Source organism: Burkholderia cepacia ATCC 25416 (genome assembly GCF_001411495.1).
Classification (GTDB): domain Bacteria; phylum Pseudomonadota; class Gammaproteobacteria; order Burkholderiales; family Burkholderiaceae; genus Burkholderia; species Burkholderia cepacia.
This window is the reverse complement of the sequence record NZ_CP012981.1, coordinates 3553895-3666654: the sequence shown is the minus strand read 5'-3', so window position 1 is coordinate 3666654 and position 112760 is coordinate 3553895. Positions and strand designations below refer to the sequence as shown.

Sequence of the window (112760 nt, the reverse complement as noted above, 5' to 3'; positions counted from 1 at the left end):
CCAATGCGGACGGCTGCGGCAGTGAAGCCGACGCAGTACCGGTTACACCGATTGAGGATGCTGTTGCACCCGATGCAGCGGTCGATGCCGATGCGGCCGGCTGCGAAAGCGGAGCCGACGCAGTAACGGTTACGCTGACCGGGGATGTCGATGGGGCGGATGCAGCGTTCGATCCCAATGCGGTCGGCTGCGGCAGTGAAGCTGACGCAGCACCGGTTTCGCCGACCAGGGATGCCGATGGGGCGGACGCAACGTTCGATGCCGATGCGGCCGGCTGCGAAAGCGAAGCCAACGCAGCACCGGTTGCGCCGATTGCGGATGTCGACGCGACTGATGCAGCGGTCGATGCCGACGCAGGCGACTGAGCAGACGAACCGGATGCCGTGCCGGTCACGCGATCCGTTGAAGCGGTCTCGGCGACAGGCGATGTCCCCGAAGCGGATGCAGGTGCTTGCGCGGCAAAGCCTTGAGCGGTGCCGACGAGCGGCGACGCAGCAGCCGAAGCCGTCTGCGTTGCGGCGGCAAACGGTTGAGCGGCGACCGACGATTTCGGCAATTCCACGGCGGCGGTCGTATTCGTCGGGGCAGATCGTGCCGTCGACGGTTTCCAAGTCCATTCCGCTGCCGGCGCGGAGCCCTGAGCGCTTGCCGCCGGCGGTGCCGCAAGTTCTGCCGCGTCTGCCTTGACGGCTTCCGGTGCTGCACCCGACACGGCCGATCCCGACGTTGCCGACACCGCCGCAAACGGCCTGGCTTCGGCACTTGCGCGCGACGTCGTTTCGGTGATCGGCGAAGAGGGGAGGGCCGCGAACGGTGCGATGTTCCCTGTCGCTTTCACGTCGGCGTGCGCATCGTCGATGCCCTGCGGCATGCGGGCCGATGCGATGTGATCGATTGCGGGAGCCGGTTGCACCGTGTACCTGTCGTCGTTATCGACGGGCGCCGGCAGGTTGCTCGCGGCGATGTCGCGAGCCGCCTCGCGCCTGGGTTGCGCGGCGGCGGCATCGGCCGGTTCCGATTCCGTCGCGTCCGTCGACGACTCGGCGGCCGGGTTCCACGCGGATGCGTCGAACGCGGAAACCGGCCGGCTGGCGAGGTCTTCCCACGGTGCGAGGTCGATGGGCGCGTCGAACGAAGGTGAGGGTGCGGACGGGATTCCCGGCGTCGGCGCGGCAGGCGCATCGTCGGCGTACCGGATCTCGTCGTCGGCGTGATGCGAAAACGCGGCATCGTCGCTGCCGGTATTCGGCAGCGCGTGCGGGGCGGCCGCGTCGAGCGCCACGGTGCCCGCATCGGCACCCGGTGCATGAACAGCGGGCGCCGCCGGCATGAACGCGTCGAGCACGATCGGTGCGTTGTCGTCGTACGCCGGCGCCGCATCGTGTGCGAGCGACACAGCGGCGTCATGCGCGGCGAGGCCGTGGGTCGCGGCGGCGATCCCGGCCGGCACGGCCGGCACGGTCGATGCGGCCGCCGATGCCGGCGCCGCAACGCCGGCCGCTGCCGCGGCCACACCGGCCACGGTAGCGGCTGCGGCGGCAGCGTGCCCGGCGTCGGCCGGCTGCGCACCGCCCAGCGTCGCCCATTGCGCGGTGCTGGCCTCGATCGAGCGCAGCGTGTCGTGCACGCTCGGTGCCGGCGCGATCGGCGCGGCGGGTTTTTCCGTCCATGCATAGAGCGGTGCACGCGCCGGCGTTTGCGGCGCCGGACGACGTCGTGCCGTATCCGCAGGCTGGCCGGCCGAACCTGCGCCTGCGACGGGGCGTACCGGCGGGCGCTGCGGCTGCGCGGCGGCCGGCCGCGGCGTGACCGTGGTACGCGGCGTAGTCGGCTTCAATGCGGCCGTGGCCGGTCGCGCGGCTGTCGGCCGCGGGCGGACGGGTTCGAATCCGACGGGAAGCGGGGCTGGATCGGGGCGCGGGACCTGCGAATTCGCTGCTGCGCGCGCCAGGCTGGCGGTGCTGCCGGTCGTCGGCGGCGGCATCGCGCTGGCCGGGGGGATCGGTGCGGGCTGCGTCGGCGCGCGCTGGGGCGTGGTCGGCTTCAACCAGCCCGACGGCGCGACGGGTTCCACGTGGGGGCGCGGGGGCGCGCTGCTGCGCGGCTTCGGCCGCGCCTGCGGATCGGGTTTCCACAGCGTCGGACGCGAATACCGGCCGTTCTGGCGCGGCGCCATCGAATTGACGGTATGCGCGGTGGTCGGCTGTACGACGTCGTCGTCGCGATGCAGCGCGCTGCGCGGCAGGTCGGCAATGCCGCGGGCGTCGTCGTCGCCGCCGTCGCGCGACAGCTTGACGCCGAACGACGTGTCGACCCAGGCGGCGAACTGTCGCCAGCCGATGCCGGTCAACCAGGGCAGCCCGGCGAAGAACAGCACGACCATCGCGACCGGCGTGCCGATCGGGCCGAGCACGTGGGCGAAGCCTGCCGAGAACGCATGGCCGAGCGCGTTCGTGTCGGGGCCCGACAGCGGGCTCGTCAGCGTGCAGCTGGCCACGAACACCGCGGCGAAGCCGAGCCACAGACGGATCGAGCCGCGGCCGGCGAGGCCGCCGCCGCCGGGCAGCATCGCCTGCACGAGACGCCAGAAGAGAAGGAGGAACCAGACGGCGGAGATGCCGAACCAGCCGAAGACAACCGTGTGCATGCTTTGAAACAGGAGTGGGGAGGGGCGCGCGGGGCGCGACCCGCCGAGTTTAACCGGCCGGCGAACAAGACTCTAACGCGGCGTGCATCCGCTTCACGCCGCGCACGTGGGTGCGCGGCACACGCGCGTGGCGCGCCACGCGAAGGCGGTCGGTCGGCCTTCGCGCGCGCCGTGCTGCATCAGGGGCTCCGGTGCGTGAAGGTCAGCGTTGCGCCGGACGCGGTCACGATCTGCAACTGCTGCGGCTCGCGCATCTGCACGCCGGTCTTGTCGATGTGGGCGAGTGCGTCGAGGTACGCGGGTTCGAGCTGGCCGCCGAGCGTATTCGGGCAGGCCATCCGCGTGCCGGCGAGCGGCCCGAAGCTCAACAGGCCGTTTTTGATCGCGTAGGTGCCCATGTAGCGGTTGCAGCCCGAGAACCCGCTCGCGCGCCGGATGCCCGACTCGGTCGACAGCGCGAGCTTGATCGGCTCGCCGTTGTCGCCGTGCGGGATCGCGCGCGGCGTGCCGTCGGCGTTCAGCCAGCTGGTGAGCTCCCAGCTCGTGTCGTCGAGCAGCTGGACGGCGGCCGGGTTGTACGGGTCGGGCGCGGGGGCGGCGGAATCGGGGTGGGTCGGCATCGCGCAGGCGGCGAGAAGCGTGGCAAGCGTCAACGCGCAGAGCGGCGCGCGCAACGGGCGAAGCAGGCCGGTGCGTGCGCGTGCGGCCGCGGACAGGTGGGACATGAGCCTCGTTCCTCATCGGATTCTGATCAAGGCGTAAGAGTAACGCACCCGCCCCGCGGCAGGCGAGCCGACACTTCGCGCGTGAAAACGTTCGCAGCCCGCTCGCGAGCGGCCCGACGCGGGGCGGCGGCACGGCGAAACGCGCCAAACCGGTGTCGTGGCGCGTGTTAACATCGGAGCCGTTTTCGTCCTCCACCAGAAGCGGGTAATCACATGCAGATCGGTCAGCGGCTCGGTACGCCGCTCTCATCCTCGGCCACGCGCGTCATGCTGCTCGGCGCCGGCGAGCTCGGCAAGGAAGTCATCATCGCGTTGCAGCGTCTCGGTGTCGAAGTCATCGCGGTCGACCGCTATCCGGACGCACCCGGCCATCAGGTCGCGCATCGCGCGCACGTGATCGACATGACCGACGCCGCCGCGCTGCGCGCGATCGTCGAGGCCGAACGCCCGCACCTGATCGTGCCCGAGATCGAGGCGATCGCGACCGACGCGCTCGCGACGATCGAGGCGGCCGGTCTCGCCGAGGTGATCCCGACCGCGCGCGCGACGCAGCTCACGATGAACCGCGAAGGGATCCGCCGGCTCGCGGCCGAGGAGCTCGGTCTGCCGACGTCCCCGTATGCGTTCGCGGATTCGTTCGAAGCGTTCAGCGCGGCCGTCGCGAAGATCGGCATGCCGTGCGTCGTGAAACCCGTGATGTCGTCGTCGGGCAAGGGGCAGTCGGTCGTGAAGACCGAAGCCGATGTGAAGCCGGCGTGGGACTACGCGATGGCGGGCGGGCGCGTGAACCACGGCCGCGTGATCGTCGAAGGCTTCATCGATTTCGACTACGAGATCACGCAGCTCACCGTGCGCGCGATCGATCCGGCGACGGACGCCACGCGCACCTATTTCTGCGAGCCGGTCGGCCACGTGCAGGTGGCGGGCGACTACGTCGAGTCGTGGCAGCCGCAGCCGATGAGCGCGGCGGCGCTCGAGAAGTCGCGCGAGATCGCGCACAAGGTCACCGAGGCACTCGGCGGGCGCGGGCTGTTCGGCGTCGAGCTGTTCGTGCGCGGCGACGACGTGTGGTTCTCCGAGGTGAGCCCGCGGCCGCACGATACGGGCCTCGTCACGCTCGCGTCGCAGCGCCAGTCCGAGTTCGAGCTGCACGCGCGTGCGATTCTCGGGCTGCCGGTCGATCCGACGCTCGGTTCGCCGGCCGCGTCGGCCGTGATCTACGGCGGCCTCGACGAGCGCGGCATCGCGTTCGAAGGCGTGCGCGACGCGCTTGCGGTGCCGGGCGCCGACCTGCGCCTGTTCGGTAAGCCGGAAAGTTTTGCGAAGCGGCGCATGGGCGTCGCGCTGGCGACCGGCGCGACCGTCGACGAAGCCCGCGAACGCGCGAAGCGTGCCGCCGCGGCCGTCCGGCCCGTGTCGGCGCGCTGACGTAACCAGGAGAGGACGATGACGCCAAGGTGGCTGCGTATCGGAAAGCTGGGCGCCGCACTGGCGCTGGTCGCGAGTCTCGCGGGTTGCGGCGTCGCGGCCGCGCCGTGCCGGGTGGCCTCGGCCGGGCTCAAGATCGTGCCGCTCGTCGGCCATCTCGCGGCCGCGCCGACCGACGCGTGTGCCGACGTCATCGATCCCTGATCGCGCTATACGACGCGATCGCCAACAATAATTGCGCGCCCCGCGAGGGCGCGTTTCCACCCGTCTCGTGAGAGGACCTGCATGATTCGCCAAACGCTCGCCGCGCTCGCGCTCGCCGGCACCGCCGTTTCCGTCGCGCATGCCGCGCAACTGACCGTCGAAGAGATCGACGCCGATTCGCGCCAGTTCGCCGTCTACCAGTGCGCGAACCAGAAACAGCCCGTGCGCGTGTCGTACTGGCTCGCGGGCAACGGCCAGAGCTTCGCGCTCGTGCCGGTCAACGGGAAGCAGATGCTGTTCGTCGACACCGTGTCGGCGTCCGGCGCGCGCTATCAGGCCGGCCGCTATACGTGGTGGACGAAGGGCAAGGAAGCGACGCTGCGCGACGAGATCGCCGACCAGAATGCGCCGCCGCTGCTGGGCGACTGCGTCCAGGTCGAGAAGAAAAAGAAGAAGGGCTGAGCGACGGGCGGGAACGTGGATCGTGCCTGGCGGTGGCAGCCGGCGGCAGGCTTCCGACGTGACTGCCTGCCACGCGGGCCGGCGGCGGGCGATCCGGCAAGACGATCCGGCAAGACGATCCGGCAAGACGATCCGGCAAGACGATCCGGCAAGACGATCCGGCAAGACGATCCGGCAAGACGATCCGGCAAGACGATCCGGCAAGACGATCCGGAATCTGACCCCTGAAATTATCCGTCGACCGATCGGGATAGCCCGATCGGGGCATTCGTCGACCGCGCGGGCCTGCCCGGGCCCGTCGCGCGTACCGCCGTTGGGGCCGTTCGCGGCGTTGTCACGGACAGATGGCTGCGCAGTGCTACAATACGCCCCTTTCCGCCGGCATTCGCGCCGAACGGAGTCCGCACGGCCTGGCGTCCAGCGTTCGCATTGAACCGGTCCCAAGCGCCAGAGCGGCGCCGCGCGGCGCGCCGCGGCTCCGTCTATTTCCGAATTGTGATGAGCGCAGGCCCGGCTGGCCTGACGCACGATGTCCCCGCCGCGCCTTTTGAGCGAAACGCCACCATGTCCGATTCTGTCGCCAAGCCCGTCGACGCAACCTTCGATCAATTCGGCCTTGCCGCCGATATCCTGAAAGCCATTGCGGAGCAGGGCTATACGACGCCGACGCCGATCCAGGCGCAGGCCATTCCGGTCGTGCTCGCCGGCCGCGACGTCATGGGCGCCGCGCAAACGGGCACCGGCAAGACCGCGAGCTTCTCGCTGCCGATCATCCAGCGGCTGCTGCCGCAGGCCAACACGAGCGCGTCACCGGCGCGCCACCCGGTGCGCGCGCTGATCCTCACGCCGACCCGCGAACTCGCCGACCAGGTCGCCGCGAACGTGCACGCGTATGCGAAGCACACGCCGCTGCGCAGCGCGGTCGTGTTCGGCGGCGTCGACATGAACCCGCAGATGGCCGAACTGCGCCGCGGCGTCGAGATCCTGATCGCGACGCCGGGCCGCCTGCTCGACCACGTGCAGCAAAAGACGGCGAATCTCGGCCAGGTGCAGATCCTCGTGCTCGACGAAGCCGACCGGATGCTCGACATGGGCTTCCTGCCCGATCTGCAGCGCATCCTGAACCTGCTGCCGAAGGAGCGTCAAACGCTGCTGTTCTCGGCCACTTTCTCGCCGGAAATCAAGAAGCTCGCGTCGACCTACCTGCGCAACCCGCAGACGATCGAAGTCGCGCGCAGCAACTCGACGAACGCGAACGTCACGCAGATCGTCTACGACGTCGCCGAAGGCGACAAGCAGGCGGCCGTCGTGCAGCTGTTGCGCGATCGCGGGCTCAAGCAGGTGATCGTGTTCTGCAACAGCAAGATCGGCGCAAGCCGGCTGGCGCGCAATCTCGAGCGCGACGGCGTGGTCGCGTCGGCGATCCACGGTGACAAGACGCAGATCGAGCGGATGCAGGCGCTCGACGCGTTCAAGCGCGGCGAGATCGAGGCGCTGGTTGCGACCGACGTGGCCGCGCGCGGCCTCGACATCGCCGAGTTGCCCGCCGTGATCAACTTCGACCTGCCGTTCAGCGCGGAAGACTACGTGCACCGGATCGGCCGTACCGGCCGTGCGGGTGCGACGGGCGACGCGCTGTCGCTGTGCAGCCCGAACGAGCGCAAGCAGCTCGCCGATATCGAGAAGCTGATCAAGCGTCCGCTCGAAATGCAGACGCTCACGCTCGACAAGCCGGCGCGCCATCGTCACGACGAGCGCGGCAACGACCGCGGCGGCGATCGCAACAGCGAGCGCGGCGGCGAACGGGGCGGGCGTCGCGAACGCGACGAACATCGCGGTGCGTCGGGACGCCGCCCGGGCAGCTCCGAGCGCGGTCATCACCGTCGCCACGAAACGCCGGTCGACGATTTCTTCCTGAAGCCGTACGAGCCGTCGGCGCCCGCGAAGCAGCGGGACGACGCGCAGCCTGCGCAGCAGCCCGAGAAGAAGGGGCCGAAGCGTCAGGTCGCCGCGCTGCTCGGCGGGTTCGGGATGCCGCGCAAGCCGTCGGCGTAAGCCTGGCGGACGCGACGGCGCGGCGCGCGAGCGCTGCGGGAAAAGCGGGTGCATGCGATGAGCATGTGCCCGTTTTTCATTGGGGGCGCGGTTCAATGGTGGAGCGGAAGAGGGCGCTTGGCGCCGGCGGAGAGCGATGCAAGCGGCACCCGGCGGGCGCGCGATCGGCACGAAACCGGCACGAAACCGGCACGAAACCGGCACGAAACCGGCACGAAACCGGCGCGAAACCGGCGCGAAACCGGCCGAAACCGGCCGAAACCAGCCGAAACCAGCGCAAAACCAGCGCAAAACCGCGCGTCAGCCGGCCTGCGGCGCGAAGCGCGTCGCCCACGCGGCCGTTGCGGCTGCGTAGAACGCATCGAGAGTCGTGCCTGCGAGCGCGCCGTCCGGCGCGAGGCCCAGATGCGCGGCCGCAGCCTGCAGTGCCGGCAGCGGATCGTCGCGTTCGAGCGCGGTCGCGCCCGTCTGCTTGCTGAGCTTTTCGCCGTTCGCGTCGACCACCACGGGCACGTGCAGGTATCGCGGGGTCGGCACGCCGAGGCAGTGCTGCAGGTAGATCTGGCGCGCGGTCGAGTCGAGCAGGTCGGCGCCCCGCACGACGTGCGTGATGCCTGCATCGGCATCGTCGACGACGACCGCGAGCTGATACGCCCATTGCCCGTCCGCGCGTTTCAGCACGAAATCGCCGACTTCGGTCGCGAGGTTCTGCGTTTGCGCGTGCTGCCAGCGATCGTCGAACGTGACGATCGCGGCGGCGCCGTCCGGCACGCGCAGCCGCCACGCGCGCGCGGGCTTGCCGTGCAGGCCGGTGCGGCAGGTGCCCGGATAGGCGAGCGTCGTGTGGCGCTCGTGCGCGGCGCGCAGCGAGTCGGCGATTTCCTTGCGCGTGCAGCCGCACGGATAGACGAGCCCGGCCGAGACGAGCCGTTCGAGCGCGGCCGTATAGGCTGCGTCGCGGGTGCTTTGCCAGACGGGCGGCTCGTCGGGCGTCATGCCGAAATGCGCGAGCGTCGCGAGGATGTCGTCGGCCGCGCCGGGGACCGTGCGCGGGCCGTCGAGATCCTCGATGCGCACGAGCCATGCGCCGCCGTGCGCGCGCGCGTCGAGCCAGCTCGCGAGCGCGCCGACCAGCGAGCCGAAGTGCAGCGGGCCGGTGGGCGACGGCGCGAAGCGGCCGCGATAGGCGCTCATCGGGGCGCGGGGCGGCGCGCGGTCAGGCTGCGCTGGCTGCCGGTGCGCAGGCCGGGCACGACTGGCCGGGCACGTAGCTCGGCGACTGTTGTGCTTCCGGCGTGACGACCGCGCGGCACGCGAAGCACGTGACGTTCTCGGTGGGCTGGAGTTGCGGATTCAGCGCGGTGCGGTAGTCGAACACGAAGCAGTCGCCGTGATAGTGCGCGCCGCCGACTTCCTCGAAGTATTTCAGGATCCCGCCTTCGAGCTGGTACACGTTCTCGATGCCGATGTCCTTCATGTGGATCGCGGCCTTCTCGCAGCGGATGCCGCCCGTGCAGAACGACACGACCGTCTTGCCTTCGAGGTCGGCGCGGTTCGCGTCGATCACTTCCGGGAATTCGCTGAACTTGTCGATCCGGTAGTCGAGTGCGTTGTCGAACGTGCCGACGTCGACTTCGAATGCATTGCGCGTGTCGAGCATCACGACCGGGCGGCCCGTGTCGTCGTGGCCGCGGTCGAGCCACGTCTTCAGCGTGCGCGCGTCGACGAACGGCGCGCGGCCGAGTTCCGGCTTGATCGCCGGTTTCTTCATCGTGATGATCTCGCGCTTCAGGCGCACGAGCATCCGGCGGAACGGCTGCGAATCGGACAGGCTTTCCTTGAACTGCAGCGACGCGAACTTGCCCTCGAACAGCGGATCGTGACGGATGTACGCGATGAATGCGTCGGCGGCGTCACGCGTGCCGGCGATGAACAGGTTGATGCCTTCCGGCGCGAGCAGGATCGTGCCGCGCAGGCCGAGTTCGTTGCAGCGGGCGGTGACGAGCGGGCGCCATTGCTCGGTCGCGTCGAGCGACACGAAGTGGTAGGCGGCGAGGTTGACGATGGTCATGATGGTCCGACGGGAAAACGGCCGCACGGCGGCCCGCAAAAAAGGGTGCGAAGCCGGGGCGTTGATTCGAAAAACCGTATTATCCCGCAAACGGCGCGGGCATCGGTACCTGGCCGATCGGCCAACCGCGCGACGCGTCGCCGCGCGCATCGGCCGAACGGCCAAAGCGGGCATTTTTTGGGCAGCCTGCGCGGCGGGGCGGCTACAATAGCGCCCATGTCAGATCCCCGCTTCGTCCATCTTCGCGTTCACTCCGAATTCTCGATTGCCGACGGCATCGTGCGCATTGACGACATCGTCAAGGCGGCGGCCGCGGACGGTCAGGGCGCGCTCGCGCTCACCGATCTCGGCAACGCATTCGGCCTCGTCCGTTTCTACCAGGAAGCCCGCGGCAAGGGCATCAAGCCGATCGCCGGCTGCGACGTCTGGATCGCCAATCCCGACGACCGCGACAAGCCGTCGCGGCTGCTGCTGCTCGTCAAGGACAAGGTCGGCTACCTGAATCTCTGCGAGCTGCTGTCGAAGGCGTGGCTCACGAACCAGTACCGCGGCCGTGCGGAACTCGACGCGAGCTGGCTCGACGGCGAGCTCGCGCAGGGGCTCCTCGCGCTGTCGGGCGCGCAACAGGGCGATATCGGGCTCGCGTTTGCCGCGGGCAACGAAGAAGCCGCGCGCCGTCACGCCGAGCGCTGGGCGAAGGTGTTCCCGGGCGGCTTCTACATCGAGCTGCAGCGTTACGGCCAGCCGGGCGCCGAGGCGTACATCCAGCAGGCCGCGACGCTCGCCGCGGCGCTGAAGCTGCCGGTCGTCGCGACGCACCCGACGCAGTTCATGACCGACGACGATTTCACCGCGCACGAGGCGCGCGTGTGTATCTCGGAAGGCGACATCCTCGCGAATCCGCGGCGCCAGAAGCGTTTCACGACCGACCAGTATTTCCGCACGCAGGACGACATGGCCGCGCTGTTCGCCGACCTGCCGTCGGCGATCGCGAACACGGTCGAGATCGCGAAGCGCTGCAACCTGAAGCTCGAGCTCGGCAAGCCGAAGCTGCCGCTGTTCCCGACGCCGGACGGCATGTCGCTCGACGACTACCTCGTCCAGCTGTCGAAGGAAGGGCTCGAGACGCGTCTCGCGCAGCTGTATCCGGCCGAAGCCGAACGCGACGCGCAGCGCGACACGTACTACAAGCGCCTCGAATTCGAATGCGGGACCATCACGAAGATGGGCTTTCCCGGCTACTTCCTGATCGTCGCGGACTTCATCAACTGGGCGAAGAACAACGGCGTGCCGGTCGGCCCGGGCCGCGGCTCGGGCGCCGGTTCGCTGGTCGCGTACGCGCTCGGCATTACCGATCTCGACCCGCTGCGCTACAACCTGCTGTTCGAGCGTTTCCTGAACCCGGAACGCGTGTCGATGCCCGACTTCGACATCGACTTCTGCCAGCACGGCCGCGATCGCGTGATCCAGTACGTGAAGGAAAAATACGGCGCGGACGCCGTGTCGCAGATCGCCACCTTCGGCACGATGGCCGCGAAGGCGGCCGTGCGCGACATCGGCCGCGTGCTCGACCTCGGCTACATGTTCACCGACGGCATCGCGAAGCTGATCCCGTTCAAGCCGGGCAAGCACGTGACGATCGCCGACGCGATGAAGGAGGAGCCGCAGCTTCAGGAGCGCTACGACCACGAGGACGAAGTGCACCAGTTGCTCGACCTCGCGCAGCGCGTCGAGGGCCTCACGCGTAACGTCGGGATGCACGCGGGCGGCGTGCTGATCGCGCCCGGCAAGCTGACCGATTTCTGCCCGCTGTACACGCAGGGCGACGACGGCGGCGTGGTCAGCCAGTACGACAAGGACGACGTCGAAGCCGTCGGCCTCGTGAAGTTCGACTTTCTGGGTCTCACGACGCTGACGATCCTCGACTGGGCCGAGCGCTACATCCGCCGCCTCGATCCGTCGAAGTCCGACTGGTCGCTCGCGCAGGTGCCGCTCGACGATCCCGCCTCGTTCCAGATCCTGAAGAAGGCCAACACGGTCGCCGTGTTCCAGCTGGAAAGCCGCGGGATGCAGGGCATGCTGAAGGATGCGCAGCCCGACCGCTTCGAGGACATCATCGCGCTCGTGTCGTTGTACCGTCCGGGCCCGATGGACCTGATCCCGAGCTTCTGCGCACGGAAGCACGGCCGCGAGAAGGTCGACTATCCGGATCCGCGCGTCGAACCCGTCCTGAAAGAGACCTACGGCATCATGGTCTATCAGGAGCAGGTGATGCAGATGGCGCAGATCATCGGCGGCTACTCGCTCGGCGGCGCGGACTTGCTGCGTCGCGCGATGGGCAAGAAGAAGCCCGAGGAGATGGCCAAGCATCGCGAGATCTTCGCCGAGGGTGCGGCGAAGAACGGCCTCACGCGCGAGAAGTCCGACGAGATCTTCGACTTGATGGAGAAGTTCGCGGGCTACGGCTTCAACAAGTCGCACGCGGCTGCCTACGCACTGCTCGCGTATCACACCGCGTGGCTGAAGGCGCACCATCCGGCCGAATTCATGGCGGCCAACATGACGCTCGCGATGGACGACACCGACAAGGTGAAGATCCTGTTCGACGATTGCATCGTGAACAACCTCGCCGTGCTGCCGCCCGACATCAACCAGTCGCATTACCGCTTCGAGCCGGTCGCGGAAGCCGACGGCAAGCGCTCGCGCACGATCCGCTACGGCCTCGGCGCCGTGAAGGGCAGCGGCCAGAACGCGATCGAGGAAATCCTGCGCGCCCGCGAGGAAAAGCCATTCACCGACCTGTTCGACTTCTGCGAGCGGATCGACCGGCGCGTCGTCAACCGCCGCACGGTCGAGGCGCTGATCCGCGCCGGTGCATTCGATTCGCTGAATACGAACCGTGCCCAGCTGATCGCGTCGGTGCCGCTGGCGATGGAAGCGGCCGACCAGGCCGAGGCGAACGCGATGCAGGCCGGCCTGTTCGACATGGGCGCCGAATCGCCGCACGCGCATGCGCTCGTCGACGAGCCCGCGTGGGACGACAAGCGCCGCCTGCAGGAAGAAAAGGGTGCGCTCGGCTTCTACCTGTCCGGCCACCTGTTCGACGCGTATCGCGACGAGGTGCGCCGTTTCGTGCGGCAGAAGGTCGGCGACCTGAAGGAAGGGCGCGACAAGCTCGTGGCCGGCATCATCGCTTCGCTGCGCACGCAGATGACCCAGCGCGGCAAGATGCTGATCGCGCTGCTCGACGACGGCTCGGGCCAGTGCGAGATCACGATCTTCAACGAGCAGTTCGAGGCAAACAAGGCGCTGTTCAAGGAAGACGAACTGCTGATCGTGCAGGGGCAGGCGCGCAACGATGCGTTCACGGGCGGCATCCGCTTCACGGCCGACACGGTGATGGATCTCGAACGCGCGCGCAGCCGTTATGCGCAGGCCGTGCGGCTGACGATGAACGGCAACGCCGACGCGGCCGCGCTGCGCCGCGTGCTCGAGCCGCACGTGTCGAAGGACGATCCCGCGGCCACGGCTGCGGTCGAGGCGCCTGCACCGCGCGGCGGCGGGCGCGACGGCGGCCGCCGTCCGCAGGCGCCGCTGCCGAACGGGCTCGCGGTGCAGGTTCACTACAGCAACGCGCGGGCGCAAGGCGAAATGCGCCTCGGCGACGCATGGCGCGTGAAGCCGAGCGACGTGCTGCTCGCGGAGCTGCGTGCGGCGTTCGACGGCAGCGTCGTCGAAATCACGTACTGACCGCGCTTCAGCCGAAGGCTGTTGCGCCACGCGGCCCGCCGCATCGCCATCGTGCGGTGCGGCGGGCCGTTTTGCATGTTCACGCAAGCGGGTCTTGGGCTGGCCATCCGGACGCTATACAATCCGGCGCTGGCCGCACGAACGCGGCGCCGATCGCCGCTCGTCCGGCGGGTGGCGCCGGTATCGCGCGCATGAACGGGGGCGGATCCGTGCGGCGAGCGGCGATATGCGACAAGGCCGTCCCGGAACCGGATGCGGGGAAATGGCCCGTCGCGACAACAATGAACTGACAGTCACCACATGACCATGGCCAATGGGAACCCGCCGCAGCGGATCCTCGTGATCCGGATCGATTTTTTGGGCGACATGCTGTGCACGACGGCGTTTCTCGGTGCGCTGAAGGAGCGCTGGCCCGGCGCGGAACTGCATGTGGTCGCGAACCGCTACAACGCGGCCGCGCTGGCCGGAAACCCGGACGTGGACATGATCCACACCTACGTGTACAGCCGCCAATGCGAACGCAACGACCGTCCCGGGCGGATGCGTGCGTTCTTCGACCGGCTGCGGCTCGTGCGCCGTCTGCGCCGCTTGCGGTTCGACCTCGTGGTCGTGCCGAACGGCGGCATGCATCGCAGCAGCATGCAGTTCGCGCGCCAGATCGGCGCGAAGGATTGCCGCTGGCACGATGCCGAGACCGAATTCGACGATCGCAAGCCCGAGCATGTCGCGCAGCGGCCGATGTGCCACGAGGCACTGTCGGGTTTCCGGCTCGTGCCCGAGCTCGGCCGCGCCGATCTCGACCGTCTCGAGTTGTCGGTCCATCCCGACCGCGCGCTGCAGGACGCGTGGCATCGGCTGCTCGGTGCGCGCACGAAGCCGCGGGTCGGGCTGTTCGTGACGAACAAGGCGGCCGAGCGCCGCTGGCCCGCGGATCGCTGGCACGACCTTGCCGAGCGGCTTGCGCCGAGCGTCGACGTGATCGTGTTTCGCGACCCGGCCGTGGGCCATGCGCCCGAGGACGACTCGTGGCGCGACGTGAGCGCCCGCCATGTCGCGCCTTCGTCGGTCGCCGAGCTCGTGGCGGCCGCGAGCCTGCTCGATGCGGTCGTCTCGGCCGACAGCGCCCCCGTGCACCTCGCGTCGGCGCTCGGCGTGCCCGTCGCCGCGCTGTTCGAGGATCGTCCCGAGAAATACCTGCGCTGGCATCCGCTCGGTGTGCCGCACGTGATCCTGCGCGCCGGCGCGACCGTCGACGCGATCGGTGTCGACGCGGTCGAGCGCGCGGTGCGTCATCTGCTGCCGCAGGCCACCCATCGCGACGAACCGCTGGCCGACGCAGCCCACCCGCGGCCGGCTGCCGTTGTTGCGACGCCGGTGATCCTGGCGGCCTCGTAGCGTCACGGGCGTCACAAGCCTCCGCGTGCGGCGCCGGCCCGGCACCGGCGCGCGGTGCGCGATGCGCCTGCCGGGCATCCCTCCATGAGCAGGGCCGTATCAGGGCCGCCGCGCGGCCGATTCGCCAGGCCGCGCCGGCTGCTGCAAAATCCTGTACATTGCCAGCCTTGTTCAGCCAGCCGGATACCTCAATCGCCGTGGCCCTGTTTTCTTCCGCCCGCCCGCCCAGAACCATCCTCGTGGCCGCGCCGCGCCGTATCGGCGACGTGCTGCTGACGACGCCGCTCGTCCGTTCGCTGAAGGCCCGCTGGCCGGATGCGCAGATCGACATGCTGGTGTTTCGCGGCACCGAAGGCGTGCTCGAGCACAATCCGGACGTACGGCACGTGATCGTCGTCGCGCAGCGCGCGGGTTTCCGCGAGCGGTTGCGCGACGCGTTGTCGATGTGGCGCCGCTACGATCTTGCGTGCGCGGCGCTGAGCTCCGACCGGCCGCGCTTCTACAGCTGGTTCGCGGGCCGCAAGCGGGTGGGCCTCGTCGATCCGAACCGCGTGACGTGGCTCACGCGGATGATGCTGAACGGGATCGCGATCAATCATCACGAATCCGCGCATACGGTCGTCAGCACGCTGGCACTCGCGCCGGTGATCGGCATCGAGCCGGTGTCCGAGGTCGTCGCGCCCGGCATCGGCGACGATCCGGCACGGCGTGCGCGTTTCGACGCGTGGCTCGCCGAGTCGCCGGCGATCCGCGCCGGCAAGCCGCTGGTCGTGCTGCATCCGTATCCGATGTTCCGTTACAAGCAGTGGCGGCTCGACGGCTGGGTCGAGATGATCGGCTGGCTGCGCGAGCACGGCTATGCGGTCGCGCTGTCGGGCGGCCCGGCCGACAGCGAGCGCGAGTATGCGCAGCAGGTCGCGGCCGAAGCGGGCGGCGACGTGCTGAACCTGGTCGGACGCCTGACGTTCGGCGAAAGCGCCGAACTCGTACGGCGCGCACGGCTCTTCATCGGGCCCGACACCGGCGCGACGCACGTCGCGGCCGCGACCGGCACCGACACGATCGCGCTGTTCGGTCCGTCCGACCCGGTGCGCTGGGGGCCGTGGCCGCAGCACTGGCCGGCGACCGAGAATCCGTGGCCGCTGCACGGCTCGGGGCGGCACGGGAACGTGTGGCTGCTGCAGGGGGAGGGCGATTGCGTGCCGTGCCGGCACGAGGGCTGCGAGCGCAAGGTCGACAGCCGCAGCGACTGCCTCGTCAATCTCGGTGCGCAGCGCGTGAAGGCCGCAGCGGCCGAGATGCTCGGGCTGAATCCGCCGGGCCCGGCCGCGGTCGCCGTCGATACGTCACGGCTGCATCGCGCCGGCTCCGACTGACGCGCGGGCGGCGCACGCCGTTCTCTTTTGTCGTTCTGGATGGCCTGTTTCGCGACGGGCCGCGCCGAACGCGCGCAGCCCGGTCGCTTCGACGGCGGGTGCCGCCGCCGCCGAAGTCGGTCGGCAGCACGGCGCAGGCCGCCGCGCGTTACGCGCTGCGCCGGATCGCCGACGTCTCGCGCGGCAGCGCCTCGCCGCGCTCGCCGCAGCCGAGCAGGATACCTGCCAGCAGCACGATCAGGTGCCCTTCGGCGAAATCGAGCAGCAACGAATTCGCGAGACTGCCGATCGCGAAGATCGCGAGCCAGGCGAGCAGCAGATGCCGCGAGCGCGGATCGAGCGCGCGGCTGCCGCGTGCGATCTGCACGATCAGGTTGATGAACAGCAGCAGGCCGAGCGTCCCGAGCTGCACGGCCATCAGCAGGTATTCGTTGTGCGGGTTCGACGTCAGCTGGCCTTCGGCGGCCGTCTTGCCGGCCGTGAGTTTCTCGAATTCGAATTCGAGGCCGCCCGCGCCATAGCCGATCAGCGGGCGCTGGCGATACAGTTCGAACCCCTTCTTGTACCACTCGAGGCGCAGCCCGGTCGACGTCGCCGCATCGCTCTGCCGATACTGCTGCACTTCCGACACGACCTTGACGAGCCGGCCGTTGTGAACCGTGCAAGCCGCGACCACCAGCGCGATGCCGGCCAGGACGAACACCCCGGCGACGAGCCCCGCGCGCAGCGCCGACCGGCGGCGCAGCAACAGCACGAACCGCACCGCGACGACGAGGATCAGCAGCAGCGCGATGACTTGCCCGGTGCGCCCCTGCAGCATCACGAAGACGTTCACCAGCGACCATGCGGCGATGGCGGCGCAAGCGACGCGCGACAGCGTCGTGCGCGCCGACAGCGCGAAATCGGCGGCCTGGTAGAACAGCAGCGCGCCGAACATGCCGGCGGCGATGTGGTTCTTGAACACCCATGCGCGCGACAGCGGCAGCTGGGTCGCATGCGCGGGCCCGATCGCGGTCAGCCCGAGATAGTTGGTCGTCGACAGCAGCAGGATGACGCACAGCGTGGCGAACCAGCAGCGCTGCACGATCGGCGCCCAGTTCGAATGACGGAACGCGACCACGGCAAAAGGCAGCAGCAGCAGCTTGTCGTATTTGGCGACCCAGTTCCACGCCTTGGCGTGCGGCGCAACCGTATAAGTGACGCTGACGGCCAGCGCGGCGAGGATCAGCAGTGCCGCGAGCGAAGCCTGGTCGGTGACCAACGAGCGCAGGTCACGCCAGAATTCGGGGGAGATGACGAGCGCGGCGGCGAACAGCCCGCAGAAGACGTTGGTCAGCGCGGTCGAGACCGGCACCATGCAGAGCGCGGCAACGGCGAAGGCGCGGGCGGCGGTCAGGCGCCGCGTGGCGGGAGCGGAAAACGAAAGCATCGGAACCTGTCGAATGGACGAATGCGGCTTGCGGGCATCGTGCTGCGCGCCGCGCGCCCCGGCGGGAGAGCCGGGACGAACGGCGCAGAGTATACGCGAAGCAGGGGGCGTTTCCGTGCTGTTTTCGGGGCCCGATCAGCTGAACGCGCGCTTGATCCGCGAGCGCAGCAGCGCGCGCTTCAGGCGTCCTTCGATGGCCGGCGTGTCGAGCGCGACGCGCGTGCCGGCCGGTTCGCCGCGATGCAGGTAGTAGCGGTCGAACGTCGCCTGGGTCATGCCCCATTTGTTGAGGAACTGGCGGCGGCCGTCGTTCTTGACGATCTTGCCCGTGCTTTTCTGCTGGAAGTGGTAGACGAGGCTGTCGCCGGCGCCGATGAAGATCCGGCAGCCAGCGTCCCAGAATTTCATCGAGAAATCGTTGTCGCTGCTCATGCCGGGCGACAGTTCGCTGCTGTAGCCGCCGATCCGGTTCCACCAGTCGCGGTGCACGAGCGTCGGCGGCCAGGTCGAGCCGAGCCAGTCCGCGCGCGCGAGCTTCGGGGCCGCCGCGACGAGGCCCGCCGCATCGAAATGCTCGGCGTCGCGGCCGAAATTGCTGACCACGACGCACGGGTTGCGCGTGTCGACCGGCTCGATCATCGTGCCCGACAGCATGAACAGGTCGGTCGGCATCTGTTCGATGCGGCGCACGAGCGCCGTGTCCCAGCCGGGGCAGCAGAACATGTCGTCGTTCATGTAGACGACGTAGTCGCGGGTCGCGCGCGCGGCGGCCCAGTTCACCGCGTGGCAGATGCCGATGTTGGTCGGCGACGCGGTATGTTCGATGCCTTCGCTGCGCACCCAGTCGAGCGTGCCGTCGGAGCCGTCGTTCACGTGGACGATGATCTGGTGGTCGTACGCGGAGTGGCGGCGCAGGCTGTCGACGACGAGCTTGAGGTACGGCAGATTGTTCCAGGTCGGAATGATGATAGAGAACATGGCGGTCGGATTCGGTGGTCGTCGTGGCGGGCGGCGCGCGGCGCCGCCTGTCGGGCGAGCGGGCACGCGCGGCGCGGGCAACCCGGCATTGTAACGCCGCGCCGGTCGCGTGCCGGGCGGGCGCTCAGCGCGCCCGTTCGTGGCCGAGCTTCAGGAACCGGTAATACACGGTTTCCGCGTTGAACACGGCGATCATGAAGCCGGCGCGGCCGTCGAGGAAGCCGCGCCGCAGCACGTAGGTGCGCACGAACGCCCAGGCGCCGCGCGCGAGCGCCTTGCCGAAGCCGCCGCGCTGGCCGGCCGCGCGGCGCTGGCGCGCGCCGGCTGTCGAATACGCGTCGAGCTTGCGCACGACGGTTTCGAAATCCTCGTACGAGTAGTGCATCAGCTTGCCGGACAGGCGCTGCGCCGCGCCATCGAACACGAGGCGTTCGTGCACGAGGTCGTCCGAGAAGCGCGCGCAGCCGCGCCGGAACAGGCGCGGCACCCAGTCCGGATACCAGCCGCTGTGATGGATCCACTGGCCGCAGAAGCTCGACAGCCGGTCGACCGCATAGACCTGCGCGTTCGGTGCGCGGATCGTGTCGCGGATCGACTGCGCGAGTTCAGGCGTGACGACTTCGTCGGTATCGAGGGACAGGATCCAGTCGGTGTCGAGCGCCTCGAGCGCGCGGTTCTTCTGCGGGCCGAAGCCCGGCCAGTCGCGCTCGACGATCACGCGCGCGCCGTGCGCCTGCGCGATCACGACGGTATCGTCGGTGCTGCCGCCGTCGATGACGACGACGTCGTCGGCGAACGACAGCGCGGCAAGGCACTGCGCAAGCCGCGCGGACGCGTTGAGGGCGATGAGGGCGACGCCGAGGGAGGGTTCAGCCATGAAATCGTCGGAAAGGCGGAGAAAACGGTGAGCGGCAGTATACCCGCGGGCCGGCCGCCGGCCGCGTCGGCCCTGCGTCGGCCCCGTGTCGGCCATGACCGTGCCCGCCGGGGCGGTGCGGCTATAATGTTGAGCCCTTTTCGGCACCCGCCCGACAGGGGCGACCTCCCGGGCGGCCATGCCCGGGCGCCGCTTCGCGGCTCAAGAAGGATTGCCTTGGAAACCCAGAACACTCTTCGCAAACCGATGGACGGCACGGGCACCTCGCCCGTGACGGTCCTCAAGCGCCTGTGGCCGTACATCCGGCCGCTGATCGGCATCGTGGTGCTCGCCGTGATGACGATGGGCGTCGTCGCGGCCACCGAGGCCGGTATCCCGGCGCTGCTCAAGCCGCTCCTCGACCACGGCTTCGGCGCGCACGGCAGCGACCGTGCGAAATGGTACGTGCCTATCGCGGTGATCGGCCTCGCGCTCGTGCGCGGCGTGTCCCAGTACACGTCGAATTACCTGCTCAACTACGTATCGAACCGCATCCTGCTGCAACTGCGGCTCGAGATGTTCCAGCGGATGATCCATACCGGCGCGTCGTTCTTCCAGCGCGAAACCGCGAGCACGGTGATCAACGCGATCGTGTTCGAGGTCAACCAGATCCTGTCGGTGCTGACGGGCGTGATGGTCACGCTGGTGCGCGATTCGCTGACGGTGATCTTCCTGCTCGGCTACCTGTTCTACCTGAACTGGCGGCTCACGCTGATCGTCGCGGTGATCCTGCCGGGCATCGGCTGGCTCGTCAGCAAGATCAACCGCCGCCTGCGCCGCCTGAACCGCGAGCACCAGACGCTGACCAACGAGCTGTCGTACATCGTCGAGGAGACGGTCGGCGGCTACAAGGTCGTCAAGGTGCACAACGGCGAAGCGTACGAGATCGACCGCTTCACGCAGATGAGCAAGCGCCTGCGCGGCTACGCGATGCGCATGACGGTTTCCGGCGGCCTCGCTCAGCCGCTCACGCAGTTCCTCGCGTCGATCGCGCTTGCGGTCGTGATCACGATCGCGGTCGTGCAGTCGTCGAACGACCAGACGACGGTCGGCGGCTTCGTCGCGTTCGTCACATCGATGCTGCTGGTGATCTCGCCGCTCAAGCACCTGATCGACGTCAACCAGCCGCTGCAGCGCGGGATGACGGCCGCCGAGCTGATCTTCGGGCTGATCGACGAGCCGGCCGAGCCGCAGGGCGGCGGCCGGCTGTTGCCGCATGCGCGCGGCGAGATCGAATTCCGCAACGTGTCGTTCGACTACGGCGCGACCGAGCGGCCGACGCTCGACCGCATCTCGTTCAAGGTCGCGCCGGGCGAAATGATTGCGCTCGCGGGGCCGTCCGGCAGCGGCAAGACGACGCTCGTGAACCTGCTGCCGCGCTTCTTCGACCCGACCGACGGCGCAATCCTGGTCGACGGCGTGCCGGTGGCCGACTACGACCTCCACGCGCTGCGCGGCCAGATGGCGATGGTCAGCCAGGACGTCGTACTGTTCAACGACACGATCGCCGCGAACGTCGCGTACGGGCAGACGCCCGACCGCGCGCGCGTGCAGGCCGCGCTCGAGGCCGCGAACCTTGCCGATGCGGTCGCCGCGATGCCCGACGGGCTCGACACGCTCGTCGGCGGCAACGGGATGCGGCTGTCCGGCGGCCAGCGCCAGCGGCTCGCGATCGCGCGTGCGATCTACAAGGACGCACCGATCCTGATTCTCGACGAAGCGACCTCGGCGCTCGACTCGGAATCGGAGCGCCACGTGCAGGCCGCGCTCGAACGGCTGATGGAAGGCCGCACGACGCTCGTGATCGCGCACCGGCTGTCGACGATCGAGCGCGCGGACCGCATCCTCGTGCTCGAGGCCGGCAAGATCGTCGAAGAGGGCAGCCACGACGAATTGCTGCGCCACGGCGGCCTCTACGCGCACCTGCACCGGATCCAGTACCAGCAGCAGGCGGCGTAACGCGCGGTTACGTAGCCGCGCGATACCGTGTGCTAGTCTTCATCGGGCAGTTCGAGTGGTTTCGTTCGACGTGACGACACGGAGGGAACGCACGATGAAGAAGATGCACGGGATGATGCTGGCCGCGGTGATCGCGGCGGGTTTCGCCGCACCGGCCGCGATGGCGCAGGACCACGACAACCACAACGACCACGGCGGCCACGGCATGCAGCGCGGCCACGGCCCGAAACATATGCCGCCCGGCCAGATGCGTCATGAGGACGACGTGCCGCCGCGCTGGGCCGACCAGCCGCGCCGCGAGTGGCACAAGGGTGACCGGCTTCCCCCCGAGTTCCGCGATCGCCAGTACGTGATCGACGACTGGCGCGGCTATCACCTGAGCCCGCCGCCGCGCGGTTATCAATGGGTCGGCGTCGGCGGGGATCACCTGCTGGTGCAGATCGGTTCCGGCATCGTGCTGCGGATCGGCGGCTGACCTTGCCGCTCGCCCGGCGCGTATCGCGATGCCGCGATGCACGCCGGGCAGCCGCGTCACTTTGCCGCTGCGTGGCGGAACCAGCGGCGCTCGATTCTCGACATCACCCAGCACACGCCCAGCGCACACACGGTGCCGAGCGTCACTTCACCGAGCCGCATCAGCGGAACATCCCACAGCGGGCCGTTACCCGGAAACAGCAGCACGATCGTCGCGGTTACGCCGCCGAGCCGTGCCGCGCTGCCGACGTTCAGGCACCAGCAGCAGACGATCACGACCGCGACGGTAATCGCATACGCGACGAGGCGGTCGCCGCCGAGTGCCGCGCCGGCGAAGCCGAGCACGCCGCCGACCATCGCGCCGATGAACTGGTCGCGCGACAGCGACATCGTGTCCGAGTAGTTGTGCTGCGTGACGGCGATCGCGGTGATCGCCGCCCACACGGCCTGCTCGGTATGCATCGCGCGGCCGATCACGTAGGCGAGGCACGCGCTGCACACGGCCTGCAGCGCCATCAGTCCGCCTTGCGCGAGCCGTTCGCTGAATGACAGCCCCTTGAACAGATCGAAGATCGACTGCTGGATCTGCTGGCGGGCTTCGTTGAGTGTCCTGATCGTATCCATCATGCGTTGACCTGGAAGCGGGTAGCGGCGGCGCGCGGGCGTCAGTGCGCCTGTTCGGGCGACGCGGCGGCCGGTTCGTCGGCCGCCGCGTCGCCGTTCTCGACGCGCGTTTCGGGCATCACGAGCCAGACCAGCAGCACGGCCAGCGCGCCGGCGCCCGCGAGCCCGAAGAAGCTGACGGCATTCCCGAAATGATCGGCGACGTAGCCGGCAGCCGCGGTGCTGAGCGTCGCGCCGATCCCGGCCGCGAGCCCGAACAGCCCGATGCACAGGTTGTAGCGTCCCTTGCCGCCCGCGACGTCGGCCGCGATCAGCGGCAGCATCACGCCGAACACGGCGGCGCTGATGCCGTCGAGCATCTGCACCGGCACCAGCAGGTACGGGCTGCTCACGCCGGCGAACAACAGCGCGCGCACCGGCAGCGCGGAGAAGCCGAGCAGCAGGATCGGCCGGCGCCCCCAGCGCTGCGCGGAGCGGCCGACCCACGGCGACAGCATCGCGACGATCGCCTGCGGCACGATGATGCACGCGGCGATCACGAGCTGCACGTTCTCGCCCATCCCGGCCGTGACCTCACCGGCCGCGAGGTTCAGCATCGCCGCGTTCGACAGGTGGAACAGCACGACGCACGCCGCGAAGATCAGCATCCGGCGGTCGCGCAGCAGTTCGAGCAGTGTCTCGCGTTCGCCGGCTTCGTCGTGGTCGTCGGGCTTCGACGATTGCGGGATCACTTCGTGGGTCGGCTGGATCATCGCGAGTGCGAACAGCGCGGGCAACGCCAGCACGGCGGTCAGCCAGAACACCGCACGCGCGGAGAAGTATTCGCCGGTGAGCCCCATCAGGCCCGCCGCGACCGCGCTGCCGATCGATGCCCAGCGCGCGTTGCGGCCGAGCCGGTCACCGAGGTCGGCGCGGCCGACGAGCGAGAACGAGATCGCGGCCATCGCCGGCACGAGCATGCAGCTCGCGAAACCGTGGAACACCTCGGCGGCGATCACCGGCACGATCGTCGGGCTCGACGCGAGCAGCACCGCGGACAGGATGATGGCCGCGATCGCCCACGCGGCCGCGCCTTTCTTGTTCTTCAGCGCATCGACGGCCGCGCCGCCCGGCACCTGGCTGACCATCGCGCTGATCGTGCCGATCGACAGCACCATACCGATCTCGCCCTGCGTCCACTTGTGCGACGCGAGGTAGGACGCGATGAACGGACCGAACCCTGTTTGAACGTTTGCAACGAAGAAGTTGAGCCAGTCGAGGGACCGGAGACTGCGTACGCTGACGGAATGCTTGATCGTCATCGGGTCGCACTCGCAGACGAAGCCGGTGCCGGGGCAACGGGCGGGTAGACCGCGACGATCGGCTTGTCGGCCGCGTAGGGCGGCGACGCCTTGATCTGTGCGTCGTTCAGGTCGAGCTGCGGACGCAGCGCCTTGTCGCGCGTGACGAAGCGCAGCGCGCCCCAGCTCGCGGCGATCGAACGGCGGTCGGTATTGACGAGCCCGCCGAGGTCGAGCACGACAGCCTGCGGCTGCGACGCGCGGTCGATCAGCACGTCGACGATGCGGCCGATCTTCGTGCCGTTCGGGCGCTCGACGTCGCTGTCGAGCAATGGCAGGCGCGTCGCGGGCGAGGCCGCGGCCGAACCCGACAGCGGCACGGCCTTGGGCCGCGCTGCCGGCGGCAGGTCGCCCGACGGCACGTCGAGCACGATCGGCTCCTGTTTGCCGCCCGGCGTGAAGCGGAACACGTTCCACGGGAAGATGACCTTGCGGTCGCCGACGCCCATGAAGCCCTGCAGGTTGACGACCATCTCGCGCGGCTTGCCGCTCGCGTCGGTCACCATGTCGACCGCGCGGCCGATCACCTTGCCGTTGCGGCGCGCGACTTCGCTGTCGAGCAGCGCATGGATCTGCGTGCGGTCGAGCGGGCGCGTCGCGACGATCGGCGCGGGCGGAGGCGGCGGTGGAGTCGGCGATTCGGGGCGCTGCACGGGCTTCGGCCGCGTGACTTCGCGGTGCGGCTTTTTCGGCGCTTCCGGCCCTTCCGGCTGCGTCGGCGCCGGCACGGGCGGCATCGTCAGCGGTTCGCCGGCGGTTTCCTGGATGGGCTCGACGAGCGCCTCGCTGATCGGCGCGGGCGGATTCTGGACCGGCAGCAGCCCGCAGCCGGACAGCAGCGCGGCGGCGGCGAGAATCAGGAAGACCGTCGAGGACGGCAACGACTTGCGGGATGCGGGAAACGGAAGTCCGCCGCTCATTGACACTCACTCCATGGGTCGGGGGGCGGCCCGAGGGCACGCGGCTGGCGATGGATGGCGGGTGCGGGCGGCGCACCACGCGAGGGGAGATTTTAACGTGTCTTCCTTTCAGGGCCGATTTCGACGGCTTGCTGGAGGCGGACTGTCGGGAAAAGGTAGGGATCGGCGGCGGTCGCGTCGCGGTGGGGCGACGGGGAAGCGACCGGGCGAGGGGCCGTGCGCATGGGTGCCGGCCCGGCCTGCCGCCGTCATGGCGGGCAGGCGCGGGCGCTGCATGAATGCAGGGGGAAACCGGGCGTCAGGCTTCCGGGTACCACGCGTCGGAGAATTCGCTGACCTGCACGTCGGTCAGTTCCGGACGGGCGGCGAGCCAACCGCGCACGAGTTCGCGATCGGCGTCGGTCGTCGTGCCGCGCGGTGCGCCGGAGATCACGTACGCGCCGATGCCTTCGTCGGCCGACGCGACGGTCAGCAGACCGTTCGCTTCGACGAAGTCGATGAACGCGTCGATCAGCTGGCCGCGTTCGAGGTCGGTCAGTTCGTTGCGGTAGTGCGCGGTTGCGTTGAACGCGAGTTCCTGGAATTCGCCGATGTGGAGTTTCTTGCGCTGGCGGCGGTTGTGGCCTTGGCTCATGGTGTGTGGTGAGTGAATGAGAGGGGAATGGATCGTGCGGCCGGCGGCGGCAGCGAAAGGATGACGCATGGCGCCGTCTCGATCGCGTGTCATCGCGGAGGCGATCGTGAAACCATTCGTGAACATTGACGCGATGGGCGTTTCGTGATGCGGCTTGGCCCGGCGGCTCATCGCGCGCATGACCGAATGATACAGGGACGGCGGGCTGCCTCGGCTTTGCGATGGTCGCGGCTACTCGAACGACAACGAGGGTCGCATGTCGGACGATCGCAATGCGTTCATTGGACGTATCGATCTCGAGGCGGCGACCTGTTTTTCCGGTGTTCTGAAATGCCGACCGATACGTGGGAAAAGCCGGCCGCATTCACGCGCGAAGAACTGGGTCGCCCGTTGTTCGGCGGCGAACTGAAGATCGCTCCGTCGTCACGCCTCGAAGAGGATCTGTATGTGACCGGAATCGACGCAATCGAATTCATCGACAAGTGGGCCGAAACGTTTGGTGTGCCGGCCGGCGATTTTCCCTGCGGCCGCTATTTCGGCCCGGAGGAACAGGATAGGGTGACGACGTTTCTCGCGATGTTTTCCGAGCGTTATCGCAAACCACCGCGCGTGTCGTTGACGCTCGGCATGCTGGAAGAAGCGATGCGGCTCGGCCGTTGGGACAGCAATGCGATCGAGCCGGCCGCAACGCTAACCGCTCACACGAAATAACCGGACTCGAACGGCCGTTACATCAGCACGATGTCGTATTGCTCCTGGCTCAAATTCGACTCCACCTGCAGCGACACCGGCTTGCCGATGAAGTCGATCAGCATCGCGAGATGTTGCGATTCCTCATCGAGGAACAGGTCGATCACCTGCTGCGCGGCGATCACGCGGAATTCGCGCGGGTTGAATTGCCGTGACTCACGCAGGATTTCGCGCAGGATGTCGTAGCACACGGTACGTGACGTTTTCACCTGGCCCTTGCCCTGGCAGGTCGGGCACGGTTCGCACAGCACGTGCGCGAGCGATTCGCGCGTGCGCTTGCGCGTCATCTCGACGAGCCCGAGCTGCGAGAAGCCGTTGACCGTCACGCGCGTACGATCTCGCGACAGCGCCTTCTTCAGCTCGGACAGCACCGCGTCGCGATGCTCGGCGTTCTCCATGTCGATGAAGTCGATGATGATGATCCCGCCGAGGTTGCGCAGCCGCAGCTGCCGCGCGATCGTGTGCGCGGCCTCGAGGTTGGTCTTGAAGATCGTGTCGTCGAAGTTGCGCGCACCGACGTAACCGCCCGTGTTCACGTCGATCGTCGTCATCGCCTCGGTCTGGTCGATCATCAGGTAGCCGCCCGACTTCAGGTCGACACGGCGCGACAGTGCGCGCTGGATCTCCGTCTCGATGTTGTACAGGTCGAACAGCGGCCGTTCACCCGTGTAGTGGTGCAGCTTCGGGCTCACGGCCGGCGTGAACTCGGCCGCGAATTCGGACAGGCGCTGGTAGGTCTCGCGCGAATCGACCTGGATGCGCGTCGTGTCGTCGTTCGCGAAATCGCGCAGCACGCGCTGCGCGAGGTCGAGATCCTGGTACAGCAGGCTCGTCGCCGGCAGCCGCTGCGCCTGCCCGACGATCGTCGCCCACGTCTTGCGCAGGTACGTGACGTCGCCGGCGAGTTCGTCGGAGGTCGCATCCTCGGCGATCGTGCGCACGATGTAGCCGCCTTTCTCGTCCGGCGGGATCACGGCGGTCAGCCGCGCACGCACGGCTTCGCGCTCGGCCTCGCTCTCGATCTTCTGCGAGATGCCGATATGCGGCTCCTGCGGCAGGTAGACGAGCGTGCGGCCCGCGATGCTGACCTGCGTCGACAGCCGGGCGCCTTTCGTGCCGATCGGATCCTTGATCACCTGGACCATCAGCGTCTGGCCCTCGAACACGGTCTTTTCGATCGGCTGGTGCGGCGTGCCCGACTGCGGCTCGCCCGCGAGGCGCGGATGCCAGATGTCGGCGACGTGCAGGAACGCCGCGCGCTCGAGGCCGATGTCGATGAATGCCGACTGCATGCCGGGCAGCACGCGCACGACCTTGCCGAGATAGATGTTGCCGACCCGCCCGCGCGACAGCGTGCGCTCGACGTGAAGCTCCTGCACCGCGCCTTGCTGGACGAGTGCGACCCGCGTTTCCTGCGGCGTGAGGTTGATCAGGATTTCTTCGTTCATGGTGGGATTCAGAAGGCGACACGCGCGGCGCGCAACAGCGCCGCGGTCTCAAAAAGGGGCAGACCCATGATACCTGAATGGGAACCGTCGATTCGCTCGATGAACTCGGCGGCGCGCCCCTGGATCGCGTACGCGCCGGCCTTGCCGAACGGCTCGCCCGATTCGACGTAGCGTGCATACGCATCGCGCGACGCGGCCGCGAAGCGCACCGACGAGCGCGACAGCGCGGGCGGCAGCAGTTGGCCGTCGGCATCGATCACGGCGACGGCCGTCAGCACTTCGTGTTCGCGGCCCGCGAGGCGGGTGAGCATCGCGAGCGCGTCGTCGGCGTCGGCCGGCTTGCCGAGGATCGCGCCGTCGATCGTGACGGTCGTATCGGCGACCAGCACCGGCGAAGCCGGCTTGCCGCTCGCGACGAGGCGCGCACGCGCGGCCTCGGCCTTGGCGACGGTCACGCGCCGCACGTAGGCATCGGCGGCTTCGCCGGGCAGTTCGGCCTCGAGCGCTTCGGCGTCCTCGTCGGGGCGCGGCAGCAGCAGCTCGAAGCGTACGCCGATCTGCTGCAGCAGCTCCTGGCGGCGCGGGCTTTGTGAAGCGAGGTAAAGGGTCGGGAAAAGTGCGGGGGACGTGCTGGACGGCATGGTGTCGTTATCTCGGTGAGCGCGCGAGGCGCGCGTCTCGAGGACGACACGTCATGCGCGGTGGTAGGGGTGATTCTGCGTGATGCTCCACGCCCGGTAAAGCTGTTCGGCGAGCAGCACGCGCACCATCCCGTGCGGCAGCGTCATGCTCGAGATGCGCAGCAGCACGTCGGCACGCGCTTTCAGTTCCGGATCGAGCCCGTCGGCACCGCCGATCACGAACGCGACGTCGCGGCCGTCCTGCTGCCAGCCGGGCAGCGCCTGCGCGAGCTGCATCGTGGTCCAGTCGCGGCCGCGCTCGTCGAGCGCGACGAGGCGCGCGCCCTTCGGCAACGCGGCCTCGATCTTCTGCCGCTCGGCCGCCATCACGCTCTCGGCGCTGCGGCCGCCCGAACGCAGTTCGGGCTTGATCTCGCGCAACTCGATGCGCAGTTCCGGCGGCATCCGCTTCGTGTATTCGTCGAAGCCGGACGCGATCCAGCCCGGCATCTTGTGGCCGACCGCAAGAATGAAAAGCTTCATCGGGAGACGCGTAACGACTCGGGGCTCAACGGCGGCGGGCGGCCGTCTTGCGCGCCGGGCGTGCGGGCGCGGCTTCTTCCTCGTCCTCGTCGCCTTCGCTGGCCGTGGCGAAGCCGTTCCCCTTGCCGCCGCCGAGCTTCATCCGCACGGGCTTGTCGCCCCAGATTTCCTCGAGGTTGTAGTACTGGCGCAGGGCCGGCTGCAGGATGTGCACGACCGCGTCGCCGCAGTCGACGAGCACCCATTCGCCGGTGTCTTCGCCTTCGGAGCTGACGATGTCGCCGCCGGCTTCCTTGACCTTGTCACGCACGCTCGACGCGAGGGCCTTGGTCTGGCGGTTGGAGGTGCCCGAAGCGACGACCACGCGGTCGAACAGTTCGGTCAGGTGGCTGGTGTTGAACACCTTGATGTCTTGCGCCTTGACGTCTTCGAGGGCGTCGACGATCACGCGCTGCAGTTTGCGAATATCCATGGATTCAGGAATGGTAGAGGCGATGTTGAAGAATATAGGCCCATACGGCGGCCGGCACATGCTCGGCCGATGCGTCGGGCATTTGCGCATGGCGCGCGATGCATTCGCGCAGGTGTGCGCGGATGTCGGTCGCGGCGATGTCGAACGAAAGGGTCGTATCGATCAGCAGGTGCCCGCCCGGCGTGGCCTTCAGCACGTCGGCGCCGGCCTGCCGCGCTGCGATTTCCCGCGCGACGTCCGGCGGCGCCGCGCCGAGATCGAAGCCCGGGCGCGTCGACACGCAGATGTGCGCGTAGTCGAACAGCGTGCGCCAGTCGCGCCACGTGTCGAGGCGCACGAGCTGGTCGGCGCCGATCAGCAGCGACAGCGACGCGTCCGGGCCGATCCGCGCGCGCCAGCGCGCGAGCGTCTCGACCGTGTAGGTCGGGCCGGCGTGCTCGATCTCGTCGGTGGCGACGGTCACGGTCACGCCCGGCAGGGACAGCGAGCCGGCGGCCGCGCGGGTCATCGCGAGCCGATGCTCGGCGGCCGACACGTCGCGTTTCTGGTACGGCTGCCCGGCGGGCAGCAGCACGAGTTCGGTCAGGCCGAGCAGCCCGGCGAACCGGCGCGCGAGCGCGAGATGGCCGTCGTGGATCGGGTCGAAAGTGCCGCCCAGCAGGCCGATACGACGCGGCAGCGGGGCGGGGCGGGCGATGGTGTCCAGAAAAACGTGTCCTGTTCTTGGGGCGGCGGGGCGCGGCGGGCTCAGACCCAGTCGCGCGGCACGAGGAACTCGCTCAGGCGCGCTTCCGGCGAGCCCGGCTCGGGCTGCCAGTTGTAGCGCCAGTTCGCGACCGGCGGCATCGACATCAGGATCGATTCGGTCCGGCCGCCGCTTTGCAGGCCGAACAGCGTGCCGCGGTCGAACACGAGGTTGAATTCGACGTAGCGGCCGCGCCGGTAAGCCTGGAAGTCGCGTTCGCGCTCGCCGTATGGCAGCGTGGCACGACGCTCGACGATCGGCAGGTAGGCGTTCAGGAACGCGTCGCCGACGCCTTGCATCATCTCAAACGAGCGTTCGAATCCGGGCTCGGAGAAATCGTCGAAGAAGATCCCGCCGACACCGCGCGTCTCGTTGCGGTGCTTCAGGAAGAAATACTCGTCGCACCACGCCTTGAAACGCGGATAAAGCTCGGCGCCGAACGGATCGAGCGCGTCCTTGCAGGTCTGGTGGAAATGCCGCGCGTCGTCCTCGAACGGATAAACCGGTGTCAGATCCATCCCGCCGCCGAACCAGAAGACCGGCGCCTCGCCGGGTTTCGTCGCGATCAGCATCCGCACGTTCATGTGCACGGTCGGGCAGTACGGATTGCGCGGGTGCAGCACCAGCGACACGCCGAGCGCCTCGAAGCCGCGGCCGGCCAGCTGCGGACGCGCGGCGCTCGCCGACGGCGGCAGCGCGTCGCCCGCGACGTCGGAAAAACCGATCCCCGCGCGCTCGAACACGCGGCCGCCTTCGAGAATCCGCGTGCAGCCGCCGCCGCGCAGGCGCTCTTGCGGCCCGCGCTGCCACGCATCGGTCGCGAGCGGCGTGCCGTCGAGCGCGCCGAGCGCGTCGGCGATGCGTGTCTGCAGGCCCTGGAGGTACGTGCGCACGCGCGTCACGTCGTAGGTCGAATCGGTCATGTCTGGACTGGGTGCCCCCGTGCGAAGCGGGGGCCGTAAAAAAGGCATCTGCCGGGCATTCTATCGAACCCCGGCAGAGGACCCGCCGCCGCGCGAGGGCGGGGCGGCGGTTGCAACGTTACGCGCTCTTGCGGTTGAGCGCGCGGAAGCCGATGTCGCGGCGGTACTGCATGCCTTCGAAATTGATCTGGTTGATCGTGTCGTACGCATGCTGCTGCGCTTCGCGCACCGAATCGGCGAGGCCGACCACGCACAGCACGCGGCCGCCGGACGTCGTCAGCTTGTCGCCGTCGAGCGTCGTGCCCGCATGGAACGTGACCGCCTGTTCGGTCTCGGCCGGGATCCCGTTGATGCGGTCGCCCTTGCGCGGCGCGTCCGGATAACCGTGCGCGGCCAGCACGACGCCGAGCGCGGTGCGGCGGTCCCAGTCGAGCTCGACCGTGTCGAGCGTACCCGCGATCGCCTGCTCGACGACCTTCGAGAAATCGCTCTTCAGGCGCGCCATGATCGGCTGCGTTTCCGGGTCGCCCATCCGGCAGTTGAACTCGAGCGTGCGCGGATTGCCTTCCTTGTCGATCATCAGGCCCGCATACAGGAAGCCCGTGAAGCGGATGCCGTCCTTCTCCATCCCGCGCACGGTCGGCATGATGATCTCGCGCATCACGCGTGCGTGCATCTGCGGCGTGACGATCGGCGCGGGCGAATACGCGCCCATGCCGCCGGTGTTCGGGCCGCGATCCTCGTCGAGCAGGCGCTTGTGGTCCTGGCTGGAAGCCAGCGCCAGCGCGTGCTTGCCGTCGACCATCACGATGAAGCTGGCTTCCTCGCCGTCGAGGAATTCCTCGATCACGACGCGCGCGCCGGCGTCGCCCAGCTTGTTGCCCGACAGCATCATGTCGACGGCCTGATGCGCTTCTTCCAGCGTCATCGCGACGACGACACCCTTGCCGGCCGCGAGGCCGTCGGCCTTCACGACGATCGGGGCACCCTTCGCGTCGATGTACGCGTGCGCGGCGGCCACGTCGGAGAACGTTTCGTACTCGGCGGTCGGGATGCCGTGGCGCTTCATGAACGCCTTCGCGAAATCCTTCGAGCTTTCGAGCTGCGCGGCTTCGCGGGTCGGGCCGAAGACCTTCAGGCCGCGTGCGCGGAACAGGTTGACGATACCGGCCGCGAGCGGCGCTTCCGGCCCGACGAGCGTGAACGCGACGCCTTCGCTTTCCGCGAAATCGGCGAGTTCGTCGAGCGCCGTGATGTCGACGTTCTTCAGACGCTCGTCCTGTGCCGTGCCGCCATTGCCGGGCGCGACGTAGACCATCTGGACGCGCGGCGACTGCGCGAGCTTCCACGCCAGCGCATGTTCGCGGCCGCCGGAACCGACGACGAGTAGTTTCATGGGATTCCCCGCAGACTAGAAAACAGGGCGGCCGGCACGCTCAGGCGCGCCGGCCGCGGATTCGATCGGGCCGCCGCCGCAACGCGTGCGCGGCGGCCGGCATCTCATTCCTCGACGATGACGGCGTTCGTATACACGTCCTGCACGTCGTCGAGGTTCTCGAGCGCGTCCAGGAGCTTCTGCATCTTCGCTGCGTCGTCGCCGGTGAATTCGACTTCGTTCTGCGGCTTCATCGTCACTTCGGCGAGTTCGGCCTTGAAGCCGCCGGCTTCGAGCGCGTCCTTCACCGCCGAGAATGCCTGCCAGTCGCACAGCACTTCGATCGAGCCGTCGTCGTTCGTGTTCACGTCGTTCGCGCCGGCTTCGAGCGCGGCTTCCATCAGCGCGTCTTCCGACGTGCCGGGGGCGAACAGGAACTGGCCGACGTGATCGAACATGAACGCGACCGAGCCGTCGGTGCCCATGTTGCCGCCGAACTTCGAGAACGCGTGGCGGACTTCCGCGACCGTGCGGGTGCGGTTGTCGGTCAGCGTGTCGACGATGATCGCCGCGCCGCTGATGCCGTAGCCTTCGTAACGGATTTCCTCGTAGTTCGCGCCGTCCGCGCCGCCGACGCCGCGATCGATCGCGCGCTTGACGTTGTCCTTCGGCATGTTCGCGTCGGCCGCCTTGTCGACCGCCAGACGCAGGCGCGGGTTCGAGTTGACGTCGCCGCCGCCGAGGCGCGCCGCGACCTGGATTTCCTTGATCAGGCGGGTCCAGATCTTGCCGCGCTTCGCGTCGGCCGCTGCCTTCTTATGCTTGATGTTGGCCCATTTCGAATGACCAGCCATACCTTTCTCCGTGCCCGGGCGCGCAGCGCGGGCGATTGTTTCAATGTGTCGTTGAGTCGGCGGCCGTGTCGGCGGGCATGAAGCCGCGGGGCCGCGCGTGTCGAGTGGATCGGGATTTTATCACGCGGCGACCGCCGGATCGGGGCCGCCGCGCATGGCCGAACGGCCGGGTGGGCCGCCGCGAGCCGGGCCGCGCGCCGCGCGGCCGTGCCGGGGCTCAGTTCTTGGTGCCGAACAGGCGGTCGCCCGCGTCGCCCAGGCCGGGCACGATGTACGCGTGCTCGTTCAGGTGCGAATCGAGCGACGCGACGAACAGCTTCACGTCGGGGTGCGCGTCCTGGAACACCTGCACGCCTTCGGGCGCGGCCACCAGTGCGACGAACATGATGTTCGCGGCCGGCACGTTGCGGCGTTTCAGCACGTCGACCGCGTGCACGGCCGAGTAGCCGGTCGCGACCATCGGGTCGCACAGGATGAAGATGCGGTCTTCCAGATCCGGCAGGCGTACCAGGTATTCGACCGGGCGATGGTCGTCGGCGCGGTACACGCCGATATGGCCGACGCGCGCGGAGGGCACCAGGTCGAGCAGGCCGTCCGACATCCCGATGCCCGCGCGCAGCACCGGCACGATCGCCAGTTTCTTGCCCGCGATCACCGGCGCGTCGACCTCGACGAGCGGGGTTTCGACCCGCTTGGTGGTAATCGGCAGGTTGCGGGTGATCTCGTAACCCATCAGCAGCGTGATTTCGCGCAGCAGCTCGCGGAACGTGCGGGTGGACGTGTCCTTGTCGCGCATGTGCGTGAGCTTGTGCTGGATCAGCGGGTGATCGGTGATGAAGAGATTCGGGAAACGGCTGTCCTGTTTCATGACGGGGGGTGCCTTGGCGGCAAAAGAGGATCGGGGGCGGGGGCGGGCGCAAGCCGGCCGCGCGCTTATGTCCGCAATTTTACCAAGGCGCGCCGCATGATCCGGATAATATCGACGTCTCACGACAATCCGCGCGCCTGCGCCCGCCCGTTCGCCCGCCTGGCCCGCCCGTGGTCCGGGCGCCGAAGCGGCCGGGGCCGCGCCGGCGCGTGTCGCCACCAAGGAATCGACGATGGATCTCGGCATCGAAGGAAAGACCGCGCTCGTGTGCGCGGCAAGCAAGGGGCTCGGTCGCGGCTGCGCGGAAGCGCTGGCCGCGGAGGGCGTGAACCTCGTGATCGTCGCGCGCACGCGCGACACGCTGGAGGAAACCGCGGAGGAGATCCGCGCCGGCGCGAACGTGTCGGTGACCGCGGTCGCCTGCGACATCACGACGCCGGACGGGCGTGCGGCCGCGCTCGCCGCGTGCCCGCAGCCGGACATTCTCGTGACGAATGCGGGCGGCCCACCGCCCGGCGACTTCCGCGACTTCTCGCACGACGACTGGATCCGTGCGCTCGAATCGAACATGCTGACGCCGATCGAGCTGATCCGCGCGACCCTCGACGGGATGATCGCGCGCCGCTTCGGCCGGATCGTCAACATCACCAGTTCGGCCGTGAAGGCGCCGATCGACGTACTCGCGCTGTCGAACGGCGCGCGCTCGGGGCTGACCGGCTTCGTCGCGGGGCTGTCGCGCAAGGTCGCGGGGCAGGGCGTGACGATCAACAACCTGCTGCCGGGCCTGTTCGACACCGACCGGATCGCGACCACGCTCACCGCGTCGGCGAAGGCGCAGGGCGTGACGGTCGACGAGATGCGCGCGCGGCGCACGAAGGAGATCCCGGCCGGCCGCCTCGGCACGCGCGCAGAGTTCGGCGCGGCGTGCGCGTTCCTGTGCAGCGTGCATGCCGGCTACATCACCGGGCAGAACTGGCTGCTCGACGGCGGCGCGTATCCGGGCACGTTCTGACGCGCGTGTCCCGAATCACGATCACGACAACAACCGAACGACGAAGGAACCGGAGATGAGCAAAACCCGCATCGCCTTGATTGCGCACGACGCGAAGAAGGACGAGATCGTCGCGCTCGCGGGCGAATACCGCGCGACGCTCGCGCAATGCCGGCTGGTCGCGACCGGCACGACGGGCGGCCGCATCGCGGACGCGCACGGGCTGGAGGTCGAGCGCAAGCTGTCGGGGCCGCTCGGCGGCGACCTGCAGATCGGCGCGGAACTGGCGGACGGCCGCGTGGACATCGTCGTGTTCCTGCGCGACCCGATGACCGCGCAGCCGCACGATCCCGACATCACCGCGCTCGTGCGCGCGTGCGACGTGCACGACGTGCCGGTCGCGACCAACGTCGCGACGGCGCGGATGCTGCTCGACGATCTGGCGCGGAACATGCAGGACGTTTGCTAGGGCGCGTCCGCACTCGTCTGGTTTGAATTGGGCTTTAGAGAGAGCTAACCGAAGCGCAATGCAAGCGGGTTGAACATCTCCTGCCGATTAAGCTAGGCAATGTGAGCCTGACGAGCGCCGGAAGCTCAACGCGATCCTTTATGGGACTGAGCACGGCTGCATGGTGCGCGGTTTGCCTTCGCGTTTTTGGCCGGTAGCACACGGTCTCCATGCGCGTGAATCACTGATTGAGGAGTGGCAAGTTGAACCGGGTGTTCACCAAATTGCCACGCGCACAACGACGACATAACTGGCTGGCCATCCCCGATGGACTCCCATCGGGCATATTCATTCCGGTTGCTGACACAGCGTAGGTCGTTCGCCAATCCAACGAGGGTATTTGCCTTCTGTTTCGTATCCCAGCTCATTTTCGAATTCATCCCATAGACACGAATATCGCGGTGGTCAACCATCGCGACTGGATGCCAATCGCGTGTTGCTAGGCGCCACCGATGACATCTGACGGATGGCGGCTGCATTCCTTGCCGGTGTGAGTTATTGGCACGAGGAGGGACGCTCTGTTGAACGTTTCCGTGTAGGAGCTACATGCCAAATGGCGCATAAGAGGGCGGGGGAGGCGTCCAGTACCGCATGGCGAGAAAGCGCTCGTTATTGGCATCGACGGCAATCCGCTGCCGGGCTAGCTCACCGATCCGATCGACTTGCCGCTCTCCGAGTAACCTCCAGGAACCCACCGATGCTCGTCAGCTTTCCTTTCTTGCGCGTGCCCAAACCGCGGACCGACGATGACCAGAACGACGGGACATTCGGCCTTGGGGAAAAGAGCGGCAAAGGCGCTTTCCCCGTCAGTCACCAGTTCGGTTGGCACGGTGGCGTGCATCTGGTGGCGCCCGGTGGGGACGCGAATCCGGAGCCGGTGCGTGCTATCGCCGATGGCGAAATCGTGTACGCGCGCCCCAGCGCCCCTAAACCGAAGACCACGCCCACCGGCGAAGAACGCGACGCCAACCCGCTGTACTACTACGCCGGCTGGACCAGCAACGGTGTTGTCATCCTCAAGCACCGGACCGAAATCGGCGAGGGTGTCGAGGTTGTGTTCTATTCGATCTACCAGCACCTGAGCACTGTGGCGAAGGCCGACTGGAAGAGTGGTGACAAGGTGTATCGCAAGGACCCCATCGGCAAGGCCGGCGACATCTATGGCAAGTCCAATCGGATCCACTTCGAAATCGTCGCGGACAAAGCGAACGTGGAGCGGTTAATGGGGCGTAGCGAAGGCAAACTGGAGGTCGCAGAAGGGCGGCGCAGCTGTGTCTGGGGCGACATGCACATCGTGATTCCCGCCGGCGTGCCCCTGTACGCGGTCAATCCACGGACTGAAACCCGGAAATATGTTGTGCGGGCCTTCAATTCCACGGTGGGTGCGGCCAACGACACGCTCGAAAGCGTCGCGCAGCGCTTTCGCACAACGCCGGCGCGCATTCTCGCGCTCAATGGCAAGACAGAGGCACAGGCGGGCGATTGGTGGCCGAAGGTCACCGGCGCATACCAAATTGCGATGGCGTCAGCCACGAAGCGGCCCCCACTACCCACGGACGCGCAACGCACTATCCGCGTACCCGCGGTCTATGGGGCGGCGGCCGCGACGCCACCCGATGATCTGACCGCCGAGGTGTGGGCGCAGTGGACGGTACAGCCCATAGGCCGAACAAGGGAAGTGCTGATCGTCACCCTGAGCGAGGCGCGCGGCGACATTACCCTGATTACGCGCGACGTCACCGGCGAGCGCCGAGGTAACGTGTCCGAGCCCCAAGGGGGCTACAACCTGTACAAGACCGCGGTAGACACCTACCCCGGCTGCCCCAGCGCCGGCTACGAGATGCTGCGCTTCGGACGCATCCTCGGGCCCGACGCGCCTGCCGCGACGGACCTGCACGAAGGCCGCTTGCCGCATTTTCGCAAGATCGCGCTCGACGGGAGCACGACCGCCTTCGTCGACCTCAATTGTGCCGGCACGAAGGCTTACAGCGACGCCGACTTTCCCCATTGGCAAGGCTGGACCTTTATCGACGACGATACCGACGGCAACAGCCGTTGCGACTCGATGCAGTTACTCGATCTGATCGAGCCCCGCCCCCGAACGCAGCATCCCGTCCCGGAGCCCGGCTCCGGCGAAGCGTCGCAAGGTGTCGCCACGGTCATCGACGCCGCTACCCAGCATCGTGGTCGGCTGATTCGCGCCTACGCTAAAGCGCAGACGGGCGAAATGCGCGAGCGCTTGAGCTACTGCGTGGTCAAGATGCCCAGCGAATGGGCAGGGGACGATTTCGACACGCGCTGGGACTGGCTGAAAGGTGTCGAAGGGCAGAACCCGGTCGCCAATATTCTGTTCCCGATGTGTCTGGGCGACCCGGCGTATGAAAGGCTCAAACGTCATCACCAGGCCTTGGCGTTTTGGGAGGACGCGGTGGCGAAAGGACTGACACTGGATAAAGAGCATTATCACTTTCATCCGATGAAGTTTATTCGGTCATTCTGCAAATGTAGATGGCTGAGTGACAGTGAGATGCGTCAGTTGCTGCCGATGGACATCATCCGGCAGCAGGGCGCATCCTATTTTTTCGAGTCTCCCAGCATGACCGTGCGCAACCGACAGAGTGGACTTAGTGCTGAGATAAACATCGCCACCTATCGCACGTGCTTGAATCTGATGCATAGAAAATATGCGATAGATACGCCAGAAAGAATGGCCGCGTTCTATGCAAACGCAACTCAAGAAACTTGGTGGTTGCAGAAGCTGCATGAGATGAATCGGTCGGAGCGGTATTCTCCTTGGGATGGCAGAGGATTCCTGCAACTCACCTGGCCAGAAAATTACATTGAATATTGGGCGTTCAGAGGCAGACGGATTGATGATGGACTCAAATCTCGCCTGCGAACGGCGGTCGGTGAAGTGCAGAGAACACGCAACAACGTGCATTTGACCGACGCCATTATTCAAATGCCGGAAAACATGATCGTGTTGCGAGATGCTGTCGCAACGAATCCTGACGACGCGACCCAGAGTGCCGGGGTGTATTGGTCTTGGATGGGGGCGTCACGATATGCAGATGCGACGCTTCCTTTGCAGAGAGGGGTTGCGCGAACGAATGCTGGAGAAAAGGCCTACTACTTCAATGAGAGCTTCCGTAAAGTAGGAGCCTCCATCAACTATCCCAGATTTGTCGACATTCCGGGTAGAACGTATAACGGATACGTTGATCGATGCACTTCGTATGCGAATGCACTTGTAGTACTGGCGGATGATGTCCAGTTTCCACAGCCGGATGGCACAAACGACCCGTATCCGCAGGACTTTCGGAGGAGGTGTCCATGAAAATGCTTCTTGCGGTCTTTGTTGCCATGATCGTGTCGGCACCGGTCTACTCGAATGGAGTGTTGTCGACGGATGCGCAGATATTGCCGCTGGGCTCTGATGGACAGGGTGAGAGCCATAGCGTAGGAAACTGCCACTTTACCGTCGACAACGAGCCAGATACGGCAGAGTATTATCTTCGCTATGCTAGAGATGAGTATGCAACATATGTGACTCGGCTATCTGATATTCAACCGCCAGTCACTGTAGCACTTACGCTCGGCTGCGAAAATGACGATAATGATGATTTGGATGGTGTAATGGGGGGTAATGAAAATATCGTTAAATATTCGCGAGAAGGAACTTGGTCGTTATCAAAGGAGGCTTCGCGACGGAAGGATCCAAAGTTGGTTGTCTGGAATATAAAGAACGGGGCCACGAGGGGGTACGTCTTGATGGCAATTTCAGAGAAAAATCCGTCGCAGAGCAGCGCGGGTTTCTGCGTGACCAATCAACAAGCGGTCTTGTGTGGAAGTACTTCCCTATCCGCTGCTTTGTTGCAGGAGGGAATTACGACATCACTTGTGAACTTGATCCGGGGAATCAAGCTCATTCCTCGTCAGTTGCCAGACATCAAGCGATAGATGAAAAGAGATAGTCCCGATAACAGGGGCAGACTCACTTCTTCCCTGACTGTCCGTCAGGAAATAAGCCTGATCCCCGTTCTTGCATCACAAGTCCTGTTGCTTGACCAACCCGCTTTCCCGGACGACGGTAGGCGCCACCATCGATCCGCTAGAAGGCGTCGCGCAATACTTCGTTGATTCCCACGTGACGATGTGGCGACCGGTACGATTTTGCTTGGCGATGCCGCCCGATTGCCCATGCTGTCGGCAGGGCCATGCACGGACCGCGGCGACGCGCGAGAATCGTGCGTCGCGACGCGCACCCGCCGGCCGGTTCCCGCATGAACCGACCGGCCCGGGCATCGGCGACCCGGATTTTTCCCTGACCGACAGACAGAAGAGGAGCGAAACGATGCCGAAAGCAATCCGATACGACCAGCCGGGCGGCCCGGACGTGATGAAGTGGGTCGATGTCGAGGTCGGCGAGCCGAAGGCGGGTGAAGTCCGCATTCGGCAGCACGCGGTCGGGCTCAACTACATCGACGTGTATTTCCGCACCGGCCTTTATTCGCAGCCGCTGCCCGGCGGTCTCGGGATGGAGGCGGCGGGCGAGGTGACGGCCGTCGGCGAAGGCGTGACCGCGCTCAAGGCGGGCGACCGCGTCGCGTACGTCGGGCAGCCGCCGGGCGCGTATGCGCAGGAGCGCGTGATGCCGGCCGAGCGGCTCGTGAAGCTGCCGGACGGCATCAGCTACGACGACGCGGCGTCGGTGATGCTGCAGGGCCTGACCGCGCACTACCTGCTGCGCCGCACGTACCCGGTGAAGGCCGGCGACACGATCCTGATCCACGCGGCGGCCGGCGGCGTCGGCCTGCTGGTGTGCCAATGGGCGAAGGCGCTCGGCGCGACCGTGATCGGCACGGTCGGCTCCGACGAGAAAGCCGCGCTCGCGAAGGCGCACGGTTGCGACCATCCGATCGTCTACACGCGCGAGAACTTCACACAGCGCGTGAAGGAGATCACGAACGGCGCGGGCGTGCCCGTCGTCTACGACTCGATCGGCAAGGACACCTACATCGGCTCGCTCGACTGCCTCGCGCCGCTCGGCTACTTCGTCAGCTTCGGCAACGCGTCGGGCCCGCTGCCGGCGATCGATTCGAAGGAGTTCTCGTCGCGCGGCTCGCTGTTCTTCACGCGGCCGACGCTGTTCTCGTACATCGCGAAGCGCGCCGATCTCGAATCCGCGGCCGCCGAGCTGTTCGACGTGATCCTGTCGGGCAAGGTGAAAACCAGCATCAACCAGCGCTATCCGCTCGCGGAAGTCGGCCGCGCGCATGCCGACCTCGAGTCGCGCAACACCACCGGCTCGACGATCCTCGTTCCCTGATACATCCCTTCGTGCCGGCATCATGTCGGCACGCCCTCCCGGCGGGCGGCACCGGCGTGTCGCCCGTCCTGCCCGTCGTTCCGCCCGCCGTTCCGCCGCCCGCGTTTACACGTTTTTTATACCCGCCCCGATACCTTTGACCCGTCCTTTACGTGCGTTCCCATAAGGTTCTAGTCGTCTGATTTCGACGATGGAGAACAGAAAAATGGATGGGGTTTTCATCGGCGCACTGGTGCTCTTCACCACGCTGATCCTCGGTTTGGTTGCCGGTTGCGACAAGCTCGTGCAATACGGTCGCGGGGGGCGAGCATGACCTGGATGCTCTGGCTGGCGGGCGCCTCGACGGCACTGCTGTTCGCGTATCTCGTCTTTGCGCTGCTGCGCGCGGAGGACATCGAATGAACGCGAACAACCTGTTTCAGACGCTGCTCTTCGTCGTCGTGCTGCTGGCGGCGGCCGTGCCGGTCGCGCGCTACCTGTCCGCCGTGATGGACGGCAGTTCGCGCGTCGTGCGCGTGTTCGGGCCGCTCGAGCGCGCGCTGTACCGCATTGCCGGCGTCGACGCCGGCAGCGAGATGAACTGGAAGCAGTACGCGATCGCGACGATCGCGTTCAACGCGCTCGGCGCGCTGTTCCTCTACGGCCTGCTGCGCCTGCAGGGCTTCCTGCCCGGCAACCCGCAGCAATTCGGCGCGATGACGGTCGACGGCGCGTTCAACACGGCCGTCAGCTTCGTCACCAACACGAACTGGCAGGATTACACGCCCGAGCAGACCGTCAGCTACCTGACGCAGATGCTCGGCCTGACCGTGCAGAACTTCCTGTCGGCGGCGACCGGCATCGTCGTCGTGATCGCGCTGATCCGCGGCTTCGCGCGTCATACCGCGCAGACCATCGGCAACTTCTGGGTCGACCTCACGCGCGTGACGATGTACGTGCTCGTGCCGATGTCGATGATCGTCGCCGCGCTGCTGATGAGCCAGGGCGTGATCCAGAACATGAAGGCGTACCAGGACGTGCCGGTGCTGCAGGCGAGCACCTATGCGGCGCCGAAGCTCGACGCGCAGGGCAATCCGGTGAAGGACGACAAGGGCAACGCGGTCACGGTGCCGACCCCGCTCACGAAGCAGACGCTCGCGATGGGCCCGGTCGCGTCGCAGGAAGCGATCAAGATGCTCGGCACCAACGGCGGCGGCTTCTTCAACGCGAACTCCGCGCACCCGTACGAGAACCCGACGCCGTTCGCGAACTTCCTGCAGATCTTCTCGATCCTGATCATCCCGGCCGCGCTGTGTCTCGTGTTCGGCCGGATGATCGGCGACCGCCGGCAGGGCATCGCGGTGCTCGCGGCGATGACCGTCGCGTTCGTGCTCGCGATCGGCGTCGAGGTGAGCGCCGAGCAGGGCGGCAACCCGACGCTCGCCGCGCTTCACGTCGACCAGTCGACGGGCGCGCTGCAGCCGGGCGGCAACATGGAAGGCAAGGAAACGCGCTTCGGGATCGCGCAGACCGGCATCTTCACGGTCGCGACGACGGCCGCGTCGTGCGGCGCGGTCGACACGATGCACGATTCGCTGACGCCGCTCGGCGGCCTCGTGCCGATGCTGCTGATGCAGCTCGGCGAGGTGATCTACGGCGGAGTCGGCTCGGGTCTCTACGGGATGCTCGTGTTCGCGCTGCTCGCGGTGTTCGTCGCCGGCCTGATGATCGGCCGCACGCCGGAATACGTCGGCAAGAAGATCGAAGCGTACGAGATGAAGATGGTGTCGATCGTCGTGCTGCTCACGCCGCTGCTCGTACTGGTCGGCACGTCGATCGCCGTGCTCGCCGATGCGGGCAAGGCCGGCATCTCGAATCCCGGCCCGCACGGCTTCTCGGAAATCCTGTACGCGTTCAGCTCGGCCGCGAACAACAACGGCAGCGCGTTCGCGGGCCTGACGGTCGGCACGCCGTTCTACAACTGGATGACCGCGATCGCGATGTGGTTCGGCCGCTTCGGCACGATCGTGCCGGTGCTGGCGATCGCCGGCTCGCTGGCCGCGAAGAAGCGCATCGCGGTGACGAGCGGCACGCTGCCGACGCACGGTCCGCTGTTCGTCGTGCTGCTGCTCGGCACGGTGCTGCTGGTGGGCGCGCTGACCTACGTGCCGGCGCTCGCGCTCGGCCCGGGCGTCGAGCACCTGATGATGTGGCTGGGCGCATGACGCGCGGCGACACGTTGAAAAGACTCGAGAGATTGAAGAGATCGCAATGACTCAACATTCCGCAACACGGTCCATGTTCGATCCGGCGCTGCTGCGCCCGGCGATCGTGGACTCGTTCAAGAAACTCACGCCGCGCACGCAGTTCCGCAACCCGGTGATGTTCTGCGTGTACGTCGGCAGCATCCTGACCACGATCCTGTGGATCGCGGCGCTCGCCGGCCAGGCCGAGGCGCCCGCGGGCTTCATCCTCGCGATCGCGCTGTGGCTGTGGTTCACCGTGCTGTTCGCGAACTTCGCCGAGGCGCTCGCCGAAGGGCGCTCGAAGGCGCAGGCCGCGTCGCTGCGCAGTGCGAAGAAGGACGTGATGGCGAAGAAGCTCAACGAGCCGCATCCGAAGTCGCCGATCCGCATCACGACCGCGACCGAGCTGCGCCGTGGCGACGTCGTGCTGGTCGAGGCCGGCGACGTGATCCCGGCCGACGGCGAGGTGGTCGACGGTGTCGCGTCGGTCGACGAATCGGCGATCACCGGCGAATCCGCGCCGGTGATCCGCGAATCGGGCGGCGACTTCTCGTCGGTGACGGGCGGCACGCGCGTGCTGTCCGACTGGATCGTCGTCAAGGTCACCGCGAACCCCGGCGAGGCGTTTCTCGACCGGATGATCGCGATGGTCGAAGGCGCGAAGCGCAAGAAGACGCCGAACGAAATCGCGCTGACGATCCTGCTCGTCGCGCTGACGATCGTGATGCTGCTGGCAACGGCAACGCTGCTGCCGTTCTCGATGTTCTCGGTCGAGGCGATGAAGGCCGGCCACGTCGTGACGATCACCGCGCTCGTCGCGCTGCTCGTGTGCCTGATCCCGACGACGATCGGCGGGCTGCTTTCCGCGATCGGCGTGGCCGGGATGAGCCGGATGATGCAGGCGAACGTGATCGCGACGTCGGGCCGTGCGGTGGAAGCGGCCGGCGACGTCGACGTGCTGCTGCTCGACAAGACCGGCACGATCACGCTCGGTAACCGCCAGGCATCGACGTTCGTGCCGGCGCCGGGCGTGACCGAGGAAGCGCTGGCCGATGCCGCGCAGCTGTCGTCGCTCGCCGACGAAACGCCGGAAGGCCGCAGCATCGTGGTACTGGCCAAGGAACGTTTCAACATTCGCCAGCGCGACATGGCGCAGCTGCACGCGACGTTCATCGGCTTCTCGGCGCAGACGCGGATGTCCGGCGTCGACCTCCCCGGCCGCGAGATCCGCAAGGGCGCGGCCGATGCGATCCGCCAATACGTCGAGACGCACGGCAGCCGCTTCCCGGAGGAAGTGCGCCGCGCGGTCGACGAAGTCGCGCGCCGCGGCAGCACGCCGCTCGTCGTGGCCGACCTGCATGACGGTGCGGCGCGCGTGCTCGGCGTGATCGAGTTGAAGGACATCGTGAAGGGCGGCATCAAGGAGCGCTTCGCGGAGCTGCGCAAGATGGGGATCAAGACCGTGATGGTGACGGGCGACAACCGGCTGACGGCCGCGGCGATCGCGGCGGAGGCGGGCGTCGACGATTTCCTCGCGGAAGCGACGCCGGAAACCAAGCTCGCGACGATCCGCGAGCACCAGGCGGCCGGCCGGCTCGTCGCGATGACGGGCGACGGCACCAACGACGCGCCGGCGCTCGCGCAGGCCGACGTCGCCGTGGCGATGAACACCGGTACGCAGGCCGCGAAGGAAGCGGGCAACATGGTCGACCTCGACTCGAACCCGACGAAGCTGATCGAGATCGTCGAGATCGGCAAGCAGATGCTGATGACGCGCGGCTCGCTGACGACGTTCTCGATCGCGAACGACATCGCGAAATACTTCGCGATCATCCCGGCCGCGTTCGTGACCACGTACCCGCAACTGCGCGTGCTCGACATCATGCACCTGACGTCGCCGGCCTCCGCGATCCTGTCGGCGGTGATCTTCAACGCGCTGATCATCGTCGCGCTGATCCCGCTCGCGCTGAAGGGCGTCACGTACCGGCCGCTCGGCGCCGCGTCGCTCCTGCGCCGCAACCTGCTGGTGTACGGCCTCGGCGGCGTGCTGCTGCCGTTCCCGTTCATCAAGCTGATCGACATGACGCTCGCTGCACTCGGCTGGGCCTGAACCGGCCGCCATTGAAGGAAACATCATGAAAACGTTGATTCGCCCGCTCGTCGTGCTCTTCGTCGTCCTGACCGCCGTGACGGGCCTGGCTTACCCGGCCGTGATGACCGTGTTCGGCCAGGCCGTGTTCCCGTCGCAGGCGAACGGCAGCCTGATCGAGAAGGACGGCAAGCCGGTCGGCTCCGCGCTGATCGGCCAGCCGTTCGATGCGCCGAAGTACTTCTGGGGCCGGCTGTCGGCCACGGCCCCGATGCCGTACAACGCGACCGGCTCCGGCGGCTCGAACCTCGGCCCGCTGAACCCGTCGCTCGCCGACCAGGTGAAGGGGCGCATCGCCGCGCTGCGCGACGCGGGCACCGACATGTCGAAGCCCGTGCCGGTCGACCTCGTGACGGCGTCGGCGAGCGGCCTCGATCCGGAGATCACGCCGGCCGCCGCCGCGTACCAGGTCGAGCGCGTCGCGAAGGCGCGCAACCTGACGCCCGACGCGGTCGCGCAGCTCGTCGCCGCGAACACGACGGGCCGCCAGTTCGGCGTGCTCGGCGAGGCGCGCGTGAACGTGCTGAAGCTGAACCTCGCGCTCGACGCGGCGCAGGCCGCGCACTGAGCGCGTCCGGCAACCGGCGCCCGGCGCGGTCAGCCCGCGCCGGGCGCGCCTTTTCCCGACGGCGCTTGCGCCGTCTTTGCCTTTTGCGGCGATTTGGAACAACAATGCTCGTACTCGCGCGCATCCGGGCGCTCCGCCTTTCTGACGCATGAATCGTCCCGATCCAGACCAACTCCTCGACAAGCTGCAACGTGACGAAGAAAAGCAGCGGCGCGGCCAGCTCAAGATCTTCTTCGGCGCATCGGCCGGTGTCGGCAAGACCTACGCGATGCTGCAGGCCGCGCGCCAGCGCCTGCAGGAAGGCGTCGACGTCGTCGTCGGCATCGTCGAGACCCACGGGCGCAGCGAAACCGCCGCACTGCTCGACGGTCTCGACGTGCTGCCGCTCGCGCGCATCGACTATCGCGGCCGCACGCTCGCCGAATTCGATCTCGACGGCGCACTCGCGCGCCAGCCGCAACTGATCCTCGTCGACGAGCTCGCGCATTCGAACGTGCAGGGCGCACGTCACATGAAGCGCTGGCAGGATGTGTACGAACTGCTCGACGCGGGCATCGACGTCTATACGACCGTCAACGTCCAGCACCTCGAAAGCCTGAACGACGTGGTCGGCGCGATCACCGGCATCCGCGTGTGGGAGACGGTGCCCGACCGCGTATTCGACGCGGCCGACGAAGTCACGCTCGTCGACCTGCCGGCCGAGGAACTGCTCGAGCGGATGCGCGACGGCAAGGTCTATCTCGCGCAGCAGGCCGAGCGCGCGGTGCGCAACTTCTTCCGCAAGGGCAACCTGATCGCGCTGCGCGAGCTGGCGTTGCGGCGCACGGCCGATCGCGTCGACGCGCAGATGCGCGAATACCGCGCCGACCGTTCGATCCAGCGCATCTGGCAGGCGCGCGAACGGCTGCTCGTATGCGTCGGGCCGGGCCCCGAGGCGCCGACGCTCGTGCGCGCGGCCGCGCGGCTCGCCGCGAGCCTGAAGGCCGACTGGATCGCCGTCTATGTGGAGACGCCGCGGCTGCAGCGGCTGCCCGACGCGCGGCGGCAGCGTACGCTCGATGCGCTGAAGCTCGCCGCCGAACTCGGCGCGGAGACGGCCACGCTCGCCGGCGCCGACGCGGTCGCCGCGCTGATCGGCTATGCGAAGGTGCGCAACGTGTCGAAGATCGTCGCGGGCGGCTCGCCGAAGGTCGGGCTCGTGCGCCGCTTGGCGCGACCGTTCGGCGAGCAGCTCGCCGAACGCGCGGGCGACGTCGACCTGATGCTGATCCGTGCGTCCGCGAGCGACGAGGCGCGCGCCGCGCCGCTCGACGCGCGTGCGCGCGACTGGCGCGACGCGTTCGCGCAGTTCGGCACGCATCGCTCGCCGCCGCGGCACTACGCGTATGCGGCCGCGATCTGCACGGCGATCACGGTCGTCGCGAGCCTCGTGTCCGAGCGGCTCGACCTCACGAACCTCGTGATGCTGTACCTGCTCGGCGTCGTGTTCTCGGCCGTGCGGCTCGGGCGCGGCCCGGGCGTGCTGCAGTCGTTCCTGTCGGTGGCCGCGTTCGATTACTTCTTCGTGCCGCCGCGCATGTCGTTCTCGGTCAGCGACACGCAATACCTGCTGACCTTCTTCGGGATGCTGCTGACGTCGCTCGTGATCAGCCACCTGACGTCGACGCTGACGCGCCAGGCGAGCGTCGCGCAGCGCCGCGAGCGCCGCACCGGCGCGATCTACGCGATGGCGCGCGAGCTGGGCGCGGCGCTCACGACCGAGCAGATCGTCGAGATCGGCAGCCGCCACGTGGGCGAGGTGTTCCGCGCGCGCGTCGCGTTCCTGCTGCCCGACAGCGCGGACAAGGTGCGGCAGAAGATCGAGGAGCCCGACGCGGCCGTCACGCTGACGGGCGCCGACCTCGACAGCGACGTCGGCCAGTGGGTATACGACCAGCAGAAGCCGGCCGGCCGCGGCACGGATACGTTGCCCGCGACGGTCGCGCTGTACCTGCCGCTGAAGGCGCCGATGCGCACGCGCGGCGTGCTCGCGGTCGCGTCACGCGAACCGCGCGAACTCGAGGTACCCGAGCAGCAGCGGATGCTCGACGCATTCGCCGCGCAGATCGCACTCGCGCTCGAACGCGTGCACTACGTCGAGATCGCGCGCGACGCGCTCGTCAACATGGAATCCGAACGGTTGCGCAACTCGCTGCTGTCGGCGATCTCGCACGACCTGCGTACGCCGCTCACGACGATCGTCGGTTTCTCGTCGATGCTCGCGAACGGACGCGCGGCCGCACAGGGCGGCGACGCCGCGGCGGCCGAGCGCTTCGCGCAGCGCGAGGGCGAACTCGTCGATGCGATTCACGACGAGGCGCTGCGGATGACGGGCATCGTCACGAACCTGCTCGACATGGCGCGGCTGCAGGCCGGCAGCCTGCAGCTCAAGCGCCAGTGGTCGCTGCTCGAGGAAACCGTCGGCGCGGCGCTCGCCGCATGCAAGCGCGTGCTGTCGCGCCATCCCGCACGCGTCGTGCTGCCGGCCGACCTGCCGCTCCTGCAGATGGACGCGGTGCTGATGGAGCGCCTGTTCACCAACCTGTTCGAGAACGCGGCGAAGTACACGCCGCCCGATACGCCGCTCGAGATCGGCGCGGAGCGCGTGACCGACGACGGGCTGCCGTTCGTGCGCGTGCATGTCGACGATCACGGCCCGGGCCTGCCGGCCGGCATGGAAACGCGGATCTTCGACAAGTTCACGCGCGGCGAGAAGGAGTCGGCGACGCCGGGCATCGGGCTCGGCCTCGCGATCTGCCGCGCGATCGTCGAGGCGCACGGCGGTAAAATCGGCGCGCTCAACCGCACCGCGCCCGACGGCCACGTGACGGGCGCGCGCTTCTGGTTCACGCTGCCGGTCGAGACGCCGCCGGCCGCGCCTGCCGTATCCGACGACGAACCCGAGGTGCCGGGTGCGTCGTCCCCATCCGAGTCATTGCCAGACCATGAGTGAACCCAGCCTGACCGTCGTCCTGATCGAGGACGAAAAGCAGATCCGCCGTTTCGTGCGCGCCGCGCTCGAGGAGGAGGACATCGCGGTGTTCGAGGCCGAGACGGGCAAGCAGGGGCTGATCGACGCGGCGACGCGCAAGCCCGATCTCGTGATCGTCGACCTCGGCCTGCCCGATACCGACGGCCTCGACGTGATCCGCGAACTGCGCGGCTGGTCCGAGGTGCCGGTGATCGTGCTGTCGGCGCGCACGCAGGAAGAAGAGAAGGTCGCGGCGCTCGATGCGGGTGCCGACGATTACCTGACCAAGCCGTTCGGCGTGTCCGAACTGCGCGCGCGGATCCGCGCGCAACTGCGCCGGCGCAACCAGGGCGGCGCGAACGAGTCGCCGAAGGTGAGCTTCGGCACCGTGACGGTCGATCTCGCGCTGCGCCAGGTGTGGCGCGACGGGGAGATCGTGCACCTGACGCCGCTCGAGTACCGGTTGCTCGCCACGCTCGTGCGCCACGCGGGGCGCGTGCTCACGCACCGGCAGCTGCTGCGCGACGTGTGGGGGCCGTCGCACGTCGAAAGCCACCACTACCTGCGCATCTACATGGCGCACCTGCGCCAGAAGCTCGAGCGCGACCCGGCGCAGCCCGAGTACATCGTCACCGAGACGGGCGTCGGATACCGGCTCGTCGGCGCCGCATGACGGGCCGGGCCGGGCCGCGGCGGCGCACGTGCGCGTGACGTCGCGCGCCGGCAGGGTTGCGTCGGCGCGACAGTCCCGCGGCCGACGCGCGCGTTGCACACCCGGCGCTCATTCCCCGTTATCCTGACCGCTCCGCGAACGAAAACGAGGAGCGTGCAATGTCCGTCCGTCTGGTCGTCATCTGTGCGCTGGCGCTTGCCGCGTCTGGCGCGTTCGCCCAACCGCTGCCGCCCGGGCAGCAACCGCCGTCGTCCCAGCAGGCGACGGCCAATCCCGCATCGGTCAATTGCACCAAGCTCGGCGGCCACCACACGGTACGCAACCTGTCGAGCGGGCAGGTCGGCATGTGCGTGTTCAAGGACGGCCGCGTGTGCGAGGAGTGGGCGCTGTACCGCGACGACCGCTGCGTCGGCGGCGCGACGCCGAAGCGCGTCTCGAACTGACCGGGCCCGGCCGGTCGCGCCCCCGGCCGGCCGCCGGCGTGTCCGTAAGCATCTTGTTATACTCGGCGCCGCCCGGGGACGACCCCGGGACATTCGCTTCAACGGGGACGGCCCCATCCGATACGGAGTACGTCGGGATGGCGTGGGTATGGTTGTTGATTGCCGGTTTGCTGGAAGTGGCCTGGGCGGCCGGCCTGAAATCGTCGGACGGCTTCACGAAGCTCGGTCCGTCGGTGTTTACGATCGTGACGGCGCTGGCCAGCTTCGGGCTGCTCGCGGTCGCGATGCGCCAGTTGCCGCTCGGCACCGCGTACGCGGTGTGGACGGGCATCGGCGCGGTCGGTGCGTTCGTGTTCGGCATCGTGATGATGGGCGAGGCGCTGACCGCCGCGCGCGTCGCGAGTGCCGCGCTGATCGTCGCGGGGCTGATCGGCCTCAAGCTGTCGTCGGCGGCCTGACGACCGCATCCGGGTGCGCCCGCGCCCGGGTGCCGCGCCGCGGAATTGCGCCGGCCGCCCGTCCGGCCTGTCTATAATGGAACGCATTCGGGCCTGAATACCGTCGTGCTTCTCGCGGCACGCGGTGCCGGTCGCCACGCGCCACGCGGCCGGTCTGTCCGACCCGATCCGATCAATCGGCAAAGCGCACGGAAAGTGCAAGGAGAGGGCCATGATCGAAGCCATTTCGCTCGGCGCGGGGCTCGCGTGGGCGAGCGGCCTGCGCCTGTACCTGACGGTGCTGATCGCCGGCCTGCTGGCGCGGTTCGGCTGGCTGCACCTGCCCGACACGCTGGCCGTCCTGACGTCGCCGTGGGTCATCGGCGCCGCGGCCGTGCTCACCGTCACCGAATTCCTTGCCGACAAGATCCCCGCGTTCGACTCGCTGTGGGATGCCGTGCACACCTTCATCCGCATTCCGGCCGGCGCCGTGCTCGCGGCCGGCGCGCTCGGCCATGCCGATCCGACCGTGCTTGCGGTCGCGGGGCTCGCCGGCGGTTCGCTCGCCGGTGCCGCGCACGTGGCGAAGGCCGGCACACGCGCGCTGATCAACCTGTCTCCCGAACCGATTTCGAACTGGGTCGCATCGTCGACCGAGGACGGCCTCGTGGTCGGCGGGCTCGTGCTCGCGTTCTTCGTTCCGCTCGCCTTCCTGGTGCTGCTCGCCGCCTTCATCGCGGCTTCCGCGTGGGCGCTCCCGCGTCTGTGGCGGGGTGTCTCGGGCGGCTTTCGCGGCATGGCGAACCACATGGTGTCGCGGCTGAACTCGATCGGGGGGAAGCGCGATTGAAGGGGCGGCAACACGCGGCGCAGCCGCCCGCCGGGCAACCCGGCCATGAGATGCGTGCGCATGCCGGCCGCTTCGGCCTGCGCGACCTGATCCGCCAGGCTGCCCGCATGACCGCGCGCGACTGGCGCGCGGGCGAACTGACGCTGCTCGTCCTTGCACTGGTACTCGCGGTCGCGGCGCTGACGAGCGTCGGCTTCCTCGCCGACCGGCTGCGCCAGGGGCTCGAGCGCGACGCGCGCCAGATGCTCGGTGCCGATTTCGTCGTGCGGGCCGACCGCCCCGTCGATCCGTCGTTCGACCGGCAGGCTCGCGCGCTCGGCCTGCGTACCGCGACGACCGCGATCTTCCCGAGCATGATCGCGTCCGCCACGGGCGGGCAGGCGTCCGACGCGGCGCCGTCGCGCCTCGCGGCCGTGAAGGCCGTGTCTCCCGGCTATCCGTTGCGCGGCGCGGTCGAGATCCTGCCGGCCGGTGCCTCCGCCTCGCAGAAGGCGGCCGGGATTCCCGCGCCGGGCACCGTGTGGGCCGATCCGGCGCTGCTCGATGCGCTGCACCTGAAGGCGGGCGATACGGTGCGCGTCGGGTTGCGCACGTTCAAGGTCGCCGCATCGATCTCCCGCGAACTCGATCGCGGGTTTTCGTTCGTCAATTTTTCGCCGCGGCTGATGATGCGCGCGGACGAACTCGCCGCGACCGGGCTCACGGGCTACGGCAGCCGGGTCACGTACCGGCTGCTGGTCGCCGGCGACCAGCAGGCCGTCGCGCGCTTCGAAGCGTATGCGCACGCACGCGTCGACGGCGGGAAGCTGCGCGGTGCCGGTCTCGAGTCGCTGCAGGAAGGCCAGCCGCAGGTGCGGCAGACGCTGGATCGCGCGCGCCACTTCCTGACGCTCGTCGCGCTGCTCACCGCGCTGCTCGCGGCGGTCGCGATCGCGATGGCCGCGCAGCGCTACATGCGGCGCCATCTCGACGGCTGCGCGACGATGCGCTGTCTCGGCGTGAGCCGCCGCACGCTCGGCGCGTTGTTCGCGCTCGAATTCGCCGGCATCGGCATCGTATCCGGCGCCGCAGGCGCGGTGCTTGGCTACGGCGGTCACTGGGCGTTGCTGGCCGCGCTCGGCGGACTGATCGACGTGGTGCTGCCGCCGCCCACGCCGTGGCCGGCGCTGATCGGCGTGGGCGCCGCGCTCGTGCTGCTGCTCGGCTTCGCGCTGCCGCCGCTCGTGCCGCTCACGCGCGTGCCGCCGGTGCGCGTGCTGCGGCGCGAGTGGGGCGACGCGTCGCGCACCGCGTGGGCCGCGTATGCGATCGGCGTCGTGCTGTTCGCGGGGCTGCTGATCGTGGCCGCCGGCAACCTGAAGCTCGGGCTGATCGTCGCGGGCGGTTTCGCCGGCGCGCTGGTCGGTTTCGCGCTGATCGCGCGGCTCGTGCTGTTCGCCGCCGCGCGGGCGGTGCGCAACGCGCGTGTGGCCGCGGGCGTCGGCTGGCGTTACGCGCTCGCGTCGCTGCACCGGCGCGGCACGGCCAGCGCGCTGCAGATCACGGCGCTGGCGCTCGGCCTGATGTGCCTGCTGTTGATCGCGATCACGCGCAACGACCTCGTTGCGGGCTGGCGGCAGTCGACGCCGCCCGATGCGCCGAACCAGTTCCTGATCGACATCCAGCCCGACCAGCGTGCCGACGTCGCGGCGTATCTGGCCGCGCACGGCGTGCGCGACGCGGTGCCCGCGCCGATGGTGCGCGGCCGCCTCGTCGCGATCAACGGCAAGCCGGTGAATCCGGATGCCTACCCGTCCGACGAGGCCCGCCGGCTCGTCGACCGCGAGTTCAACCTGTCTTATACGACCGAGTTGCCGTCCGACAACCGGATCGTCGAAGGCGACTGGTTCGGCACCGCGGCCACGCCGCAGATCTCGATCGAGGCCGGCCTCGCGAAGACGCTGAACGTGAAGCCGGGCGACGTGCTGCGCTTCGACGTGACGGGGCTGACGGTCGACGCGCCGATCACGAGCGTGCGCAAGCTCGACTGGGGCTCGTTCCGCGTCAATTTCTTCGTGCTGATGCCGCCGCCGGTGCTGAAGGATTTCCCGGCCGTATACCTGACGAGCTTCCATCTGCCGGCCTCGGACGCCGCGTTGCTCGATCCGCTGATCGCGCGCTACCCGAACCTGACCGCGATCGACGTCGCGCCGATCCTCGCGCAGTTGCAGCGGATGATGCTGCAGGTGGTCGGTGCGGTGCAGTTCCTGTTCGCGTTCACGCTGGCGGCCGGTGTGCTCGTGCTCTACACGGCGCTGGCCGGCACGCGCGACGAGCGGGTGCGCGAGGCTGCGCTGCTGCGCGCGCTCGGCGCATCGCGGGCGCAGGTCAATGCGGTGCAGCGCGCGGAATTCATCGTGGTCGGCGCGCTGGCCGGCGCGCTGGCGTCGGCGGGTGCGATCGCGGTCGGCTGGGTGCTCGCGTCGCGCGTGTTCGACTTCCAGCTTGCCGTCGATCCGTGGCTCGTGCCGGCCGGCATCGCGGCCGGCATCGTGTGCGCCGGTGCGGCCGGCTGGCTGAGCCTGCATAATGTGCTGCGGCGCCCCGCGCTGCAGTCGCTGCGCGACGCATGAGCGTCGCCGGCGGCCCCGAAGATCCCGTTTTCCGACTATCCGTATGACCGATGTGAATGACGATGCGCCGTCGCAGCCGACGGCGTTCGAGCTCGTGGGCGGTGAAGCCCGCGTGCGCGAAATGGTGGACCGCTTTTACGACCTGATGGACCTCGAGCCCGAGTTCGCGCAGATTCGCGCGCTGCACCCGGCGTCGCTCGACGGTTCGCGCGACAAGCTGTTCTGGTTCCTGTGCGGGTGGCTCGGCGGCCCCGACCACTACATCAGCCGGTTCGGCCATCCGCGGCTGCGCGCGCGGCACCTGCCGTTCCCGATCGCGTCGGTCGAGCGCGATCAGTGGCTGCGCTGCATGGCGTGGGCGATGGAGGATGTCGGATTGCCCGAACCGCTGCGCGAGCGGCTCATGCATTCGTTCTACGATACGGCCGACTGGATGCGCAACCGGCCCGGTTGACCGACCGGTACGCCGCTGCACGCGCGCGGGGCGATCTGCGTCTGGGCGCGCGCACCGCGTGGCGCGACACTGGCCGCTTCCCCAATCGATACGAGGTTTGCCCGATGACGACACAAGCGCTGTTTCGCGAAGACGCGTACCTCACGCAATGCGACGCGGTCGTTCTGGCCGTCGGTGAAGACGGCATCCGGCTCGACCGCACCGTGTTCTATCCGCTCGGCGGCGGCCAGGCCGGCGACACCGGCACGCTGACGCTGCCCGACGGCAGCACGATCGCGATCGCCGATACGCGCAAGGCGAAGTTCGACGGCGCGACCCCCGACGATGCCGTGCACGTGCCCGCACCGGGGCAGGAGGCGCGTGTCGCGGCGCTCGTGCCCGGCTCGCGCGTCGCCGCGGAGATCGACTGGCTGCGCCGCTATCGCCACATGCGCCTGCATACGGCCGCGCACCTGATGTGCGCGGTGCTGCCGTACGCGGTCGACGGCTGCAGCGTGACGGCCGACTATGTCCGTCTCGATTTCGCGACGTCCGACCCGATCGACCGCGACGATGTCGAGCGGCGCCTCGCCGGCCTGGTGGTCGGCGCGCACCCGGTCACGACCGAGTGGATCACCGACGACGAGATGGCCGGGCGGCCGGACCTCGTGCGCACGATGAGCGTGAAGCCGCCGATGGGCCTCGGCCGGGTGCGGCTGCTGCGCATCGAGCATGTCGACCTGCAGCCGTGCGGCGGCACGCATGTGCGCAACACGGCCGAAATCGGCGAGCTGCGAATCGCGAAACTGGAAAAGAAGAGCGCGCGCACCCGGCGCCTCGTCCTGGAGTTTGCATGACGATCGACACCACCCACGCAGGCGCGGCGCTTGATCCGCATGCGCGGGAGATCCTGGATTTCTGGTTCGGCGAGCCGGGCTCGGCCGAATTCGGGCAGGCGCGCAAGGTCTGGTTCAACGGCGGGGCGGCGTTCGACGACGTGCTGCGCACACGCTATAGCGCTTTGCTCGACGCTGCGTGCGACGGCGGATGCGATCACTGGGCAGGTTCGCCGTCGGGTGCACTTGCGTTGATCGTCGTGCTCGACCAGTTCTCGCGCAACATCCATCGCGGTACGCCGCGCGCGTTTGCCGCCGACCCGAAGGCGCTCGCGCTTGCACGTCGCGTGGTCGCGGCCGGCTGGGACGCGCAGTTGCCGAGCGGACATCACCGCGCGTTTGCGTATCTGCCGTTCGAGCACGACGAGTCGGTCGAAAGCCAGCGCGAGGCCGTGCGCCTGTGCGCGGGCATCCGCGACGAGGCAGGCTGCGAAAGCTATCACCGCTTCGCGTTGCTGCATGCGGCCGTCGTCGAGCGCTTCGGCCGCTTTCCGCACCGGAACGCGATTCTCGGACGCGAGTCGAGCGACGAGGAAACGGCGTTTCTTCGCGAGCCCGGTTCGTCGTTCTGAAGATCCGCGCAGTCGCGCGATAAGGGGAGGGGGGCAGCCCCGCAGCCCCTCGGCGTCGCGCGGCCACCGCGTCAGCCGGGCGCGCCGGTCGGCGGCGCGCGTTTCCCGGCGGCTGTTCGCGTGTCAGGCGGCGGTGTTCGCCGTTCCCCGCATGGCATGAGGGGCCGCACGACGGTGCGCCGTGCCGCCATTCGTCACTGCAGGTGCTGCTCGGGCGTGCGCACGTACACGCGCAGCAGTTCGTCGTTGTCGCCCGGGCGCGCGCCCGACCAGAACAATTTCCATTCGCTGCCCGGTGCCGGATCGACGGCCCGCACCCCCTGGACGATCATCCAGGTGCAGCGCGTCGTTTTCGCGTCGTCGATCGGCGTGTGCTGGATGCCGGAGAAGTAGTACAGCATCGGCGCTTCCGATTCGCCGAGCCCGTGCAGGCTCGCCATGCAGTCGCCGTCGTTCCATTCGAGCGCGAGATGCGCGTTCAGGTCGTCGAACACCGAGCGGTAGCTCTTCGCGACGTCGAGCCACGGCAGGAGCAGCGTGTAGATGAGCCCCCATGCGACGAGTGCGCCGGCGCCCCACGACAGGGCGCCGCGCCAGAGGCCCGTCGCGCGCAGCTTCGGCAGCAGCGTGAGCCAGCCGACCGTCAGCACGAGCGCGCCGGTCACGAGCGCGGGTTCGATCGGCATCGTCCAGTCGAGCGGCAGCCAGCGGCCGAGCGGCGCCAGATCCGCGCGCGACGCGGCCGGATCGGCCATCACCGCCCAGATTGCCCAGGCGAGCGCCGCGGCCGTGCCGAACAGGATGCGGCTCAGGTAATCCCACGCGAGATGCAGCCGACGCGGCAGGCGCTCGATGGCCTGCGCGGCGACCAGCGCGAGCGGCGCGAAGAACGGCAGGATGTAGAGCTGGCGCGACGTCGCGGACACTTGCAGCACGGCGAGACCGATGCCGGTGAACAAGACGGGCAGCGCGACGCGCGGCGTCCGCCAGTCGCGCCACACGCCGCGCGCGAGCGCGACGATCGCGAGCGGCGCGACCGGGAAGCCGACGAGCAGGAACGCGCGGAGGATGAAGAACGGCTTGTCGTTTTCCGCGCCCAGTTCGGGGACGGAGAAGCCGAAGAAGCGGCCGACGTTGTTATCCCAGAACCACGTCATGAACAGCGTCTCGGAGCGCATGAACAGCGCGGTCGGCCAGATGAGCGCGAACGGCGCGAACACGAGCGCGGCGATGCCGAGCGCGCGCGCGAACGAGCGGGTGCGGCAGGCCGGATAGAGCACCAGCGCGCCGACGAGCGAGGCCGCGAACACGAGCGGCACGAACAGCCCCTTCGCCATCAGTGCAATGCCGACGCCCGCGCCGAAGATCGGTGCGGCCCAGCGGCCCGACGGCCGGACCGGCAGCCCGTGGCGCATCTGCTGCGCGCGCGCGACGTGCTGCATCACGAGTTCGAGCAGCCCGCTAAAACCGATTGCCGTGCCGGCGAACAGCGCGACGTCGGTCATCATGTCGTGCACGTGCTTGATGACGACGAGCGTGCCCGCGCTCAACACGACGGGACCGATCACGCGCAGGTCGAACCAGGTGTCCGCGCGGCTGGCGACGCGCGCCGTGCGCGCGATGAAGCCGAACGCGAGCGCGGCGAACAGCGCGCTCGCGAGTCGCGCCGCGTCGTGCAGCGGCATCACGCGTTGCAGCAGCCATGCGAGGCTGGTCGCGACCCACGCGTAAAGCGGCGGCTTTTCCATGAACGGCAGGCCGGCATTGGTCGGCACGACGAAGTCGCCCGTCTCGAGCATGTGCTGGATGATGCCGAACGTGTAGGTTTCGTCCTGTTTCCAGGGATCGTGACCGAGGACGCCCGGCAGCACGTACGCGCAGATCAGCGCGGCGACGAACAGCCATGCGCGCCAGCCGAGCAGGAACGAGCGCTCGTGCGTGGTGCTGGTTGCGACGGTCGAGGCGGCGTCGGGCGTGCCGGCGACGTCGAGCGTTGCAGTGAGGTCGGTGTCGGCGGTCGAGCGGGTGTGCTGAGCCGGGGCGGGCACAGACGTGCGTCGCCGGCCGGGCGCTGCGGTTCCGGGCATGGAAAAGATCTCGGGTCGAGTCGAGCCGGTCCTGCGACATGGGCAGGACCGATTAGGGCCACATCAAGGGATAACGGACAGGTGTTGATGACGCCTGTCTGAATGCCCGCTAGTAGACCATGGAATTGTTACGAGAGTTTACTGATAGTGTCACGGAATTGTGGAGATTTGTGGTGTCGTGACGACTGATCCTCTCGGGCGGCGGTTTTTGCTGCGCCGCAGTACGGTATTACCGGCCGCCGCCGACGTCGAGCAGGGCACCCGTCGTGTAGGACGCCGCGTCGCCAAGCAGCCAGACGATCGCTTCGGCGATCTCCTGCGCTTCGCCCGCGCGGCCGAGCGGCGTCGTTGCGCCGAGGCGGGCCGCACGGCCCGGCTGGCCGCCGCTCGCGTGAATTTCGGTCTCGATCAGGCCGGGGCGTACCGCGTTGACGCGCACGCCGTGCGGGCCGAGTTCCTTCGCAAGACCGATCGTCAGCGAATCGACCGCGCCCTTCGAGCCCGCGTAGTCGACGTATTCGTTCGGCGAGCCGAGCCGGGAGGCGATCGATGATACGTTGACGATCGCGCCGCCGCGACCGCCACGGTCGGTGGACAGCCGGCGCGCCGCTTCGCGCGCGCACAGGTACGCGCCGAGCACGTTGGTGTCGAACATCCGCCGCAGCCGGTCGGCCGGCATGTCGGCGAGCGGCATCGACGGCGCGACGATGCCCGCGTTGTTGACGAGCGCGTCGAAGCGACCGAATGCGGCCGTGACGGTGTCGAACATCGCGACGACGTCGGCTTCGTTCGCGACGTCGCCCGCGACGACGCATGCACGGCCGCCCGCGTCGCGGACGGCCTGCGCGGTGAGTTCGGCCGCCGCCGCGTCGCGCGCGTAGTTGATGCCGACGTCCCAGCCGCGCCCGGCCGCGAGCACGGCGGTCGCGCGGCCGATGCCACGGCTCGCGCCGGTGATGAGGACGGCCTTGCGGTCGGACGGTGCGGTCATCGCGTGCGGGTTCCGGTGGCGCTTACTTGGCTGCGTCGGGCGCCCACTTGTCGCGGGCGGGCGGCTGGTAGCGACGCAGTCGCTCGATCAGTTCGACGGGTTCGGATTCGATGCACAGCGCGTCGAAATAAGCCGGACGCATGAAGCCTTCGTCGACCGTATGGCGCAGCAGCGCGATCAACGGATCGTAGAACGAATCGATGTTGTAGACCGCGACGGGCTTGCGGTGATAGCCGAGCTGCGCCCACGTGTAGACCTCGAAGAGCTCTTCGAGCGTGCCGGCGCCGCCGGGCATCGCGACGAACGCGTCGGAGAGGTCGGCCATCATTTTCTTGCGGTGGTGCATGTCGGGCACGACGTGCAGTTCCGACAGCCCCGTATGGCCGACTTCCTTGTCGACGAGCAATTCGGGGATCACGCCGACCGCACGGCCGCCGGCCGCCATCACTTCGTCGGCGATCACGCCCATCAGGCCGACGCGGCCGCCGCCGTAGACGAGCGTGAGGCCCGCATCGACGAGCGCGCGGCCGAATGCGCGCGCGGCGTCGGCATAGATGGGCCGGACGCCGGACGACGAGCCGCAGTAAACACAGACTGCCTTCATTGCTTGGAATCCTTGGCGGGGGCCTGCCCGGTGACGACGGGGCTGTCTGCCGGTCGCGGCGAGCCGTCGCGCGGCGGCAGGTAGTCGGTGAACTGGCGCTTCGGCAGCTTGCCGGAGACCAGGTCGTCGAACAGCTGGCGCGAACGGCCGCGCAGGTACGGCGCCATCACGGAGATCACGTGCATGCTGACCTGATGCAGTTCCTCGCGGATCGCGTCCTGGTCGTTGTACTTGCGCGGATGCATCACGTACTGATACGACAGCCAGTACGTCGAAATGACGGCCATGTTGGTGGCGATGACCTCGATCTCGGCGGGTGTCGCGACCATCTCGGCGTCGGATACGAGCAGCTCGCACATGTCGCGCGCGAAGCGCACCTTGTGGCTGATGATCTGCTTGAAGTGCGTCTCGAGCGTGCGGTTGCGCGCGAGCAGGTCGTTGAGGTCGCGATACAGGAACCGGTAGGTCCACATGAAATCGGCCATGTACTGCAGGTACGACCAGGTTTCGTCGATCGTCGGACGGTGATCTTCGGGAAAGCGCAGCCGCCGTTCGATCTGCTGCTCGAACTGCGCGAAGATGCTGTTGATGATGTCGTCCTTGTTGCGGAAATGGTAGTACAGGTTGCCTGGACTGATTTCCATTTCCTCGGCGATCGTCGTGGTCGTGACGTTCGGCTCGCCGATCTCGTTGAAGAGTTTCAACGACAACTCGAGAATCCGTTCGCGGGTGCGGCGGGGAGGTTTCGCTTCCATGTCGTCCGGCCCTGTGTGTGCCGGACTGGCGGGCGCTGCAATCGATGCTGCGTGATTCGTCCGGCGCGGGTTGCTGTTCTATGTCTAGCGGACGATTATAAACCGGGGTTTCGCCACATCGGGCGCATTTCGTGTGCGCGGCCCCGCACGGCGCATGGTGCAGCGCCGCACGCGGGCGGTGCGCGGCGCGTGCGCCCGGCGCTTGTCTAGAAGCCCAGCCAGTGTGCGACGACCGGGCCGAGCACGAAGGCCCACGTCGTCACGCATGCGAACAGCGCGACCGTCACGGCCGCGCTGCCGAGGTCCTTCGCACGTTTGGAGAGTTCGTGGCGTTCGAGCGAGATGCGGTCGATCGCGGCCTCGACGCTCGAGTTCAGCAACTCGACGATCAGCACGAGCAGCACCGACGCGATCAGCAGCGCGCGCGAGGCGGCCGGCACCGGCGCAAACGCGCCGATCGGGAGCATCAGCGCGGCGAGCGTGAGTTCCTGGCGAAACGCGCTCTCCTCGCGGATCGCGACGCGAAAGCCGTTCAGCGAATGCTTGAGCGCGTACCAGGCGCGCGTGATGCCGCGGTGGCGCTTGTACGGGTTCGGCGGCAGCGGCGTTAGCCGATCGTCGGGGCCGAGCGGCTCGTGCGCATGCACGTCCGCATCGGCATGCGGCTCTTCCTCGTCGAACGGACGGTGCCGTTGCGGCGTGGCGTCGGGGGGCGGGGACTTGTCGTTCAGGTCTCGTTTCAAACGGCGGCACCTTCTGCTGGCGAGTACGCGGTCTTCGGCAGCGGCTTCAGATGCGACGCGAACTGCTCGGACGCCGCGCGCCACGAAAAGCGTTCGGCCCATGCGCGCGCAGTCGCGCGTTCGATCTTCAGCGCTTCGAGGCAGGCTTCCTGCAGGTCCTCGTGCATCGCGCCGGCGTCGCCTTCGCCGAGCACGTCGATCGGGCCCGTCACGGGATACGCGGCAACCGGCGTGCCGCAGGCGAGCGCCTCGAGCAGCACGAGGCCGAACGTGTCGGTGCGACTCGGGAACACGAACACGTCGGCCGCAGCATACACCTTCGCGAGCTCGGCCTGTGACAGCACGCCGAGATAGTTTGCTTCCGGATAGCGCGACTTCAGTTCCGCGAGCGCGGGGCCTTCGCCGGCGACCCATTTCGAGCCGGGCAGGTCGAGGCGCAGGAACGCCTCGACGTTCTTCTCGATCGCGACGCGGCCGACATAGAGGAAGATCGGCCGCGCGGTATTGAGCACCTTCGATTCCATCGGCCGGAACACGTCGAGGTCGACGCCGCGGGTCCACAGCACGACGTTCGTGAAGCCGAATTTCTCGAGATCCTGCTTGACCACCGGCGTCGGCGCCATCACCGCGAGCGACGGGCCATGGAACCAGTGCAGGAAGCGGTAGGTCGCCGCGAGCGGGATGCCGAAGCGCGCCTGCACGTACTCCGGAAAGCGCGTGTGATACGCGGTCGTGTACGGCAGCTTGCGCGAACGTGCATAGCGCCGCGCGGCGAGGCCGAGCGGGCCTTCGGTCGCGATGTGCAGCGCGTCGGGGGCGAACGCGTCGATCCGCGCGCGCAGCTTGCGGTACGGCAGGATCGACAGGCGGATCTCGGGGTAGGTCGGGCAGGGCACCGTGCGGAATTCCAGCGGCGTCAGCAGTTCGACGCGGTGGCCGAGCGCGGTGAGTTCGCGCGACGTGCTCTTCAGCGTGCGCACGACGCCGTTGACCTGCGGTTCCCACGCGTCGGTGACGATCATGATCTTCATCGCGGCAATGTCCTGTAGGTGCGGGGTTGTGTCAGGCAGTGGCCTTGGCCTTGCGCGACGTGGTTTCCGACGGTGCGGTGCGCATCACCGTCCAGTAGACGATCTTCAGTTCGCCTTCCATCGTTTCGACGAGTGCGGACAGGCTCTCGACCCAGTCGCCGTCGTTGCAGTACAGCACGCCGTCGATGTCGCGGATCTCCGCCTTGTGGATGTGCCCGCACACGACGCCGTCGCAGCCGCGGCGGCGCGCCTCGTCGGTCATCACGGTCTCGAACTGCGAGATGAAGTTGACGGCGTTCTTGACCTGGTGCTTCAGGTACTGCGACAGCGACCAGTACTGGAAGCCGAGCCGGCTGCGGATCCGGTTGAACCAGCGGTTCAGCACGAGGATCAGCGTGTAGAGCGTGTCGCCGAGGTACGCGAGCCATTTCGCGTGCTGGATCACGCCGTCGAACAGGTCGCCGTGCACGATCCACAAACGTTTGCCTGCGAGCGTCGTGTGGAACGCCTCGCCGCGCACCTGGATGTCGCCGAACGCGAGGTCGCAGAACTGCCGCGCGCCTTCGTCGTGATTGCCCGGGATGTAGACGACCTGCGTCCCCTTGCGCGCCTTGCGCAGGATCTTCTGCACGACGTCGTTGTGCGCCTGCGGCCAGTACCAGCCCTTTTTCAGTTGCCAGCCGTCGATGATGTCGCCGACGAGGTACAGGTACTCCGAATCGTTGTGGCGCAGGAAGTCGAGCAGGTACGGCGCCTGGCAGCCGCTCGAACCGAGGTGGATGTCGGACAGCCAGATGGTGCGGTAGCGATGCGCGGACGAGTCGGGGTCGTCATGCCGCGTGGCGTGACCGGCAGGCGGTTCTTGCGACACCCGCCCGTCGGTTGCGGCGGAACCGGACAGGAAGGCGGTGGCGGCGCGGGCGCCGAGAGGGTGACGGAACAGGGAGGTCGCAGACGTTTTCTGGCCCATGCATGACTCGCGCCGGTTGACATTACCGGCATTCCGCCATGCGGGCGTGACTGTGCCGTGACAGTCACGAGACGTTCTTATTACGACCGCTGCAAGGTGTTTAGCAGTGAATGTCGGGACGTTGTGTGACCTGCCGTACGGAACGTCCGGCGCTTGTCCGGCAAGGCTGCCGGGCCGGGCGGGTGGGCGCCTCGGCGACGTGCTTTCGTCTGGTGAATGCGGTGCGTCAGCGCTTCAACGCGTCAACGCGGGATGGCGACGACGCGCGTGCGTGCGATCCGGTCGTGCGGAAACTGGCGGCCGGTATGCAGCCGGGCCGCGCCGGCCCACACGACGATCCACGCGGCGGTGAGCGCGAGCGTGACGGGTACCGACAGGCCGAGGAGCGGATGCAGCGCGAGCGGCGGCAGGAACCACAGCCAGCCGAGCGCATAGCGGACGAGCGCGTGGCCCGCGCTCAGCGGTCGGCCGTTCGACGATTCGAGCCGCAGCCGCCATGTCTTCATCGGCAGCGTCTGGCCGCCGTGGGTCCAGAACCAGACGAAGTACGCGCCGACCACGAGCGCGATCCAGGCGGCGAGCAGGTTGTGATGGACGAGGCCGTTGCGTTGCTGCGTCGCGAGGCTGAACGCGAGTCCGGCGAAGAACACCACACCGAACAGCAGCACGCCTTCGTAGAGCAGCGCGGCGAGACGCCGCCGCACGGACGGCGCGGCGGCCGGGGTTTCGGGGGCGCGGGCGTTCGCCACGGCCGCTCAGGAGCCCTTGAACAGCGAGGGGGCGTCCGCGGGCGACACGGGCGCCACGGCGGCCGGCGCGGACGCGGTGCCGGCCGTCGACGACGCGGGCACCGGCTGCGCGGCGGCGGCCGAGACGGGTGCCGGCGCGGTGGCTGCGCCGCTTGCGGCGTGATCGTGCGAATTGACGAGGCGACGGACGTCACGGTCGGCGACGGTCGGCGGCGCGCTGACGACGCTCGGCCGGCGGCGGCGCTCGGCGGCCGCGAGACGTTCCTTCTGCTCCTCGGGGAGTTGCTGGTACGCCTTCCAGGCCCGCTCGCGCGCCTGCGCGGACAGCTCCTTCGCACTCTGGTAGTTCTCGCGCGCGACGCGGCGCTGCTCGGGCGTCATCCGCGCCCATTCGGTCATCCGGTCCTGCAGGCGCTTTTGATCATCGGGCGTCAACTTCGCGAAACGCGACGCGATCTTCAGCCATTTGCGCTTGCGTGCGTCGCTGAAGCCATCCCACTGGTCGGCGAACGGCGCGAGTGCCGCGTGTTGCGCCGGCGTGAGGCGCGCCCAGGACAGCGGGCCGGACGCGGCCGGCAGCGGCAGGGGCAGCGGGGGGAGTTCGGTGGTCAGCCCGGTCGCGGCCGATGCGGGCGCGGCAGGGCTGTTGGCCGCGGCGGTGGGCGTCGCGGGGGCCGGGTGGAATCGTGGGTACGTGGCGACGTAGGAAACGGCGATCGCGATTACGCATCCGAAAAATACGGCCAGGCCGCGCTTCTGACTCACCCGTGCGATCCCCTCGTTATTGTCTGTTAGTGCGCACGCGACAGATACGCGTTGAACCCGTGATCGAGATACGCGTTGAGCGGCAGGTCGTCGCTGAGCATCGCCGCGTCGATGTCGGCGAGTTCGGCGGTGCGCTGCATGTCTTCCCAGTAGGCGATGCCGACGAGCCCCGCGAGCAGCAGCGCCAGCGGCCACGCGCGCAGCAGGCGGCGCGCGAACGACGGGCGGCCGGCCTGCGGGCGGCCCGCGGGCGCCGTGCCGTACGCACCGGCCGCGCCGGCGAAGGCCGGCACGAACACCGGCACGGTCGCGGCTTCGGGCTTCTTGCGCGCGAGCGCAGCCCGGCGGGCGGCGGCCAGACGGTCGGTGGTCGCGGCAGGCAGGTCGGCCGCGCGCTCGTCCAGCGCGCGGCGCACCTTCAGCGCGAATTCGTGTTCTCGATTTGCGGGAGCGGAGCTCATAGCGTGATTCCTTTGGCCTTGAGCGCTTGCGCCAGGGTGTGGGTGGCTCGCGAGCAGTGCGTCTTGACGCTGCCCTCGGAGCACCCCATTGCGGCGGCAGTCTCGGCGACATCCATATCTTCCCAATAACGCATCAGGAACGCTTCCCGTTGACGCGTCGGAAGTTTCTGGATTTCTTCGTCGATCAGGGCCAGAACCTGCTCTCGTTCGAGGCGGTGCTCGCTGCTTTCGACGCCCGCGTTGTCGTCCGCGGATTCGAGGGTTTCGAGCGGGTCGAAGTCGTCGTCGTCGGTGTTGTTCAGCGACGAGAACAGCGTGACCCACGTGTTGCGGACCTTCTGCCGGCGGAACCAGTCGTGGATCGCGTTCTGCAGGATCCGCTGAAAAAGCAGCGGCAGCTCGGCCGCCGGCCGGTCGCCGTACTTCTCCGCAAGCTTGATCATCGCGTCCTGCACGATGTCGAGCGACGCATCGTCGTCACGCACGGCGTACGCGGCCTGCTTGAACGCGCGCCTTTCGACGCCCGCCAGAAAGTCGGCGAGTTCCTTGTCTGATGCCATTCCGTGAAGGTATGCGCTGCGGGCCGCTGCGTGGTGAAAAAGGTCGAAAAATTTCGTAAAACCCGCGGATGCTATCAAATTTTCGTGCCGCTTGGCACCGGGGCGGGCGTCGCACGTTGCGCGCGAGCCGCGGCGGCGGGGTGCCGGGCGGGGCCCATGATGCGCTGCGGGATATTTTGCTTGACGACCCATTCGCGACCCGCTATCGTCAGCGATTCGCAACATGAAGTGATGGTCTCATTTGAGGCTGGCCCAAGAAGCCTGCCCTTCAAACTGGACGCGCCGCTTGAACCCGAGCCACAAGCCCGGCAGAGAGCACCCGATCAATTTTTTGCCGAAAATTCGAAAGGTCAAAATGAACATGCCCAGCGCGGAATTCTCCACGTCGGAACCCCTTTCCCCTCCCGATAGCGACTCCATCGGCGGCACCGTGCTCATGAAGGCACTGGCCGATGAAAACGTCGAATTCATCTGGGGCTACCCCGGCGGCTCGGTACTCTACATCTACGACGAGCTTTACAAGCAGGACAAGATTCAGCACGTGCTGGTGCGCCACGAACAGGCGGCCGTGCACGCAGCCGATGCGTATGCGCGTTCCACCGGCAATGTCGGCGTCTGCCTCGTGACGTCGGGCCCCGGTGTCACCAACGCGGTGACCGGCATCGCAACGGCGTACATGGATTCGATCCCGATGGTCGTGATCAGCGGCCAGGTGCCCACGGCAGCGATCGGTCAGGACGCTTTCCAGGAGTGCGACACCGTCGGCATCACGCGTCCGTGCGTGAAGCACAACTTCCTCGTGAAGGACGTGCGCGACCTCGCGGAAACCGTCAAGAAGGCGTTCTACATTGCCCGCACCGGCCGTCCGGGCCCCGTGCTGATCGACATCCCGAAGGACATCTCGAAGACGCCGTGCCAGTACGAGCCGGTCAAGAGCGTGTCGCTGCGTTCGTACAACCCCGTCACGAAGGGCCATTCGGGCCAGATCCGCAAGGCCGTGTCGCTGCTGCTGACGGCGAAGCGTCCGTACATCTACACGGGCGGCGGCATCATCCTCGCCGACGCGTCGCGCGAACTGAACCAGTTCGCGGACCTGCTCGGCTACCCGGTCACGAACACGCTGATGGGCCTCGGCGGCTATCGCGCGTCGGACAAGAAATTCCTCGGCATGCTCGGCATGCACGGCACCTACGAAGCGAACATGGCGATGCAGCACTGCGACGTGCTGATCGCGATCGGTGCCCGCTTCGACGACCGCGTGATCGGCGATCCGGCGCACTTCGCGTCGCGTCCGCGCAAGATCATCCACATCGACATCGACCCGTCGTCGATCTCGAAGCGCGTGAAGGTCGACATCCCGATCGTCGGCGACGTGAAGGAGGTGCTGAAGGAGCTGATCGAGCAGTTGCAGACGGCCGAGCATGGCCCCGACACCGAAGCCCTCGCGCAATGGTGGAAGGACATCGAGGGCTGGCGCGCGAAGGACTGCCTGAAGTACGACCGCGAAAGCGAGATCATCAAGCCGCAGTACGTGGTCGAGAAGGCGTGGGAGCTGACGGACGGCAATGCGTTCGTGTGCTCGGACGTCGGCCAGCACCAGATGTGGGCGGCGCAGTTCTACCGTTTCAACAAGCCGCGTCGCTGGATCAACTCCGGCGGCCTCGGCACGATGGGCTTCGGCCTGCCGGCAGCGATGGGCGTCAAGATGGCGCACCCGGACGACGACGTGCTGTGCATCACGGGCGAAGGCTCGATCCAGATGTGCATTCAGGAGTTGTCGACCTGCCTGCAGTACGACACGCCCGTGAAGATCATTTCGCTGAACAACCGCTATCTCGGCATGGTTCGCCAGTGGCAGCAGATCGAATACAGCAAGCGCTATTCGCATTCGTACATGGATGCGCTGCCTGACTTCGTGAAGCTCGCCGAAGCGTACGGCCATGTCGGCATGCGGATCGAAAAGACCTCGGATGTGGAGCCGGCGCTGAAGGAAGCGCTGCGCCTGAAGGACCGCACCGTGTTTCTCGACTTCCAGACCGATCCGACCGAAAACGTCTGGCCGATGGTACAGGCCGGCAAGGGCATCACCGAGATGCTGCTCGGATCGGAAGACCTGTAACGGCGCGACGCGCGCCTGGACCGAAGCGGCCGCCTTCACGAAGGGCGGTGCGGCACGCGGCGGCGCGCGGCGCGAGTGAATCGACACGGACACATTCTGGAAGAAGCGAACATGAGACACATCATTTCCGTCCTGCTGGAGAACGAACCGGGCGCGCTGTCGCGCGTGGTCGGTCTGTTTTCCGCACGCGGCTACAACATCGAAACCTTGACGGTGGCGCCGACCGAAGACCAATCGCTGTCGCGGCTCACCATCGTTTCCATTGGCTCCGACGACGTGATCGAACAGATCACGAAGCATCTGAACCGCCTGATCGAGGTGGTGAAAGTGGTGGACCTGACCGACGGTGCACACATCGAACGCGAGCTGATGCTGATCAAGGTACGTGCAGTGGGCAAGGAGCGCGAAGAAATGAAGCGGATGGCGGACATTTTCCGCGGCCGTATCATCGACGTGACCGAAAAGACCTACACGATCGAATTGACGGGCGCGAGCGACAAGCTCGACGCATTCATCCAGGGGCTGGACGCGGGCGCGATCCTCGAGACCGTGCGCACCGGCAGCTCCGGCATCGGACGCGGCGAGCGCATCCTGAAGGTGTGATGCCGACATTGCCAAAGTGGCACGCCGGGTGCGCCGTCATGTCCCGGCCCGCAGTACTCCATCCGAACGAATTGTTGAATTTTTGAATTAGCGAAGGAACCATCATGAACGTTTTCTACGACAAAGACGCTGACCTCTCCCTCATCAAGGGCAAGCAAGTCACGATCATCGGCTACGGCTCGCAAGGCCATGCACACGCGCTGAACCTGAAGGACAGCGGTGTCAACGTGACGGTCGGCCTGCGCAAGGGCGGCGCGTCGTGGAGCAAGGCCGAGAACGCCGGCCTGTCGGTCAAGGAAGTCGCGGAAGCGGTGAAGGGCGCCGACGTCGTGATGATGCTGCTGCCGGACGAGCAGATCGCCGACGTGTACGCGAAGGAAGTGCACGAGAACATCAAGCAGGGCTCGGCGCTGGCATTCGCGCACGGCTTCAACGTCCACTACGGCGCGGTGATCCCGCGCGCCGACCTCGACGTGATCATGATCGCGCCGAAGGCACCGGGCCACACCGTGCGCGGCACGTACTCGCAAGGTGGCGGCGTGCCGCACCTGATCGCGGTTGCGCAGAACAAGTCGGGCGCGGCACGCGACATCGCGCTGTCGTACGCCGCGGCGAACGGCGGCGGCCGCGCCGGCATCATCGAGACGAACTTCCGTGAAGAAACCGAAACCGACCTGTTCGGCGAGCAGGCCGTGCTGTGCGGCGGTACCGTCGAGCTGATCAAGGCTGGTTTCGAAACGCTGGTCGAGGCAGGTTACGCGCCGGAAATGGCGTACTTCGAGTGCCTGCACGAACTGAAGCTGATCGTCGACCTGATCTACGAAGGCGGCATCGCGAACATGAACTACTCGATCTCGAACAACGCCGAGTACGGCGAGTACGTGACGGGCCCGCGCATCGTGACGGAAGAGACGAAGAAGGCGATGAAGCAGTGCCTGACCGACATCCAGACGGGCGAGTACGCGAAGAGCTTCATCCTCGAGAACAAGGCAGGCGCACCGACGCTGCAGTCGCGCCGTCGCCTGACGGCCGAGCACCAGATCGAGCAGGTCGGTGCGAAGCTGCGCGCGATGATGCCGTGGATCGCGAAGAACAAGCTCGTCGACCAGACGAAGAACTAAGCACCGCGTGCTGTTCCGGCCCCTCGAATAGAGGGCCGGTACCAAAAAGCCGCCCGAAGGCAGCAGTGCCCCGGGCGGCTTTTGTTATGCTACGGGCTTTGCAATTCACCGAACACAGAACGAATCCATGAACTATCCTCATCCGATCATCGCGCGCGAAGGCTGGCCGTTCATCGCGATTGCTGCCGTCATCGCGCTGTTGATCCACGCCGTCGGGGGCTTCGGCTTCGCGTGGCCGTTCTGGCTGCTGCTCGTCTTCGTCGTCCAGTTCTTCCGTGATCCGCAGCGCCCGATCCCGGCGCAGCCGAACGCGGTGCTGTGCCCGGCGGACGGCCGCATCGTCGCGGTCGAGACCGCGCAGGACCCGTACGCGAACCGCGAAGCGCTGAAGATCAGCGTGTTCATGAATGTCTTCAACGTCCATTCGCAGCGTTCGCCGGTCGATGGCGCGATCTCCAAGGTCGAGTACTTCCCGGGTGCGTTCCTGAACGCGGCGATCGACAAGGCGTCCACCGAGAACGAGCGTAACGCGGTCGTGATCCAGACGGCGAGCGGCAAGACCGTGACCGCCGTGCAGATCGCCGGCCTCGTCGCACGCCGGATTCTCTGCTACGTGCGCGCCGGCGAGCCGCTGTCGCGCGGCCAGCGCTACGGTTTCATCCGCTTCGGTTCGCGCGTCGACGTGTACCTGCCGCTCGGCAGCCGCGCGAAGGTGTCGATCGGCGAGAAGGTCTACGCGTCGTCGACGATCCTCGCCGAGCTCGAACAGTAAGCGGCGGGGCGCACGATGGCCGCATTCAAACCGCGTCGGCCGCGCAACGGCGCCGGCCAGACGCCACGCCCGTTCCGCCGCAACAAGGGGATGGCCGCCGATCCGGTGCCGATCGAGAGCCGCCGCGCCGCGCGCCAGCGGTTCCTGAAGACGCGCGGCATCTACCTGCTGCCGAACGCGTTCACGACCGCCGCGCTGTTCTGCGGCTTCTTCGCGGTCGTGCAGGCGATGAACGTGCGCTTCGAGATCGCCGCAATCGCGATTTTCGTGGCGATGGTGCTCGACGGGATGGACGGGCGCGTCGCGCGCATGACGCATACGCAGAGCGCGTTCGGCGAGCAGTTCGACAGCCTGTCGGACATGGTGTCGTTCGGTGTCGCGCCCGCGCTCGTGATGTACGAGTGGGTGCTGAAGGATCTCGGCCGCTGGGGCTGGCTTGCCGCGTTCGTCTACTGCTCGGGCGCCGCGCTGCGCCTCGCTCGCTTCAACACGAACATCGGCGTCGTCGACAAGCGTTTCTTCCAGGGGCTGCCGAGCCCGGCCGCCGCCGCGCTGATCGCAGGCTTCGTGTGGCTCGCCACCGACAACCGCGTGCCGATGAAGCTCGGCTGGCTGCCGTGGGTCGCATTCGTGCTGACGATCTATGCGGGCGTGACGATGGTGTCGAACGCGCCGTTCTACAGCGGCAAGGCGCTCGACGTGCGGCACCGCGTGCCGTTCGCGGCGATCCTGCTGGTCGTCGTCGCGTTCGTGCTCGTGTCGTCCGACCCGCCGCTGATGCTGTTCTGCCTGTTCGTGCTATACGGGCTGTCCGGCTACGTGTTCTGGGCCTACATGGCCGTGCGCGGGCGGGCAAACCCCGCGCGCTCGTCGCAGCGCGATCACTGACGCGCGTTCTTTGCCCGGAAACGGCGGCCTCGGGGCCGCCGTTTTCATTTGTCCCCTGTTCGGCCCGGGCTGCCGGAAACCCCGGGTGCCGTCCGATTGCGCACCCAACGGAATGCCGCTATAGTCTTCGGCATGACTGCATTTTCCCGCCTCTCCCTCCTTCTAGCCGGTGCGCCGCTACGCGCGCTAGCTTCGGCGCGCCTGCCGCGCTGACCGTTCCCGCCCTCCGTCAAGCTTCGTCTGTTGTTGAGCGTCGCCAACGGTGGCGCGATCTCGTTACGTTTGACTTCCGTATAAAGAGCCCTGGAGCCCCCCCATGACAGACAAGCTGATCATTTTCGATACGACGTTGCGTGACGGCGAGCAATCGCCCGGCGCGTCGATGACGAAGGAAGAGAAAATCCGCATCGCGAAGCATCTCGAGCGGATGAAGGTCGACGTGATCGAGGCCGGCTTCGCGGCCAGCTCGAACGGCGATTTCGACGCGATCCACACGATCGCCGGTCTCGTGAAGGACAGCACGATCTGCTCGCTGGCGCGGGCCAACGACAAGGACATCCAGCGTGCGGCCGACGCGCTGAAGCCGGCCAACAGCTCGCGGATCCACACGTTCATCGCGACGTCGCCGCTGCACATGGAGAAGAAACTGCGCATGACGCCGGACCAGGTGTTCGAGCAGGCGCGTCTCGCGGTGCGTTTCGCACGCAAGTTCACCGATAACGTCGAATTCTCGCCGGAAGACGGCAGCCGTTCGGACCTCGACTTCCTGTGCCGCGTGCTGGAAGCCGTGATCGCCGAAGGGGCGACGACCATCAACATCGCCGACACGGTCGGCTACGGCGTGCCCGAGCTCTACGGCAACCTCGTGAAGACGCTGCGCGAACGCATTCCGAACTCGGACAAGGCGATCTTCTCCGTGCATTGCCACAACGACCTCGGGATGGCGGTGGCGAACTCGCTCGCCGGCGTGAAAATCGGCGGCGCGCGCCAGATCGAGTGCACGATCAACGGTCTCGGCGAGCGCGCGGGCAACACGTCGCTCGAGGAAATCGTGATGGCCGTGAAGACCCGCAAGGACTACTTCGGCCTCGACGTCGGCATCGACACGACTCAGATCGTGCCGACGTCGAAGCTCGTGTCGCAGATCACCGGCTTCGTCGTGCAGCCGAACAAGGCGGTGGTCGGCGCGAATGCGTTCGCGCACGCATCGGGCATCCACCAGGATGGCGTGCTGAAGGCGCGCGACACCTACGAGATCATGCGCGCGGAAGACGTGGGCTGGACTGCGAACAAGATCGTGCTCGGCAAGCTGTCGGGCCGTAACGCGTTCAAGCAGCGCCTGCAGGAGCTCGGCGTGTCGCTCGACAGCGAAAGCGAACTGAACGCGGCGTTCATGCGCTTCAAGGATCTGGCCGATCGCAAGGCCGAGATCTTCGACGAGGACATCATCGCGATCGTGTCCGAGGAATCGGCGCTCGCACACGAGCAGGAACACTTCAAGTTCGTGTCGCTGTCGCAGCACTCGGAAACGGGCGAGCAGCCGCACGCGAAGGTCGTGTTCGGGGTCGACGGCAAGGAAGTGACCGGCGAGGCGCGCGGCAACGGCCCGGTCGACGCGACGTTCAATGCGATCGAGAGCGAAGTCGGCAGTGGTTCCGAGCTGCTGTTGTATTCGGTGAACGCGATTACGACCGGTACGCAGGCGCAGGGTGAAGTGACTGTCCGGCTGTCGAAGAGCGGGCGGATCGTCAACGGCGTCGGCACCGATCCAGACATCGTCGCCGCATCCGCGAAGGCGTACATCTCCGCGCTGAACAAGCTGCATTCGAAGGACGACAAGGTCAATCCGCAGCGCTCGTAAGCGCCGCGCGTCGCGCATCACCGAAACGCCCCGTGCGGCCCTGCGCCGCCGGGGCGTTTTTCATGCGCCGCTCATTCGGCGGCCGGCGCACGGAACAGCCAGCGGCGCGCGGCCGTGCGCGGTACCGGGCTGCGGCGCCGGAACTCGACGGCGATGCCACGTCGCGGCGCATCGGCGACGAACGCGTCGAGCAGTTCGAGCACGTCGTGATCGATGTAATCGGCGCGTGTCGCGTCGATGATCACCGCGGCCCGGTCGGGGATGTGCCGCAGGTGATGCTTGACCTGCACCTTGCCGAGAAACGACACGTCCTTGCGGAACGACAGCAGGAAGTGGTCGTCGTGCTGCGCGAGCGTCACGGGGCTCTTCAGGTTCGCGACGGCGACGGCCAGCACGCTGCACGCGAGGCCGAGCGCGATGCCGAACAGCAGGTCGACCGCGAGCACGCCGGCGATCGTCGCGGCGAACGGCACGAAGGCGGCCGGCCCCTGTTTCATCACCGAGCGGAACAGCGCCGGTTTCGCCAGCTTGAAGCCGGTATGGATCAGGATCGCGGCTAGGCTCGCGAGCGGGATCAGGTTGATCAGGCCGGTGAGCGCGAACACGCTCGCGAGCAGCAGCATCCCGTGCACGATGGCCGACATCCGGCTTTGCGCGCCCGCGTTGACGTTCACCGAACTGCGCACGATCACCGACGTGATCGGCAGCCCGCCGACCGCGCCCGCGACGAGATTGCCGACGCCCTGGGCCTTGAGTTCGCGATCGGGCTGGGTCGGCCGGCGCTTCGGGTCGATCTGCTCGACGGCTTCGAGGCTCAGCAGCGTCTCGAGGCTCGCGACGACCGCGAGCGTGATCGCGACGCGCCACACGTCCGGATTGACGAGCTGAGCGAAGTTCGGGCCGAGCTCCGCATGCTTGAGCGACGCCGCAAAGGCCGCGAACGAGCCGAGTTCGGGCAGCGTCACGCGATGGGCGGCGCCCGGCGCGACCGACGGTGCGACGATGCTCAGCACGAGCGTGGCGCCGATACCCAGCACGACGACCGCAAGCGGAGCCGGCACCGAGCGCACCAGCGCGAAGCGGCGCAGCGCGGACGTGTCCCACGCGATCAGCAGCGCGAGCGACGCAAGCGCGATGGCCGTGGCGGCCCACGCGACCGGCAGGCCGGGCCAGTTCGCAAACGATTGCGCAGCCGAGCCGCCGATACCGAACGCGAACGGAATCTGTTTCACGATCAGCAGCAGGCCGATCGCGGCGAGCATGCCCTTGATGACGGGTGACGGTACGTAGGCGGCGAAGCGGCCGGCGCGCAGCATGCCGAACCCGAACTGCAGGACGCCGGACAGCAGCACCGCGAGCAGGAATGCGGAGAAGCTGCCGAGTTGTGCGATGCCTTCGACGACGATCACGACGAGGCCGGCGGCCGGCCCGCTGACGGACAGCGACGAGCCGCTCAGCAGCGCGACGACGATGCCGCCGACGATGCCGGATACGAGCCCGGCAAACGGTTCGACACCGGATGCATTGGCGATGCCGAGACACAGCGGCAGCGCGACGAGGAACACGACGACGCCGGCGACGATGTCGCGCGGCAGGGTGGACAGGCGCTGGTTCAGTTTCATGGTCGGGATGATTTCATTGGCTTTGGGGCAGGTCAGCCGAGCGCGCAGGCCGCGACGGCCTGCACGGGTTCGACGTCGGCGGGCGGGGTGGTGTAGCCGGAATCGAGTTCCTTCAGGCGGCCGTCCGCGAGCGAAAAGATCCAGCCGTGCACGAGCGGTGGCCGTTCGCGGCCCCGCACGATCGGGGACGCGCGCAGCAGCCGCACCTGCTCGAGCACGTTGAGTTCGGCGAGGCGGTCGGCGGCGGCCGTGTCGTCGAGCCCGTCCAGCGTGTCACGATGCCGTCGCGCGAGCGCGCACAGCGGCGCGATGCGGCGTGCGACGTGCGGCAGGTCGGACGGCGGCGGCAGCAGCGATGCGCGTACGCCGCCGCACCCGTAGTGCCCGCACACGATCACGTGGTCGACCTGCAGCACGCGCACCGCGTACTCGAGCACGCTGGCGGAATTGTCGTCGTCGGGATGGAACAGGTTCGCGATGTTGCGATGGACGAACAGCTCGCCGGGCGCGCAGTGCGTGATGGTTTCGGCCGGCACGCGGCTGTCGGCGCAGCCGATCCACAGCACGCGCGGGTTCTGGCCGCGCGCGAGTGCGTCGAAGAAACCGGGCGTGTGTTCACGCGTTTCGCGGGCCCAGGCGATGTTGGCAACCAGCATGCTCTTGGGGCGATTCATGAGGACTCCTTTGAGATAAAGGCAATCGAATATCGGCAAAAATGACGAAATGGCATTCTTTCTAAATTGAAAGGTTGAGTTTCGACTGATATTAGGGGTATGCCCTAGCGCTTCGGGGGTGTTGAAACAAATTGTTTCAAATTGGTTTGGCGTAGTGCATTGCATGCACCAACTCACCGCATGATATGCACTGCGTGTGCCTGTTTTCAGGCAAAGGCCCGTATGACGGGGATGTCAGCGAATTGCCATCGGCATGTCATCGATCGGAAAAGATTTCCGTCGCATTTGCCGAATTAATAAGCCGGCGGAAAAAAGGAAATGGCCATTCACGCAATGATTCGTGAATGGCCATCGAGATAATTGCGCGTAAATGCGTAATCGGTCAGAACAGGTTGCGGCGGTCGGGGTCGTGCAACGGGTCGGGTGTTTTCTGCGTGATGCGCAGGATGCCCTGCGGGTCGAAGTAGAAGCTGTACATCATGTACCAGACGTTGTCCTCGAGATACCGGTACGTCCATACCTCGCGCTTCATCAGCGGGAAGTAGGACGTCTCGACGGGGCGTCCGAAGTTGACGAGGACGTCGGTCTTCGTCCACTTGCCGATCTCCGCACGATAGAACTCGCTCGGCTGCAGGACCTGGCGCACGTTGACGATCTTGTGGGCCGCATCGACGTCGGCCGCGACGGTGATCTCGCCCATCGGCTGGGTTGGCCACATCAGGCGCTTGCCGCCGCCGGGCAGGTCGTAGATCTCGCGCGGCGGGCCCATGCGTGCGACGATCGCCGACTCGTCCTGGCCGGCCTGGTATTGCTGCCACGGTTGCGCGCAACCGGTCAGCAGCGCGGCGGCGCTGGCGAGCAGCACCGGCAGGCGCGCGGAAATGCGAATGCGCATGGGGATTCTCCAGAACACGGAAACAAGTCCCGTTTTATCACGGACGGCGAGCGATCGCGCATCGCTTGGAAAAAATCGGTGAGGATCGCCGGCACGGTCACGCTTGCGGGCGGCGGGGGCGCCGGCCTATGATCCGCGCTTCTCGGGCTGATTGAAGGGCAGGTGGCCGATGCAGGGGTGGAAGCGGTGCGCGCTCGCGTTGAGCGCGGGGTGGATGCTGGTGTCGTCCGCATTTGCCGGCGGCGAGCCGGTGCGGATCGCGCTGATCGAAGGGATGTCGGGCCCGTTCGCGAACGCGGGCGCGGCGGTCGAGCGCAACCTGCGCTTCGGCGTCGAGCAGGTGAACGCGGCGGGCGGCGTGAAGCTGCGCGACGGCGCGCACCCGCTCGAACTCGTCGTGCTCGACAGCAAGGGCAGCCCCGAGGAGGCGCTCGTGCAGCTGCGTGCGGCCGCGGATCGCCACATCGGTTTCGTCACGCAGGGCAACAGCTCGGCCGTCGCGGCCGCGCTCGTCGCGGCGCTCGACAAGCTGAACGCGCGCGATCCGGACAACCGGATGCTGTTCCTCAACTATTCGGCCGACGATCCGGCGCTGACCGGCGCGCGCTGCAGTTTCTGGCATTTCCGCTTCGATGCGCACGCCGGCATGCGGATGGCCGCACTCGCGGACGTGATGGCACGCGACCGCGCGCTGCGCAAGGTCTACCTGCTGAACCAGGACTACAGTTTCGGCCACGACGTCAGCACGCTCGCACGGCAGGCGCTGGCCGCGCGGCGCCCGGACGTGACGATCGCCGGCGACGAGTTCCACCCGATCGGCCGGATCAAGGATTTCTCGCCGTATATCGCGAAGATTCGCGCGAGCGGCGCCGACGCCGTCGTGACCGGCAACTGGGGCAACGACCTCACGCTGCTCGTGAAGGCGGCGCGGGAGCAGGGGCTGAATGCGAAGTTCTACACGTTCTACGGCAACAGCCTCGGCGCGCCGGCAGCCCTCGGCGACGCCGGTGTCGGGCGGGTCGTCGCCGTGGCGGACTGGCACCCGAACGCAGGCGGTGCGAAATCGGATGCGTTCTACCGGGCGTTCCGGAACCGTTTTCCGGCCGCCCAGGACGACTATCCGGTGCGGCGGATGAGCCTGATGATCGAGATGCTGGCCGCCGCGATGAACCGTGCGGGTTCGGCCGACCCTGTCGCGGTCGCGCGTGCGCTCGAGGGGCTGTCGTTCGACGACGGCTTCCACGCGTCGCGGATGCGCGCGCAGGATCATCAGTTGATCCAGCCCCTTTACGTGATGGAGATGGACAAGGCCGGCACGCCGGGCGTGCGCTTCGACAACGAGGGGGCGGGCTATGGCTTCCGGACGGTGCTCGCGGTGCCGGCGCAGCGTACCGAGATGCCGTCCGCCTGCTCGATGACACGCCCGTGACAGGGGGCGGTAAGAACGGCGTGGAGTTGTGCTACAATGCCCGCCGGTTGTAAGTCACGGCACGGCCATTCTTCCGTGTCCGCCTGTTCAGTTAGAAAGTAGAAACCAAGGAAATCTCATGTCTGTTGCAGATATCAAGAAGTCGGAAGTCGTTGCTCAGTTCGCCCGCGGTACGAACGACACGGGGTCGCCCGAAGTCCAGGTCGCACTGCTGACCGCACGTATCGTCGAACTGACGGGTCACTTCAAGACCCACGCGAAGGATCACCACAGCCGCCGCGGCCTGCTGCGCATGGTGAGCCGCCGCCGCAAGCTGCTCGACTACCTCAAGGGCAAGGATGCCGACCGTTACCGCGCACTGATCGAGAAGCTGGGTCTGCGTAAGTAATCGAGGCGATTGCCGCCAGCAAGATGCCTGTGTCAGTCCGCTGATACAGGCATTTTGTTTTTGCGCGTTGCGTAGCGTCACACGCATCGCAGGCTGTCCGGCACGACCGTGCGGGGCCGCCGCAACGACTGATACCGGGGCAGGATTTGTGTCATTCCAGCGCGTCGCTGCACGAGTGCCGCGCTGGAATGGCATAAAAAACACACCTTGCTCCGGGTGATTCGGTCGGGACGCCGCCGCGCGGGATGGCCGGCGCGGCGAATGAAATGCATGAATTCAAAGGAGCAACCATGTCCATGTTCAACAAGGTCGTGAAGGAATTCCAGTGGGGCCAGCACAAGGTGCGCCTCGAAACCGGTGAAGTCGCTCGCCAGGCAAGCGGTGCCGTGATCGTCGACGTCGAAGACACCGTCGTGCTGGCAACCGTCGTCGGCGCGAAGTCGGCGAAGCCGGGCCAGGACTTCTTCCCGCTGACCGTCGACTACCTCGAGAAGACCTACTCGGCCGGCAAGATCCCGGGTGGCTTCTTCCGTCGCGAAGGCCGTCCGTCGGAGCACGAGACGCTGACGTCGCGCCTGATCGACCGTCCGCTGCGCCCGCTGTTCCCGGAAGGCTTCTACAACGAAGTCCAGGTCGTGATCCACGTGCTGTCCGTGAACCCGGAAATCCCGGCGGACATCCCCGCGCTGATCGGCGCATCGGCTGCGCTCGCCGTGTCGGGCCTGCCGTTCAACGGCCCGGTCGGTGCTGCGCGCGTTGCCTACATCGACAACGCCTACGTGCTGAACCCGACGCGTGACCAGATCAAGGCATCGAGCCTCGACCTCGTCGTCGCGGGTACGGAGCGTGCGGTGCTGATGGTCGAATCGGAAGCCGACCAGCTGTCGGAAGACGTGATGCTGGGCGCCGTGGTGTTCGGCCACGAGCAGATGCAAGTCGCGATCGACGCGATCCACGAACTGGTGCGCGAAGGAGGCAAGCCCGAGTGGGACTGGCAGCCGGCCCCGAAGAACGAGGCGCTGATCGCACGCGTGACCGAGCTGGCACAGAACGACCTGCTCGCCGCTTACCAGCTGCGCGACAAGCAAGCGCGTTCGGCGAAGCTGAAGGAAGTTTACGCAGCGACCTCGGCGAAGCTCGAGGAAGACGCACTGGCAGCCGGTACGGCAGCGGCCGACAAGGCCACCGTCGGCAACGTGCTGTTCGACATCGAAGCGAAGATCGTCCGTTCGCAGATCCTGAACGGCGAGCCGCGTATCGACGGCCGCGACACGCGCACCGTGCGCCCGATCGAGATCCGTACCGGCGTGCTGCCGCGTACCCACGGCTCGGCGCTGTTCACGCGCGGCGAAACGCAGGCGCTGGTCGTCGCGACGCTCGGCACGAAGGGTGACGAGCAGATCATCGACGCGCTCGAAGGCGAATACCGCGAGCGCTTCATGCTCCACTACAACATGCCCCCGTTCGCGACCGGCGAAACGGGCCGCGTCGGCTCGCCGAAGCGTCGCGAAATCGGCCACGGCCGCCTCGCGAAGCGCGCGCTGGTCAAGTGCCTGCCGAGCGCCGACGAATTCGGCTACTCGATCCGCGTCGTGTCGGAAATCACCGAATCGAACGGTTCGTCGTCGATGGCATCGGTGTGCGGCGGCTGCCTCGCGCTGATGGACGCCGGCGTGCCGATGAAGGCGCACGTCGCGGGTATCGCGATGGGCCTGATCCTCGAAGGCAACAAGTTCGCGGTGCTGACCGACATCCTCGGCGACGAAGATCACCTCGGCGACATGGACTTCAAGGTCGCGGGCACCGAGCAGGGCGTGACCGCGCTGCAGATGGACATCAAGATCCAGGGCATCACGAAGGAAATCATGCAGGTCGCGCTCGCGCAGGCGAAGGAAGGCCGCATGCACATCCTCGGCAAGATGACGTCGGCGGTTTCGGGTGCGAACACGCAACTGTCGGAATTCGCGCCGCGCATGATCACGATCAAGATCAACCCGGAAAAGATCCGCGACGTGATCGGCAAGGGCGGTTCGGTGATCCGCGCGCTGACGGAAGAAACGGGCACGACCATCGACATCTCGGACGACGGCGTCGTGACGATCGCGAGCACGAACAGCGACGGCATGGCCGAAGCGAAGAAGCGCATCGAGCAAATCACGGCCGAGATCGAAGTCGGCCAGGTGTACGAAGGCACGGTTCTGAAGCTGCTCGATTTCGGCGCGATCGTGAACCTGCTGCCGGGCAAGGATGGCCTGCTGCACATCTCGGAAATCGTCAACGAGCGTGTGAAGGACATCAACGACTACCTGAAGGAAGGCCAGCAAGTGAAGGTCAAGGTCATCCAGACGGACGAAAAGGGGCGCGTGCGCCTGTCGGCGAAGGCGCTGCTGAATGAAGCAGCGGCAGCGGCGCAGTCGGATACGCCGCCGCAGCAGTAAGCGGGCAGGCAGACGAACGGCCGGCAGTGCGAAAGCGTGCCGGCCGTTTTTTCTGTAGCATCGTTGTGCGGCGCAGCAGCGCCGGCAACGCGTCCGTGCCGCGTGCGGGCGCACCATCCGATTCCGATCCTGATCCCGGAGCGACCATCACCATGAAAGCCATCGAAATCACCGAATTCGGCGCCCCCGACGTGCTGAAGCTCGCGGAGCGCCCGCGCCCCGAACCGAAGCGCGGCGAAGTGCTGATCAAGGTGGCGGCTTCCGGCGTGAACCGGCCCGACGTGTTTCAGCGCAAGGGCGCGTATGCGCCGCCGCCGGGCGCATCGGATCTGCCGGGCCTCGAGGTCGCGGGTGAGATCGTCGGCGGCGATTTGTCCGACGCGGCGCTGAACCCGTTCGGCCTGAAGCTGGGCGATCGTGTGTGTGCGCTGCTCGCGGGCGGCGGTTATGCCGAGTATGCGGTCGCGCCGCTGCTGCAATGCCTGCCGGTACCCGACGGGCTTACGGATATTGAGGCCGCGTCGCTGCCCGAAACGTTCTTCACCGTATGGAGCAACGTGTTCGACCGTGCGCAGCTCGGCGCGGGCGAGGGCGGCGAGCAGGAGACGCTGCTCGTGCAGGGCGGCTCGAGCGGCATCGGCGTGACGGCGATCCAGATCGCGCATGCGCTCGGCTTTCGCGTGTTCGCGACGGCCGGTACCGCCGACAAGTGCCGCGCGTGCGAGGCGCTCGGCGCCGAACGGGCGATCAACTACAAGACGGAAGACTTCGTCGAGGTCGTGAAGTCGCTGACGCACGATCGCGGCGTCGACGTGATCCTCGACATGGTGGCGGGCTCGTACGTGCCGCGCGAACTGTCCGCACTCGCGGATGGCGGCCGTCTCGTGCTGATCGCGCTGCTCGGCGGCGCGAAGGCCGACGTCAACCTCGGCGAGATCCTGCGTCGCCGGCTGACGATCACGGGTTCGACGCTGCGCCCGCGTCCGGTCGAGTTCAAGGCGCAGATCGCCGCGCAACTGAAGGCGCGCGTGTGGCCGCTGATTGCCGATGGCCGTATCAAGCCGGTGATCTATCGTGTATTGCCGGCCGCGGATGCCGCGCAGGCGCATGCGCTGATGGAAAGCAGCGAGCACACCGGCAAGATCGTCCTGGATTGGGGGGGCGAACGCCTGACGGCCCGTGTGGCCGGGCTTGACATGCGCGGTTTGACCGGTTCAAGCCGTGCGCAGTAAAATCGCGGGTTTGCTTCGCCAGATCAAACCTGACGGCCGGTTTCCGGCACGTTAATGACCAAGCGGTGACGAGACAGACACGATGTCGAAACAGAGAACTAAGCGTGTGATCGGCAACTGGAAGATGCACGGCCGGCTGGCCGGCAACCAGGCGTTGCTGAACGAAGTGGTGCAGGGTGCGGGCGCGGTGGCGGCCGAAACATCGGTCGGCGTGTGCGTGCCGTTCCCGTATCTCGCGCAGGTTCAGGCGCAGCTCGACGGCGGCCGTGTCGCCTGGGGTGCGCAGGACGTGTCGGCGCACGAGCAGGGCGCGTTCACCGGCGAAGTGGCGGCCGCGATGGTCGCGGAGTTCGGCGCACGCTATGCGATCGTCGGTCATTCGGAGCGTCGCGCGTATCACGGCGAGCGCAACGAGACGGTCGCGGCGAAGACGCAGCGCGCGCTCGCGGCGGGGCTCACGCCGGTCGTGTGTGTCGGCGAGACGCTCGACGAGCGCGAGTCGGGGGCGACCGAGCAGGTGGTCGGTGCGCAGCTCGACGCAGTACTGGCCGTGCTGACGGCCGACGAGGCTGCGCGCATCGTCGTCGCGTACGAGCCGGTCTGGGCGATCGGCACGGGCAAGAGCGCGACGTCGGCGCAGGCACAGGACGTGCATGCGTTCCTGCGTGGGCGTCTCGCGGCAAAGGGTGCGGCGGACGTGTCCGTGTTGTACGGCGGCAGCGTGAAGCCGGACAACGCGGAAGAGCTGTTCGCGCAGCCGGACATCGACGGTGGCCTGATCGGCGGCGCGTCGCTGAAGGCGGAAGATTTCCTGGCGATCTGCCGGGCCGCGCGATAAGCGGTCCGGGATCGAATTGAACCATGAGGGCGGCCGGTCGTTCCGGTCGCCCGATCCAATCGGGTGGGTGTGATGCTGTTATTCAAGACGCTGATTATTGTGGTGCAGGTGCTGTCTGCACTCGGTGTGATTGGACTCGTGCTGCTGCAGCACGGCAAGGGTGCCGACATGGGTGCTGCGTTTGGCAGCGGCGCGTCGGGCAGCCTGTTCGGTGCCACGGGGTCGGCAAACTTCCTGTCGCGTACGACGGGCATTCTCGCGACGATCTTCTTCGTCGCAACGCTGGCGCTGACGTATCTCGGTTCGTACAAGTCGACGCCGTCGGCCGGTGTGCTCGGCACGGCAGCGACCGCACCGGCATCGGCACCTGCAGCATCGGCGCCGGTAGTCGCGGCATCCGCCGCCGTTGCGGGTTCGGCTGCGAGCGCGCCGGGCCAGGATGTCCCGAAATAAAAAGTTAAAATTTTTGCGATTGTGCGTTGAACAATTCCGGGACTCGGGTTAGAATTTAATTCTTGAAGCGATTCGCGGGAAACAAGTAGTTACAACCCCGGTTGCATGCAGTGCCGACGTGGTGAAATTGGTAGACACGCTATCTTGAGGGGGTAGTGGCGAAAGCTGTGCGAGTTCGAGTCTCGCCGTCGGCACCAAAGTTACTCAATGCCAGCCGCTTCTAGTGGCTGGCATTTTTCATTTCTGGGGTGTGCTTGCGGTTGTCTTGCGATCGCGTGCACTCCGAAATGATTCCTTCCGCCGGAAGTGGTATTCTCCGGACGCTCAGAACCAACCGATAGAGGATTGCCTTGAACCTCGCAGCCTATTACCCCGTCTTGTTGTTCCTCCTCGTGGGCACTGGTTTAGGTATAGCGCTGGTCAGCATCGGCAAGCTTCTTGGTCCCAACAAGCCGGACGTCGAGAAGAACGCACCGTACGAGTGCGGCTTCGAAGCCTTTGAAGACGCCCGGATGAAATTCGACGTCCGGTACTACCTCGTCGCCATCCTGTTCATCATCTTCGATCTCGAAACCGCATTCCTGTTTCCGTGGGGCGTCGCGCTCCGGGACATCGGCTGGCCGGGTTTCATCGCAATGATGATTTTTCTGCTCGAATTCCTGCTGGGCTTTGCCTATATCTGGAAGAAAGGCGGCCTCGACTGGGAGTGATGGGTTAATCGCCGGTTTGCATGGGCGGCCACGCTCGGTCGCTCGTCTGGAGTGGAAAGCAAATGAGTATCGAAGGGGTCTTGAAGGAAGGGTTTGTCACCACGACGGCTGACAAGCTGATCAACTGGACGCGTACCGGCTCGCTGTGGCCGATGACGTTCGGGCTCGCGTGTTGCGCCGTCGAAATGATGCATGCGGGCGCGGCCCGTTACGACCTGGACCGGTTCGGCGTCGTGTTCCGCCCGAGCCCGCGCCAGTCGGACGTGATGATCGTCGCCGGCACGCTCTGCAACAAGATGGCGCCCGCGCTGCGCCGCGTGTACGACCAGATGGCCGAGCCGCGCTGGGTGATCTCGATGGGGTCGTGCGCGAACGGCGGTGGCTACTACCACTACTCGTACTCGGTGGTTCGCGGCTGCGACCGGATCGTACCGGTCGACGTCTATGTGCCGGGCTGTCCGCCCACGGCCGAGGCGCTGGTCTACGGCGTGATCCAGCTTCAGGCGAAGATCCGCCGCACCAATACCATCGCCCGTCAATAAAGCCCCGAGCGTCCCCTCAATATGGCAAGCAAAATCGAGACCCTCAAGGCAAACCTCGAAGCCGCGCTCGGCGCGCGCGTGGTGAGCCTCACCGAAGCGATCGGTGAACTGACGCTCGTCGTGAAGGCGAGCGATTACCTCGAAGTCGCAAAGACGCTGCGCGACGATCCGAAGCTCCGTTTCGAGCAGCTGATCGACCTGTGCGGCGTCGACTACCAGACCTTCGGCGACGGCGCCTACGACGGCCCGCGTTTCGCGGCCGTGTCGCACCTGCTGTCGGTCACGAACAACTGGCGTCTGCGCCTGCGCGCATTCGCGCCGGACGACGACCTGCCGATCGTGGCATCGCTGGTCGACATCTGGACTTCCGCGAACTGGTACGAGCGCGAAGCGTTCGACCTGTACGGTATCGTGTTCGAAGGCCACCCCGACCTGCGCCGCATCCTCACCGACTACGGCTTCATCGGCCACCCGTTCCGCAAGGACTTCCCGGTGTCGGGCTACGTCGAAATGCGTTACGACCCGGAAGAGAAGCGGGTCGTGTACCAGCCGGTGACGATCGAGCCGCGCGAAATCACGCCGCGCGTGATCCGCGAGGATCGCTATGGCGGTCTGAAACATTAAGGGGGCGTCATGGCAGAAATCAAGAACTACACGCTCAACTTCGGCCCGCAGCACCCGGCAGCGCACGGCGTGCTGCGCCTCGTGCTCGAGCTCGACGGCGAAGTCATTCAGCGTGCCGATCCGCACATCGGCCTGCTGCACCGCGCGACGGAAAAGCTCGCGGAATCCAAAACATTCATCCAGTCCGTGCCGTACATGGACCGTCTCGACTACGTGTCGATGATGGTCAACGAGCACGGCTACGTGCTCGCGATCGAAAAGCTGCTCGGCATCGAAGTGCCTGAGCGCGCCCAGTACATCCGCGTGCTGTTCGACGAGATCACGCGCGTGCTGAACCACCTGATGTGGATCGGCGCGCACGCACTCGACGTCGGCGCGATGGCGGTGTTCCTGTACGCATTCCGCGAACGCGAAGACCTGATGGACGTGTACGAAGCGGTGTCCGGTGCCCGGATGCACGCGGCGTACTACCGTCCGGGCGGCGTCTACCGCGACCTGCCTGACGCAATGCCGCAATACAAGGCGTCGAAGATTCGCAACGAGAAGGCGCTCGCGAAGATGAACGAAGCGCGCAGCGGCTCGGTGCTCGACTTCATCGACGACTTCTTCACGCGCTTCCCGAAGTGCGTCGACGAATACGAAACGCTGCTCACCGACAACCGGATCTGGAAGCAGCGTCTGGTCGGGATCGGCGTGGTCAGCCCGGAACGTGCGCTGCAGATGGGCCTGACGGGCCCGATGCTGCGCGGCTCGGGCATCGCCTGGGACCTGCGCAAGAAGCAGCCGTACGAAGTGTACGATCGCATGGATTTCGACGTGCCGGTCGGCGTGAATGGCGATTGCTACGACCGCTACCTGGTTCGCGTCGAAGAAATGCGCCAGTCGATCCGTATCGCGAAACAGTGTATTGAGTGGCTCCGCAAGAATCCGGGCCCGGTGATGACCGACAATCACAAGGTTGCACCGCCGTCGCGCGTCGGCATGAAGACCAACATGGAAGACTTGATTCACCACTTCAAGCTCTTCACCGAAGGTTTCCATGTGCCGGAAGGCGAAGCGTACGCGGCGGTCGAGCATCCGAAGGGTGAGTTCGGCATCTACCTCGTGTCGGACGGTGCCAACAAGCCGTATCGCCTCAAGATTCGCGCACCGGGTTTCGCGCACCTGGCGTCGCTCGACGAAATGGCGCGCGGTCACATGATCGCCGACGCCGTCACGATCATCGGTACGCAGGACATCGTGTTCGGCGAAATCGATCGCTAATGGTTGCGCCGCCCGTTTGTCGCGGGCGGCGAGCGGTAAGTCACACGCGAAGTCACATGCTGCATGCGCTGAACCGGCGCGGCTTCGCAAGCTGTCAACAGAGTGAGCGCCAGGTCTGCCGTCCATGCACCCCAGTGTGCGGCAGGTTGTTCGTTCGGTAGGAATTGAAAGAGTCGTGTCTGAAAATGATCTCAGCTGAAGGCCTGAAGGAAATCGATCGAGCGTTGACGAAGTATCCCGCCGATCAGAAACAGTCCGCCGTGATGTCGGCGTTGGCCGTTGCTCAGGAAGAGCACGGCTGGCTGTCGCCCGAACTGATGCAGTTCGTTGCGGACTATCTCGGCATGCCGGCCGTTGCCGTGCAGGAAGTCGCGACGTTCTACACGATGTACGAGCTCAACCCGGTCGGCAAGCACAAGATCACGCTCTGTACGAACCTGCCGTGCCAGCTTGGCCCGCACGGCGGCGCGGAAGCGACTGCCGACTACCTGAAACAGAAGCTGGGCATCGGCTTCGGCGAAACCACGCCTGACGGCAAGTTCACGCTGAAGGAAGGCGAATGCATGGGCTCGTGCGGCGATGCGCCGGTGCTGCTGGTGAACAATCACAGAATGTGCAGCTTCATGAGCCGCGAGAAGATCGACCAGCTGCTTGAGGAGCTCTCGAAATGACGTCCCTCCACGACCGTCACATCAAACCGCTGATCCTCGCTGGTCTGAACGGCGAGAACTGGCATCTCGAAGATTACGTCGCGCGCGGCGGCTACAAGCAGCTGCGCCGCATTCTCGAAGAAAAGATTCCGCCCGAGCAGGTGATCGCCGACGTCAAGGCGTCGGGCCTGCGCGGCCGCGGCGGTGCGGGTTTTCCGACCGGCCTGAAGTGGAGCTTCATGCCGCGCCAGTTCCCGGGGCAGAAGTACCTCGTCTGCAACTCGGACGAAGGCGAGCCGGGTACGTTCAAGGATCGCGACATCCTGCGCTGGAACCCGCACGCGCTGATCGAAGGCATGGCCATCGGCGCGTACGCGATGGGCATTACCGTCGGCTACAACTACATCCACGGCGAAATCTTCGAAGTGTATCGACGCTTCGAGGCCGCGCTCGATGAAGCGCGTGCAGCGGGTTTCCTCGGCGACAACATCATGGGCTCGGAATTCTCGTTCCAGCTGCACGCGCACCACGGTTACGGCGCGTACATCTGCGGCGAGGAAACGGCGCTGCTCGAATCGCTCGAAGGCAAGAAGGGCCAGCCGCGCTTCAAGCCGCCGTTCCCGGCGAGCTTCGGCGTGTACGGCAAGCCGACCACGATCAACAACACCGAGACGTTCGCCGCGGTGCCGTTCCTGCTGTCCATCGGGCCGCAGAATTACCTCGAGATCGGCAAGCCGAACAACGGCGGCACGAAGATTTTCTCGGTGTCGGGCGACGTCGAGCGTCCGGGCAACTACGAAGTGCCGCTCGGCACGCCGTTCGCGACGCTGATGGAGCTCGCCGGCGGGATGCGCGGCGGCAAGAAGATCAAGGCCGTGATTCCGGGCGGGTCGTCGGCACCGGTGATCCCGGGCGACATCATGATGCAGACGGATCTCGACTACGATTCGATCGCGAAGGCGGGCTCGATGCTCGGTTCCGGCGCGGTGATCGTGATGGACGAGACGCGCTGCATGGTGCGCTCGCTGCTGCGCCTGTCGTACTTCTACTACGAGGAATCGTGCGGCCAGTGCACGCCGTGTCGTGAAGGCACCGGCTGGCTGTATCGCGTCGTGAACCGTATCGAGCACGGCGAAGGGCGCCAGGAAGATCTGGATCTGCTGAACTCGGTGGCCGAGAACATCATGGGCCGCACGATCTGTGCACTCGGCGATGCGGCGGCGATGCCGGTACGCGGGATGCTCAAGCACTACTGGGACGAATTCGCGTACCACGTCGAGCACAAGCACTGCATGGTCGGCGGCCACGCGCACGCGGCGGCGGCCTGAAGCGAACCCGGTTGCGGAATTTGAGCGCACGGTCGGGCGAAGGCGCGAACGGGCGGAAATAGGTTAAGGACCATTCACCATCATGGTTGAACTTGAAATAGACGGCAAGAAGGTCGAGGTGCCCGAAGGCAGCATGGTGATCCAGGCTGCGCACAAGGCGGATACGTACATTCCTCACTTCTGCTATCACAAGAAACTGTCGGTTGCGGCCAACTGCCGGATGTGTCTCGTCGAAGTCGAGAAGATGCCGAAGGCCGTGCCTGCCTGCGCGACTCCCGTGTCGGCCGGCATGATCGTCCATACGCAATCCGACAAGGCCGTGAAGGCGCAGCAGTCGGTGATGGAATTCCTCCTCATCAACCATCCGCTCGACTGCCCGATCTGCGATCAGGGCGGCGAATGCCAGCTGCAGGATCTGGCGGTCGGCTACGGCAAGTCGTCGTCGCGTTACTCGGAAGAAAAGCGCGTGGTGTTCCACAAGAACGTGGGCCCGCTGATCTCGATGGAAGAGATGTCGCGCTGCATCCACTGCACGCGCTGCGTCCGCTTCGGCCAGGAAATCGCCGGCGTGATGGAGTTCGGCATGCTGGGCCGCGGCGAGCACTCGGAAATCACGACGTTCGTCGGCAAGACGGTCGATTCCGAAATGTCGGGCAACATGATCGACCTGTGCCCGGTCGGCGCGCTGACCAGCAAGCCGTTCCGCTACAGCGCCCGTACGTGGGAACTGTCGCGCCGCAAGTCGGTGAGCCCGCACGATTCCGTCGGCGCGAACCTCGTCGTGCAGGTGAAGAACAACCGCGTGATGCGCGTGCTGCCGTTCGAGAACGAAGCGATCAACGAATGCTGGATCTCGGACAAGGACCGCTTCTCGTATGAAGGCCTCAACAGCGAAGAGCGCCTGACGAAGCCGATGCTGAAGCAGGGCGGCCAGTGGATCGAAACCGACTGGCAGACCGCGCTCGAATACGTCGCGAAGGGCCTGAAGGGCATCGCCGCGGATCACGGCGCGAACGCGCTGGCGATGCTCGCGAGCGCGCACAGCACCGCCGAAGAGCTGTTCCTCGTGAAGCAGCTCGCCAACGAACTGAAGACGCCGAACGTCGATTTCCGTCTGCGTCAGCAGGATTTCTCGGCGCCGGTCCAGGGCGCACCGTGGCTCGGCATGCCGATCGCCGACCTGTCGAACGTGGATGCCGCGTTCGTCGTCGGTTCGTTCCTGCGCCGCGACCACCCGCTGTTTGCCGCCCGCCTGCGTCAGGCCGCGAAGAACGGCGCGAAGCTGCACTTCCTGCACGCGACCGGTGACGACGCACTGATCCCGACCGCGCAGCGCATCGTTGCCGCGCCGTCGGCATGGCTCGACCAGCTGGCCGGCATCGCTGCCGCGGTCGCGCAACTGCGCGGCGTCGCGCTGCCCGACGCACTGGCTGGCGTTACCGCATCGCCGGCCGCGCAGGCTGTCGCCCAGTCGCTCGCGAACGGCGAACGCCGTGCGGTGCTGCTCGGCAACGTCGCGGTCCGCCATCCGGAATTCGCGAAGCTGCACGCCGTCGCCAAGTGGATCGCCGACAACACCGGCGCCACGTTCGGCTTCCTGACGGAAGCGGCGAACACGGTCGGCGCGCACGTCGTCGGCGCACTGCCGGGCGAAGGCGGCTTGAACGCACGTGAAGCGTTCGCGCAGCCGCGCAAGGGCTACGTGCTGCTGAACGTCGAGCCGGAATTCGACACCGCTGATCCGGCACAGGCGCTGGCCGCGCTGAACCAGGCGGAAATGGTCGTCGTGATGTCGCCGTTCAAGCACGGCCTCGACTACGCCGACGTGCTGCTGCCGGTCGCGCCGTTCACGGAAACGGCCGGCACGTACGTGAATGCGGAAGGCACCGTGCAGAGCTTCAACGGCGTCGTGCGCCCGCTCGGCGACACGCGTCCGGGCTGGAAGGTGCTGCGCGTGCTCGGCAGCCTGCTCGGCCTGCCGAACTTCGAATACGAGACCGCGGAAGAAGTGCGTCTCGCTGCGCTCGGCGACGCCGGCGTCGCGGGCCGCCTGTCGAACCAGACGTCGGTCGCGCCGGTGCGCGCCGCCGCGAATGCCGCGAACGGCGGCTTCGAGCGTCTGGCCGATGTGCCGATCTATCACGCCGACGCGCTCGTGCGCCGCGCAGGTGCGCTGCACCTGACGGCCGCCGCGAAGGCGGCGAATGCCGCAGCCCTGCCGGCCGCGCTGTTCGACAAGCTGGGCTTGAAGGAAGGCGACGCGGTGCGCGTGCGCCAGGGCGAGCGTGCGGTGCAGTTGCCGGCCGTGCGCGACGCGAATCTTGCGGAGACGGTCGTTCGCGTGTCGGCGGCAACGCCTGCCGGCGCAGCGCTCGGCAGCCTGTCCGGTGAACTGGTGGTGGAGAAGGCGTAAATGAGCTTGTTCGATACGATCAACGCGGGCGGGTCCCAGCTTCTCGGCTTCGCATGGCCGACGGTGTGGGCCGTCGTGCGCATCCTCGTCGTCTCCGTCGTCATCCTGCTGTGCGTCGCGTACCTGATTCTGTGGGAACGCAAGCTGATCGGCTGGATGCACGTGCGTCTCGGCCCGAACCGCGTCGGCCCCGGCGGCCTGCTGCAGCCGATCGCCGACGTGCTGAAGCTGCTGCTGAAGGAAGTCATTCAGCCGAGCGCCGCCAGCCGCTGGCTGTACCTGATCGCGCCGGTGATGACCGTCGTGCCGGCGTTCGCCGTGTGGGCCGTGATCCCGTTCCAGGCCGAAGCGGTCCTCGCGAACGTGAACGCGGGCCTGCTGTACGCGATGGCGATCTCGTCGATCGGCGTGTATGCGGTGATTCTCGCGGGCTGGGCGTCGAACTCGAAGTACGCGTTCCTCGGCGCGATGCGCGCCGCGGCACAGATGGTGTCGTACGAAATCTCGATGGGCTTCGCGCTGGTGCTGGTGCTGATGACGGCCGGCAGCCTGAACCTGTCGGAAATCGTGGGTTCGCAACAGCACGGTTTCTTCGCCGGCCACGGCGTGAACTTCCTGTCGTGGAACTGGCTGCCGCTGCTGCCGGCGTTCGTCGTCTACTTCATTTCGGGCATCGCCGAAACGAACCGCCACCCGTTCGACGTGGTGGAAGGGGAGTCGGAAATCGTTGCCGGTCACATGATCGATTACTCGGGCATGGCGTTCGCGCTGTTCTTCCTCGCCGAGTACATCAACATGATCGTGATCTCGGCGCTGGCTGCGACGCTGTTCCTCGGTGGCTGGGACGCACCGTTCGAATTCCTGTCGTTCATCCCGGGCATCTTCTGGCTGGTGCTGAAGGTCTTCGCACTGCTGTCGGTGTTCATCTGGGTCCGCGCGACGTTCCCGCGCTACCGTTACGACCAGATCATGCGTCTGGGCTGGAAGGTGTTCCTGCCCGTCACGGTGATCTGGGTGGTCGTGGTCGGCTGCTGGATGATGTCGCCGCTGAACATCTGGGTGAAGTAAGGACGAAATCATGACGGCTATCCAACACTTCTTTAAGACTTTCTTCCTGACCGAGCTGCTGAAGGGGCTCGCGCTGACCGGTCGTTACACGTTCAAGCGCAAGTTCACCGTGCAGTTCCCGGAAGAGAAGACCCCGATTTCGCCGCGGTTCCGCGGGCTGCATGCGCTGCGCCGCTATGAAAACGGCGAAGAGCGCTGCATCGCGTGCAAGCTCTGCGAGGCCGTGTGCCCCGCGATGGCGATCACGATCGAATCGGAAACGCGCGCGGACAACACGCGCCGCACGACGCGCTACGACATCGACCTGACGAAGTGCATCTTCTGCGGTTTCTGCGAAGAGAGCTGCCCGGTCGATTCGATCGTCGAGACGCAGATTCTCGAGTACCACGGCGAAAAGCGCGGCGATCTGTATTTCACGAAGGAAATGCTGCTCGCGGTGGGCGATCGCTACGAGAAGGACATCGCCGCGGCGAAGGCTGCCGACGCGCCGTATCGTTGATTGTGTTTGCAGTGCCGGCCCGAAGCCTGGGCCGAGCCGCCGCGACGGGTGCGGGCGTCCCGCAAGCCGCGCCTGACTATGGCCTAACGATGAACCGGTAATCATGGAATTCACGACCGTACTGTTCTACATCTTCGCGCTGCTCCTGGTGGTATCAGGGCTGAAGGTGATCACTTCGCGCAACCCGGTGGCGTCTGCGCTTTTCCTTGTGCTGGCGTTCTTCAACGCCGCCGCGATCTGGATGCTGCTGGAAGCGGAGTTCCTCGCGATCCTGCTGGTGCTGGTCTACGTGGGCGCCGTGATGGTGCTGTTCCTGTTCGTCGTGATGATGCTGGACATCAACATCGACTACCTGCGCCGCGACTTCAAGCGCTTCGTCCCGATGGCGACCGTGGTCGGCGCGATCATCGTGATCGAAACCGCGCTGATCCTGTGGCGCGGTTACGGCGACACGCAGACGGTGCACGCGATGGCGACGGGCGAAATGGCCAACTGGTCGAACACGCGACTGATCGGCAAGGTGATCTACACCGACTACATCTTCGCGTTTGAAATCGCCGGCCTCGTGCTGCTGGTCGCGATCATTGCCGCGATCGGGCTGACCGAGCGCAAGGGCAAGGACAGCAAGCGCCAGCGCGTGTCGGATCAGGTCAAGGTGCGCCGCAACGACCGTGTGCGCCTCGTGAAGATGGAAGCGGACAAGCCGCAGCCGGAAACGGCGCAGAGCGAAGCCGGTTCGGGCACCAACGGCTAAGCGGAGGAAAGGAAAACCATGCTGACTCTTGCTCATTACCTCGTGCTCGGCGCGATCCTCTTTGCGATCGCGATCGTCGGGATCTTCCTGAACCGCCGCAACGTCATCATCATCCTGATGTCGATCGAACTGATGCTGCTGGCGGTGAATACCAACTTCGTCGCGTTCTCGCACTACCTCGGCGATGTGCACGGCCAGATCTTCGTGTTCTTCGTGCTGACGGTCGCCGCAGCGGAAGCCGCGATCGGCCTCGCGATTCTGGTGACCCTGTTCCGTAAGCTCGACACGATCAATGTCGAGGATCTCGATCAGCTCAAAGGTTAATTTCAGGCAACGCTGTTATGTCAACGACACTCAATGAAAACCTGCTGCTGGCGATTCCGCTCGCTCCGCTGGCCGGCTCGCTGATTGCGGGGCTGTTCGGGAACGCAGTCGGGCGCAAGGGCGCACACCGGATCACGATCCTCGGCGTAATGATCGCGTTCCTCCTGTCGGCGAAAGTCTTCTTCGACGTGATGGGCGGCGCAAGCTTCAACGCGACCGTCTACGAATGGATGAACGTCGGCTCGCTGAAGCTCGAAGTCGGCTTCCTCGTCGATTCGCTGACCGCGATGATGATGGTCGTCGTGACCTTCGTCTCGCTGATGGTGCACGTGTACACGATCGGCTACATGGCGGAAGAAGACGGCTACCAGCGCTTCTTCTCGTACATCTCGCTGTTCACGTTCTCGATGCTGATGCTCGTGATGAGCAACAACTTCCTGCAGCTGTTCTTCGGCTGGGAAGCGGTGGGTCTGGTGTCGTACCTGCTGATCGGCTTCTACTTCACGCGTGAGAGCGCGATCTACGCGAACATGAAGGCGTTCCTCGTGAACCGCGTGGGCGACTTCGGCTTCCTGCTCGGCATCGGCCTGCTGCTCGCGTTCGCCGGCTCGATGAACTACGGCGAAGTGTTCGCGAAGCGCGCGGAACTCGCGAGCCTGCACTTCCCGGGCACCGACTGGGGCCTGCTGACCGTGGCCTGTATCTGCCTGTTCATCGGCGCGATGGGTAAGTCGGCACAGTTCCCGCTGCACGTGTGGCTGCCGGACTCGATGGAAGGCCCGACCCCGATCTCCGCGCTGATTCACGCGGCGACGATGGTGACGGCCGGCATCTTCATGGTGTCGCGCATGTCGCCGCTGTTCGAGCTGTCGGACACCGCGCTGTCGTTCGTCACGGTGATCGGCGCGATCACGGCGCTGTTCATGGGCTTCCTCGGCATCATCCAGAACGACATCAAGCGGGTGGTCGCCTATTCGACGCTGTCGCAGCTCGGCTACATGACGGTCGCGCTCGGCGTGTCCGCGTACCCGGTCGCGCTGTTCCACCTGATGACGCACGCGTTCTTCAAGGCGCTGCTGTTCCTCGGCGCCGGCTCGGTCATCATGGGCATGCACCACGACCAGGACATCCGCAACATGGGCGGCCTGCGCAAGTACATGCCGATCACGTGGATCACGTCGCTCATCGGTTCGCTCGCGCTGATCGGTACGCCGTTCTTCTCGGGCTTCTACTCGAAGGACTCGATCATCGACGCGGTGAAGCTTTCGCACCTGCCGGGTTCGGGCTTCGCGTACTTCGCGGTCGTCGCGAGCGTGTTCGTCACGGCGCTGTACTCGTTCCGCATGTATTTCCTGGTGTTCCACGGTGAAGAGCGCTTCCGCAAGCCGAAGCATCCGGAATCGCCGATGGGCATGGCGGCCGCGCACGGCCACGACGACCACGGTCATGGCCATGGTCATGACGACCACGCGCACGAGCCGCACGAGACCCCGTGGGTCGTGTGGGTGCCGCTGGTCCTGCTGGCGATCCCGTCGGTGATCATCGGTGCAATCGCGGTCGGCCCGATGCTGTTCGGCGACTTCTTCCAGCACGGCGTTGCATTCGACAAGGTGATCTTCATCGGCGAAAACCACCCGGCGCTGGCCGAGATGGCCGAGGAGTTCCACGGCTGGGTGGGCATGGGCCTGCACTCGGTGTCGGGTCTGCCGGTCTGGCTCGCGCTCGCCGGTGTCGTTGTCGCCTGGTTCCTGTACCTGAAGCGTCCGGATCTGCCGGCGTCGATCCGCCGCGCGTTCGGCCCGATCTACACGCTGCTGGACAACAAGTACTACATGGACAAGATCAACGAAGTGGTGTTCGCCCGTGGTTCGGTGGCGATCGGCCGCGGCCTGTGGAAGGAAGGTGACGTCGTCGTGATCGACGGCCTCGTCAACGGCAGCGCCCGGTTCATCGGCTGGTTCGCCAGCGTGATCCGCTTCCTCCAATCCGGTTACATCTATCACTACGCGTTCGCCATGATCATCGGCATGCTGGGGCTCCTGACCCTGTTTGTAACGCTCGGCGGCAAATAAGGCGGGGGACAACTTAATGCACGCTTTTCCGATTCTCAGTACCGCGATCTGGCTGCCGATCGTTTTCGGCCTCCTCGTGCTTGCGGTGGGTAATGACAAAAATCCGGGGACGGCCCGCTGGATCGCGCTGATCGGTTCGCTGCTCGGCCTCGCGGTCACGATCCCGCTGATCACGGGCTTCGATTCGAGCACGGCTGCGCTGCAGTTCGTCGAGAAGTCGACCTGGATCGAGCGCTTTGACATCGCGTATCACCTCGGCGTCGACGGCATCTCGATGTGGTTCGTCGTGCTGACCGCGCTGATCACGGTGATCGTCGTGATCGCCGCATGGGAAGTCATCACCGAGAACGTCGCGCAGTACCTCGCGGCGTTCCTGATCCTGTCCGGGATCATGATCGGCGTCTTCTCGGCGGCCGACGGCCTGCTGTTCTACGTGTTCTTCGAAGCGACCCTGATCCCGATGTACATCATCATCGGCGTGTGGGGCGGCCCGAACCGCGTGTATGCGGCATTCAAGTTCTTCCTGTACACGCTGGCCGGCTCGCTGCTGATGCTGGTCGCGCTGATCTACCTGTACACGGAAACGCATTCGTTCGACCTCGCGACGTGGCAGAACGCCAAGATCGCGATGACGCCGCAGATCCTGCTGTTCATCGCGTTCTTCCTCGCGTTCGCGGTGAAGGTGCCGATGTGGCCGGTGCACACGTGGCTGCCGGACGCGCACGTGGAAGCGCCGACGGGCGGCTCGGTCGTGCTGGCCGCGATCATGCTGAAGCTCGGCGCGTACGGTTTCCTGCGCTTCTCGCTGCCGATCACGCCTGACGCGAGCCACTTCCTGGCCCCCGTCGTGATCACGCTGTCGCTGATCGCGGTGATCTACATCGGCCTCGTCGCGATGGTGCAGGCCGACATGAAGAAGCTGGTCGCGTATTCGTCGATCGCGCACATGGGCTTCGTCACGCTCGGCTTCTTCATCTTCAACCAGCTCGGCGTCGAAGGCGCGATCATCCAGATGATCTCGCACGGCTTCGTGTCGGGCGCGATGTTCCTCTGCATCGGCGTGCTGTACGACCGCGTGCACTCGCGCCAGATCGCCGATTACGGTGGCGTCGTCAACGTGATGCCGAAGTTCGCGGCCTTCGCGATGCTGTTCTCGATGGCCAACTGCGGCCTGCCGGGCACGTCGGGTTTCGTCGGCGAGTTCATGGTGATTCTCGCGGCCGTCCAGTACAACTTCTGGATCGCATTCGGCGCGGCGTTCACGCTGATCCTCGGCGCTGCTTACACGCTGTGGATGTACAAGCGCGTGTACTTCGGCGCGGTGGCGAACGACCACGTTGCCAAGCTGAAGGACATCGGCCGTCGCGAATTCCTGATGCTGGCCGTGCTCGCCGCGTTCACGCTGCTGATGGGCCTGTATCCGAAGCCTTTCACCGACGTGATGCACGTTTCCGTGGAAAACCTCCTCTCCCATGTCGCGCAGTCCAAGCTGCCGCTGGCGCAGTAATCGCGAGCGGAGGAAATCAAGATCATGAACGCTCCTATGAATGTCCTGTTGCCTGACGCGCTGGTGATGGCCGCCATCGTCGTCGCATGGCTGAACGACACCTTTACCGGTGCTTCCGGCCGCCGCCTGACTTACCTGATCGCGGTTGTTTCGTCGGTCGTCGCCGGCGTGTGGTTCGCGGTGCAGGCACTCGACCCGCAGCAGTACTACTTCTTCTCGAAGATGGTCGTCGTCGACTCGTTCGCGAGCACGATGAAGGCCGTCGTGTCGTTCGGTTTCGCGGTCTCGCTCGTCTATTCGCGCAAGTACCTCGAGGATCGCGACATGTTCCGCGGCGACGTGTTCCTGCTCGGCATGTTCTCGCTGCTCGGCCAGCTGGTCATGGTGTCGGGCAACAACTTCCTGACGCTGTACCTCGGTCTCGAACTGATGTCGCTGTCGCTGTACGCAGTCATCGCGCTGCGCCGCGACGCCGCGCAGTCGAGCGAAGCCGCGATGAAGTACTACGTGCTGGGCGCGCTTGCATCGGGCTTCGTGCTGTACGGCATCTCGATGCTGTACGGCGCGACCGGCTCGCTCGAGCTGGGCGAGGTGTACAAGGCGGTCGGCGGCAACACCGACGCAGCCGTGCTGATGTTCGGCGTGGTCTTCATCGTCGCCGGTATCGCGTTCAAGCTCGGCGCCGTGCCGTTCCACATGTGGGTGCCGGACGTCTACCAGGGCGCACCGACCGCGATGACGCTGTTCGTCGGCGGCGGCCCGAAGGTTGCCGCGTTCGCGTGGGGCCTGCGCTTCCTGGTGATGGGCCTGCTGCCGCTCGCGCAGAACTGGCAGACCGCGCTCGTGATCCTCGCCGCGCTGTCGCTGATCGTCGGCAACATCACCGGTATCGTCCAGCGCAACATCAAGCGGATGCTCGCGTACTCGGCGATCTCGAACATGGGCTTCGTGCTGCTCGGCCTGCTCGCAGGCATCGTGAAGGGCGACGCGTCGGCGCCGGCGAATGCATACAGCTCGGCGATGTTCTACGCGATCGTCTACCTGATCACGACGCTCGGCTCGTTCGGCGTGGTGATGCTGCTCGCACGCCGCGATTTCGAAGCCGACACGATCGACGACTTCAAGGGCCTCAACAAGCGCAGCCCGGTGTTCGCGTTCGTGATGATGGTCATGATGTTCTCGCTGGCAGGCATCCCGCCGACCGTCGGCTTCTACGCGAAGCTCGCCGTGCTCGAGGCGACCGTCAACGCGGGCCTCACGTGGCTGGCCGTGCTGGCCGTGATCACGTCGCTGTTCGGTGCCTTCTACTACCTGCGCATCGTGAAGCTGATGTACTTCGATGCACCGCAGGATGCAACGCCGATCACGGGTGATTTCTGCAAGCGCACGATCCTCGTGCTGAACGGCCTGGCGGTCGTCGTGCTCGGCCTGATCCCGAGCCCGCTGCTGACGGCCTGCCTGCAGGCAATTCGCCACACGCTGCCGCTGTAATGTCGGCAGCCGGCTGGTTTATCGTGCTGTTGGCGTTCGTCTGCGCCAACCTGCCGTTCCTGAACCAACGCCTCTTCGCCGTCGTGCCGTTCGGCGCGACGAAGAAGGGCGGGTGGGTGCGGATCGGCGAGCTGATCGTGCTGTACTTCATCGTTGGCGCGCTCGGCTTCTGGCTCGAGTCGCGCGCCGGCAACCGCTTCGAACAGGGCTGGCAGTTCTACGCGATCACGTTCAGTCTTTTCGTCGTGTTCGCGTTTCCCGGCTTCACGTTCCAGTATCTCGTCAAACGACGCTGACGGCTTCGGCCGTCGCGCTCATTTCCGGAGCCGCCGATGGCCGAACTACCCAATCACGACACCGCACTGACCGAAACCTGCCTCGAGAGTGAGGCGATTTTCGACGGCGCGTTCCTCAAGCTCAAGCGCGATATCGTCCGCCTGCCGGATGGCAAGAAGGCCACGCGCGAATACGTCCAGCATCCGGGCGCGGTGATGGTGATCCCGCTGTTCGATGACGGCCGCGTGCTGATGGAAAACCAGTTTCGCTACCCGATCGGCAAGGTGATGGCCGAATTCCCGGCCGGCAAACTCGACCCGAACGAAGGCGCGCTCGCCTGCGCGGTGCGCGAACTGCGCGAGGAAACGGGTTACACCGCACGCGAGTACGTGTTCCTGACCCGCATTCATCCGATCATTTCCTACTCGACCGAATTCATCGACCTGTACCTGGCGCGCGGGCTGACGGCCGGCGAGCGCAAGCTCGATGAGGGCGAATTCCTCGAGACCTTCACCGCGACGCAGGCCGATTTGCAGGAATGGGTGCGCACGGGCCAGATTTCCGACGTGAAGACGATCATCGGTACGATGTGGCTCGACAAGGTGCTGTCCGGTACGTGGCCGCTCGGGCCGGTCCTGACGCCCTGAGTGCGGCGTCAGCGGCGGGTGGGGCGCCGCGTTACAATCCGGTGACGCGACGCCTCCACGTCGCGCGATCGGTAATTAGCACGGTCGTTCACAAAACCGCTTTTTGCGCTACACTCGCCACACGCCCTGATTCAGCATGAAGGTCCTCGATTTGCAGTGCCCGCACGGTCATCGGTTCGAAGGCTGGTTCGCTTCCGCCGATGAATTCGAAGCGCAGTTGTCCCGCAAGCTGGTCGAATGCCCGGTGTGCGGAACGACCGAGGTCAACCGTCTGCCGTCGGCGCCGCGCCTGAATCTGTCGGGTGCGACGCTGGCACAGCCGGCCGATCCGCGCGCAATGCAGGCGCAGGTGATGCGTGCACTGCGCGAGGTGCTGGAGAAAACCGAGAATGTGGGCGAGCGCTTCGCCGAGGAAGCGCGGCGCATCCATTACAACGAGGCGCCGGCACGCAGCATTCGCGGTGTCACGACGCCCGAAGATGCGCAATCCTTGGCCGAAGAAGGCATCGACGTGATGCCGCTGCCGATTCCTGCCGCGCTGAAAGAACCGCTGCAATGACGTATGCAGTGGGTCCTTGCCGGGCTGGACGGCCGCGGCCTGCGTCTGCATGGGACCTGAGTAAGTGTTGAAGCACTACCTCCGGTCGACAGGAGACACTGCGCATGGATCTGGATTATTCCCCCGCCGACGACGCGTTCCGCGTCGACGTTCGCGCCTGGCTCGAGGCCAACCTGCCTCACGCACTGCGCGCCAAAGTACTCGATCACAAACGACTCGACCGCGAGGATTTCGCGAGCTGGCACCGGATTCTTGGCCAGCGCGGCTGGTCCGCGCCCGCCTGGCCGGTTGAATACGGCGGGCCGGGCTGGAACGCGACGCAACGGCACATCTGGGATGAGGAGTGCGCGCGGATCGGTGCACCGACCGTGCTGCCGTTCGGCGTATCGATGGTCGCGCCGGTGTTGATGAAATACGGCAGCGAAGCGCAGAAGCGTCATTATCTGCCGCGGATTCTCGACGGCTCGGACTGGTGGTGCCAGGGCTATTCGGAGCCGGGTTCGGGATCCGACCTCGCATCGTTGCGTACGCGCGCCGAGCGCCAAGGCGATCACTACGTCGTCAACGGCCAGAAGACCTGGACGACGCTCGGCCAGTACGCCGACATGATGTTCTGCCTCGTGCGCACCGATCCGGCCGCGAAGAAGCAGGAGGGCATCTCGTTCCTGCTGATCGACATGAAGACGCCCGGCATCACGGTGCGGCCGATCGTCATGCTCGACGAGGACCACGAGGTCAACGAGGTGTTCTTCGAGGACGTGAAGGTGCCGGTCGAGAATCTCGTCGGCGACGAGAATCGCGGCTGGACCTACGCGAAATACCTGCTTGGCCATGAGCGCACCGGCATCGCGCGCGTCGGCGCGTCGAAGCGCGAGCTCGCGTTCCTGAAGCGCGTGGCGTCGAACCAGCGCAAGAACGGCAAGCCGTTGCATGCCGATCCCGTGTTCGCCGCCAAGGTCGCGGCGCTCGAGGTCGAGCTGATGGCGCTCGAGGTGACGGTGCTGCGCGTCGTCAGCCGCGAGACGAGCGGGAAGGGGCCGGGCCCCGAGGCGTCCATGCTGAAGATCAAGGGCACGGAAGTGCAGCAGGCGCTCACCGAGCTGATGGTCGACGCGATCGGCCCGCTCGCCGCACCGTTCGACGTTCCGTTCCTCGACGGCCAGCGCGAGCACAGCATCGCCGGCGACGACGACGCGGCGCCGCTGGCCGCGTACTACTTCAACTACCGGAAGACGTCGATCTACGGCGGTTCGAACGAGATCCAGAAGAACATCATCGCGCAGATGATTCTGGGGCTGTGATCAGGGAACGGAGACAACCATGGATTTCAGCTTTACCGATGAGCAGCAGCAGTTCGCCGACGCGCTGCGCCGGTATCTCGGCGAGCAATACGGTTTCGAAGCGCGTCAGGCCATCGTGCGCAGCGACGCGGGCGTGTCGGACACGCAATGGAGCGCCTTCGCCGAGCTGGGGTTGACCGCGCTGCCCGTGCCGGACGCACAGGGCGGCTTCGGCGGCGGCCCGGTCGACATGCTGGTCGTGATGCAGGAACTCGGCCGTGCGCTCGTGATCGAGCCGTACTGGGCAACGGCGGTGGGTGTCGAGGCCTTGCGCATCGCCGGCTCCGGCGCCGGTGAGGATGCCGCGCTGCTGGAGGCGGTCGCGCAGGGGCAGAAACGTGTGGCGGTTGCTTTCCACGAGCCGCATGCGCGCTACGACCTGTTCGAACTCGATACGCATGCGCGCGAGCAGGGCGGCACGTACCGCCTGACGGGCACGAAGTCGGTCGTTCAGCATGGCGCGCAGGCGCATGCGTGGATCGTGCCTGCGCGCGTCGACGACGGCGGCATCGGCCTGTTCGTCGTCGAACGGGATGCCGCGAATGCGAAGGTGGCCGACTACCGGACGATCGACGGCCAGCGTGCCGCGACGATCGGTTTCAATGAAACGCCGGCGCGACTGCTGACGGGCGGGGCGCGCGACGCCGCCGCCCTCGAGCAAGTTGCCGATTACGCGACGTTCCTGCTGTGCGCGGAGGCGGTCGGCGCGCTCGACGAACTGAACCGCGCCACGGTCGAATACACGAAGACGCGCGAACAGTTCGGCATGCCGATCGCGCGGTTTCAGGCACTGCAGCACCGGATGGTCGACATGCTGATCCATGCCGAGCAGGCACGTTCGCTGACCTACCTGGCAGCCGTGCGCTACGCGAGTGGCGATGCCGACGCGCGGCGCAAGGCGGTGTCGGCCGCGAAAGCGCGTGTCGGCGCCGCCGCGCGTTTCGTCGGCCAGCAGGCCGTTCAACTGCACGGCGGCATGGGCGTGACCAACGAGGTCGCCGCTGCGCACCTGTTCAAGCGGCTGACGATCATCGAGACGACACTCGGCGACACCGATCATCATCTTGCGCGCATCGCGGCACTGCCCGATTTCGCGCAGGCCGACGCGGCATGACGGCGACGCGCGAGCGCGCCAGACAAGGAGACATCTAGTGGGCATCAGTTACGAAGACCTGGTGGTCGGCAGCACCACCGAAGTGGGCCGTTACACGTTCGAACCCGACGACATCAAGACGTTCGCGCAACGCTACGATCCGCAGCCGTTCCATCTCGACGAAGAAGCCGGGAAGGCATCGCATTTCGGCGGGCTTGTCGCGAGCGGCTGGCATACGTGTTCGGTGTTCATGAGCCTGCTCGTCAAGAAGCTCGGCCCGGACTCGACCAGCATGGGCTCGCCGGGCATCGACTCGATCCGCTGGCTCAAGCCGGTGCGTGCGGGCGATACGATCACGATGTACCAGAAGGTCCACGACAAGCGCGTGTCGGAGAGCAAGCCCGATCGCGGTATCGTGTCGACGGAATGGGTCGGCGTGAACGAGGCCGGCGAGACGGTGATTACCGTGCACACGAAAGTGATCTTCGGGCTGCGCCATCCGGGAGGCGTGCAGGCATGACGGAGATGACGTTGCCGCTGATCGCGTCGGCGCAGGCGCTGCAGGCACGCGTCGGCGCAGAGCCGCTCGCGAGCGGCTGGATCGTGATCGACCAGCATCGCGTCGACGGGTTTGCCGACGCGACCGGCGATCATCAATGGATTCACGTCGATCCCGAGCGCGCGCGACGCGAGTCGCCGTTCGGCGGACCGATCGCCCACGGGTTCCTGACGCTGTCGCTGATTCCGGCGTTGATGACCGACGCGATGCGTTTCGAGCAGAAGATGGGCGTGAACTATGGACTGAACCGCGTGCGGTTCCTGAAGCCGGTGCCGGTCGGCGCGCGAGTGCGTGCGCTGTTTGCGGTAAAGGAAACCGCCGAGGCCGCGCGGAACGGCGTGCAGGTGACGTGGTCGGTGACGATGCAGGTCGAGCGTCCCGATGCGCCGCAGCCGGTTTGCGCGGCGGAATTCATCACGCTGCATTACTTCTGAAGCGGGGAGCGGCATGCACGGATGCCGCTCCGCCCGTCACTTGCGTGTCAGTGCTTCGCGTACTGCGTTGCGCCGAACAGCACCTCGCGTGCCTTGTCGTCCTGCAGCGCCTTGCGCATCGACGCGAGCACTTCGACACCGCGCTGCACGGCCGGTCGTGCGGCGATCGTGTCGTACCAGCGCTTCACGTTCGGCAATTCGTCGAGCACGATGCCCTGGTTCTGCCATGAGCGCGTCCACGGGAACGTCGCAATGTCCGAGATCGTGTACGTGTCGCCCGCGAGATATTCTGATTCACCGAGTCGCTTGTCCATCACGTTGTACAGGCGCTTCGCTTCGTTTGTGTAGCGGTTGACCGCATACTCGATCTTCTCCGGCGCATACAGGCGGAAGTGATGCGCCTGCCCGAGCATCGGCCCGACACCGCCCATCTGGAACATCAGCCATTCGAGCGTTGCATAGCGTGCGGCCGGATCCGTCGGCAGGAACTTGCCGGTCTTTTCCGCGAGGTAGATCAGGATCGCGCCCGATTCGAACAGCGAGATCGGCTTGCCGCCGGGGCCGTCCGGATCGACGATCGCGGGGATCTTGTTGTTCGGGCTGATCTTCAGGAATTCCGGCTTGAACTGGTCGCCTGCGCCGATATCGACCGGATGGACACGATAGGCGAGGCCCGTTTCCTCGAGCATGATGTGCACCTTGTGGCCGTTCGGGGTCGCCCAGCTATAGACGTCGATCATCGTGAACTCCTTTGTTGCGTGCGCGAAAACGGCGCTGGCAGCGCCGCGACAGGCGGTCATTAGAGCATGGATCGATGCGCGCTGCTGGCGACGCAAACGTGCGTGCCGATACGGGTACGCGGGCGAGCGAGCGCTCGCCGCCGACGTCGCGCGCGGCGCTTCGTGGCGGATGCGTTCAGGCAGGTGGAACGCGGGCGTGGCGGCTCAGCGCTTGTAGCGGGGCGGGCGCTTCTCGAGAAATGCGGTGATGCCCTCGAGCCCGTCCGCATGATGCAGCGACGCGACGAAATGATCGCGTTCGGTGCCGAGATGCGCGTCGAGCGGTTGCGTCGTTGCGTCGTCGAGCAGCGACTTGATGCGCGTGAGCGCGTTCGGCGAGATGCCGGCGAGTGCATCGGCCCATGCCAGCGCGTCGGTCAATGCCGCGCCCGGCACGGCGAGCCGGTTGACGACGCCGAGCGTGTGCAGACGTTCGGCTGCGACGGGTTTGCCTTCGAACAGGATCTCGGCCGCGAGCGCGCGCGGCAGTGCGCGGGCGATGAACCACGAACCGCCCCCGTCGGGTGTCAGGCCGACACGCGCGTATGACATCACGAATTTCGCATCGTGCGCGGCGACGATCAGGTCGCACGCGAGCGCGAGCGAAAAGCCCGCGCCGGCCGCCGCGCCTTCGACCGCCGCGATCACCGGCTTCGTCGAAGCGTGGATCGCCGTTACCCATGCGGCGAGCTGATCGATGCTGTCGGCCTGGTAGGACGGATCCTTCGAGCGGTTGTCGAGCAGCCGGTTCAGGTTGCCGCCCGCGCAGAAGAAGCGATCGGCGCCAGTGAGCACGACAGCGCGAATCCCGGGATCGCGCTCGGCGGTGGCGAGCGCCTCGACGCCGGCCGCGTACATGTCGGGATGCAGCGCATTGCGTGCGCCGGGATTGGATAGCGTGAGGACGAGCGTCGAGTCGCTCTCGGGCGGACGCGAGGCCAGCAGTTCAGCACTCATGCGAGCGTGTCTCCATCGGATGGCGGGGCTGCGGCGCCACGCGCGCCGCGCACGCGGATGCGGCCGATGCCGTAGCGGATGTAATGTTGTCGTGACGAACGCAATACTTGCTTTAGACTAGCACGAACGTGCTTTTCAGCGCGACGAATCTCGCTGCGGCCGGCACCGTTGCGGCCGCGTTCCAGCAACGAAGGAGACTCCGATGCTACAGCTGTGCGGTATTCCGTTGTCCAACTATTACAACAAGGTGAAGTTCGTCCTGCTCGAGCACGACATTCCGTTCGAGGAGTCGGTGTGCGGTTTGCCGATCAGCGATCCGGCCCGGCTCGCCGATTCGCCGCTCGGCAAGATTCCGTTCCTGAAGACCGAAGAAGGCGCATTGTTCGAGTCGCAGGTGATCATCGAATACCTGGCGGCACGTTATCCCGAGAAAGGCATTTTCCCGGCGAGCCCGTTCGCGGCCGCGAAGGTGCGCGAACTGGTCGAGACGCTCGAGCTGTATCTCGAATGGATGGCGCGCGAGGTCTATACGGAAGCGTTTTTCGGCGGCAAGGTCAGCGACGGGACGAAGGCGCACGTCGAGAAGCGCCTGCCGCACGCGATCGATGCGTTCAAACAGATGACGCAATTTTCGCCGTATGTGCTCGGCGAGTCGTTCGGCCTCGCCGACATCGCCGCATGGGTCCATCTGCCCGTCATCGGGATGGCGACGAAGGCCATTTTCGGACGCGATTTCCTGCTCGACGCGGGCATCGACTGGAAGGCGCACGCGAAGATCGTCGGCGAGCGTCCGGCCGCGCAGCGCGTGGCAGCCGAGCGCAAGGCGTATATCGAGGCGACGAGCGTCGCGCGTTCGTAAACGCGGTTCCTGCAAGGCGGCCTCTGGCCGCCCGTGCGGGACTTACAGGCGGGCGAGCCGTTCGAGCGCCGATGCGAGCGTGCTTTCCTGCTTCGCGAAGCAGAAGCGTACGACGCCCGATTCGTGCGGCTCGTGATAGAACGCCGACACCGGAATGGCGGCCACGCCGATCTCCGACGTGAGCCACTTCGAGAATTCCGCTTCCGGCAGGTCGCTGATCGCCGAATAATCGACGCACTGGAAGTACGTGCCCGTGCAGGGCAGCAGCTTGAAGCGCGTGCGCTCGAGGCCGGCCCGGAAGAAGTCGCGCTTCTTCTGGTAGAAGTCCGCAAGCGTCAGGTACGGTGCCGGGTCGCGCAGGTAGTCGGCGAGCCCGACCTGCATCGGCGTGTTCACCGTGAACACGTTGAACTGGTGGACCTTGCGGAATTCGGCGGTCAGCGCGGCAGGGGCTGCGACATAACCGACCTTCCAGCCCGTCACGTGATAGGTCTTGCCGAAACTCGACACGATGAAGCTGCGCGCGGCGAGCTCCGGATAACGCGCGACGCTCTCATGGCGCGCGCCGTCATAGACCATGTGCTCGTAGACCTCGTCGGACAGAATCAGCACGTTGGTGCCACGCACGATCTCTTCGAGCTTGCGCATGTCGGCCTCGCGCCACACGGTACCCGTCGGGTTATGCGGCGTGTTGATCAGGATCATGCGCGTTTTCGGCGTGATCGCAGCCGCCAGACGGTCGAACGGAATCGCGTAGTCGGGCGCCTCCAGCGTGACGAACACAGGTGTGCCGCCCGCGAGTTCGATCGACGGCAGGTAGCTGTCGTAGGTCGGTTCGACGACGATCACTTCATCACCCGGATGCACCGTGCACAGGATCGCGGTCAGCAGTGCCTGCGTCGCGCCGGCCGTGACGGTGATTTCGGTCGCCGGATCGTAACGCCGGCCGTAGACCTGCGCGATCTTGTCTGCGATCGCCTCGCGCAGCGGTGCGACACCGGCCATCGGCGGATACTGGTTGTGCCCGTTACGCATCGCGGCGGCAACCGCATCGACGATGCGCGGATCGCAGTCGAAATCCGGAAAGCCCTGGCCGAGGTTCACGGCGCCTTTTTCTGCTGCAAGCGCGCTCATGACCGTGAAGATCGTCGTGCCGACGTTCGGCAGGCGCGAAGGGAAAACGGGAGTCGTTGGCATGTCTGAAGGAGCGTTCATCGATACGGTCGAAATCGGGTGGTGTTGCGGTGCGTCAAGCCGGCGTGGCGTCGAGCGCGCAGGCCTCGGCAAAGGGGGCCGGTTGCGCGATCCGGAAGCCGAAATCGCGCGCAGTGCGCTTCGCGAGCTTCAGCAGCGCGCGGTCTTTCGACACGAGCCAATCGGCCTGGGCGGCGCGGGCGAGTTCAAGAAACTTCTGGTCGTCGCGGTCCTTGCACTTCGGCAGCGGCGGCGCGTCGGCGTCGACGGCCGGCGGCTCGACGAGGCTCGCCAGGCGAGCGACGGTTGCGAGCGCGGCCGCCTTGTCGACGGCGCGCGCCTGGAACTGCGGATAATCGAGCACATACTCGAGTTCGGTCAGGCAGCGGCCGTCGATCACGGCGGCAAGCGTGCCGCGTTCGAGCGCGGCGCGGATCGGGCGCGTAGCGGGGTCGTCGAATACGAGGATGTCGATCCAGACGTTCGAGTCGAGCACGACGCGATGCGCGGCATGCGGGGCGGGAGAGCGGGTCATTCGTTACAATCGGTGGTTTTCGTCTGACCGCAAGGCACGGCGTGCCAGCGAGCCTCTATGATAATCGTTCTCTCTCCCGCCAAATCCCTCGACTACGATACGCCCGCGCACGTCCAGTCTTACACGAAGCCTGCATTCGTCGACGACGCGTCCGAGCTGATCGACGGCCTGCGCAAGCTTTCGCCGCAGGACATCGCGACGCTGATGGATATCTCCGATCCGCTTGCACGCCTGAATTTCCAGCGCTACGCGGACTGGTCACCGACCTTTACGCCGGCCAACGCGAAGCAGGCCGTGCTCGCATTCAACGGCGACGTATATGAAGGATTCGACGCCAAATCGCTGTCGTCCGCCGATCTCGACTATGCGCAGCAGCACGTGCGCGTGCTGTCGGGGCTGTACGGGCTGCTGCGTCCGCTCGATCTGCTGCAGCCGTACCGTCTCGAGATGGGTACGCGTTTCGCGAACGCGCGCGGCAAGGATCTGTACGCGTTCTGGGGCGACCGTATCACGCGGGCGCTGAACGAGCAGCTCGAAACGCGCAGCGGCGCGGCGCGCGTGCTCGTCAACTGCGCATCGACCGAATACTTCAAGTCGGTCAAGCCGAAACTGCTGGCCGCGCCCGTCGTCACGCCGGTGTTCGAGGACTGGAAGGGCGGCCGCTACAAGATCATCAGCTTCCATGCGAAGCGTGCGCGCGGCCTGATGGCGCGTTTTATCGTCGAGAACCGGATTGCCGACCCGAAGGCGCTGAAGGAATTCGCGACGGAAGGCTATGCGTTCGATGCGGCTGCGTCGAACGATTCGACTTACGTATATCGCCGGCGAGTCGGCGAGTGACCCTGCCGGCCGTTCACGAGACGGCCGGTGCATGCATGAGGCCGGGCAAGCGCTATACCGCCTGTTCCGGTCGCCAGCTTTACATGTGACCGGTGTAAGCGCTAAAGCGCTAACTCCGGTCGACAAAGGAGAGACAGATGGCCCTTTCGATCACCAGCAATTTCGACGCAGGCGCAATCGACGTCGTGTCGTGCGACAGCCCCGATGCGATTCGGTTACGCGTGCGCGGCGACAACCGCTCGGAATTCGCGCAATGGTTTTACTACCGCTTGACGGGCGCGCGCGGCGAGCGCTGTGTGATGACGTTCGAGAATGCTGCCGAATGCGCGTATCCGTCGGGCTGGCGCAATTACAGCGCGGTGGCGAGCTACGACCGGGTCGACTGGTTCCGCGTGCCGACGACGTTCGACGGCAAGACGATGACCATCGACCATACGCCGGAATTCGACAGCATCTACTACGCATATTTCGAACCGTACTCGGAAGAGCGTCATGCGGCATTTCTCGGTGCGGTCCAGCAGTTGCCGCAGGCGAGCGTCGTCGAACTCGGTCGCACGGTCGAAGGTCGTCCGATGTCGCTGCTGACGCTCGGTACGCCGGAGACCGACGGCGCACCGAAGAAGAAGGTGTGGATCATCGCGCGCCAGCATCCCGGCGAGTCGATGGCCGAGTGGTTCGTCGAAGGCCTCGTCAAGCGGCTGGCCGGATGGGGCGACTGGGCCGGCGATCCTGTCGCGCGCAAGCTCTACGATCGCGTGACGTTCCACATCGTCCCGAACATGAATCCGGACGGCAGCGTGCATGGCAACCTGCGCACCAACGCGGCGGGCGCGAACCTGAACCGCGAGTGGATGGCGCCCGATGCCGAGCGCAGCCCCGAGGTGCTGGCCGTGCGCGATGCGATCCATGCGATCGGCTGCGACATGTTCTTCGATATCCACGGCGACGAGGATCTGCCGTACGTGTTCGTTGCCGGGTCGGAAATGCTGCCGAGCTTTACCGAGCAGCAGGGCAAGGAGCAGACCGCGTTCATCGAGGCGTTCAAGGTTGCGAGCCCGGACTTCCAGACTGAGCACGGCTATGCGGCGAGCAAGTACAAGGAGGACGCGCTCAAGCTCGCGTCGAAGTACATCGGCCACCAGTTCGGCTGCCTGTCGCTGACGCTCGAGATGCCGTTCAAGGACAACGCGAACCTGCCCGACGAGCGAGTCGGCTGGAACGGCGAGCGAAGCGCGGCGCTCGGCGCGGCGATGCTGGCTGCGATCCTGGTGCACGTCGACACGTTCGCGTAAGCGCAGCGTCGCCGTATGAAAAAAGCCGGAGCATCTCAGGATGCTCCGGCTTTTTTGCTTCTGTCGATGTCGCTTCGTCGAATCAGGACTTCTTCGCGCTCTTCTTCACGACCTTCTTCTGTCCGCTCGACTTTTTCGTTGCGGCGGCCTTCTTGCTGCCGGTGCGGCTCGATGCTTTCGCCTTGACCTTGCCTCGGTGCGACTTGCCCTTGAACTTCTTCGTCGAGGACGTGGAGCGCTCGACGCGCGGCTTCAGCGGCGGAACCGGGTCGTTCCAGCTGAAGGCGAGCATTTGCTGACCGACATAGCCGCATCGGAATTTCAGCGGCGTCGGGTCGCTGCCGTCGCTGTGGATGCCGAGCCCGTCGACCGTGACGATATTGTCGACCTTCACGCGCTGCTTGCCCTGGTCGAACGAGTCGTTCCATGGCGTGATTGTCGCGTTGCCGCTGTCGAATGTGTTCGGCGCGAAGTCGACGCGGTCGAACGCCGACGACGTGCTGGCGATGAAGCTGCCGTGCGCCGCACAATCGGCGGCGAGCGGATCGGCATGCATTTCGTTGACGAATTTGTTGATCAGTTCGGAGCGCTGGTCGAGCAGGTCGGCGAATGCCGGTGTCGGAAGCGCAAGCGACAGGCCCGCAATACAGGCTGCCAGCTTGCCGAGCGCCCGGATAATCCGGAGCGACGCAGGAGAGCTGTCCATCTGGTTATTGGTGAGGAGCGAATGAGACATCGGGCACGTATAGATGCCCGATGAAGAACCGGAGTTCAATCTTAGCGTAAAAAAGTTGTGCGGCAGTAGATGTCGCATTCTGCCGCACCGCGCGAGGCCCTGCCGGCGGGTGATGACGGTACAGCCGCCGGAGGGCGATTCAGGCGCGCGGGCCGCCGAGGCGATAGCGCCGGACGTCGAAGGTCGTGACCCACGCGGGACGATAGACCGCGATGAGTGCCGTTGCCATGCCGGTGAACCACGCTTCGCCGAGTGCGAGAAGCGCGGTGTTCAGCAGATAGCCGGCCGGAATCACGACAGGCACGCCGTCCGCCAGCGCGAGCTGGACCCCGGCCGCGGCAGCGGCGACTGCGATGATTGCGATGGCTGGCGACAGGAATCCCTGGCCGGTGATGAACGACGCGAGATTGTGCGGCAACCATGCGAGTGCGGCGCGCTGCAGCAATGCCGACACGGCGACCGGCAGCGCGCCGTAGATCAGATAGGTCAGGCCAATGCCCTGCCAGGGCGCGTCGAAAATGATCGCGGCAACCGCCGTGACGGTGCCCATCGCGATCAATGCGAGAGTCCAGTCGAACAGTGTGACGAGCAGCGTCGCGCCAAGCAGATGCATGACGATGCCGTCTTCGAGCCACGCATTCGAGGCCCAGAGGACCGTAATGGCGGTGACGAGCGCAAGCCACACGTGCTGGAGCGTGGCGTCCTGCAGGCGCACGAAGGGACGATTCCAGATCGCGAGCGCGAGCAGGGCCACGGCGGCGATCCAGCCACCGATGCCAACCCAGAGCGGAAGCGGTGTGAAGAGGAAACCCATTCGTCCATATTACTCGTTGAGCATCAAAGGTGGGAATCCACACACGCCGACCGTCGCAATATCGAGACTGTCTGGCTAGCGTTCGCGCCGGAACCGTGCCGGCGGTTCAGCGGCGATCGGCAAGTCCTGCGTGCTGTCGATTGAGGCTGGCAACGGGTACGGGCGGTCTTTCCGTTGCGTACGCAGCGGAACCGGGCCCTGTTCGCCGATGGGCGGCTTGCGCGTGCGGTTGCGATTCGCCAGCAGCACCTCGAGGTGGGGCGACAGCCAGCCGTTGTAGATCGCGACCGCGGCGGCGCGGTTGGCGGCACCGAGTTGCTGGAAGATGCTGGCGAGGTGGATCTTGACGGTGCCTTCGCTGATGCCGAGCGTACGGGCGATCATCTTGTTGGTGCTGCCCATATGGACGAAGCGCATGATCTGAGCTTGGCGTGGCGACAAGAGGCCGCTCGGCGGCCGGCGGGGAAGCGATCCGGCGAGCGTCTGGAAATGGGCATCGTAGCGCGCCGCAGCAGTGGAAGGCAGCAGACGGAGCGCGATCGGCGGGATGTAATGTCCGCCCAGCAGAACGATCTCGAGCGCACGCACGATCAGGTGTGGCCGGGTGGAATGCGGGATCACGCCGGAGACACCATAGTTGAAGAAGCGCTGGATGGCTTCCGGCGATGTTTCGTCGACCAGAACGGCGACGGGTGTCGGCGAGCACGCGCTGCAGATCGCCTGAAGCTCGCTGAGTCGGCCGACGTCGAGCCAGTCGATCGCGACGAGGTCGAAACGCTGGTTGCGCAGCAGCCTGCGCGCCTGAAAACTGTCGGGCGCATCGTTGATGCTGGCGTGACGGTCGATCTGTCGTAACAGAGCCTTCAGTCCGTCACGCCGCTCGGCGTCTGAATTGAGCATCAGGAACCGCATATTCAACCTCCTTAATGTGAGCCATTGATTTGCCGTCTGGCATGCCTTGGGTCTGATGATGACAAAGACCTTACACGATGTCTGCTTGGCTGAAAGGCTTAGGAAAAGTATGAAATTTCGGGCGGCAGGATGGCGGACAAGAAAAAAGCCGCTCCGGCGGGAACCGTGAGCGGCTTCGGACGGGCAGGCCGTCAGGGTATTGCTGTGTAGTTCAGTGAAAGTGCGGCTGGGCGGGTGACGCGTCTTCCGGCATTTCCGCGTGGACGATTTCGCCGAGCGGATCTGCGTAAAGCGGTACGCCGCAATCGTCGCAGTATTCGGGTTCGAAGCGGCCCGCGTGCCGCCGGACGTCGGTTACACCGCATTCCTTCAACAGGCTCACGATTTCCTCGAGCGGTCCTTCGATCGGCGCTTCGCCTTCGAGCGTCGCGCTGTCGATCGACACGTCGCCGTTTTCACGGCCGTAAAGCGGCCATACGACACCGTAGATTACGTCGTTGCTGGCACGCCGCGTGAAGCCGACACGATACTCGTCGATACGGCGTTCGCCGAAGCCGGCGACCACCGCGCGCAGCTCTTGCGGTGCCGCACCAAGTGTGTCGAAAAGATAACGAATGGCGGTTCGCACCGTGTGCGGACGCACCCGTTCGTCCGCATCCCGGCAAGCCGAATAGTACGCGTCCGGAAGCAGGCATTCGAACTCGCAGCCGGGCAGGGCGATCGACAGGTTCGGGCCGCCCTGGGCCGTCCATTGCTCGAGGCACTGGCCGCGCTCGATCCGGCTGCCGTTTTCCTCTTCCTGCCATCGGAACAGCGGCGCGCCGGCGGGTGCGGCGACGACGGCGAGCAGGAAGCGCGGGTCGGCCAGGATCGGCGAGGTTTCAGGCAGGTCGCCGAAGCTGAGCTTGGGGGTGTGCTGGGTGATCGCTGCATGAGCGAGCTGCTGGGCCAGCCGGTAG

109 protein-coding genes, 1 tRNA gene and 1 pseudogene (2 of these 111 running past the window's edge) are annotated in these 112760 nt (G+C 66.6%); 69 read left to right on the top strand and 42 right to left on the bottom strand.

Features of this window, described 5'->3' with window-relative positions:
* Positions 1 to 611: the 5' portion of a hypothetical protein gene (locus APZ15_RS42695; protein WP_138976509.1), read on the bottom strand. It extends 214 nt beyond the left edge of the window; the window shows 611 of its 825 coding nt (coding positions 1-611); it begins with the start codon at positions 609 to 611; its stop codon lies off the left edge, out of view.
* 351 nt (positions 612 to 962) lie between these two features.
* On the opposite strand from APZ15_RS42695, the gene APZ15_RS42690 reads away from it, so the two are divergent.
* From APZ15_RS42690 to APZ15_RS42570, 3 genes are all read left to right on the top strand, one after another.
* Positions 963 to 1214, top strand: a complete 252-nt coding sequence (locus tag APZ15_RS42690) for a hypothetical protein (protein ID WP_138976508.1) — start codon at positions 963 to 965, stop codon at positions 1212 to 1214.
* Positions 1215 to 1328: 114 nt separating this feature from the next.
* Positions 1329 to 1676: a hypothetical protein gene (locus tag APZ15_RS42575; RefSeq protein WP_053088491.1), complete on the top strand. Its 348-nt coding sequence runs from the start codon at positions 1329 to 1331 to the stop codon at positions 1674 to 1676.
* A 282-nt stretch (positions 1677 to 1958) separates the two neighbouring features.
* The gene (locus tag APZ15_RS42570) at positions 1959 to 2654 is read left to right on the top strand and encodes a hypothetical protein (protein WP_049117168.1); all 696 of its coding nucleotides are present in this window, start codon (positions 1959 to 1961) and stop codon (positions 2652 to 2654) included.
* A gap of 172 nt (positions 2655 to 2826) precedes the next feature.
* Here the strand turns inward: APZ15_RS42570 and APZ15_RS16955 are convergent, their stop codons facing one another.
* Complete coding sequence (locus tag APZ15_RS16955; protein ID WP_027786812.1) at positions 2827 to 3372, bottom strand: META domain-containing protein; 546 nt, start codon at positions 3370 to 3372, stop codon at positions 2827 to 2829.
* Positions 3373 to 3585: 213 nt separating this feature from the next.
* Here APZ15_RS16955 and purT point away from each other — a divergent pair, with 213 nt between their 5' ends.
* From purT to APZ15_RS16935, 4 genes are all read left to right on the top strand, one after another.
* A complete protein-coding gene (gene purT / locus APZ15_RS16950) occupies positions 3586 to 4800 on the top strand; it encodes a formate-dependent phosphoribosylglycinamide formyltransferase (protein ID WP_027786813.1) in 1215 nt (404 codons plus the stop codon).
* Positions 4801 to 4818: 18 nt separating this feature from the next.
* Positions 4819 to 5004: a DUF6726 family protein gene (locus APZ15_RS16945; RefSeq protein WP_027786814.1), complete on the top strand. Its 186-nt coding sequence runs from the start codon at positions 4819 to 4821 to the stop codon at positions 5002 to 5004.
* Between the two features lie 81 nt (positions 5005 to 5085).
* Positions 5086 to 5466 (top strand): MliC family protein, encoded by a 381-nt coding sequence (locus APZ15_RS16940; RefSeq protein WP_021161266.1) that lies wholly within the window; start codon positions 5086 to 5088, stop codon positions 5464 to 5466.
* Between the two features lie 564 nt (positions 5467 to 6030).
* Positions 6031 to 7521 carry a DEAD/DEAH box helicase gene (locus APZ15_RS16935; RefSeq protein ID WP_027786815.1) on the top strand — a complete coding sequence of 497 codons (1491 nt, stop codon included), beginning with the start codon at positions 6031 to 6033 and terminating at the stop codon, positions 7519 to 7521.
* Positions 7522 to 7821: 300 nt separating this feature from the next.
* On the opposite strand, the gene gluQRS is transcribed toward APZ15_RS16935, so the two are convergent.
* Both gluQRS and APZ15_RS16920 read right to left on the bottom strand, forming a co-directional pair.
* Positions 7822 to 8715, bottom strand: a complete 894-nt coding sequence (gene gluQRS, locus APZ15_RS16925) for a tRNA glutamyl-Q(34) synthetase GluQRS (protein ID WP_027786817.1) — start codon at positions 8713 to 8715, stop codon at positions 7822 to 7824.
* Positions 8716 to 8737: 22 nt separating this feature from the next.
* Positions 8738 to 9592, bottom strand: coding sequence for a sulfurtransferase (locus APZ15_RS16920; RefSeq protein WP_027786818.1), 855 nt, complete (start codon positions 9590 to 9592; stop codon positions 8738 to 8740).
* Positions 9593 to 9808: 216 nt separating this feature from the next.
* Here APZ15_RS16920 and dnaE point away from each other — a divergent pair, with 216 nt between their 5' ends.
* The 3 genes from dnaE to APZ15_RS16905 all read left to right on the top strand — a co-directional run bounded on the left by dnaE (position 9809) and on the right by APZ15_RS16905 (position 16113).
* Positions 9809 to 13342: a DNA polymerase III subunit alpha gene (gene dnaE, locus APZ15_RS16915; RefSeq protein ID WP_027786819.1), complete on the top strand. Its 3534-nt coding sequence runs from the start codon at positions 9809 to 9811 to the stop codon at positions 13340 to 13342.
* A gap of 306 nt (positions 13343 to 13648) precedes the next feature.
* Positions 13649 to 14737: a glycosyltransferase family 9 protein gene (locus APZ15_RS16910; protein WP_027786820.1), complete on the top strand. Its 1089-nt coding sequence runs from the start codon at positions 13649 to 13651 to the stop codon at positions 14735 to 14737.
* Between the two features lie 197 nt (positions 14738 to 14934).
* The gene (locus APZ15_RS16905; RefSeq protein WP_027786821.1) at positions 14935 to 16113 is read left to right on the top strand and encodes a glycosyltransferase family 9 protein; all 1179 of its coding nucleotides are present in this window, start codon (positions 14935 to 14937) and stop codon (positions 16111 to 16113) included.
* A 148-nt stretch (positions 16114 to 16261) separates the two neighbouring features.
* On the opposite strand, the gene APZ15_RS16900 is transcribed toward APZ15_RS16905, so the two are convergent.
* The 3 genes from APZ15_RS16900 to APZ15_RS16890 form a co-directional block, all read right to left on the bottom strand.
* On the bottom strand, positions 16262 to 17542 hold the full coding sequence (locus APZ15_RS16900) for an O-antigen ligase family protein (protein WP_027786822.1): 1281 nt from the start codon (positions 17540 to 17542) through the stop codon (positions 16262 to 16264).
* Positions 17543 to 17677: 135 nt separating this feature from the next.
* A complete protein-coding gene (locus tag APZ15_RS16895) occupies positions 17678 to 18520 on the bottom strand; it encodes a glycosyltransferase family 2 protein (RefSeq protein WP_027786823.1) in 843 nt (280 codons plus the stop codon).
* A 124-nt stretch (positions 18521 to 18644) separates the two neighbouring features.
* Positions 18645 to 19397 (bottom strand): glycosyltransferase family 2 protein, encoded by a 753-nt coding sequence (locus APZ15_RS16890; RefSeq protein ID WP_027786824.1) that lies wholly within the window; start codon positions 19395 to 19397, stop codon positions 18645 to 18647.
* A 246-nt stretch (positions 19398 to 19643) separates the two neighbouring features.
* Between APZ15_RS16890 and msbA the strand changes: the two genes are divergently transcribed.
* On the top strand, positions 19644 to 21395 hold the full coding sequence (gene msbA / locus APZ15_RS16885) for a lipid A export permease/ATP-binding protein MsbA (protein ID WP_034195746.1): 1752 nt from the start codon (positions 19644 to 19646) through the stop codon (positions 21393 to 21395).
* A gap of 94 nt (positions 21396 to 21489) precedes the next feature.
* Positions 21490 to 21870, top strand: a complete 381-nt coding sequence (locus APZ15_RS16880) for an RcnB family protein (protein WP_027786825.1) — start codon at positions 21490 to 21492, stop codon at positions 21868 to 21870.
* 56 nt (positions 21871 to 21926) lie between these two features.
* On the opposite strand, the gene APZ15_RS16875 is transcribed toward APZ15_RS16880, so the two are convergent.
* From APZ15_RS16875 to APZ15_RS16860, 4 genes are all read right to left on the bottom strand, one after another.
* Entirely contained in the window at positions 21927 to 22493 is a 567-nt protein-coding gene (locus tag APZ15_RS16875) for an FUSC family protein (protein WP_027786826.1), read from the bottom strand.
* Between the two features lie 41 nt (positions 22494 to 22534).
* Entirely contained in the window at positions 22535 to 23794 is a 1260-nt protein-coding gene (locus APZ15_RS16870; RefSeq protein WP_027786827.1) for an MFS transporter, read from the bottom strand.
* Positions 23791 to 24753 (bottom strand): PRC-barrel domain-containing protein, encoded by a 963-nt coding sequence (locus tag APZ15_RS16865; protein ID WP_027786828.1) that lies wholly within the window; start codon positions 24751 to 24753, stop codon positions 23791 to 23793. Before APZ15_RS16865 ends, APZ15_RS16870 begins: the two co-directional genes overlap by 4 nt.
* A gap of 298 nt (positions 24754 to 25051) precedes the next feature.
* Complete coding sequence (locus APZ15_RS16860; RefSeq protein ID WP_027786829.1) at positions 25052 to 25387, bottom strand: YggL 50S ribosome-binding family protein; 336 nt, start codon at positions 25385 to 25387, stop codon at positions 25052 to 25054.
* A 330-nt stretch (positions 25388 to 25717) separates the two neighbouring features.
* Here APZ15_RS16860 and APZ15_RS16855 point away from each other — a divergent pair, with 330 nt between their 5' ends.
* Positions 25718 to 26098, top strand: coding sequence for a DUF1493 family protein (locus APZ15_RS16855; RefSeq protein ID WP_027786830.1), 381 nt, complete (start codon positions 25718 to 25720; stop codon positions 26096 to 26098).
* 17 nt (positions 26099 to 26115) lie between these two features.
* Here the strand turns inward: APZ15_RS16855 and rng are convergent, their stop codons facing one another.
* The 9 genes from rng to upp all read right to left on the bottom strand — a co-directional run bounded on the left by rng (position 26116) and on the right by upp (position 33985).
* Entirely contained in the window at positions 26116 to 27585 is a 1470-nt protein-coding gene (gene rng / locus APZ15_RS16850; RefSeq protein ID WP_021161094.1) for a ribonuclease G, read from the bottom strand.
* Between the two features lie 8 nt (positions 27586 to 27593).
* Entirely contained in the window at positions 27594 to 28226 is a 633-nt protein-coding gene (locus APZ15_RS16845; protein WP_027786831.1) for a Maf family protein, read from the bottom strand.
* A gap of 51 nt (positions 28227 to 28277) precedes the next feature.
* Positions 28278 to 28748, bottom strand: coding sequence for a 23S rRNA (pseudouridine(1915)-N(3))-methyltransferase RlmH (gene rlmH, locus APZ15_RS16840; protein ID WP_006484265.1), 471 nt, complete (start codon positions 28746 to 28748; stop codon positions 28278 to 28280).
* A gap of 25 nt (positions 28749 to 28773) precedes the next feature.
* Positions 28774 to 29220 (bottom strand): ribosome silencing factor, encoded by a 447-nt coding sequence (rsfS, locus tag APZ15_RS16835; RefSeq protein WP_027786832.1) that lies wholly within the window; start codon positions 29218 to 29220, stop codon positions 28774 to 28776.
* Positions 29221 to 29224: 4 nt separating this feature from the next.
* A complete protein-coding gene (locus APZ15_RS16830; RefSeq protein ID WP_060193461.1) occupies positions 29225 to 29926 on the bottom strand; it encodes a nicotinate-nucleotide adenylyltransferase in 702 nt (233 codons plus the stop codon).
* Positions 29927 to 29967: 41 nt separating this feature from the next.
* Positions 29968 to 30888 (bottom strand): oxygen-dependent coproporphyrinogen oxidase, encoded by a 921-nt coding sequence (gene hemF / locus APZ15_RS16825; protein WP_027786834.1) that lies wholly within the window; start codon positions 30886 to 30888, stop codon positions 29968 to 29970.
* A gap of 118 nt (positions 30889 to 31006) precedes the next feature.
* Positions 31007 to 32284 (bottom strand): phosphoribosylamine--glycine ligase, encoded by a 1278-nt coding sequence (gene purD, locus APZ15_RS16820; RefSeq protein ID WP_021161100.1) that lies wholly within the window; start codon positions 32282 to 32284, stop codon positions 31007 to 31009.
* 104 nt (positions 32285 to 32388) lie between these two features.
* Positions 32389 to 33117 carry a YebC/PmpR family DNA-binding transcriptional regulator gene (locus APZ15_RS16815; protein WP_011352741.1) on the bottom strand — a complete coding sequence of 243 codons (729 nt, stop codon included), beginning with the start codon at positions 33115 to 33117 and terminating at the stop codon, positions 32389 to 32391.
* A gap of 217 nt (positions 33118 to 33334) precedes the next feature.
* A complete protein-coding gene (upp, locus tag APZ15_RS16810) occupies positions 33335 to 33985 on the bottom strand; it encodes a uracil phosphoribosyltransferase (RefSeq protein ID WP_011352740.1) in 651 nt (216 codons plus the stop codon).
* Positions 33986 to 34217: 232 nt separating this feature from the next.
* Between upp and APZ15_RS16805 the strand changes: the two genes are divergently transcribed.
* The 19 genes from APZ15_RS16805 (at position 34218) to APZ15_RS16720 (ending at position 55681) form a co-directional block, all read left to right on the top strand.
* Positions 34218 to 34997, top strand: a complete 780-nt coding sequence (locus APZ15_RS16805) for an SDR family oxidoreductase (protein WP_027786835.1) — start codon at positions 34218 to 34220, stop codon at positions 34995 to 34997.
* A gap of 55 nt (positions 34998 to 35052) precedes the next feature.
* Positions 35053 to 35445, top strand: coding sequence for a methylglyoxal synthase (locus APZ15_RS16800; RefSeq protein WP_027786836.1), 393 nt, complete (start codon positions 35053 to 35055; stop codon positions 35443 to 35445).
* Between the two features lie 736 nt (positions 35446 to 36181).
* Complete coding sequence (locus APZ15_RS42190) at positions 36182 to 38821, top strand: M23 family metallopeptidase (protein ID WP_027786837.1); 2640 nt, start codon at positions 36182 to 36184, stop codon at positions 38819 to 38821.
* On the top strand, positions 38818 to 39444 hold the full coding sequence (locus APZ15_RS40955) for a hypothetical protein (RefSeq protein ID WP_124843058.1): 627 nt from the start codon (positions 38818 to 38820) through the stop codon (positions 39442 to 39444). The genes APZ15_RS42190 and APZ15_RS40955 overlap by 4 nt, the downstream gene beginning before the upstream one ends.
* Positions 39445 to 39838: 394 nt before the next feature.
* The gene (locus APZ15_RS16790; RefSeq protein WP_027786838.1) at positions 39839 to 40813 is read left to right on the top strand and encodes a quinone oxidoreductase family protein; all 975 of its coding nucleotides are present in this window, start codon (positions 39839 to 39841) and stop codon (positions 40811 to 40813) included.
* A 190-nt stretch (positions 40814 to 41003) separates the two neighbouring features.
* A complete protein-coding gene (locus APZ15_RS42525; protein WP_255221841.1) occupies positions 41004 to 41126 on the top strand; it encodes a hypothetical protein in 123 nt (40 codons plus the stop codon).
* The gene (kdpF, locus tag APZ15_RS16780) at positions 41123 to 41215 is read left to right on the top strand and encodes a K(+)-transporting ATPase subunit F (RefSeq protein ID WP_006752209.1); all 93 of its coding nucleotides are present in this window, start codon (positions 41123 to 41125) and stop codon (positions 41213 to 41215) included. Before APZ15_RS42525 ends, kdpF begins: the two co-directional genes overlap by 4 nt.
* A complete protein-coding gene (gene kdpA / locus APZ15_RS16775; protein WP_027786840.1) occupies positions 41212 to 43017 on the top strand; it encodes a potassium-transporting ATPase subunit KdpA in 1806 nt (601 codons plus the stop codon). Before kdpF ends, kdpA begins: the two co-directional genes overlap by 4 nt.
* A 46-nt stretch (positions 43018 to 43063) precedes the next feature.
* Positions 43064 to 45148 (top strand): potassium-transporting ATPase subunit KdpB, encoded by a 2085-nt coding sequence (gene kdpB, locus APZ15_RS16770; RefSeq protein WP_027786841.1) that lies wholly within the window; start codon positions 43064 to 43066, stop codon positions 45146 to 45148.
* Positions 45149 to 45173: 25 nt separating this feature from the next.
* Positions 45174 to 45755, top strand: a complete 582-nt coding sequence (gene kdpC / locus APZ15_RS16765; RefSeq protein WP_027786842.1) for a potassium-transporting ATPase subunit KdpC — start codon at positions 45174 to 45176, stop codon at positions 45753 to 45755.
* 148 nt (positions 45756 to 45903) lie between these two features.
* The gene (locus APZ15_RS16760) at positions 45904 to 48747 is read left to right on the top strand and encodes a DUF4118 domain-containing protein (RefSeq protein ID WP_027786843.1); all 2844 of its coding nucleotides are present in this window, start codon (positions 45904 to 45906) and stop codon (positions 48745 to 48747) included.
* Positions 48740 to 49438: a two-component system response regulator KdpE gene (kdpE, locus tag APZ15_RS16755; protein WP_027786844.1), complete on the top strand. Its 699-nt coding sequence runs from the start codon at positions 48740 to 48742 to the stop codon at positions 49436 to 49438. The genes APZ15_RS16760 and kdpE overlap by 8 nt, the downstream gene beginning before the upstream one ends.
* 158 nt (positions 49439 to 49596) lie before the next feature.
* Positions 49597 to 49881, top strand: a complete 285-nt coding sequence (locus APZ15_RS16750; RefSeq protein WP_027786845.1) for a putative hemolysin — start codon at positions 49597 to 49599, stop codon at positions 49879 to 49881.
* A gap of 137 nt (positions 49882 to 50018) precedes the next feature.
* Positions 50019 to 50339 carry a quaternary ammonium compound efflux SMR transporter SugE gene (gene sugE, locus APZ15_RS16745; RefSeq protein ID WP_027786846.1) on the top strand — a complete coding sequence of 107 codons (321 nt, stop codon included), beginning with the start codon at positions 50019 to 50021 and terminating at the stop codon, positions 50337 to 50339.
* A 211-nt stretch (positions 50340 to 50550) separates the two neighbouring features.
* A complete protein-coding gene (locus tag APZ15_RS16740) occupies positions 50551 to 51168 on the top strand; it encodes a DUF4126 domain-containing protein (RefSeq protein WP_027786847.1) in 618 nt (205 codons plus the stop codon).
* 50 nt (positions 51169 to 51218) lie between these two features.
* The gene (locus tag APZ15_RS16735; RefSeq protein WP_049097169.1) at positions 51219 to 53780 is read left to right on the top strand and encodes an ABC transporter permease; all 2562 of its coding nucleotides are present in this window, start codon (positions 51219 to 51221) and stop codon (positions 53778 to 53780) included.
* 43 nt (positions 53781 to 53823) lie between these two features.
* On the top strand, positions 53824 to 54234 hold the full coding sequence (locus tag APZ15_RS16730; RefSeq protein ID WP_006398765.1) for a group II truncated hemoglobin: 411 nt from the start codon (positions 53824 to 53826) through the stop codon (positions 54232 to 54234).
* A gap of 104 nt (positions 54235 to 54338) precedes the next feature.
* A complete protein-coding gene (locus tag APZ15_RS16725) occupies positions 54339 to 55070 on the top strand; it encodes an alanyl-tRNA editing protein (RefSeq protein WP_027786849.1) in 732 nt (243 codons plus the stop codon).
* The gene (locus APZ15_RS16720) at positions 55067 to 55681 is read left to right on the top strand and encodes a DUF924 family protein (RefSeq protein WP_027786850.1); all 615 of its coding nucleotides are present in this window, start codon (positions 55067 to 55069) and stop codon (positions 55679 to 55681) included. The genes APZ15_RS16725 and APZ15_RS16720 overlap by 4 nt, the downstream gene beginning before the upstream one ends.
* A gap of 194 nt (positions 55682 to 55875) precedes the next feature.
* Here APZ15_RS16720 and APZ15_RS16715 read toward each other — a convergent pair whose 3' ends face one another.
* From APZ15_RS16715 to APZ15_RS16665, 11 genes are all read right to left on the bottom strand, one after another.
* Positions 55876 to 57768 (bottom strand): ArnT family glycosyltransferase, encoded by a 1893-nt coding sequence (locus APZ15_RS16715; RefSeq protein WP_027786851.1) that lies wholly within the window; start codon positions 57766 to 57768, stop codon positions 55876 to 55878.
* Positions 57769 to 57997: 229 nt separating this feature from the next.
* A complete protein-coding gene (locus APZ15_RS16710) occupies positions 57998 to 58759 on the bottom strand; it encodes an SDR family oxidoreductase (RefSeq protein ID WP_027786852.1) in 762 nt (253 codons plus the stop codon).
* A gap of 22 nt (positions 58760 to 58781) precedes the next feature.
* A complete protein-coding gene (locus APZ15_RS16705) occupies positions 58782 to 59363 on the bottom strand; it encodes an LOG family protein (protein WP_027786853.1) in 582 nt (193 codons plus the stop codon).
* Positions 59360 to 60118 (bottom strand): TetR/AcrR family transcriptional regulator, encoded by a 759-nt coding sequence (locus tag APZ15_RS16700; protein WP_021161119.1) that lies wholly within the window; start codon positions 60116 to 60118, stop codon positions 59360 to 59362. Before APZ15_RS16700 ends, APZ15_RS16705 begins: the two co-directional genes overlap by 4 nt.
* 206 nt (positions 60119 to 60324) lie before the next feature.
* Positions 60325 to 60861 carry a diacylglycerol kinase gene (locus APZ15_RS16695; RefSeq protein WP_027786854.1) on the bottom strand — a complete coding sequence of 179 codons (537 nt, stop codon included), beginning with the start codon at positions 60859 to 60861 and terminating at the stop codon, positions 60325 to 60327.
* The gene (locus APZ15_RS16690) at positions 60858 to 61892 is read right to left on the bottom strand and encodes a glycosyltransferase family 4 protein (RefSeq protein WP_027786855.1); all 1035 of its coding nucleotides are present in this window, start codon (positions 61890 to 61892) and stop codon (positions 60858 to 60860) included. Before APZ15_RS16690 ends, APZ15_RS16695 begins: the two co-directional genes overlap by 4 nt.
* Before the next feature lie 31 nt (positions 61893 to 61923).
* Positions 61924 to 62862 carry a UDP-2,3-diacylglucosamine diphosphatase gene (locus APZ15_RS16685; protein ID WP_027786856.1) on the bottom strand — a complete coding sequence of 313 codons (939 nt, stop codon included), beginning with the start codon at positions 62860 to 62862 and terminating at the stop codon, positions 61924 to 61926.
* Between the two features lie 242 nt (positions 62863 to 63104).
* Entirely contained in the window at positions 63105 to 63611 is a 507-nt protein-coding gene (locus APZ15_RS16680) for an RDD family protein (RefSeq protein ID WP_027786857.1), read from the bottom strand.
* Between the two features lie 6 nt (positions 63612 to 63617).
* Entirely contained in the window at positions 63618 to 64376 is a 759-nt protein-coding gene (locus tag APZ15_RS16675) for a DUF3106 domain-containing protein (protein WP_027786858.1), read from the bottom strand.
* 26 nt (positions 64377 to 64402) lie between these two features.
* Positions 64403 to 64837, bottom strand: coding sequence for a DUF3619 family protein (locus tag APZ15_RS16670; RefSeq protein WP_027786859.1), 435 nt, complete (start codon positions 64835 to 64837; stop codon positions 64403 to 64405).
* On the bottom strand, positions 64834 to 65397 hold the full coding sequence (locus APZ15_RS16665) for an RNA polymerase sigma factor (protein WP_027784998.1): 564 nt from the start codon (positions 65395 to 65397) through the stop codon (positions 64834 to 64836). Before APZ15_RS16665 ends, APZ15_RS16670 begins: the two co-directional genes overlap by 4 nt.
* Positions 65398 to 65752: 355 nt before the next feature.
* Here APZ15_RS16665 and APZ15_RS16660 point away from each other — a divergent pair, with 355 nt between their 5' ends.
* The 6 genes from APZ15_RS16660 (at position 65753) to APZ15_RS16635 (ending at position 72761) form a co-directional block, all read left to right on the top strand.
* Complete coding sequence (locus APZ15_RS16660) at positions 65753 to 67516, top strand: acetolactate synthase 3 catalytic subunit (RefSeq protein ID WP_027786860.1); 1764 nt, start codon at positions 65753 to 65755, stop codon at positions 67514 to 67516.
* A gap of 111 nt (positions 67517 to 67627) precedes the next feature.
* Complete coding sequence (ilvN, locus tag APZ15_RS16655) at positions 67628 to 68119, top strand: acetolactate synthase small subunit (RefSeq protein WP_011352712.1); 492 nt, start codon at positions 67628 to 67630, stop codon at positions 68117 to 68119.
* Positions 68120 to 68223: 104 nt separating this feature from the next.
* Positions 68224 to 69240, top strand: a complete 1017-nt coding sequence (gene ilvC, locus APZ15_RS16650; protein WP_021162800.1) for a ketol-acid reductoisomerase — start codon at positions 68224 to 68226, stop codon at positions 69238 to 69240.
* Positions 69241 to 69367: 127 nt separating this feature from the next.
* Positions 69368 to 70012 (top strand): phosphatidylserine decarboxylase, encoded by a 645-nt coding sequence (locus tag APZ15_RS16645; RefSeq protein ID WP_011352710.1) that lies wholly within the window; start codon positions 69368 to 69370, stop codon positions 70010 to 70012.
* A gap of 15 nt (positions 70013 to 70027) precedes the next feature.
* A complete protein-coding gene (gene pssA / locus APZ15_RS16640; protein ID WP_021162801.1) occupies positions 70028 to 70900 on the top strand; it encodes a CDP-diacylglycerol--serine O-phosphatidyltransferase in 873 nt (290 codons plus the stop codon).
* A 316-nt stretch (positions 70901 to 71216) separates the two neighbouring features.
* On the top strand, positions 71217 to 72761 hold the full coding sequence (locus APZ15_RS16635) for a 2-isopropylmalate synthase (RefSeq protein WP_027786861.1): 1545 nt from the start codon (positions 71217 to 71219) through the stop codon (positions 72759 to 72761).
* Positions 72762 to 72832: 71 nt separating this feature from the next.
* On the opposite strand, the gene APZ15_RS16630 is transcribed toward APZ15_RS16635, so the two are convergent.
* The 3 genes from APZ15_RS16630 to APZ15_RS16620 all read right to left on the bottom strand — a co-directional run bounded on the left by APZ15_RS16630 (position 72833) and on the right by APZ15_RS16620 (position 75952).
* The gene (locus APZ15_RS16630) at positions 72833 to 74383 is read right to left on the bottom strand and encodes a SulP family inorganic anion transporter (protein ID WP_027786862.1); all 1551 of its coding nucleotides are present in this window, start codon (positions 74381 to 74383) and stop codon (positions 72833 to 72835) included.
* A gap of 32 nt (positions 74384 to 74415) precedes the next feature.
* Entirely contained in the window at positions 74416 to 75057 is a 642-nt protein-coding gene (locus APZ15_RS16625) for a carbonic anhydrase (protein ID WP_027786863.1), read from the bottom strand.
* Positions 75058 to 75439: 382 nt separating this feature from the next.
* A complete protein-coding gene (locus APZ15_RS16620) occupies positions 75440 to 75952 on the bottom strand; it encodes a hypothetical protein (RefSeq protein ID WP_027786864.1) in 513 nt (170 codons plus the stop codon).
* A 169-nt stretch (positions 75953 to 76121) separates the two neighbouring features.
* Here APZ15_RS16620 and APZ15_RS16615 point away from each other — a divergent pair, with 169 nt between their 5' ends.
* The 28 genes and pseudogenes from APZ15_RS16615 (at position 76122) to APZ15_RS16480 (ending at position 102883) form a co-directional block, all read left to right on the top strand.
* Entirely contained in the window at positions 76122 to 77381 is a 1260-nt protein-coding gene (locus tag APZ15_RS16615; protein ID WP_027786865.1) for a branched-chain amino acid ABC transporter substrate-binding protein, read from the top strand.
* Between the two features lie 118 nt (positions 77382 to 77499).
* Positions 77500 to 77769: a 30S ribosomal protein S15 gene (gene rpsO / locus APZ15_RS16610; protein ID WP_006398792.1), complete on the top strand. Its 270-nt coding sequence runs from the start codon at positions 77500 to 77502 to the stop codon at positions 77767 to 77769.
* Between the two features lie 290 nt (positions 77770 to 78059).
* Positions 78060 to 80207: a polyribonucleotide nucleotidyltransferase gene (pnp, locus tag APZ15_RS16605; protein WP_027786866.1), complete on the top strand. Its 2148-nt coding sequence runs from the start codon at positions 78060 to 78062 to the stop codon at positions 80205 to 80207.
* Between the two features lie 152 nt (positions 80208 to 80359).
* Positions 80360 to 81367 (top strand): annotated as a pseudogene (locus APZ15_RS16600) (NAD(P)H-quinone oxidoreductase); the annotation flags it as partial.
* Positions 81368 to 81521: 154 nt separating this feature from the next.
* Positions 81522 to 82277 (top strand): triose-phosphate isomerase, encoded by a 756-nt coding sequence (gene tpiA, locus APZ15_RS16595; protein ID WP_021162811.1) that lies wholly within the window; start codon positions 81522 to 81524, stop codon positions 82275 to 82277.
* A gap of 72 nt (positions 82278 to 82349) precedes the next feature.
* Positions 82350 to 82730, top strand: coding sequence for a preprotein translocase subunit SecG (secG, locus tag APZ15_RS16590; protein ID WP_027786867.1), 381 nt, complete (start codon positions 82350 to 82352; stop codon positions 82728 to 82730).
* A gap of 112 nt (positions 82731 to 82842) precedes the next feature.
* Positions 82843 to 82927 (top strand) — tRNA-Leu (locus tag APZ15_RS16585).
* Between the two features lie 153 nt (positions 82928 to 83080).
* Complete coding sequence (locus APZ15_RS16580; protein WP_006398798.1) at positions 83081 to 83440, top strand: NADH-quinone oxidoreductase subunit A; 360 nt, start codon at positions 83081 to 83083, stop codon at positions 83438 to 83440.
* Between the two features lie 62 nt (positions 83441 to 83502).
* The gene (locus APZ15_RS16575) at positions 83503 to 83982 is read left to right on the top strand and encodes a NuoB/complex I 20 kDa subunit family protein (RefSeq protein WP_006398799.1); all 480 of its coding nucleotides are present in this window, start codon (positions 83503 to 83505) and stop codon (positions 83980 to 83982) included.
* 21 nt (positions 83983 to 84003) lie between these two features.
* Positions 84004 to 84606 carry an NADH-quinone oxidoreductase subunit C gene (locus tag APZ15_RS16570; RefSeq protein WP_006478264.1) on the top strand — a complete coding sequence of 201 codons (603 nt, stop codon included), beginning with the start codon at positions 84004 to 84006 and terminating at the stop codon, positions 84604 to 84606.
* A gap of 9 nt (positions 84607 to 84615) precedes the next feature.
* The gene (locus APZ15_RS16565; RefSeq protein WP_006478265.1) at positions 84616 to 85869 is read left to right on the top strand and encodes an NADH-quinone oxidoreductase subunit D; all 1254 of its coding nucleotides are present in this window, start codon (positions 84616 to 84618) and stop codon (positions 85867 to 85869) included.
* 185 nt (positions 85870 to 86054) lie between these two features.
* The gene (gene nuoE, locus APZ15_RS16560; RefSeq protein ID WP_006756903.1) at positions 86055 to 86540 is read left to right on the top strand and encodes an NADH-quinone oxidoreductase subunit NuoE; all 486 of its coding nucleotides are present in this window, start codon (positions 86055 to 86057) and stop codon (positions 86538 to 86540) included.
* Entirely contained in the window at positions 86537 to 87847 is a 1311-nt protein-coding gene (gene nuoF / locus APZ15_RS16555; RefSeq protein ID WP_006478267.1) for an NADH-quinone oxidoreductase subunit NuoF, read from the top strand. Before nuoE ends, nuoF begins: the two co-directional genes overlap by 4 nt.
* Before the next feature lie 82 nt (positions 87848 to 87929).
* Positions 87930 to 90260: an NADH-quinone oxidoreductase subunit NuoG gene (gene nuoG / locus APZ15_RS16550; protein ID WP_027786868.1), complete on the top strand. Its 2331-nt coding sequence runs from the start codon at positions 87930 to 87932 to the stop codon at positions 90258 to 90260.
* The gene (nuoH, locus tag APZ15_RS16545) at positions 90261 to 91328 is read left to right on the top strand and encodes an NADH-quinone oxidoreductase subunit NuoH (RefSeq protein WP_027786869.1); all 1068 of its coding nucleotides are present in this window, start codon (positions 90261 to 90263) and stop codon (positions 91326 to 91328) included. It abuts the gene before it with no gap.
* A gap of 10 nt (positions 91329 to 91338) precedes the next feature.
* The gene (gene nuoI, locus APZ15_RS16540) at positions 91339 to 91827 is read left to right on the top strand and encodes an NADH-quinone oxidoreductase subunit NuoI (protein ID WP_009691265.1); all 489 of its coding nucleotides are present in this window, start codon (positions 91339 to 91341) and stop codon (positions 91825 to 91827) included.
* A gap of 103 nt (positions 91828 to 91930) precedes the next feature.
* Positions 91931 to 92581, top strand: coding sequence for an NADH-quinone oxidoreductase subunit J (locus APZ15_RS16535; RefSeq protein WP_021162815.1), 651 nt, complete (start codon positions 91931 to 91933; stop codon positions 92579 to 92581).
* An 18-nt stretch (positions 92582 to 92599) separates the two neighbouring features.
* A complete protein-coding gene (gene nuoK, locus APZ15_RS16530; RefSeq protein WP_006478272.1) occupies positions 92600 to 92905 on the top strand; it encodes an NADH-quinone oxidoreductase subunit NuoK in 306 nt (101 codons plus the stop codon).
* Between the two features lie 17 nt (positions 92906 to 92922).
* Positions 92923 to 94977 (top strand): NADH-quinone oxidoreductase subunit L, encoded by a 2055-nt coding sequence (nuoL, locus tag APZ15_RS16525; RefSeq protein WP_021162816.1) that lies wholly within the window; start codon positions 92923 to 92925, stop codon positions 94975 to 94977.
* A 16-nt stretch (positions 94978 to 94993) separates the two neighbouring features.
* On the top strand, positions 94994 to 96484 hold the full coding sequence (locus APZ15_RS16520) for an NADH-quinone oxidoreductase subunit M (protein WP_021162817.1): 1491 nt from the start codon (positions 94994 to 94996) through the stop codon (positions 96482 to 96484).
* 36 nt (positions 96485 to 96520) lie between these two features.
* Complete coding sequence (nuoN, locus tag APZ15_RS16515) at positions 96521 to 97975, top strand: NADH-quinone oxidoreductase subunit NuoN (protein ID WP_027786870.1); 1455 nt, start codon at positions 96521 to 96523, stop codon at positions 97973 to 97975.
* Entirely contained in the window at positions 97975 to 98271 is a 297-nt protein-coding gene (locus tag APZ15_RS16510; protein WP_021162819.1) for a DUF2818 family protein, read from the top strand. Before nuoN ends, APZ15_RS16510 begins: the two co-directional genes overlap by 1 nt.
* A gap of 36 nt (positions 98272 to 98307) precedes the next feature.
* Positions 98308 to 98898, top strand: coding sequence for an NUDIX domain-containing protein (locus APZ15_RS16505; protein WP_027786871.1), 591 nt, complete (start codon positions 98308 to 98310; stop codon positions 98896 to 98898).
* Positions 98899 to 99034: 136 nt separating this feature from the next.
* A complete protein-coding gene (locus APZ15_RS16500) occupies positions 99035 to 99457 on the top strand; it encodes a DUF1178 family protein (RefSeq protein WP_027786872.1) in 423 nt (140 codons plus the stop codon).
* Between the two features lie 104 nt (positions 99458 to 99561).
* Positions 99562 to 100758, top strand: a complete 1197-nt coding sequence (locus tag APZ15_RS16495; protein WP_027786873.1) for an acyl-CoA dehydrogenase family protein — start codon at positions 99562 to 99564, stop codon at positions 100756 to 100758.
* 19 nt (positions 100759 to 100777) lie between these two features.
* The gene (locus APZ15_RS16490; RefSeq protein WP_027786874.1) at positions 100778 to 101911 is read left to right on the top strand and encodes an acyl-CoA dehydrogenase family protein; all 1134 of its coding nucleotides are present in this window, start codon (positions 100778 to 100780) and stop codon (positions 101909 to 101911) included.
* Positions 101912 to 101948: 37 nt separating this feature from the next.
* Positions 101949 to 102410, top strand: coding sequence for a MaoC family dehydratase (locus APZ15_RS16485; RefSeq protein ID WP_027786875.1), 462 nt, complete (start codon positions 101949 to 101951; stop codon positions 102408 to 102410).
* Positions 102407 to 102883, top strand: coding sequence for a MaoC family dehydratase (locus APZ15_RS16480; RefSeq protein WP_027786876.1), 477 nt, complete (start codon positions 102407 to 102409; stop codon positions 102881 to 102883). The genes APZ15_RS16485 and APZ15_RS16480 overlap by 4 nt, the downstream gene beginning before the upstream one ends.
* Positions 102884 to 102930: 47 nt before the next feature.
* On the opposite strand, the gene APZ15_RS16475 is transcribed toward APZ15_RS16480, so the two are convergent.
* Both APZ15_RS16475 and APZ15_RS16470 read right to left on the bottom strand, forming a co-directional pair.
* Positions 102931 to 103623, bottom strand: a complete 693-nt coding sequence (locus APZ15_RS16475; protein WP_027786877.1) for a glutathione S-transferase N-terminal domain-containing protein — start codon at positions 103621 to 103623, stop codon at positions 102931 to 102933.
* A 204-nt stretch (positions 103624 to 103827) separates the two neighbouring features.
* On the bottom strand, positions 103828 to 104619 hold the full coding sequence (locus APZ15_RS16470; protein WP_027786878.1) for an oxepin-CoA hydrolase, alternative type: 792 nt from the start codon (positions 104617 to 104619) through the stop codon (positions 103828 to 103830).
* Positions 104620 to 104821: 202 nt separating this feature from the next.
* Between APZ15_RS16470 and APZ15_RS16465 the strand changes: the two genes are divergently transcribed.
* Complete coding sequence (locus tag APZ15_RS16465) at positions 104822 to 105478, top strand: glutathione S-transferase family protein (RefSeq protein ID WP_027786879.1); 657 nt, start codon at positions 104822 to 104824, stop codon at positions 105476 to 105478.
* Between the two features lie 42 nt (positions 105479 to 105520).
* On the opposite strand, the gene APZ15_RS16460 is transcribed toward APZ15_RS16465, so the two are convergent.
* Both APZ15_RS16460 and APZ15_RS16455 read right to left on the bottom strand, forming a co-directional pair.
* A complete protein-coding gene (locus APZ15_RS16460; protein ID WP_027786880.1) occupies positions 105521 to 106693 on the bottom strand; it encodes a pyridoxal phosphate-dependent aminotransferase in 1173 nt (390 codons plus the stop codon).
* Positions 106694 to 106727: 34 nt separating this feature from the next.
* The gene (locus APZ15_RS16455; RefSeq protein ID WP_021162828.1) at positions 106728 to 107207 is read right to left on the bottom strand and encodes a putative toxin-antitoxin system toxin component, PIN family; all 480 of its coding nucleotides are present in this window, start codon (positions 107205 to 107207) and stop codon (positions 106728 to 106730) included.
* A gap of 57 nt (positions 107208 to 107264) precedes the next feature.
* On the opposite strand from APZ15_RS16455, the gene yaaA reads away from it, so the two are divergent.
* Entirely contained in the window at positions 107265 to 108047 is a 783-nt protein-coding gene (yaaA, locus tag APZ15_RS16450; RefSeq protein WP_021162829.1) for a peroxide stress protein YaaA, read from the top strand.
* Between the two features lie 137 nt (positions 108048 to 108184).
* Positions 108185 to 109339, top strand: coding sequence for a M14 family metallopeptidase (locus APZ15_RS16445; RefSeq protein WP_021162831.1), 1155 nt, complete (start codon positions 108185 to 108187; stop codon positions 109337 to 109339).
* An 82-nt stretch (positions 109340 to 109421) separates the two neighbouring features.
* Here APZ15_RS16445 and APZ15_RS16440 read toward each other — a convergent pair whose 3' ends face one another.
* The 4 genes from APZ15_RS16440 to APZ15_RS16425 all read right to left on the bottom strand — a co-directional run.
* Complete coding sequence (locus tag APZ15_RS16440) at positions 109422 to 110075, bottom strand: BspC domain-containing protein (protein WP_027786881.1); 654 nt, start codon at positions 110073 to 110075, stop codon at positions 109422 to 109424.
* A gap of 139 nt (positions 110076 to 110214) precedes the next feature.
* The gene (locus APZ15_RS16435; protein WP_027786882.1) at positions 110215 to 110889 is read right to left on the bottom strand and encodes an energy-coupling factor ABC transporter permease; all 675 of its coding nucleotides are present in this window, start codon (positions 110887 to 110889) and stop codon (positions 110215 to 110217) included.
* 75 nt (positions 110890 to 110964) lie between these two features.
* Positions 110965 to 111801, bottom strand: a complete 837-nt coding sequence (locus APZ15_RS16430) for a response regulator transcription factor (RefSeq protein WP_027786883.1) — start codon at positions 111799 to 111801, stop codon at positions 110965 to 110967.
* A gap of 211 nt (positions 111802 to 112012) precedes the next feature.
* A protein-coding gene (locus APZ15_RS16425) for a DUF2863 family protein (protein WP_027786884.1) crosses the window boundary here: on the bottom strand, positions 112013 to 112760 show its 3' portion. The gene runs 470 nt beyond the window's last position; 748 of the gene's 1218 nt are visible here — the last part of the coding sequence; its start codon lies off the right edge, out of view; the stop codon is at positions 112013 to 112015.

Bases quoted from the DNA above. Each gene is read 5' to 3' on its own strand.
- APZ15_RS42690 (WP_138976508.1), top strand. From the start codon at position 963: ATGTCGCGAGCCGCCTCGCGCCTGGGTTGCGCGGCGGCGGCATCGGCC.
- APZ15_RS42575 (WP_053088491.1), top strand. From the start codon at position 1,329: ATGAACGCGTCGAGCACGATCGGTGCGTTGTCGTCGTACGCCGGCGCC.
- APZ15_RS16955 (WP_027786812.1), bottom strand. From the start codon at position 3,372: ATGTCCCACCTGTCCGCGGCCGCACGCGCACGCACCGGCCTGCTTCGC.
- purT (WP_027786813.1), top strand. From the start codon at position 3,586: ATGCAGATCGGTCAGCGGCTCGGTACGCCGCTCTCATCCTCGGCCACG.
- APZ15_RS16945 (WP_027786814.1), top strand. From the start codon at position 4,819: ATGACGCCAAGGTGGCTGCGTATCGGAAAGCTGGGCGCCGCACTGGCG.
- APZ15_RS16940 (WP_021161266.1), top strand. From the start codon at position 5,086: ATGATTCGCCAAACGCTCGCCGCGCTCGCGCTCGCCGGCACCGCCGTT.
- APZ15_RS16935 (WP_027786815.1), top strand. From the start codon at position 6,031: ATGTCCGATTCTGTCGCCAAGCCCGTCGACGCAACCTTCGATCAATTC.
- gluQRS (WP_027786817.1), bottom strand. From the start codon at position 8,715: ATGAGCGCCTATCGCGGCCGCTTCGCGCCGTCGCCCACCGGCCCGCTG.
- APZ15_RS16920 (WP_027786818.1), bottom strand. From the start codon at position 9,592: ATGACCATCGTCAACCTCGCCGCCTACCACTTCGTGTCGCTCGACGCG.
- dnaE (WP_027786819.1), top strand. From the start codon at position 9,809: ATGTCAGATCCCCGCTTCGTCCATCTTCGCGTTCACTCCGAATTCTCG.
- APZ15_RS16910 (WP_027786820.1), top strand. From the start codon at position 13,649: ATGGCCAATGGGAACCCGCCGCAGCGGATCCTCGTGATCCGGATCGAT.
- APZ15_RS16900 (WP_027786822.1), bottom strand. From the start codon at position 17,542: ATGCTTTCGTTTTCCGCTCCCGCCACGCGGCGCCTGACCGCCGCCCGC.
- APZ15_RS16895 (WP_027786823.1), bottom strand. From the start codon at position 18,520: ATGTTCTCTATCATCATTCCGACCTGGAACAATCTGCCGTACCTCAAG.
- APZ15_RS16890 (WP_027786824.1), bottom strand. From the start codon at position 19,397: ATGGCTGAACCCTCCCTCGGCGTCGCCCTCATCGCCCTCAACGCGTCC.
- msbA (WP_034195746.1), top strand. From the start codon at position 19,644: ATGGACGGCACGGGCACCTCGCCCGTGACGGTCCTCAAGCGCCTGTGG.
- APZ15_RS16880 (WP_027786825.1), top strand. From the start codon at position 21,490: ATGAAGAAGATGCACGGGATGATGCTGGCCGCGGTGATCGCGGCGGGT.
- APZ15_RS16875 (WP_027786826.1), bottom strand. From the start codon at position 22,493: ATGGATACGATCAGGACACTCAACGAAGCCCGCCAGCAGATCCAGCAG.
- APZ15_RS16870 (WP_027786827.1), bottom strand. From the start codon at position 23,794: ATGACGATCAAGCATTCCGTCAGCGTACGCAGTCTCCGGTCCCTCGAC.
- APZ15_RS16865 (WP_027786828.1), bottom strand. From the start codon at position 24,753: ATGAGCGGCGGACTTCCGTTTCCCGCATCCCGCAAGTCGTTGCCGTCC.
- APZ15_RS16860 (WP_027786829.1), bottom strand. From the start codon at position 25,387: ATGAGCCAAGGCCACAACCGCCGCCAGCGCAAGAAACTCCACATCGGC.
- APZ15_RS16855 (WP_027786830.1), top strand. From the start codon at position 25,718: ATGCCGACCGATACGTGGGAAAAGCCGGCCGCATTCACGCGCGAAGAA.
- rng (WP_021161094.1), bottom strand. From the start codon at position 27,585: ATGAACGAAGAAATCCTGATCAACCTCACGCCGCAGGAAACGCGGGTC.
- APZ15_RS16845 (WP_027786831.1), bottom strand. From the start codon at position 28,226: ATGCCGTCCAGCACGTCCCCCGCACTTTTCCCGACCCTTTACCTCGCT.
- rlmH (WP_006484265.1), bottom strand. From the start codon at position 28,748: ATGAAGCTTTTCATTCTTGCGGTCGGCCACAAGATGCCGGGCTGGATC.
- rsfS (WP_027786832.1), bottom strand. From the start codon at position 29,220: ATGGATATTCGCAAACTGCAGCGCGTGATCGTCGACGCCCTCGAAGAC.
- hemF (WP_027786834.1), bottom strand. From the start codon at position 30,888: ATGACCGATTCGACCTACGACGTGACGCGCGTGCGCACGTACCTCCAG.
- purD (WP_021161100.1), bottom strand. From the start codon at position 32,284: ATGAAACTACTCGTCGTCGGTTCCGGCGGCCGCGAACATGCGCTGGCG.
- APZ15_RS16815 (WP_011352741.1), bottom strand. From the start codon at position 33,117: ATGGCTGGTCATTCGAAATGGGCCAACATCAAGCATAAGAAGGCAGCG.
- upp (WP_011352740.1), bottom strand. From the start codon at position 33,985: ATGAAACAGGACAGCCGTTTCCCGAATCTCTTCATCACCGATCACCCG.
- APZ15_RS16805 (WP_027786835.1), top strand. From the start codon at position 34,218: ATGGATCTCGGCATCGAAGGAAAGACCGCGCTCGTGTGCGCGGCAAGC.
- APZ15_RS16800 (WP_027786836.1), top strand. From the start codon at position 35,053: ATGAGCAAAACCCGCATCGCCTTGATTGCGCACGACGCGAAGAAGGAC.
- APZ15_RS42190 (WP_027786837.1), top strand. From the start codon at position 36,182: ATGCTCGTCAGCTTTCCTTTCTTGCGCGTGCCCAAACCGCGGACCGAC.
- APZ15_RS40955 (WP_124843058.1), top strand. From the start codon at position 38,818: ATGAAAATGCTTCTTGCGGTCTTTGTTGCCATGATCGTGTCGGCACCG.
- APZ15_RS16790 (WP_027786838.1), top strand. From the start codon at position 39,839: ATGCCGAAAGCAATCCGATACGACCAGCCGGGCGGCCCGGACGTGATG.
- APZ15_RS42525 (WP_255221841.1), top strand. From the start codon at position 41,004: ATGGAGAACAGAAAAATGGATGGGGTTTTCATCGGCGCACTGGTGCTC.
- kdpF (WP_006752209.1), top strand. From the start codon at position 41,123: ATGACCTGGATGCTCTGGCTGGCGGGCGCCTCGACGGCACTGCTGTTC.
- kdpA (WP_027786840.1), top strand. From the start codon at position 41,212: ATGAACGCGAACAACCTGTTTCAGACGCTGCTCTTCGTCGTCGTGCTG.
- kdpB (WP_027786841.1), top strand. From the start codon at position 43,064: ATGACTCAACATTCCGCAACACGGTCCATGTTCGATCCGGCGCTGCTG.
- kdpC (WP_027786842.1), top strand. From the start codon at position 45,174: ATGAAAACGTTGATTCGCCCGCTCGTCGTGCTCTTCGTCGTCCTGACC.
- APZ15_RS16760 (WP_027786843.1), top strand. From the start codon at position 45,904: ATGAATCGTCCCGATCCAGACCAACTCCTCGACAAGCTGCAACGTGAC.
- kdpE (WP_027786844.1), top strand. From the start codon at position 48,740: ATGAGTGAACCCAGCCTGACCGTCGTCCTGATCGAGGACGAAAAGCAG.
- APZ15_RS16750 (WP_027786845.1), top strand. From the start codon at position 49,597: ATGTCCGTCCGTCTGGTCGTCATCTGTGCGCTGGCGCTTGCCGCGTCT.
- sugE (WP_027786846.1), top strand. From the start codon at position 50,019: ATGGCGTGGGTATGGTTGTTGATTGCCGGTTTGCTGGAAGTGGCCTGG.
- APZ15_RS16740 (WP_027786847.1), top strand. From the start codon at position 50,551: ATGATCGAAGCCATTTCGCTCGGCGCGGGGCTCGCGTGGGCGAGCGGC.
- APZ15_RS16735 (WP_049097169.1), top strand. From the start codon at position 51,219: ATGCGTGCGCATGCCGGCCGCTTCGGCCTGCGCGACCTGATCCGCCAG.
- APZ15_RS16730 (WP_006398765.1), top strand. From the start codon at position 53,824: ATGACCGATGTGAATGACGATGCGCCGTCGCAGCCGACGGCGTTCGAG.
- APZ15_RS16725 (WP_027786849.1), top strand. From the start codon at position 54,339: ATGACGACACAAGCGCTGTTTCGCGAAGACGCGTACCTCACGCAATGC.
- APZ15_RS16720 (WP_027786850.1), top strand. From the start codon at position 55,067: ATGACGATCGACACCACCCACGCAGGCGCGGCGCTTGATCCGCATGCG.
- APZ15_RS16715 (WP_027786851.1), bottom strand. From the start codon at position 57,768: ATGCCCGGAACCGCAGCGCCCGGCCGGCGACGCACGTCTGTGCCCGCC.
- APZ15_RS16710 (WP_027786852.1), bottom strand. From the start codon at position 58,759: ATGACCGCACCGTCCGACCGCAAGGCCGTCCTCATCACCGGCGCGAGC.
- APZ15_RS16705 (WP_027786853.1), bottom strand. From the start codon at position 59,363: ATGAAGGCAGTCTGTGTTTACTGCGGCTCGTCGTCCGGCGTCCGGCCC.
- APZ15_RS16700 (WP_021161119.1), bottom strand. From the start codon at position 60,118: ATGGAAGCGAAACCTCCCCGCCGCACCCGCGAACGGATTCTCGAGTTG.
- APZ15_RS16690 (WP_027786855.1), bottom strand. From the start codon at position 61,892: ATGAAGATCATGATCGTCACCGACGCGTGGGAACCGCAGGTCAACGGC.
- APZ15_RS16685 (WP_027786856.1), bottom strand. From the start codon at position 62,862: ATGGGCCAGAAAACGTCTGCGACCTCCCTGTTCCGTCACCCTCTCGGC.
- APZ15_RS16670 (WP_027786859.1), bottom strand. From the start codon at position 64,837: ATGAGCTCCGCTCCCGCAAATCGAGAACACGAATTCGCGCTGAAGGTG.
- APZ15_RS16665 (WP_027784998.1), bottom strand. From the start codon at position 65,397: ATGGCATCAGACAAGGAACTCGCCGACTTTCTGGCGGGCGTCGAAAGG.
- APZ15_RS16660 (WP_027786860.1), top strand. From the start codon at position 65,753: ATGAACATGCCCAGCGCGGAATTCTCCACGTCGGAACCCCTTTCCCCT.
- ilvN (WP_011352712.1), top strand. From the start codon at position 67,628: ATGAGACACATCATTTCCGTCCTGCTGGAGAACGAACCGGGCGCGCTG.
- ilvC (WP_021162800.1), top strand. From the start codon at position 68,224: ATGAACGTTTTCTACGACAAAGACGCTGACCTCTCCCTCATCAAGGGC.
- APZ15_RS16645 (WP_011352710.1), top strand. From the start codon at position 69,368: ATGAACTATCCTCATCCGATCATCGCGCGCGAAGGCTGGCCGTTCATC.
- pssA (WP_021162801.1), top strand. From the start codon at position 70,028: ATGGCCGCATTCAAACCGCGTCGGCCGCGCAACGGCGCCGGCCAGACG.
- APZ15_RS16635 (WP_027786861.1), top strand. From the start codon at position 71,217: ATGACAGACAAGCTGATCATTTTCGATACGACGTTGCGTGACGGCGAG.
- APZ15_RS16630 (WP_027786862.1), bottom strand. From the start codon at position 74,383: ATGAAACTGAACCAGCGCCTGTCCACCCTGCCGCGCGACATCGTCGCC.
- APZ15_RS16625 (WP_027786863.1), bottom strand. From the start codon at position 75,057: ATGAATCGCCCCAAGAGCATGCTGGTTGCCAACATCGCCTGGGCCCGC.
- APZ15_RS16620 (WP_027786864.1), bottom strand. From the start codon at position 75,952: ATGCGCATTCGCATTTCCGCGCGCCTGCCGGTGCTGCTCGCCAGCGCC.
- APZ15_RS16615 (WP_027786865.1), top strand. From the start codon at position 76,122: ATGCAGGGGTGGAAGCGGTGCGCGCTCGCGTTGAGCGCGGGGTGGATG.
- rpsO (WP_006398792.1), top strand. From the start codon at position 77,500: ATGTCTGTTGCAGATATCAAGAAGTCGGAAGTCGTTGCTCAGTTCGCC.
- pnp (WP_027786866.1), top strand. From the start codon at position 78,060: ATGTCCATGTTCAACAAGGTCGTGAAGGAATTCCAGTGGGGCCAGCAC.
- tpiA (WP_021162811.1), top strand. From the start codon at position 81,522: ATGTCGAAACAGAGAACTAAGCGTGTGATCGGCAACTGGAAGATGCAC.
- secG (WP_027786867.1), top strand. From the start codon at position 82,350: ATGCTGTTATTCAAGACGCTGATTATTGTGGTGCAGGTGCTGTCTGCA.
- APZ15_RS16575 (WP_006398799.1), top strand. From the start codon at position 83,503: ATGAGTATCGAAGGGGTCTTGAAGGAAGGGTTTGTCACCACGACGGCT.
- APZ15_RS16570 (WP_006478264.1), top strand. From the start codon at position 84,004: ATGGCAAGCAAAATCGAGACCCTCAAGGCAAACCTCGAAGCCGCGCTC.
- APZ15_RS16565 (WP_006478265.1), top strand. From the start codon at position 84,616: ATGGCAGAAATCAAGAACTACACGCTCAACTTCGGCCCGCAGCACCCG.
- nuoE (WP_006756903.1), top strand. From the start codon at position 86,055: ATGATCTCAGCTGAAGGCCTGAAGGAAATCGATCGAGCGTTGACGAAG.
- nuoF (WP_006478267.1), top strand. From the start codon at position 86,537: ATGACGTCCCTCCACGACCGTCACATCAAACCGCTGATCCTCGCTGGT.
- nuoG (WP_027786868.1), top strand. From the start codon at position 87,930: ATGGTTGAACTTGAAATAGACGGCAAGAAGGTCGAGGTGCCCGAAGGC.
- nuoH (WP_027786869.1), top strand. From the start codon at position 90,261: ATGAGCTTGTTCGATACGATCAACGCGGGCGGGTCCCAGCTTCTCGGC.
- nuoI (WP_009691265.1), top strand. From the start codon at position 91,339: ATGACGGCTATCCAACACTTCTTTAAGACTTTCTTCCTGACCGAGCTG.
- APZ15_RS16535 (WP_021162815.1), top strand. From the start codon at position 91,931: ATGGAATTCACGACCGTACTGTTCTACATCTTCGCGCTGCTCCTGGTG.
- nuoK (WP_006478272.1), top strand. From the start codon at position 92,600: ATGCTGACTCTTGCTCATTACCTCGTGCTCGGCGCGATCCTCTTTGCG.
- nuoL (WP_021162816.1), top strand. From the start codon at position 92,923: ATGTCAACGACACTCAATGAAAACCTGCTGCTGGCGATTCCGCTCGCT.
- APZ15_RS16520 (WP_021162817.1), top strand. From the start codon at position 94,994: ATGCACGCTTTTCCGATTCTCAGTACCGCGATCTGGCTGCCGATCGTT.
- nuoN (WP_027786870.1), top strand. From the start codon at position 96,521: ATGAATGTCCTGTTGCCTGACGCGCTGGTGATGGCCGCCATCGTCGTC.
- APZ15_RS16510 (WP_021162819.1), top strand. From the start codon at position 97,975: ATGTCGGCAGCCGGCTGGTTTATCGTGCTGTTGGCGTTCGTCTGCGCC.
- APZ15_RS16505 (WP_027786871.1), top strand. From the start codon at position 98,308: ATGGCCGAACTACCCAATCACGACACCGCACTGACCGAAACCTGCCTC.
- APZ15_RS16500 (WP_027786872.1), top strand. From the start codon at position 99,035: ATGAAGGTCCTCGATTTGCAGTGCCCGCACGGTCATCGGTTCGAAGGC.
- APZ15_RS16495 (WP_027786873.1), top strand. From the start codon at position 99,562: ATGGATCTGGATTATTCCCCCGCCGACGACGCGTTCCGCGTCGACGTT.
- APZ15_RS16490 (WP_027786874.1), top strand. From the start codon at position 100,778: ATGGATTTCAGCTTTACCGATGAGCAGCAGCAGTTCGCCGACGCGCTG.
- APZ15_RS16480 (WP_027786876.1), top strand. From the start codon at position 102,407: ATGACGGAGATGACGTTGCCGCTGATCGCGTCGGCGCAGGCGCTGCAG.
- APZ15_RS16475 (WP_027786877.1), bottom strand. From the start codon at position 103,623: ATGATCGACGTCTATAGCTGGGCGACCCCGAACGGCCACAAGGTGCAC.
- APZ15_RS16470 (WP_027786878.1), bottom strand. From the start codon at position 104,619: ATGAGTGCTGAACTGCTGGCCTCGCGTCCGCCCGAGAGCGACTCGACG.
- APZ15_RS16465 (WP_027786879.1), top strand. From the start codon at position 104,822: ATGCTACAGCTGTGCGGTATTCCGTTGTCCAACTATTACAACAAGGTG.
- APZ15_RS16460 (WP_027786880.1), bottom strand. From the start codon at position 106,693: ATGAACGCTCCTTCAGACATGCCAACGACTCCCGTTTTCCCTTCGCGC.
- APZ15_RS16455 (WP_021162828.1), bottom strand. From the start codon at position 107,207: ATGACCCGCTCTCCCGCCCCGCATGCCGCGCATCGCGTCGTGCTCGAC.
- yaaA (WP_021162829.1), top strand. From the start codon at position 107,265: ATGATAATCGTTCTCTCTCCCGCCAAATCCCTCGACTACGATACGCCC.
- APZ15_RS16445 (WP_021162831.1), top strand. From the start codon at position 108,185: ATGGCCCTTTCGATCACCAGCAATTTCGACGCAGGCGCAATCGACGTC.
- APZ15_RS16440 (WP_027786881.1), bottom strand. From the start codon at position 110,075: ATGTCTCATTCGCTCCTCACCAATAACCAGATGGACAGCTCTCCTGCG.
- APZ15_RS16435 (WP_027786882.1), bottom strand. From the start codon at position 110,889: ATGGGTTTCCTCTTCACACCGCTTCCGCTCTGGGTTGGCATCGGTGGC.
- APZ15_RS16430 (WP_027786883.1), bottom strand. From the start codon at position 111,801: ATGCGGTTCCTGATGCTCAATTCAGACGCCGAGCGGCGTGACGGACTG.